117 protein-coding genes, 7 tRNA genes and 2 pseudogenes (1 of these 126 cut by a window edge) are annotated in these 108211 nt (G+C 66.9%); 59 read left to right on the top strand and 67 right to left on the bottom strand.

The genetic code is table 11. The features are described 5' to 3' along the window. A protein-coding gene (locus AM590_RS05940; protein ID WP_004044485.1) for a 50S ribosomal protein L40e crosses the window boundary here: on the top strand, positions 1 to 95 show its 3' portion. The gene continues 52 nt to the left of window position 1, outside the view; 95 of the gene's 147 nt are visible here — the last part of the coding sequence; its start codon lies beyond the left edge, outside the window; it ends in the stop codon at positions 93 to 95. Positions 96 to 112: 17 nt separating this feature from the next. Here AM590_RS05940 and AM590_RS05935 read toward each other — a convergent pair whose 3' ends face one another. Both AM590_RS05935 and AM590_RS05930 read right to left on the bottom strand, forming a co-directional pair. Further along, positions 113 to 493 carry a hypothetical protein gene (locus tag AM590_RS05935; protein ID WP_058826673.1) on the bottom strand — a complete coding sequence of 127 codons (381 nt, stop codon included), beginning with the start codon at positions 491 to 493 and terminating at the stop codon, positions 113 to 115. Position 494: 1 nt separating this feature from the next. Beyond that, a complete protein-coding gene (locus tag AM590_RS05930) occupies positions 495 to 1121 on the bottom strand; it encodes an MBL fold metallo-hydrolase (RefSeq protein WP_058826672.1) in 627 nt (208 codons plus the stop codon). A 131-nt stretch (positions 1122 to 1252) separates the two neighbouring features. Between AM590_RS05930 and AM590_RS05925 the strand changes: the two genes are divergently transcribed. From AM590_RS05925 to AM590_RS05915, 3 genes are read left to right on the top strand one after another with little or no spacing between them, the layout of a single operon-like run. Then, positions 1253 to 1423: a DUF5786 family protein gene (locus tag AM590_RS05925; RefSeq protein WP_004044482.1), complete on the top strand. Its 171-nt coding sequence runs from the start codon at positions 1253 to 1255 to the stop codon at positions 1421 to 1423. After that, a complete protein-coding gene (locus AM590_RS05920; protein ID WP_058826671.1) occupies positions 1420 to 2031 on the top strand; it encodes a DUF99 family protein in 612 nt (203 codons plus the stop codon). Before AM590_RS05925 ends, AM590_RS05920 begins: the two co-directional genes overlap by 4 nt. 24 nt (positions 2032 to 2055) lie before the next feature. Next, positions 2056 to 2652: a uracil-DNA glycosylase family protein gene (locus AM590_RS05915; protein WP_058826670.1), complete on the top strand. Its 597-nt coding sequence runs from the start codon at positions 2056 to 2058 to the stop codon at positions 2650 to 2652. 25 nt (positions 2653 to 2677) lie between these two features. On the opposite strand, the gene AM590_RS05910 is transcribed toward AM590_RS05915, so the two are convergent. From AM590_RS05910 to phnD, 4 genes are all read right to left on the bottom strand, one after another. Beyond that, positions 2678 to 3463 (bottom strand): DUF6498-containing protein, encoded by a 786-nt coding sequence (locus tag AM590_RS05910; protein WP_058826669.1) that lies wholly within the window; start codon positions 3461 to 3463, stop codon positions 2678 to 2680. 74 nt (positions 3464 to 3537) lie between these two features. Then, the gene (phnE, locus tag AM590_RS05905) at positions 3538 to 4542 is read right to left on the bottom strand and encodes a phosphonate ABC transporter, permease protein PhnE (protein ID WP_253245275.1); all 1005 of its coding nucleotides are present in this window, start codon (positions 4540 to 4542) and stop codon (positions 3538 to 3540) included. Then, positions 4539 to 5294 carry a phosphonate ABC transporter ATP-binding protein gene (locus tag AM590_RS05900; RefSeq protein ID WP_058826668.1) on the bottom strand — a complete coding sequence of 252 codons (756 nt, stop codon included), beginning with the start codon at positions 5292 to 5294 and terminating at the stop codon, positions 4539 to 4541. The genes phnE and AM590_RS05900 overlap by 4 nt, the downstream gene beginning before the upstream one ends. Positions 5295 to 5379: 85 nt before the next feature. Beyond that, on the bottom strand, positions 5380 to 6345 hold the full coding sequence (phnD, locus tag AM590_RS05895) for a phosphate/phosphite/phosphonate ABC transporter substrate-binding protein (RefSeq protein WP_058826667.1): 966 nt from the start codon (positions 6343 to 6345) through the stop codon (positions 5380 to 5382). 208 nt (positions 6346 to 6553) lie between these two features. Between phnD and hisH the strand changes: the two genes are divergently transcribed. From hisH to AM590_RS05865, 6 genes are all read left to right on the top strand, one after another. After that, complete coding sequence (gene hisH / locus AM590_RS05890) at positions 6554 to 7213, top strand: imidazole glycerol phosphate synthase subunit HisH (protein ID WP_058826666.1); 660 nt, start codon at positions 6554 to 6556, stop codon at positions 7211 to 7213. A gap of 54 nt (positions 7214 to 7267) precedes the next feature. Then, positions 7268 to 8074 (top strand): prephenate dehydratase, encoded by an 807-nt coding sequence (gene pheA / locus AM590_RS05885; RefSeq protein WP_004973442.1) that lies wholly within the window; start codon positions 7268 to 7270, stop codon positions 8072 to 8074. Positions 8075 to 8187: 113 nt separating this feature from the next. Continuing rightward, positions 8188 to 8598, top strand: coding sequence for an archaeal heat shock protein Hsp14 (gene hsp14 / locus AM590_RS05880; RefSeq protein WP_058826665.1), 411 nt, complete (start codon positions 8188 to 8190; stop codon positions 8596 to 8598). Positions 8599 to 8714: 116 nt separating this feature from the next. Continuing rightward, entirely contained in the window at positions 8715 to 9158 is a 444-nt protein-coding gene (hsp14, locus tag AM590_RS05875) for an archaeal heat shock protein Hsp14 (RefSeq protein ID WP_058826892.1), read from the top strand. Between the two features lie 227 nt (positions 9159 to 9385). Then, positions 9386 to 12262 (top strand): leucine--tRNA ligase, encoded by a 2877-nt coding sequence (leuS, locus tag AM590_RS05870; protein WP_058826664.1) that lies wholly within the window; start codon positions 9386 to 9388, stop codon positions 12260 to 12262. A 112-nt stretch (positions 12263 to 12374) separates the two neighbouring features. Continuing rightward, a complete protein-coding gene (locus AM590_RS05865) occupies positions 12375 to 12593 on the top strand; it encodes a hypothetical protein (protein ID WP_058826663.1) in 219 nt (72 codons plus the stop codon). 60 nt (positions 12594 to 12653) lie between these two features. Here AM590_RS05865 and AM590_RS05860 read toward each other — a convergent pair whose 3' ends face one another. The 10 genes from AM590_RS05860 to AM590_RS05815 form a co-directional block, all read right to left on the bottom strand. After that, positions 12654 to 13649 carry an ornithine cyclodeaminase family protein gene (locus tag AM590_RS05860; RefSeq protein ID WP_058826662.1) on the bottom strand — a complete coding sequence of 332 codons (996 nt, stop codon included), beginning with the start codon at positions 13647 to 13649 and terminating at the stop codon, positions 12654 to 12656. A 306-nt stretch (positions 13650 to 13955) separates the two neighbouring features. Continuing rightward, positions 13956 to 15599 (bottom strand): thermosome subunit beta, encoded by a 1644-nt coding sequence (gene thsB / locus AM590_RS05855; RefSeq protein ID WP_058826661.1) that lies wholly within the window; start codon positions 15597 to 15599, stop codon positions 13956 to 13958. Positions 15600 to 15814: 215 nt separating this feature from the next. After that, positions 15815 to 16207, bottom strand: coding sequence for a hypothetical protein (locus AM590_RS05850; RefSeq protein WP_058826660.1), 393 nt, complete (start codon positions 16205 to 16207; stop codon positions 15815 to 15817). Positions 16208 to 16261: 54 nt separating this feature from the next. Next, complete coding sequence (locus AM590_RS05845; protein ID WP_058826659.1) at positions 16262 to 16444, bottom strand: hypothetical protein; 183 nt, start codon at positions 16442 to 16444, stop codon at positions 16262 to 16264. Positions 16445 to 16888: 444 nt separating this feature from the next. Further along, positions 16889 to 16969: transfer RNA gene (locus tag AM590_RS05840), tRNA-Ser, on the bottom strand. Positions 16970 to 16998: 29 nt separating this feature from the next. Continuing rightward, a complete protein-coding gene (locus AM590_RS05835) occupies positions 16999 to 17205 on the bottom strand; it encodes a hypothetical protein (RefSeq protein ID WP_058826658.1) in 207 nt (68 codons plus the stop codon). 1 nt (position 17206) lies between these two features. After that, entirely contained in the window at positions 17207 to 17593 is a 387-nt protein-coding gene (locus tag AM590_RS05830) for a Rid family detoxifying hydrolase (protein WP_058826657.1), read from the bottom strand. 84 nt (positions 17594 to 17677) lie between these two features. Continuing rightward, positions 17678 to 17884, bottom strand: a complete 207-nt coding sequence (locus tag AM590_RS05825) for a hypothetical protein (RefSeq protein ID WP_058826656.1) — start codon at positions 17882 to 17884, stop codon at positions 17678 to 17680. Between the two features lie 39 nt (positions 17885 to 17923). Then, entirely contained in the window at positions 17924 to 18922 is a 999-nt protein-coding gene (locus AM590_RS05820; RefSeq protein WP_058826655.1) for a cytochrome d ubiquinol oxidase subunit II, read from the bottom strand. Beyond that, positions 18915 to 20336, bottom strand: coding sequence for a cytochrome ubiquinol oxidase subunit I (locus AM590_RS05815; RefSeq protein ID WP_058826654.1), 1422 nt, complete (start codon positions 20334 to 20336; stop codon positions 18915 to 18917). Before AM590_RS05815 ends, AM590_RS05820 begins: the two co-directional genes overlap by 8 nt. Positions 20337 to 20634: 298 nt before the next feature. On the opposite strand from AM590_RS05815, the gene AM590_RS05810 reads away from it, so the two are divergent. Continuing rightward, the gene (locus AM590_RS05810; protein WP_058826653.1) at positions 20635 to 20841 is read left to right on the top strand and encodes a hypothetical protein; all 207 of its coding nucleotides are present in this window, start codon (positions 20635 to 20637) and stop codon (positions 20839 to 20841) included. A gap of 48 nt (positions 20842 to 20889) precedes the next feature. Here AM590_RS05810 and ilvA read toward each other — a convergent pair whose 3' ends face one another. Then, positions 20890 to 22101, bottom strand: coding sequence for a threonine ammonia-lyase (gene ilvA / locus AM590_RS05805; RefSeq protein ID WP_058826652.1), 1212 nt, complete (start codon positions 22099 to 22101; stop codon positions 20890 to 20892). Positions 22102 to 22457: 356 nt separating this feature from the next. Between ilvA and AM590_RS05800 the strand changes: the two genes are divergently transcribed. After that, complete coding sequence (locus AM590_RS05800; RefSeq protein WP_058826651.1) at positions 22458 to 23849, top strand: MATE family efflux transporter; 1392 nt, start codon at positions 22458 to 22460, stop codon at positions 23847 to 23849. 134 nt (positions 23850 to 23983) lie between these two features. On the opposite strand, the gene citZ is transcribed toward AM590_RS05800, so the two are convergent. After that, complete coding sequence (gene citZ / locus AM590_RS05795) at positions 23984 to 25123, bottom strand: citrate synthase (protein ID WP_058826650.1); 1140 nt, start codon at positions 25121 to 25123, stop codon at positions 23984 to 23986. A gap of 297 nt (positions 25124 to 25420) precedes the next feature. Here citZ and AM590_RS05790 point away from each other — a divergent pair, with 297 nt between their 5' ends. Beyond that, entirely contained in the window at positions 25421 to 26629 is a 1209-nt protein-coding gene (locus tag AM590_RS05790; protein ID WP_058826649.1) for a potassium channel family protein, read from the top strand. 29 nt (positions 26630 to 26658) lie between these two features. Here the strand turns inward: AM590_RS05790 and AM590_RS05785 are convergent, their stop codons facing one another. Next, positions 26659 to 26976 (bottom strand): hypothetical protein, encoded by a 318-nt coding sequence (locus AM590_RS05785; RefSeq protein ID WP_004973404.1) that lies wholly within the window; start codon positions 26974 to 26976, stop codon positions 26659 to 26661. Between the two features lie 70 nt (positions 26977 to 27046). Between AM590_RS05785 and AM590_RS05780 the strand changes: the two genes are divergently transcribed. Together AM590_RS05780 and AM590_RS05775 are read left to right on the top strand one after the other, a co-directional pair. Beyond that, the gene (locus AM590_RS05780; protein WP_058826648.1) at positions 27047 to 28003 is read left to right on the top strand and encodes a succinylglutamate desuccinylase/aspartoacylase family protein; all 957 of its coding nucleotides are present in this window, start codon (positions 27047 to 27049) and stop codon (positions 28001 to 28003) included. A 59-nt stretch (positions 28004 to 28062) separates the two neighbouring features. Continuing rightward, positions 28063 to 29166, top strand: a complete 1104-nt coding sequence (locus AM590_RS05775) for a pyridoxal-phosphate dependent enzyme (protein ID WP_058826647.1) — start codon at positions 28063 to 28065, stop codon at positions 29164 to 29166. A 32-nt stretch (positions 29167 to 29198) separates the two neighbouring features. Here AM590_RS05775 and AM590_RS05770 read toward each other — a convergent pair whose 3' ends face one another. The 5 genes from AM590_RS05770 to AM590_RS05750 all read right to left on the bottom strand — a co-directional run bounded on the left by AM590_RS05770 (position 29199) and on the right by AM590_RS05750 (position 33478). Next, on the bottom strand, positions 29199 to 30491 hold the full coding sequence (locus AM590_RS05770) for a hypothetical protein (protein ID WP_058826646.1): 1293 nt from the start codon (positions 30489 to 30491) through the stop codon (positions 29199 to 29201). 143 nt (positions 30492 to 30634) lie between these two features. Next, entirely contained in the window at positions 30635 to 30910 is a 276-nt protein-coding gene (locus tag AM590_RS05765) for a DUF2892 domain-containing protein (RefSeq protein WP_058826645.1), read from the bottom strand. Between the two features lie 119 nt (positions 30911 to 31029). Continuing rightward, positions 31030 to 31764: a protein-L-isoaspartate O-methyltransferase gene (locus tag AM590_RS05760; RefSeq protein WP_058826644.1), complete on the bottom strand. Its 735-nt coding sequence runs from the start codon at positions 31762 to 31764 to the stop codon at positions 31030 to 31032. Between the two features lie 21 nt (positions 31765 to 31785). After that, positions 31786 to 32724 carry a bifunctional 2-polyprenyl-6-hydroxyphenol methylase/3-demethylubiquinol 3-O-methyltransferase UbiG gene (locus tag AM590_RS05755; RefSeq protein ID WP_058826643.1) on the bottom strand — a complete coding sequence of 313 codons (939 nt, stop codon included), beginning with the start codon at positions 32722 to 32724 and terminating at the stop codon, positions 31786 to 31788. Between the two features lie 97 nt (positions 32725 to 32821). Beyond that, entirely contained in the window at positions 32822 to 33478 is a 657-nt protein-coding gene (locus AM590_RS05750) for an HVO_0476 family zinc finger protein (protein WP_058826642.1), read from the bottom strand. Between the two features lie 142 nt (positions 33479 to 33620). Here AM590_RS05750 and AM590_RS05745 point away from each other — a divergent pair, with 142 nt between their 5' ends. Next, positions 33621 to 34883, top strand: a complete 1263-nt coding sequence (locus AM590_RS05745) for a PQQ-binding-like beta-propeller repeat protein (RefSeq protein ID WP_082677682.1) — start codon at positions 33621 to 33623, stop codon at positions 34881 to 34883. Between the two features lie 28 nt (positions 34884 to 34911). Here AM590_RS05745 and AM590_RS05740 read toward each other — a convergent pair whose 3' ends face one another. Beyond that, positions 34912 to 35871 carry an aminopeptidase gene (locus tag AM590_RS05740; protein ID WP_058826641.1) on the bottom strand — a complete coding sequence of 320 codons (960 nt, stop codon included), beginning with the start codon at positions 35869 to 35871 and terminating at the stop codon, positions 34912 to 34914. A gap of 189 nt (positions 35872 to 36060) precedes the next feature. Between AM590_RS05740 and AM590_RS05735 the strand changes: the two genes are divergently transcribed. Next, complete coding sequence (locus AM590_RS05735) at positions 36061 to 37128, top strand: type II glyceraldehyde-3-phosphate dehydrogenase (protein WP_058826640.1); 1068 nt, start codon at positions 36061 to 36063, stop codon at positions 37126 to 37128. A gap of 146 nt (positions 37129 to 37274) precedes the next feature. Here the strand turns inward: AM590_RS05735 and AM590_RS05730 are convergent, their stop codons facing one another. Continuing rightward, entirely contained in the window at positions 37275 to 37886 is a 612-nt protein-coding gene (locus tag AM590_RS05730; protein ID WP_058826639.1) for an HD family hydrolase, read from the bottom strand. Positions 37887 to 38043: 157 nt separating this feature from the next. Continuing rightward, a complete protein-coding gene (locus tag AM590_RS05725) occupies positions 38044 to 38532 on the bottom strand; it encodes a metallophosphoesterase (RefSeq protein ID WP_058826638.1) in 489 nt (162 codons plus the stop codon). Between the two features lie 106 nt (positions 38533 to 38638). Between AM590_RS05725 and AM590_RS05720 the strand changes: the two genes are divergently transcribed. Next, positions 38639 to 38938, top strand: a complete 300-nt coding sequence (locus AM590_RS05720) for a hypothetical protein (protein ID WP_058826637.1) — start codon at positions 38639 to 38641, stop codon at positions 38936 to 38938. Between the two features lie 8 nt (positions 38939 to 38946). On the opposite strand, the gene AM590_RS05715 is transcribed toward AM590_RS05720, so the two are convergent. Both AM590_RS05715 and gap read right to left on the bottom strand, forming a co-directional pair. Then, positions 38947 to 40152, bottom strand: coding sequence for a phosphoglycerate kinase (locus tag AM590_RS05715; RefSeq protein WP_058826636.1), 1206 nt, complete (start codon positions 40150 to 40152; stop codon positions 38947 to 38949). A gap of 75 nt (positions 40153 to 40227) precedes the next feature. Further along, positions 40228 to 41280, bottom strand: coding sequence for a type I glyceraldehyde-3-phosphate dehydrogenase (gene gap, locus AM590_RS05710; RefSeq protein ID WP_058826635.1), 1053 nt, complete (start codon positions 41278 to 41280; stop codon positions 40228 to 40230). 267 nt (positions 41281 to 41547) lie between these two features. On the opposite strand from gap, the gene AM590_RS05705 reads away from it, so the two are divergent. Beyond that, positions 41548 to 41910 (top strand): Hsp20/alpha crystallin family protein, encoded by a 363-nt coding sequence (locus tag AM590_RS05705; RefSeq protein WP_004970480.1) that lies wholly within the window; start codon positions 41548 to 41550, stop codon positions 41908 to 41910. A 24-nt stretch (positions 41911 to 41934) separates the two neighbouring features. On the opposite strand, the gene AM590_RS05700 is transcribed toward AM590_RS05705, so the two are convergent. Then, complete coding sequence (locus AM590_RS05700) at positions 41935 to 42807, bottom strand: RimK family alpha-L-glutamate ligase (protein WP_058826634.1); 873 nt, start codon at positions 42805 to 42807, stop codon at positions 41935 to 41937. Between the two features lie 85 nt (positions 42808 to 42892). Then, positions 42893 to 43423 (bottom strand): 50S ribosomal protein L16, encoded by a 531-nt coding sequence (locus tag AM590_RS05695; RefSeq protein WP_008091717.1) that lies wholly within the window; start codon positions 43421 to 43423, stop codon positions 42893 to 42895. A gap of 237 nt (positions 43424 to 43660) precedes the next feature. Between AM590_RS05695 and AM590_RS05690 the strand changes: the two genes are divergently transcribed. Beyond that, positions 43661 to 44311, top strand: a complete 651-nt coding sequence (locus AM590_RS05690) for a type 1 glutamine amidotransferase (protein ID WP_058826633.1) — start codon at positions 43661 to 43663, stop codon at positions 44309 to 44311. On the opposite strand, the gene nucS is transcribed toward AM590_RS05690, so the two are convergent. After that, the gene (nucS, locus tag AM590_RS05685; RefSeq protein ID WP_058826632.1) at positions 44312 to 45118 is read right to left on the bottom strand and encodes an endonuclease NucS; all 807 of its coding nucleotides are present in this window, start codon (positions 45116 to 45118) and stop codon (positions 44312 to 44314) included. It abuts the gene before it with no gap. 156 nt (positions 45119 to 45274) lie between these two features. Between nucS and AM590_RS05680 the strand changes: the two genes are divergently transcribed. The 9 genes from AM590_RS05680 to AM590_RS05645 all read left to right on the top strand — a co-directional run bounded on the left by AM590_RS05680 (position 45275) and on the right by AM590_RS05645 (position 50334). After that, on the top strand, positions 45275 to 45730 hold the full coding sequence (locus AM590_RS05680) for a pyridoxamine 5'-phosphate oxidase family protein (RefSeq protein ID WP_058826631.1): 456 nt from the start codon (positions 45275 to 45277) through the stop codon (positions 45728 to 45730). Between the two features lie 82 nt (positions 45731 to 45812). Beyond that, positions 45813 to 46670: a DUF5995 family protein gene (locus AM590_RS05675; RefSeq protein ID WP_058826630.1), complete on the top strand. Its 858-nt coding sequence runs from the start codon at positions 45813 to 45815 to the stop codon at positions 46668 to 46670. Between the two features lie 56 nt (positions 46671 to 46726). Next, positions 46727 to 47125, top strand: a complete 399-nt coding sequence (locus tag AM590_RS05670) for a helix-turn-helix domain-containing protein (RefSeq protein WP_058826629.1) — start codon at positions 46727 to 46729, stop codon at positions 47123 to 47125. Between the two features lie 70 nt (positions 47126 to 47195). Further along, the gene (locus AM590_RS05665) at positions 47196 to 47354 is read left to right on the top strand and encodes a zinc ribbon domain-containing protein (RefSeq protein ID WP_058826890.1); all 159 of its coding nucleotides are present in this window, start codon (positions 47196 to 47198) and stop codon (positions 47352 to 47354) included. Positions 47355 to 47468: 114 nt separating this feature from the next. Further along, positions 47469 to 47615: a hypothetical protein gene (locus AM590_RS20760; RefSeq protein WP_172795765.1), complete on the top strand. Its 147-nt coding sequence runs from the start codon at positions 47469 to 47471 to the stop codon at positions 47613 to 47615. A gap of 120 nt (positions 47616 to 47735) precedes the next feature. After that, on the top strand, positions 47736 to 48197 hold the full coding sequence (locus tag AM590_RS05660) for a pyridoxamine 5'-phosphate oxidase family protein (protein WP_058826628.1): 462 nt from the start codon (positions 47736 to 47738) through the stop codon (positions 48195 to 48197). Positions 48198 to 48283: 86 nt separating this feature from the next. Then, a complete protein-coding gene (locus AM590_RS05655; RefSeq protein ID WP_058826627.1) occupies positions 48284 to 48931 on the top strand; it encodes a helix-turn-helix domain-containing protein in 648 nt (215 codons plus the stop codon). A gap of 97 nt (positions 48932 to 49028) precedes the next feature. Then, a complete protein-coding gene (locus AM590_RS05650) occupies positions 49029 to 49421 on the top strand; it encodes a helix-turn-helix domain-containing protein (protein WP_058826626.1) in 393 nt (130 codons plus the stop codon). 103 nt (positions 49422 to 49524) lie between these two features. Further along, complete coding sequence (locus AM590_RS05645) at positions 49525 to 50334, top strand: hypothetical protein (RefSeq protein WP_058826625.1); 810 nt, start codon at positions 49525 to 49527, stop codon at positions 50332 to 50334. Between the two features lie 178 nt (positions 50335 to 50512). Here the strand turns inward: AM590_RS05645 and AM590_RS05640 are convergent. The 7 genes and pseudogenes from AM590_RS05640 to AM590_RS05610 all read right to left on the bottom strand — a co-directional run bounded on the left by AM590_RS05640 (position 50513) and on the right by AM590_RS05610 (position 53621). Further along, positions 50513 to 50586 (bottom strand) — tRNA-Phe (locus tag AM590_RS05640). A 49-nt stretch (positions 50587 to 50635) separates the two neighbouring features. Then, complete coding sequence (locus AM590_RS05635) at positions 50636 to 51361, bottom strand: DUF2270 domain-containing protein (protein WP_058826624.1); 726 nt, start codon at positions 51359 to 51361, stop codon at positions 50636 to 50638. A gap of 184 nt (positions 51362 to 51545) precedes the next feature. After that, the gene (locus AM590_RS05630; RefSeq protein WP_004057909.1) at positions 51546 to 51740 is read right to left on the bottom strand and encodes a cold-shock protein; all 195 of its coding nucleotides are present in this window, start codon (positions 51738 to 51740) and stop codon (positions 51546 to 51548) included. Between the two features lie 147 nt (positions 51741 to 51887). Then, positions 51888 to 52082, bottom strand: a complete 195-nt coding sequence (locus tag AM590_RS05625; RefSeq protein ID WP_004057907.1) for a cold-shock protein — start codon at positions 52080 to 52082, stop codon at positions 51888 to 51890. Positions 52083 to 52367: 285 nt separating this feature from the next. Then, a tRNA-Phe gene (locus AM590_RS05620) sits at positions 52368 to 52441 on the bottom strand. Between the two features lie 61 nt (positions 52442 to 52502). Further along, positions 52503 to 53178, bottom strand: a pseudogene (locus tag AM590_RS05615) (hypothetical protein). Positions 53179 to 53222: 44 nt separating this feature from the next. Then, positions 53223 to 53621: a VanZ family protein gene (locus AM590_RS05610; RefSeq protein ID WP_058826623.1), complete on the bottom strand. Its 399-nt coding sequence runs from the start codon at positions 53619 to 53621 to the stop codon at positions 53223 to 53225. 103 nt (positions 53622 to 53724) lie between these two features. Here AM590_RS05610 and AM590_RS05605 point away from each other — a divergent pair, with 103 nt between their 5' ends. Then, positions 53725 to 53928: a hypothetical protein gene (locus tag AM590_RS05605; RefSeq protein WP_058826622.1), complete on the top strand. Its 204-nt coding sequence runs from the start codon at positions 53725 to 53727 to the stop codon at positions 53926 to 53928. Positions 53929 to 54221: 293 nt separating this feature from the next. Here the strand turns inward: AM590_RS05605 and AM590_RS05600 are convergent. Then, positions 54222 to 54295: transfer RNA gene (locus AM590_RS05600), tRNA-Val, on the bottom strand. Between the two features lie 93 nt (positions 54296 to 54388). Here AM590_RS05600 and AM590_RS05595 point away from each other — a divergent pair. From AM590_RS05595 to AM590_RS05575, 5 genes are all read left to right on the top strand, one after another. Further along, positions 54389 to 54886 carry a DUF192 domain-containing protein gene (locus tag AM590_RS05595; RefSeq protein WP_058826621.1) on the top strand — a complete coding sequence of 166 codons (498 nt, stop codon included), beginning with the start codon at positions 54389 to 54391 and terminating at the stop codon, positions 54884 to 54886. A gap of 40 nt (positions 54887 to 54926) precedes the next feature. Next, positions 54927 to 55196 (top strand): hypothetical protein, encoded by a 270-nt coding sequence (locus tag AM590_RS05590; protein WP_058826620.1) that lies wholly within the window; start codon positions 54927 to 54929, stop codon positions 55194 to 55196. 128 nt (positions 55197 to 55324) lie between these two features. Further along, positions 55325 to 56206, top strand: a complete 882-nt coding sequence (locus AM590_RS05585) for a right-handed parallel beta-helix repeat-containing protein (protein WP_058826619.1) — start codon at positions 55325 to 55327, stop codon at positions 56204 to 56206. Positions 56207 to 56268: 62 nt separating this feature from the next. After that, complete coding sequence (locus AM590_RS05580) at positions 56269 to 58206, top strand: ABC transporter ATP-binding protein (RefSeq protein WP_058826618.1); 1938 nt, start codon at positions 56269 to 56271, stop codon at positions 58204 to 58206. Between the two features lie 43 nt (positions 58207 to 58249). After that, positions 58250 to 58972 (top strand): creatininase family protein, encoded by a 723-nt coding sequence (locus AM590_RS05575; protein ID WP_058826617.1) that lies wholly within the window; start codon positions 58250 to 58252, stop codon positions 58970 to 58972. A 35-nt stretch (positions 58973 to 59007) separates the two neighbouring features. Here AM590_RS05575 and AM590_RS05570 read toward each other — a convergent pair whose 3' ends face one another. The 3 genes from AM590_RS05570 to AM590_RS05560 all read right to left on the bottom strand — a co-directional run bounded on the left by AM590_RS05570 (position 59008) and on the right by AM590_RS05560 (position 60342). After that, the gene (locus tag AM590_RS05570) at positions 59008 to 59445 is read right to left on the bottom strand and encodes a DUF5790 family protein (protein WP_058826616.1); all 438 of its coding nucleotides are present in this window, start codon (positions 59443 to 59445) and stop codon (positions 59008 to 59010) included. 88 nt (positions 59446 to 59533) lie between these two features. After that, a complete protein-coding gene (locus AM590_RS05565) occupies positions 59534 to 60004 on the bottom strand; it encodes an NUDIX domain-containing protein (RefSeq protein ID WP_058826615.1) in 471 nt (156 codons plus the stop codon). Continuing rightward, complete coding sequence (locus AM590_RS05560; protein WP_058826614.1) at positions 60001 to 60342, bottom strand: dihydroneopterin aldolase family protein; 342 nt, start codon at positions 60340 to 60342, stop codon at positions 60001 to 60003. The genes AM590_RS05565 and AM590_RS05560 overlap by 4 nt, the downstream gene beginning before the upstream one ends. Before the next feature lie 101 nt (positions 60343 to 60443). Here AM590_RS05560 and azf point away from each other — a divergent pair, with 101 nt between their 5' ends. Together azf and AM590_RS05550 are read left to right on the top strand one after the other, a co-directional pair. Further along, the gene (gene azf / locus AM590_RS05555; RefSeq protein WP_058826613.1) at positions 60444 to 61232 is read left to right on the top strand and encodes an NAD-dependent glucose-6-phosphate dehydrogenase; all 789 of its coding nucleotides are present in this window, start codon (positions 60444 to 60446) and stop codon (positions 61230 to 61232) included. 136 nt (positions 61233 to 61368) lie between these two features. Further along, positions 61369 to 61578 carry a hypothetical protein gene (locus AM590_RS05550; RefSeq protein ID WP_058826889.1) on the top strand — a complete coding sequence of 70 codons (210 nt, stop codon included), beginning with the start codon at positions 61369 to 61371 and terminating at the stop codon, positions 61576 to 61578. A 158-nt stretch (positions 61579 to 61736) separates the two neighbouring features. Here AM590_RS05550 and AM590_RS05545 read toward each other — a convergent pair whose 3' ends face one another. Continuing rightward, positions 61737 to 62348: a DUF309 domain-containing protein gene (locus AM590_RS05545; protein ID WP_058826612.1), complete on the bottom strand. Its 612-nt coding sequence runs from the start codon at positions 62346 to 62348 to the stop codon at positions 61737 to 61739. Positions 62349 to 62492: 144 nt separating this feature from the next. On the opposite strand from AM590_RS05545, the gene AM590_RS19810 reads away from it, so the two are divergent. Further along, positions 62493 to 62714, top strand: a complete 222-nt coding sequence (locus AM590_RS19810) for a hypothetical protein (protein WP_082677681.1) — start codon at positions 62493 to 62495, stop codon at positions 62712 to 62714. 178 nt (positions 62715 to 62892) lie between these two features. Continuing rightward, the gene (locus AM590_RS05540) at positions 62893 to 63576 is read left to right on the top strand and encodes a rhamnogalacturonan acetylesterase (RefSeq protein WP_058826611.1); all 684 of its coding nucleotides are present in this window, start codon (positions 62893 to 62895) and stop codon (positions 63574 to 63576) included. Between the two features lie 230 nt (positions 63577 to 63806). Here AM590_RS05540 and AM590_RS05535 read toward each other — a convergent pair. Further along, positions 63807 to 63879 (bottom strand) — tRNA-Arg (locus AM590_RS05535). Between the two features lie 233 nt (positions 63880 to 64112). On the opposite strand from AM590_RS05535, the gene AM590_RS05530 reads away from it, so the two are divergent. The 4 genes from AM590_RS05530 to AM590_RS05515 all read left to right on the top strand — a co-directional run bounded on the left by AM590_RS05530 (position 64113) and on the right by AM590_RS05515 (position 67939). Continuing rightward, positions 64113 to 64613, top strand: a complete 501-nt coding sequence (locus tag AM590_RS05530) for a hypothetical protein (protein WP_058826610.1) — start codon at positions 64113 to 64115, stop codon at positions 64611 to 64613. A gap of 187 nt (positions 64614 to 64800) precedes the next feature. Next, positions 64801 to 66273, top strand: a complete 1473-nt coding sequence (locus AM590_RS05525; RefSeq protein WP_058826609.1) for a single-stranded DNA binding protein — start codon at positions 64801 to 64803, stop codon at positions 66271 to 66273. Between the two features lie 221 nt (positions 66274 to 66494). Next, positions 66495 to 66926: a histone gene (locus AM590_RS05520; RefSeq protein ID WP_058826608.1), complete on the top strand. Its 432-nt coding sequence runs from the start codon at positions 66495 to 66497 to the stop codon at positions 66924 to 66926. Next, positions 66926 to 67939 carry a histone deacetylase gene (locus AM590_RS05515; RefSeq protein ID WP_058826607.1) on the top strand — a complete coding sequence of 338 codons (1014 nt, stop codon included), beginning with the start codon at positions 66926 to 66928 and terminating at the stop codon, positions 67937 to 67939. The genes AM590_RS05520 and AM590_RS05515 overlap by 1 nt, the downstream gene beginning before the upstream one ends. Here AM590_RS05515 and cca read toward each other — a convergent pair. Then, positions 67918 to 69303 (bottom strand): CCA tRNA nucleotidyltransferase, encoded by a 1386-nt coding sequence (cca, locus tag AM590_RS05510; RefSeq protein ID WP_058826606.1) that lies wholly within the window; start codon positions 69301 to 69303, stop codon positions 67918 to 67920. The two genes, AM590_RS05515 and cca, sit on opposite strands and share 22 nt — an antisense overlap. Positions 69304 to 69439: 136 nt before the next feature. Here cca and AM590_RS05505 point away from each other — a divergent pair. From AM590_RS05505 to dpsA, 3 genes are all read left to right on the top strand, one after another. Further along, positions 69440 to 69512: transfer RNA gene (locus tag AM590_RS05505), tRNA-Asn, on the top strand. Between the two features lie 97 nt (positions 69513 to 69609). Further along, positions 69610 to 69684: transfer RNA gene (locus tag AM590_RS05500), tRNA-Ile, on the top strand. A 498-nt stretch (positions 69685 to 70182) separates the two neighbouring features. Then, positions 70183 to 70713: a DNA starvation/stationary phase protection protein DpsA gene (dpsA, locus tag AM590_RS05495; RefSeq protein WP_004065235.1), complete on the top strand. Its 531-nt coding sequence runs from the start codon at positions 70183 to 70185 to the stop codon at positions 70711 to 70713. 128 nt (positions 70714 to 70841) lie between these two features. Here the strand turns inward: dpsA and AM590_RS20755 are convergent, their stop codons facing one another. The 7 genes from AM590_RS20755 to AM590_RS05465 form a co-directional block, all read right to left on the bottom strand. Beyond that, the gene (locus AM590_RS20755; protein ID WP_172795764.1) at positions 70842 to 71009 is read right to left on the bottom strand and encodes a hypothetical protein; all 168 of its coding nucleotides are present in this window, start codon (positions 71007 to 71009) and stop codon (positions 70842 to 70844) included. Positions 71010 to 71117: 108 nt separating this feature from the next. Further along, complete coding sequence (locus AM590_RS05490; RefSeq protein ID WP_042665851.1) at positions 71118 to 71552, bottom strand: metal-dependent transcriptional regulator; 435 nt, start codon at positions 71550 to 71552, stop codon at positions 71118 to 71120. Next, on the bottom strand, positions 71549 to 72361 hold the full coding sequence (locus AM590_RS05485; protein ID WP_058826605.1) for a hypothetical protein: 813 nt from the start codon (positions 72359 to 72361) through the stop codon (positions 71549 to 71551). The genes AM590_RS05490 and AM590_RS05485 overlap by 4 nt, the downstream gene beginning before the upstream one ends. A 156-nt stretch (positions 72362 to 72517) precedes the next feature. Continuing rightward, positions 72518 to 72967 carry a DUF6069 family protein gene (locus AM590_RS05480; RefSeq protein WP_058826604.1) on the bottom strand — a complete coding sequence of 150 codons (450 nt, stop codon included), beginning with the start codon at positions 72965 to 72967 and terminating at the stop codon, positions 72518 to 72520. Between the two features lie 145 nt (positions 72968 to 73112). Beyond that, positions 73113 to 75932, bottom strand: coding sequence for an aconitate hydratase (locus tag AM590_RS05475; RefSeq protein ID WP_058826603.1), 2820 nt, complete (start codon positions 75930 to 75932; stop codon positions 73113 to 73115). A gap of 118 nt (positions 75933 to 76050) precedes the next feature. Continuing rightward, complete coding sequence (locus tag AM590_RS05470; RefSeq protein ID WP_058826602.1) at positions 76051 to 76233, bottom strand: hypothetical protein; 183 nt, start codon at positions 76231 to 76233, stop codon at positions 76051 to 76053. 10 nt (positions 76234 to 76243) lie between these two features. Then, complete coding sequence (locus AM590_RS05465; RefSeq protein ID WP_058826601.1) at positions 76244 to 76663, bottom strand: hypothetical protein; 420 nt, start codon at positions 76661 to 76663, stop codon at positions 76244 to 76246. 155 nt (positions 76664 to 76818) lie between these two features. Here AM590_RS05465 and AM590_RS05460 point away from each other — a divergent pair, with 155 nt between their 5' ends. Continuing rightward, on the top strand, positions 76819 to 78912 hold the full coding sequence (locus tag AM590_RS05460; RefSeq protein WP_058826600.1) for an ATP-binding protein: 2094 nt from the start codon (positions 76819 to 76821) through the stop codon (positions 78910 to 78912). 6 nt (positions 78913 to 78918) lie between these two features. Here AM590_RS05460 and AM590_RS05455 read toward each other — a convergent pair whose 3' ends face one another. Then, positions 78919 to 79179 carry a glutaredoxin family protein gene (locus AM590_RS05455; protein WP_058826599.1) on the bottom strand — a complete coding sequence of 87 codons (261 nt, stop codon included), beginning with the start codon at positions 79177 to 79179 and terminating at the stop codon, positions 78919 to 78921. A 339-nt stretch (positions 79180 to 79518) separates the two neighbouring features. On the opposite strand from AM590_RS05455, the gene AM590_RS05450 reads away from it, so the two are divergent. Continuing rightward, positions 79519 to 80016 carry a hypothetical protein gene (locus AM590_RS05450; RefSeq protein ID WP_058826598.1) on the top strand — a complete coding sequence of 166 codons (498 nt, stop codon included), beginning with the start codon at positions 79519 to 79521 and terminating at the stop codon, positions 80014 to 80016. 111 nt (positions 80017 to 80127) lie between these two features. Next, positions 80128 to 80292: a hypothetical protein gene (locus tag AM590_RS20750; RefSeq protein WP_172795763.1), complete on the top strand. Its 165-nt coding sequence runs from the start codon at positions 80128 to 80130 to the stop codon at positions 80290 to 80292. Positions 80293 to 80342: 50 nt separating this feature from the next. Here the strand turns inward: AM590_RS20750 and AM590_RS05445 are convergent, their stop codons facing one another. The 5 genes from AM590_RS05445 to mutS all read right to left on the bottom strand — a co-directional run bounded on the left by AM590_RS05445 (position 80343) and on the right by mutS (position 87450). Then, positions 80343 to 80987 (bottom strand): DUF6663 family protein, encoded by a 645-nt coding sequence (locus AM590_RS05445; protein WP_058826597.1) that lies wholly within the window; start codon positions 80985 to 80987, stop codon positions 80343 to 80345. A 51-nt stretch (positions 80988 to 81038) separates the two neighbouring features. Further along, complete coding sequence (kdgK1, locus tag AM590_RS05440; protein WP_058826596.1) at positions 81039 to 81995, bottom strand: bifunctional 2-dehydro-3-deoxygluconokinase/2-dehydro-3-deoxygalactonokinase; 957 nt, start codon at positions 81993 to 81995, stop codon at positions 81039 to 81041. Between the two features lie 84 nt (positions 81996 to 82079). After that, on the bottom strand, positions 82080 to 82382 hold the full coding sequence (locus AM590_RS05435) for a hypothetical protein (protein ID WP_058826595.1): 303 nt from the start codon (positions 82380 to 82382) through the stop codon (positions 82080 to 82082). Between the two features lie 110 nt (positions 82383 to 82492). Then, the gene (gene mutL / locus AM590_RS05430; RefSeq protein ID WP_058826594.1) at positions 82493 to 84730 is read right to left on the bottom strand and encodes a DNA mismatch repair endonuclease MutL; all 2238 of its coding nucleotides are present in this window, start codon (positions 84728 to 84730) and stop codon (positions 82493 to 82495) included. Then, positions 84727 to 87450, bottom strand: a complete 2724-nt coding sequence (gene mutS / locus AM590_RS05425) for a DNA mismatch repair protein MutS (protein WP_058826593.1) — start codon at positions 87448 to 87450, stop codon at positions 84727 to 84729. Before mutS ends, mutL begins: the two co-directional genes overlap by 4 nt. 283 nt (positions 87451 to 87733) lie before the next feature. On the opposite strand from mutS, the gene AM590_RS05420 reads away from it, so the two are divergent. From AM590_RS05420 to AM590_RS05405, 4 genes are all read left to right on the top strand, one after another. Further along, on the top strand, positions 87734 to 88912 hold the full coding sequence (locus AM590_RS05420) for an ABC transporter substrate-binding protein (RefSeq protein ID WP_394329094.1): 1179 nt from the start codon (positions 87734 to 87736) through the stop codon (positions 88910 to 88912). Beyond that, positions 88909 to 91377 carry a methyl-accepting chemotaxis protein gene (locus tag AM590_RS05415; RefSeq protein WP_058826591.1) on the top strand — a complete coding sequence of 823 codons (2469 nt, stop codon included), beginning with the start codon at positions 88909 to 88911 and terminating at the stop codon, positions 91375 to 91377. Before AM590_RS05420 ends, AM590_RS05415 begins: the two co-directional genes overlap by 4 nt. A gap of 256 nt (positions 91378 to 91633) precedes the next feature. Next, on the top strand, positions 91634 to 93304 hold the full coding sequence (locus AM590_RS05410) for a methyl-accepting chemotaxis protein (protein ID WP_058826590.1): 1671 nt from the start codon (positions 91634 to 91636) through the stop codon (positions 93302 to 93304). A 148-nt stretch (positions 93305 to 93452) separates the two neighbouring features. Then, positions 93453 to 93833, top strand: a complete 381-nt coding sequence (locus AM590_RS05405) for a cupin domain-containing protein (RefSeq protein WP_058826589.1) — start codon at positions 93453 to 93455, stop codon at positions 93831 to 93833. Between the two features lie 30 nt (positions 93834 to 93863). On the opposite strand, the gene moeB is transcribed toward AM590_RS05405, so the two are convergent. Next, positions 93864 to 94676: a molybdopterin-synthase adenylyltransferase MoeB gene (gene moeB, locus AM590_RS05400; RefSeq protein WP_058826588.1), complete on the bottom strand. Its 813-nt coding sequence runs from the start codon at positions 94674 to 94676 to the stop codon at positions 93864 to 93866. A 141-nt stretch (positions 94677 to 94817) separates the two neighbouring features. On the opposite strand from moeB, the gene AM590_RS05395 reads away from it, so the two are divergent. Next, on the top strand, positions 94818 to 95171 hold the full coding sequence (locus tag AM590_RS05395) for a rhodanese-like domain-containing protein (protein ID WP_058826587.1): 354 nt from the start codon (positions 94818 to 94820) through the stop codon (positions 95169 to 95171). Between the two features lie 54 nt (positions 95172 to 95225). Here AM590_RS05395 and AM590_RS05390 read toward each other — a convergent pair whose 3' ends face one another. From AM590_RS05390 to AM590_RS05370, 5 genes are all read right to left on the bottom strand, one after another. Next, positions 95226 to 95459, bottom strand: coding sequence for a hypothetical protein (locus AM590_RS05390; RefSeq protein WP_058826586.1), 234 nt, complete (start codon positions 95457 to 95459; stop codon positions 95226 to 95228). A 119-nt stretch (positions 95460 to 95578) separates the two neighbouring features. Next, on the bottom strand, positions 95579 to 96169 hold the full coding sequence (locus AM590_RS05385) for a 50S ribosomal protein L15e (protein ID WP_058826585.1): 591 nt from the start codon (positions 96167 to 96169) through the stop codon (positions 95579 to 95581). Positions 96170 to 96397: 228 nt separating this feature from the next. Next, positions 96398 to 97474, bottom strand: coding sequence for a sugar ABC transporter permease (locus AM590_RS05380; RefSeq protein ID WP_058826584.1), 1077 nt, complete (start codon positions 97472 to 97474; stop codon positions 96398 to 96400). Beyond that, a complete protein-coding gene (locus AM590_RS05375; protein WP_058826583.1) occupies positions 97471 to 98406 on the bottom strand; it encodes a carbohydrate ABC transporter permease in 936 nt (311 codons plus the stop codon). The genes AM590_RS05380 and AM590_RS05375 overlap by 4 nt, the downstream gene beginning before the upstream one ends. A 5-nt stretch (positions 98407 to 98411) precedes the next feature. Further along, positions 98412 to 99704: a substrate-binding domain-containing protein gene (locus tag AM590_RS05370; protein WP_082677680.1), complete on the bottom strand. Its 1293-nt coding sequence runs from the start codon at positions 99702 to 99704 to the stop codon at positions 98412 to 98414. Positions 99705 to 99933: 229 nt separating this feature from the next. Between AM590_RS05370 and AM590_RS05365 the strand changes: the two genes are divergently transcribed. Continuing rightward, a complete protein-coding gene (locus AM590_RS05365; RefSeq protein WP_058826581.1) occupies positions 99934 to 101073 on the top strand; it encodes an ABC transporter ATP-binding protein in 1140 nt (379 codons plus the stop codon). A 63-nt stretch (positions 101074 to 101136) separates the two neighbouring features. Here AM590_RS05365 and AM590_RS05360 read toward each other — a convergent pair whose 3' ends face one another. Beyond that, entirely contained in the window at positions 101137 to 103143 is a 2007-nt protein-coding gene (locus AM590_RS05360; protein WP_058826580.1) for a hypothetical protein, read from the bottom strand. Positions 103144 to 103247: 104 nt separating this feature from the next. On the opposite strand from AM590_RS05360, the gene AM590_RS05355 reads away from it, so the two are divergent. The 3 genes from AM590_RS05355 (at position 103248) to AM590_RS05345 (ending at position 107484) form a co-directional block, all read left to right on the top strand. Then, positions 103248 to 105452 (top strand): alpha-amylase family glycosyl hydrolase, encoded by a 2205-nt coding sequence (locus AM590_RS05355; protein WP_058826579.1) that lies wholly within the window; start codon positions 103248 to 103250, stop codon positions 105450 to 105452. A gap of 5 nt (positions 105453 to 105457) precedes the next feature. Beyond that, positions 105458 to 106528: a TrmB family transcriptional regulator sugar-binding domain-containing protein gene (locus AM590_RS05350; RefSeq protein WP_172795761.1), complete on the top strand. Its 1071-nt coding sequence runs from the start codon at positions 105458 to 105460 to the stop codon at positions 106526 to 106528. Positions 106529 to 106635: 107 nt separating this feature from the next. Further along, positions 106636 to 107484 (top strand): YihY/virulence factor BrkB family protein, encoded by an 849-nt coding sequence (locus tag AM590_RS05345; RefSeq protein ID WP_050458649.1) that lies wholly within the window; start codon positions 106636 to 106638, stop codon positions 107482 to 107484. A gap of 115 nt (positions 107485 to 107599) precedes the next feature. Here the strand turns inward: AM590_RS05345 and AM590_RS21240 are convergent, their stop codons facing one another. Then, positions 107600 to 107731 carry a hypothetical protein gene (locus AM590_RS21240; RefSeq protein WP_256364934.1) on the bottom strand — a complete coding sequence of 44 codons (132 nt, stop codon included), beginning with the start codon at positions 107729 to 107731 and terminating at the stop codon, positions 107600 to 107602. A 61-nt stretch (positions 107732 to 107792) separates the two neighbouring features. Between AM590_RS21240 and AM590_RS05340 the strand changes: the two are divergent. Next, a pseudogene (locus tag AM590_RS05340) lies at positions 107793 to 108122 on the top strand (IS200/IS605 family transposon protein TnpB); the annotation flags it as partial. Positions 108123 to 108211: the final 89 nt, after the last annotated feature.

Genomic DNA, 108211 nt, shown 5'->3' with positions numbered 1-108211 from the left:
GGTGCAACGCGCGTAACCCCCAGAAGGCCAAGCAGTGCCGCAAGTGCGGCTACAAGCACCTTCGACCCAAGTCGAAGGAACGCCGCGCCGCGTAAGCCCGCACGCTTCTCTCTCAGGCGTCTCGCCGATACAGCGCGAACAGTACCGCGAGCAGCGCTAGCTGGACGAGTTTGTCCACGATACCGCCGATACCGAAGATGTCCGGCCAGTTGAGCGCGACGTAGAGGACCACCTGTCCGGCGGTGAAGGGGATGCCGAGCAACACCACTCGCGGGCGGAGTCGCTCGTCGCCGCGCAGGATGCCGACGATGCCGGCCGCGAAGCCCGCCGCGGCCCCGATGAACGCGATGCCGAGCGGGTCGGCGAGGTTCGCGGCCAGCGCGCCCGCGCCGAGCACGAGGTGAATCACGCCGGTCACGGCCGCGAGACCGACGCCGACGTAGTGCAGTCGCGTCAGGCCGTCGCCCGCGCCCCGGGATGTGTCGGTCGCCATCTCAGGCCTCCGGGTACTTCGGCTCGCGGCGTTCCGCGCGTTCGATGGCGCGTTCGAGCGCGTCGCGGACGGTGTCGCCGCCGGCCTCGTTCTCGAAGGGGTCACCGTGCCCGGCGTACAGCGCCTTGACGGTCGAGGGCAAGCGGTCGAGGAGCGTGTGCAGGCTGCTGATGAGGCGCTCGCGGGACTGTCCCGGCATGTCGGTGCGGCCGAAACTGCCGTCGTCGAACGCGCCGTCGTTGTAGACGAACACGTCGCCGGAGAACAGCGACCGCCCGCTCACGAGCGAGACGTGGTCGTCGGCGTGGCCGGGCGTGTAGACGACTTCGAACGACTCGTCGCCCATCTCGACGTGGTCGCCGTCTTCGAGTTCGTGGGTCCGAAGCGGGTGGTCGGCGTAGGCGTACACGTCCGGGTCGAACCGCTCGACCACCGCGTCGAGTTCGCCCACGTGGTCGGAGTGCTGGTGAGTGACGACCACCGCGTCGAGGTCGTCGGTATGCTCGGCGACGACCGCCTCGACGCCCGGCATCGTCCCGGCGTCGACGAGGACGGTTCGCTCGCCGAGGACGAGGTAGGCGTTGCAGGTGAAGGTCTCGGCGTCGGCGGTGACTGGGATGACTTCCATACCTCCGCGTACGCGCCCGAACGGAAAAAGTCGGACGGGCGAGACGTTCCCCGCGACACCGCGACTCGCCCCCAAACGTCGAACTCGTGCGACAAATCCTTTTTGGGGCTCGGTCGTGTACGTATGAGTGTATGGGATTTGGGAGCTACGACGAGTCCGAACAAGGAGACCAGAACGTCGACTTCGACGAGGAAGACGGCGTCACGACGAGTGAGGAGAAACACGAGGGCGAAGTCGATTTCGAAATCGGCGCGTCCAACGACGAACTCCTCGACCGGCTCCAGGAGATTAAAGACGAGTGAAGTCGGGGTCTCGCGCCCTCGGGGTCGCGGAATCTTCCCCCGGGGCGGCGCGCGCACCCACAGACGACGCTGACGGCGCTCATTTTTCGACAGACACGTCTCCGGAGAGTGTCCTCTGCGGCGCGGTCGTCCGCGCCGACCGGGTCGTCGACGGCCTCGCCTTCGAGACGTGCACCGTCGGCGGCGACGACGCGACCGACGCCATCGCCTCGCTGTACGCCTCGCTCGACCGGGAAGACGTGCGCTACCTGCTCATCTCCGGCATCGCCCCGGCGTGGTTCAACCTCGTCGACATCGAACGCCTCGCCACGGACCTCGACCGCCCGGTGCTCTCGGTCTCCTTCGAGGAGAGCGAGGGACTCGAACCCGCGCTCTCGGCTCACTTCTCGGGCGCGGCGCTCGACCGGCGACTCGCCACGTATCGCGCGGCCCCGCCTCGCCGCCCCGTCGAGGTGAACGGCGAGTCGGTGTTCGTCCGGACCGCGGGCTGCGACGATGACGAGGCCGCGCGGGTCGTCCGCGGCTTTACCCCGACCGGCGGCCGGCCCGAGCCGATTCGCGTGGCCCGGATGGCGGCCCGCGCCGCGCGACGCTTCGCCGGGGATTAAGCCGTCCCCGTCCTCGAACCCCGTATGGAACACATGGAGGGCCTCTGCGTGACGGGCTGTGAGCGATGCCCCGAACTCGTCGACTCGCGGAGTCGCATCGTCAACGGGGTCGGCCCCGACGACGCCGACCTGCTCTTCCTCGGGGAAGCGCCGGGCGCGAAGGAAGACGAGGGCGGCGAGCCGTTCGTGGGTCGCTCCGGCTCCGTGCTGGACGACGCGCTCCGCGAGGCCGGCCTCGCCCGCGCCGACGTTCGCATCACCAACTGCGTGCGGTGCCGCCCGCCGGACAACCGCGACCCGACGAGCGACGAACTGTCGAACTGCCGGGGCTACCTCGCCCGCGAACTCGAACTCGTCGACCCCGAGCTAATCGTCACGCTCGGGAAGGTCCCCTCGCAACATCTACTCGACCGCGGCGTCGCCATCACGAGCGAGTCCGGGTCGGTCGTGGACGCCCGCGTCGGCGACGCCTCCTACCGCGTCCTCCTCTCGGTTCACCCCGCGGCGACGCTCTACGACCGGAGCCAGCGCGAGGGCTTCTTCGAGACCATCGCACGCGCCGCCGACCTCTCGGGACTCGCCGACTCCTCGGACGGACAGGCCAGCCTCGGCGACTTCTGAGCGCGGCGGGGGCGTCTCTCCGACCTCAGGCCGACGCGTCGCGGACCTCGATGCGCTCGCCAGTCGGCTCGTCCGCCCGCCTCGCCCGCTTTTTGGCTCGGGCGTGCTCTCTGAGATGCGCGCCCGCGTCGAGCGCGGTCTTGACGACGACCATGACGACGAGCGCCGCGGCGGGCGCGCCCGAGGAGGCGACGAGGAACGCGCCGAGGATGATGGTCAGGTGGAGGACGATGACCCGGCGGTAGGGCTCGGACATCTGTTTGCCGGGCGAGATGCTTCGGTACTCCCCGCGGCCGACGAAGTTGACGGCGAACGACCCGCCGTGGCTGAGAACCGTCGCGCCCGCGGCGAGGAGCACCGCGCCGAGCGGGACGCCGCCGACCGCGCCGGCCCCGACCGCGAAGGCGTCGAACGACCAGACGAACACGCCGTGGACGACCCAGAAAATCCCGTAGTGCATGGCGAAAAAGCCCGCGATGGGGACGTTCGACGGGTAGAGGTGAAAGCCGTCGCGGGGGTCGTCGGGCGGTGAGAGTTCCACCGGCCTCCCGTTAATGGTCGCCTTGATGTTCGACCCGCCGTCGCCGCGGCCGCTGGCGGCGAGAATCTTGGGGACGTTCAGGAGGCCGACGACGCCGCTTTCGAGCCAGTAGGCGACGAGCAGCGCCTTCAGACTCCAGTCGAACCAGACGACGCCGACGAGCGGGACGAGGTTCGCGGCCACGAGCGCGGCGAGGGCGACCCGCGAGGTGGCGCGACGCGACCCCGAGGCGGCGGACGGCGGCGACGAGACGGAACGCGACGACGACATAGGCTACGCTGTGAGACGCGACGGACCGATAAAAACCGTACCGCGGGAGCGACCGTCTCGGTCGGGCCGCTGGGTTACTCCCAGATGGAGCGGGCCATCCGCTGGGGGAACTCGATGATGAGTTTGAGGACGCTCATGCCCTCTTCTTCCTCGCCGCGGATGTACGAGCGCACGCGCTGGCTCACGAACTCGACGGAGACGACGAGCACGAAGATGACGAGGATGGTCGCCATCATGTTCGTGTACTTGAACAGGCTCCGCTGGGTCTGCAGGACGTAGCCGATACCGCCGCCGCCGATGAGTCCCATGGTGACGGCGATGCGCGTGTTGATTTCGAGGATGTACATCGTCCACGCGATGAAAGGCGTAAACACCTGCGAGAGCATCCCGAAGACGACCGTCTGCCGGCGGTTCGCGCCGGTCGATTCGATGGCCTCTATCGGGCCGTCTTCGACCTCTTCGAGCGCGTCGGTAAACAGGCGGCCGAGGTTGCCCATCGTGTCGGTCCCGATGGCGAGCGTCGCCGTGAACGGCGAGACACCGCCGAGCGGGATGTAGATGAGCGCCCAGACGAGCGCCGGGATGGCGCGGATGACGCTCATCGTGCCGCGGAAGATGAAGTTAAACGGGTACGGTGTCACGCGCTCGGAGCCGAGGACGCCGAGGAGGAGCGCGCCGGGGATGCCGAGGACGGTCCCGGCGAAGCCCATCGCCAGCGTGACGATGGCCGCGCCGAACAGGTCGCGCTCCTGAATGAACTGCCAGTAGGAGCCGAAGTCGACGAACGGGAGGCCGAACAGGGTCGTCCGCGGGAAGAAGTCCCCGAGCGCCTCCTGGAACTCCGGCCAGTAGTAGAGGATTTCGGCGACCGAGAAGCCGACCTCCGAGAGCGCCTCGAAGAAGAAGAAGCCGAAGACGACCGAGATGGCGAACGCCATCCCCCACTTGATTCGCTTCGTGAGGGTAATGTCTCGGAGCGCGCGGTCGAGCGACCCGGACTGGGTTTCGGCACCACCGTCGGTTCGGGCGTCTCCAGTTCCAGTTCGCGGGCTGTCGTCCGGGGCCGCGTCGCCGCTCATGCGCTCACCTCGGTCCCTTCGCGGATGTCCGCGGTCTGGACGTCGCCGTAGATGCGGTCGATGACATCGACGGTCAGGTCCTCGCGGTAGCCGTCGAAGACGAGTTCGCCGTCGCGGAGCGCGAGGAACCGCTCGCCGAACTCGCGGGCGAGGTTCACCTGGTGGAGGCTCGCGAGCGTCGAGAGGTCGCGCTCCGCGGCCGCGCTCCGGATGTAGCCCATCACCGTCTCGGCGCTGGCGGGGTCGAGGCTGGCGACGGGTTCGTCGGCCAAAAGCAGGCTCGGCCCCTGCACGAGCGCACGGGCGATGCCGACGCGCTGTTGCTGCCCGCCGCTCATGCTTCGGGTCCGCTGGCTCGCCTGGTCGAGCAGACCGACGGTCTCCAGCGCGCGGAGCGCCTCGAACTTGTCCTCCTCGGAGTGCCAGCCGACGAGACTCCGGAGGAACGAGGTGCGGTTGAGCGCGCCGGTCAGCGCGTTGCCGTAGGCGCTGAGTTGGCCCAGCACGTAGTGTTGCTGGAAAATCATGGCCACGTCGTCTCGCGGGCCTTTGACCGGCTCGCCGTCGATTCGAATCTCGCCGGACGTTGGTTTCGTCAGGCCGTTCAGACAGCGAAGGAGCGTGGACTTCCCCGCCCCCGACTGCCCGAGGAGGACGGCGAACTCGCCGTCCTCGATGGTGAAAGAGACGTCGTCCAACGCCCGGACGTCGCCGAACGCTTTCGTGAGGTTACGTACTTCGATGGTACTCATGGTGTGTGGGCGGACTTCCCGCGTCTACGGTTCGTGGGCGCGGCACCGCCAAAATGATACTGCAATGGAATTATTTGTGAGCCGATTACTGTCCGAGGGAGATTCCGAGCGTGTCGATGACGTTCTGAATCGGCTGGTAGTCCTCGACGGTACCCGGTTCGACGCCGGTGAACCAGAGCTGTTGGTCGTCGCCGAGGTCCTCGTTGATGAGGTCGTCCTGCGTGACGCTCGTGAGCGCGTCCGTCATCGACGACTTCAGGTCCGATTCCAGTTCGGAGCGCACGATTATCGGTGCGCGGGGGATGGGGTCAGAGACCGCGAGCAGTTGGAGTTCGGGCTCCGCGGTCCCGAGGTCGCCGTCGTTCTCGGCGGAGGTGTCGAGGAACTCCTGGGGGAACTGGTCTTCCGGGACGTGTGGCGCGGTCGAGAACGCGCCCGTGCCGGCGGCGACGACCTCGTCGCGGTTGACGAGCGTCTCGCGGGCGGTCGCGTGGTCGGACCACTGACCCGTGAAGTCGACGGGCTCGCCGTCGGGGGCGTTGCCCGTGTCAAGACCGGCCTGGTTCAGCATGAAAAGCGGGAACAGCGACCCGCTCGTCGAGAGGCGGTCGGCGAACGCGATGGTCTCGCCTTCGAGGTCGGTGAGTTCCTCGATACCGCTGTCCGGCGTCGTTGTCATAATCGAGAAGTACTTCGCGGCGCCGTAGGCAACGCGGATGCCCATGACCTCGGTGACGCCCTCGTTGCCGCCCTGGATGGCGATGGTCGGCGACGAGTCGGCGAGGTCGGCCTGCCCGGACTTGAACGCCTGGTACACCGCGGCGTAGTCCGCGGCGACCGACGACTCGACGGTCACGTCCGTCTCGGACTCGAGGTATTCGAACAGCGGCTGATACTGCTGTTGAATGTCGACGTCCGATTCGGACGGCGTGAGGAGGAAGTTGACCGAATCCGACCCACCCGTGACGCTACCGATACACCCGCTCAACCCCGAAACGCCGAGCGCGCCGAGCGCACCGGTCTTCTTGAGGAAACTCCGTCGGGAAGACATGTGATTCGTCAGAACACTCAGACACACTGAGGTTAAATCTTCCTATTCTTTCTCCGTATAGGTACATAGATATAAAGTCATATTGCGTACTCTGTGAGTAAACATAGAACAGTCGGGCGATTTTGTGATACCGCAGCTGTCCCGTGGTCATCGGGCGACCGTCGCCGCGACGGAAACTCACTTGCCTCCCGGTCTCGCACGTGTACGCATGAGCACGACACAGTCGCCCGAAGAGACCCTCGCCGACGTGGTGATGGTTGACTACGGGCTCGGAAATCTTCGGAGTGCCATGCGCGGGCTTGAACGCGCGGGGGCGAACGTCGTCGTCTCCGACGACCCGGCCGACTTCGACGACGCCGACGGCATCGTCCTCCCCGGCGTCGGCGCGTTCTCCGAGGGCATGGAGAACGCCGGCCCGTTCCGCGAACCGCTCGCCGAGGCCGCCGCCGACGGGACGCCCATCTTCGGTATCTGTCTCGGGATGCAGATGCTGCTTACCTCCTCCGAGGAGGCCGACCACGCGGGCGAGGGCGAGGTCGAAGGTCTCGACTTCATCCCCGGCCGCAACGTCCGCTTCGACGAGGGACAGAAGGTCCCGCACATGGGCTGGAACGAACTCAACGTCCAACGCGACCACCCGCTCGTCGAGGGCGTCGACGGCGAGTACGCCTACTTCGTCCACTCGTACTACGCCGACCCCGACGACGAGGACGCGGTCGTCGCCTCGACCGACTACGGCGTGGAGTTCCCCGCGGTCGTCGCCAACGAAGAAGGAACTGTCTTCGGCACGCAGTTCCACCCCGAGAAGTCCGGCGAGACCGGGCTGACCATCCTCCGCAACTTCGTCGAGTTCTGCGCGGAGCGATAGGCCGAATCTGCCTGCCCCGACGGTCTTTTGTCGCCGCTTCGTGAAGAGGAGTCCATGCAGGCAGTCACGCTCGGCCCGGCGGGCACGTACTCCCATCGCGCCGCCCGCGCGGTCGCCGACGACGTCGCCTTCCGAGAATCGGTCACCTCTATCGTCCAAGCGGTCGCCGACGGGTCGTTCGAGCGCGGCGTCGTACCCATCGAAAACAGCATCGAAGGGAGCGTCACCGAGAGCCTCGACGCCGTGGCGAACTCGGACGTGAGCGTCGTCCAGGAAATCGTCACGCCCATCCGCCACGCGCTGTTGGCCCAGAGCGCGAACTTCGACGTCGTCGCCAGCCACTCGCAGGCGCTCGCGCAGTGCCGGTCGTACCTCGAAGAGAACTACCCCGACGCGAAGCTCGAAGCCGTCGCCAGCACGGCCCGCGGCGTCGAACGCGCCCGCGCGGACCCGTCGGTCGCGGGCATCGGCCACCCCGACAACGTGGGTGACGACCTCGAAATCATCGCCGAGGACATCCAAGACCAGTCGTCGAACGCGACGCGGTTCCTCGTCATCGCGCCCGAGTCCGCCCGCTCGGACGCCGGCGGCAAGAGTTCGCTCGTCGTCTATCCCAACGCCAACTACCCCGGACTCCTCTTGGAACTGCTCGAAGCGTTCGCCGAACGCGACATCAACCTCTCGCGCATCGAATCGCGCCCGAGCGGGAACCGCCTCGGCGACTACCTGTTCCACATCGACGCCGACGCCGGCCTCTACGAAGAGCGGATGCAGGAGGCGCTCGAAGAGGTCGAGGGCATCGCCCGCAACGGATGGGTTCGCGTCCTCGGGTCGTACGACACGCGGCACGTGCTGTACTGACGCGATTCCGACGCCGAGACGCCCACCCGCGTCCCATCACACCACCTCGGGCGCTCTCAAAATGTGAGTACGGGCACATCTTTCTTTGTCGTCGGCGACGTATCCAAGCCCGTATGCAACGAAACCCGTTCGACGAGATAGAAGACCTGTTCGACCGGATGGGCCGGTCGTTCGAGGAGTCCGGTATCGGTCGGTTCCAAGACATCTCCCTCGATGTCGTCGATGCCGACGAGGCAATCGAGGTCGTCGCCGACCTCCCCGGCTTCCAGAAGGACGACCTCGACGTGAGCGTCAGCGGGCGGCGACTCACCATCGCGGCCGACCACGAGGAGTCGTCCGAGGTCGACGACGACCAGTACGTCCGCCGCGAGCGGAGCCAGCGGTCCGTCTCCCGGACGATTACGCTCCCCACCGAGGTCGTCCGTGACGAGGTGACGGCCTCGTACCGAAACGGCGTCCTGACCGTGACGCTCCCGAAGGCCGAACCCGCGGGCGACGACTCGACGCAAATCGACATCGAGTGAGGCGGCTTATCTTTTGAATGTGGATGTTTCGAAGGCTGTAGCGTGCGAACTGTTATCTGCGTTCCAGCAACGATTATCTCCTCAGACGGCGTCCATATGCCTCGGTGAAAACACACATGATGCGACGTACCAACCCCTTCGACGACTTCGAGGAACTGTTCGAGCGAATGTCCCGCCAGTTCGACGAGATGGGACGACAGTTCGACCGGTCGGGCATGATGGCGCAGGTCCGCCACGAGATGGCAATCGACGTCACCGACCACGACGGCGAAATCGTCGTCACGGTCGACCTTCCGGGCTACGAGAAGGAGGACATCTCCCTATCGGTCGCTAACCGCACGCTGACGGTTGAGGCGACGCGCGAACTCGACGAGGAACGCGCCGACGGCGAGTACCTCCGCCGCGAGCGCCGCCACGAGTCCGCCCGCCGCACGATTCGCCTCCCCGAGGCGGTCGACGAGGACGGCGCGTCCGCCAGCTACCACAACGGCGTCCTGACGGTCACCCTCCCCAAGCGCGACGTCGAACCCGACGACTCCCGCCGCATCGACATCGACTGAGCGGTCGTCGTCGCTCGCACGCGTCTCTGCTCGCCGCCCGCGATGGTCCCCTCGTGGTGGATGTTCCCCGTTTCTGGGTATTCTCGGATTCCGTTTCTTTCTCCCCGTTTCGCGTCTCGAATTTCCGGTCTGTCCCGTGCCACGGAGTGGCAATATCTGCCGCAATCAGACAGCCGCGCAAGTCGAGTATAGGAGTTATTTTAGGCCGGGGTACCACTACCACGGATATGGACTACGACCCGCAGGAACTCGAAGCGCGTTGGCGGGAGCGCTGGTCCGAGTCCGGCCGATACGAGGCCGACCCGGACGCAGACGCCGACGACGCGACGTTCGTGACGGTGCCCTATCCGTACCCCAGCGGCGGGATGCACATCGGGCACGCGCGGACGTACACCGTTCCCGACGTGTACGCTCGCTACCGACGACAGCAGGGCGACAACGTCCTGTTTCCCATCGCGTGGCACGTCACCGGAACCCCCATCATCGGCGCGGTGGAGCGCCTGAAAAACCGCGAGGAGAAACAGCTCTCGGTTCTGACCGACACCTACAACGTCCCCGAGGACACGCTTTCGGACCTCGAATCGCCCATGGGATGGGCGCGGTACTTCATCGAGGAACACTACAAAAAGGGGATGCAGTCGCTGGGTCTGTCGGTGGACTGGCGGCGCGAGTTCACCACGAACAACGAGCGCTACTCGAAGTTCGTCGAGTGGCAGTACCGGACGCTCCGCGAGCGCGGGCGACTGGAGAAGGGCCTCCACCCCGTCAAGTTCTGTACGAACGAGGAACAGCCGGTCACGACTCACGACCTGCTCGAAGGCGAGAACGCGGAGTTCCAGGAGTACACGCTGGTTCGCTTCGGCTGGGAGCGAGACGGCGGCGACGTGGTCGTCCCGATGGCGACCCTGCGCCCCGAGACGGTCCACGGCGTGACCAACGCCTACATCGACCCCGAGGCGACCTACGTGGTCGCCGAAGTCGACGGCGAGACGTGGTTCGTCTCCGAGTACGCGGCCGACAAACTCGAATATCAAGCCCGCGACGTGGAGATTCTCGAAACCGTCGAGGGTGCCGAACTCGTCGGCCAGACGGTCGAAAACCCCGTCACCGGCGACGACGTGCTCGTCCTGCCGGCCGACTTCGTCGACGCCGACAACGCGACGGGCGTCGTCATGTCCGTCCCGGCCCACAGCCCCGACGACTACGTGGCGCTGCAGGAGGCCAAGGCCGACACCGACTACCTCGAATCGTTCGGCATCGACCCCGCCGACGTGGCCGCCATCGAGCCGATTCCGATTCTCGACATCGACTCCGATGACGACACGTACGGCGAGATTCCCGCGAAGTCGGCCGTCGAGAACCGAGGCATCGAGTCCTCCGACGACCCCGCGCTCGAAAAGGCGACGAAAGACCTCTACAACAAGGAGTTCCACGCGGGTCGCCTCAAGGAGTTCTACGGTGACTACGCCGGCGGCCTCGTCGAAGAGGTCCGCGACGAGTTCAAGGCCGACGGCATCGAGGCCGGTCAGTTCGACGTGATGCAGGAGTTCTCCGAGGAGGTCGTCTGCCGCTGCGGTGGCGACGTCGTCGTCGCCGAACAGGACACGTGGTTCCTCTCGTACGACGACGAGGACTGGAAGCAACTCGCCCACGACGTGGCCGACGGGCTGGACGCCATCCCCGAGAACACCCGCGACGAGTACCACCACACTATCGACTGGCTCAACGGGTGGCCGTGTATCCGCAACTACGGCCTCGGCACCCGCCTGCCGTGGGACGACCAGTTCGTCATCGAGCCCCTCTCGGACTCGACCATCTACATGGCGTACTACACCATCGCCCACCGCCTGCAGGAGATTCCGACCGAGGAACTCACGCAGGACTTCTTCGACGCGCTGTTCTACGGCCCCGAGGCCGTAGAGGACGCCCCGGAGAAGGCCCTCGACCTCCGCGAGGAGTGGGACTACTGGTACCCCGTCGACTACCGGTTCTCTGGAAACGACCTCATCACGAACCACCTGACGTTCTACCAGTTCCACCACGGCGAACTGTTCGACGAGCCGCAGTGGCCGCAGGGCATCGTCATCATGGGCATGGGCCTGCTCGAAGGTCAGAAGATGTCGTCGTCGAAGGGTCACGTCGTCCTCCCCGGCGAGGCCATCGGCGAGTACGGCGCGGACACCGTCCGCTTCTTCCTGCTCAACTCCGCCGAACCGTGGCAGGACTACGACTGGCGCGACGACCTCGTCGGCTCGGTCCACGACCAACTGGAACGCTTCTGGAACCGCGCACAGGAGATTATCGCCGATCCCGGTCCGGACGAACGGCCCGAACTGGAGACGGTCGACCGCTGGCTCCTGTCGAAGCTGCAGGACACCGTCCGCGACGTGACGACCGCGATGGACGAGTCCGAGACGCGCTCGGCCAGTCAGGCGGCGTTCTACAACTTCGAGGAGTCGCTGCGGTGGTACCGCCGCCGGACCGACCTCGACCGCCCCGCGGCGAAGTGGACGCTCCGGACGGTCCTCGAAACGCGCCTGCGCCTGCTCGCGCCGTTCATCCCGTTCATGACGAACGAGCTGCACGAGCAGTTGACCGGCACGCCCGCCGAGGACGCGCCGTGGCCAGAACCGGACGCCGAGTTCGAAGACGAGTCGGTCGAACTCGAAGAGCGACAGGTCGAGCGCCTGACCGAGGACGTGCGCGACATCATCGACGTGACTGACTCCAACCCCGACACCATCCGGGTCTACGTCGCCGCCGACTGGAAGCGCGACGTGTTCGAGACGGTCGTCGAAAACGGCGACAACGTCGGCGCAATCATGGGACAGGTCATGCAGGATCCCGACCTGCGCGAGAAGGGCAACGACGTGAACGACCTCGTGCAGGACCTCGTCGAGCAGACTCGCGGGCGCGACGAGTCGACGCTCCGCGCGCAACTCGAACTGGACGAGGCCGGCACCTACGAGCGCGCCGCCGACTTCCTCGCCCGCGAGTTCGACGCCGAGGTCGAGGTGTTCGCCGAGGACGACCCCGACATCGTCGACCCCGCCGACCGCGCCTCGAAGGCGATTCCGTTCCGCCCCGCGGTCCACCTCGAATAGTCGGGCGCGCCGCGCGTTCCGCGACCGAACCCACTTTCGGCCGAACGCGACGCTCGGAGCGGCGCGTCCGGTCGGCGTTCGACTTATCGTCTCGTCGAACTAACACTACCGCATGAGCGAAGACGACTCGCTGAGCCTCGCACAGAAGGCCTACCACACCGTCACGCCGGGGTCCCGAATGCGCCCCGACAGCGAGATGGACTCCATCGGGTGGACGATGCTTCTCATACTCATCGTCCTGTTGGTACCGTTCTTGCCCTTCATCGCCATCGTCTACGTGCTCTCGAAGGTGTTCGGCTACCTCAACGCGCAGCGTGGCCCGAACCCGTAGCTCGGGGCGTCGGACCGCAAAAGAGAAAGATGAATGCCAGCGGCGTCGCGTCGGGCGACCTTACTCGGCGAGACCGAGGAGGTCGAACGCGTAGCCGTTGTCGTTTTCGAACGCGTGTTCGTAGGCGACGTGGGCCGCTGCGACGTCCTGAATCGCCAGTCCCGTGGAGTCGAAGACGCTGATGCCGTCGGCGTCGGTGCGGCCGTCGAGGTTCCCGAGGACGATGTCGCCGATTGCGCCGTGGATGTCGTCGTCGGTGAGGACGCCCTGATTGTACGGGACGTTGATTTCGCCGGAGTGGGTGGTCTGGGCGTGGTCGTCGATGACGAGTTTGGCGTCCAAGAGCACCTCGTCGGCGAGTTCGTGCTTGCCCTCGGCGTCGGCACCCATCGCGTTGATGTGGGTGTGGTCGCCGACCGCGTCGCGCGGGACGATGGGCGACTCGACGGGGGTTACGGTCGACAGCACGTCACAGCTGGCGGCCTCCTCGATGGAGCCTGCGCGGATGTCGAACTGGTCTTCGAAGGCGTCGATGAAGTCGGCGACGCGCTCCTCGTCGAGGTCGGAGATGACGACTTCCTCGATGTCGCGGACCTCGCTGATGGCGCGAAGCTGCGTGTACGACTGGACGCCCGCGCCGATGATACCCATCGAAGAGGCGTCCTCCACGGCGAGGTAGTCGGTGGCGACAGCCGCGGCCGCGCCGGTGCGGAGCATCGTGAGTTCCGTCCCGTCGAGGAGCGCCAGCGGGAAGGCGTTCTCGGGGTCGGAGTAGATCATCGTGCCCATGACGGTGGGCAGGTCGTATTTGTCGCCGTTGTCGGGGTGGACGTTGACCCACTTGATGCCCGCGGCGTCCCAGTCGCCCGCGTCGAGGTAGGCGGGCATCGACCGGAAGTCGCCGTTGTACTGCGGCAGGTCGATGTAGGACTTCGGCGGCATCTGGGCGTCGCCGGACTCGTAGGCGGCGAAGGCGTCCTCGATGGCCGAGATGAGCTCCGGCATCTGGACGTTCTCGTGAACGTCGTCCTTGTTCAACAGCAGCGTCTTGCGCATGGAGACACGTTGCCGTACCTGCTACTTAGTTCGTTCCATTTCTGAACACAACTGCAAGTGTGTCTTAGAAAGTGAGAGAATTATCCAACTATTATGGAGTCGGTGACTCAACGTGGCCGGCTCTCGGTCGATTGTCGGGCCAGTCGCAATCGACGGTCTCCGACTGCCGCTGTATCGTGTGCCGTCGTTTTGAGGGTGTAGCTGCGGCTACTCGGCCATTCGACTGCCGTCTTCTGCCTAAAATGAAATGGTCTGTCGCGCGGTGCAGGCGTCGGGGGATGGGTGAGTGAAGTCGTTAGCCGATCTTCACATCGCGCCGCCCATACCGCCCATGCCGCCCATGCCACCCATGCCGCCGGGTGCGCCGCCCTCTTCGTCGTCATCGCCGCCGGTGGAGAGGTCACCGGCCGCGATGATGTCGTCTATCTTGAGGACGAGGTTGGCGGCTTCGGAGGCGGAGGCGACGGCCTGCTCTTTCGCGTGGGCCGTCTCGACGACGCCAGCCTCGAACGCGTCTTCGACCTCGCCGGTGAAGACGTTCAGACCGGCGCGGACCTGACCTTCTTCGTGGGCCGCGCGGAGGTCGACGAGCGTGTCGATGGAGTCGAGACCGGCGTTCTCGGCGAGCACGCGCGGGACGAGTTCGAGCGCGTCGGCGAACGCCTCGACGGCGAGCTGCTCGCGCCCGGAGACGGAGTCGGCGTAGTTGCGGAGGCGCGAGGCGAGTTCAACCTCGATAGCGCCGCCGCCGGCGAGCACGCGACCGTCGGCAACCGTGGACGCAACAACGTCGAGAGCGTCCTGGACGCCGCGTTCGAGTTCGTCGACGACGTGGTCGGTGGAGCCGCGGAGCAGGAGCGTGACGCCGTGGACGTCGTCGCCGATGCCCTCGACGTAGAACAGCTCGTCGGCCTCGTCGCGGCGGATGGAGGCGCGACCGAGGTCTGCGGCCTCGATGGAGTCGAGGTCGGAGACGACCGCCGCACCGGTGATGTTCTTGAGGAAGCGGATGTCGGACTTCTTCGTCCGGCGGACCGCGAGGATGCCCTGCTTTGCGAGGTAGTGCTGGGCGAGGTCGTCGATGCCCTTCTGGCAGAAGACCACGTCAGCGCCGGAGTCGACGATCTGGTCGACCTTCGCCTTCAGCTGGGCCTCCTCCTGGTCGAGGAACTTCTGGAGCTGGTCGGGGCTCTCGATGGAGACGTTCGTATCGATGTCGGTCTCCTCGACCTCGACGGGCTCGTTGAGCAGCAGCACGTCGGCCTCGTCGAACTGGACCGGCATGTCGTCGTGGACGGGGTCCTTGTCGATGACGGCACCGGTGAGGAGCTCGGACTCGGACGCGGAGCGACCGGTCTGCGTCTCGATGGAGATGTTCTCGAGGTCGACGACGTGGGAGCCATCGTTGGCTTCGACGGTGACCTGCCGGACGGCACGGACGATGAGGTCCGCGAGCAGCTCCTTGTTGAGCTCGGAGCTCTTGCCCGTCATGGAGGTCTCGGCGACCTTCTTCAGGAGTTCCTCGTCGTCGGGGTCGACGCGCTCTGCGATGTTGTCGATCTCCTCGCGCGCCTTCTCGGAGGCGAGGTTGAAGCCGCGGATGATGGCCGTCGGGTGGATGTCCTGTTCGAGGAGGTCCTCGGCGTTCTTGAGGAGTTCACCCGCGATGGCGACCGCCGTCGTCGTTCCGTCGCCGGCTTCGTCCTCCTGCGTCTCGGCGACTTCGACGATCATCTCGGCCGTCGGGTTGTCGATGTCCATCTCCTTGAGGATGGTGACGCCGTCGTTCGTGATGGTGACGTCGCCCATCGAGTCGACGAGCATCTTGTCCATCCCCTTCGGGCCGAGTGTGGAACGTACCGCCTCGGCGACTGCTCGTGCGGCGCGGATGTTGTACGCCTGCGCGTCGCGGTCCTTGACGCGCTGTGCATCCTCGCCCATGATGATCATCGGCTGACCCTGCTGCATTCGCTGGCTCATAGACAGGCCTTGATTGTTTGTGATTCTATAAAAAAGCTTCGCCGACGAATCGAGCACTGAACTCCGTGCGTTTGCCGCGTTATCCCGGTAAACGCGCGACAGATGCGTCCTATCGGGTGTTCGAGGATTTGCTGTGGTACGTCATTTCACACCACAATTCTGTCCCGGCCGAGCCTCTTTATACGCTACTCTTCGACCGGCTCTTTCCAGTGGACCGTCACCGTTCCGACGGCGAACGCGTCGTCGCCGTCGTCGTCGCGAACGACTCGGATGGTGTTCGAGCCCTCGACGAGGCTCGCGCCGGTCACGGTGTCGACCCAGTACTGCCAGCCGTCGCCCGGCGGGATGTCGAACCCCGAAAGCGAGTCGCCGTTGATTCGAATCTCGTGGCCGTACTCGCCCACGTCGAACGCCTGGATACCGAGGTACGGCTCTCGCGGGTCGTCGGTCGGGACGTCGAACTCGAACGTCGCCGTCTCGTCTCCGGCGTCGTCCGCCCAGTCGAGGTCGAGCGCCTCTCCTTCGGGGTGGAGGTGCGACCCGATAAACACGGTCGCGTAGTTCGCACGGTGTTGCACGCTCACACGTTCTGTTGCGCCCGATAAAAATTCGCGTGGTTGGCGGTCGCGCCGTCAGTCGTCGTCGGGGAGTTCGTCCGCGATGAACTCGCCGTCGGTCTCGTCTCTCGCGGCGTCGAGCGGGGGCTCGTCGTCGTCTTCGTCTAACACCGATAACTCTCGTTCGTACAGCCGCTCGGTGAGCTGGGTCCGCTTGTTGAGGCCCTTCTTCTCGCGGCCGGTCTTGGTGTCAGGCATTGTCAATCGTGGTATCGTATCCCATGGGGATGAATGTTTTGTCCGAACAGTTGATACGGTCGCTTCTGTGGCGCTGCCGTAGGTTGGGTCTGTGGTGGTGCCTCGGGTCGCGTCGAACTGGGGGTGCCCTGCCAGTTTCGACGTAAGTGGTCCTTGGCGAGCGGGGCGATAGACTCCGGCGACGGTTCCCGCCGTCCGGCGATTGAGGGAGAAGCTATGTGTACCTGGCACGAAGGCAAGTGATTCGAGTCGGTGTGCTCGGTTCGGGTCGGGGTCGCAGATGTGGCTTTTCAGAGAAGCGCCAGGAGAGGGATTTGAACCTCAGTCGCTCCGCTCACTCTGTTCGCTTCGCTCTCTGGTTCAAATCCAACTGAGGCGTTCTTCCGAACTCGCAGTCCGCAGCGCGACGAGACGCGCTGCTACGTGGGTTGAGTTCGGAAGAAGCGCCAGGAGAGGGATTTGAACCCCCGATCCCAGAGGGAACACGCTTTCCAGGCGTGCGCCTTACCGCTCGGCCATCCTGGCTTACAACGCAACGTTCCCGCCTGGATAATTTAAGCCCTTCCTTTCCGTTCGAGTCGCGGTTCGATGACGTATGTCACGGACCCGACGGCGACGCCGGACGCGACCGCCACCGCGGCGACCGCCCCGAACGACGCGTCGATGCCGAGTCCGAGGAGGACCGCGCCCTGCGCGAGGACGCCCACGAGGAGGAGGCTCGCTGCGCCCCACGCGAGCGCGGACCGGACGCGGCGGACCACGTTACTCCTCGTCGACGACGGCGACGGCCTCGATTTCGACGCCGACGCCCTTCGGCAGGTTGCCGACCTCGACCGCCGAGCGTGCCGGCGGCTCCTCGTCGAAGTAGGTCGCGTACGTCTCGTTCATCTCCTCGAAGTCGTCGATGTCGGCGAGGAACACCGTCGTCTTCAGCACGTCGGTCGCGTCCGCGCCGGCCTCCGCGAGGATGGCCATCACGTTGTCGAGCGACTGCGTCGTCTGCGTCGCGATGTCCTCGTCGTCGAGGAGTTCGCCGTCCGGCGTCAGCGGAATCTGCCCCGCCGTGTAGAGCAGCGAGCCGTTGGTCGTCGCCTGACTGTACGCACCGACCGCGGCCGGCGCTTCGTCGGTTTCGATGACGCGCTTCATACGCGGTGGATTTCGCCACGACGTGATAAAATAGGGTGGAACGACCGGGTCCGCGGCGGAACCTCCCCGCCGTGGTCCGTCGGGTTACACCGACTTCCCGGAGAGGCTGATGCCGGTCGTGAGGACGCCCGAGGCGAACAACAGCCCCATCCCGAGCGCGGTGACCACGTCGCCGTCTCGGAGCGCGAACCCCGCGACGGCGACGCTGACGACGACCAGTCCGAGGCCGAGGAGGGTCAGCGGTTTGGTGAGCGATTCGGCGGTGGGTTTGGTGTTGGGGAGCGTAGCCATGGTTGGATTGGTTGTGGGGGAAGGGTCGATTGCAGTCGGTCAGGAGTACGATTCTCCGGTTTCGATGGGGCCGCTGAACGTCGTGTAGAGGATGCCGAAGTAGGTAAACACGAGCGGCAGGAGGAGCGCCGACGCGACGCTCATGATGTTCAGCGGGAGCACGGAGATGATGGCGTCCGCGACGGTCAGCCCGGTCGCGGGGTCGGCCAGGGGGAACATGAGCGTCGCCACGAGCGCGACGAACGCGAACACGAGGACCGGCACGGTCCCAAACGCGAGCGTGTAGCGCCCGTCGCGGAGCGCGAGCAGGTAGCCCGCGGCGGCGGCGAGGCTGACGACGACGAGCGCCAGCGGAATCGGCGCGAGGACGCCGAGGTCGGGGCGGACGGCGACGAGGTAGCCGAGCGTGACGACGACGAGCGCGAGGTAGGCCGCTATCGCCCGCGGACCGTAGTCGGCAACGTCGCGCTGGAGGCTCCCGCGGGTCTTCATGGCGAGGAAACCGACGCCGGCGACGACGGTGAGCGCGACGACGGCGAGGCCGACGACGACGCCGGGAAGCGACAGGAGCGACTCGACGCCGAGGAGCCAGTGGGCGGCGAACACGCCGAGGAAGAAGGGCGCGCTCACGCTGCCGACGACGAACGCTCGCCCCCACCACGTCTGCCACGCCTCGTCGTGGCGCTGTTCGTACATCTCGGGGGCGAGCCCGCGGAGGATGAGCGCCCCGAGGATGGCGAACATGAGCAGGTAGTGGCGGCTGAAGAGGTTCGCGTACACCGCCGGGAACGCGGCGAACAGCGCGCCGCCGAAGACGACGAGCCACACCTCGTTGCCGTCCCAGAAGGGGCCGATGGCGGCCAAAAGCGTCTCGCGTTCCTCGTCGTCGTCGCGGGTCGCGAAGACGGCCCCGACGCCGAAGTCGAAGCCGTCGAGGAACAGGAACATCCCGAGGATGAAGAAGACGAGCCCGAACCACAACTCCTGCAGCGGCAGGCCGAAAAGCGGGTCCGTGGCGAACGCGCCGTAGTCAGTCATCGCCGGTCACCTCCGCGGGGGAGGCGGCCTCGCCCGCCGCCGTCTCGTCGACGCTCGGCGGACCCTCGCGGATGATGCGGCGAATCACGTAGGTGTAAAGCGCGAGCAGGCCGGTGTACACGACGGCGAAGCCGGCGAGCGTGAGCGTCGCTTCGAAGCCGGTGAGCCCCGGCGAGACGCCCTCGCTCGTCCTGAGGACGCCTTGGATGACCCACGGCTGTCGGCCCACCTCGGTGACTATCCAGCCGACTTCGACGGCGAAGATGCCGAGGAGCGACGACCCGACGAACGCCTTGTGCAACAGGTCGTCGTCGTACAGGTCGTCGGTCCACCAGCGATAGGCCGCCCAGAAGGCCAACAGGATGAACCAGAAGCCGGCGGCGACCATGAGCCGGAACGACCAGAAGACGATGGCGACCGGCGGGGCCTCCGTGTCGAACTCGTTCAGGCCGGTGATTTCGGCTTGGGGGTCACCCCCGCTCGCCAGCCACGACGCCCCGCCGGGAATCCCGATGCCGAGCAGTTCCTTGGCGCGCGGGTCGGTGATGTGTTCGAGGCTCGTCGGGATGGCGAAGATGTACTCCGGGACGTAGCTGTCGGTCTCCCAGACGGCCTCCATGGCGGCGAACTTCTGCGGCTGGGTCTCGTAGACGTGCCGGCCGTAGGCGTCGCCGTGGATCGCCTGAAACGGCGCGGTCACGAGCAGGACGACGAGCGCGATTTTGAGCGTCTTCCGCCAGAAGCGCGCGTCCTCGCGCTCGTCGTCGGCGTCGATGCCGCGCTGCCAGACGTGGTACGCCGCGACACCGGCCATGAACAGCGCGACCGACAACACCGCGGCGTTCTGCATGTGGACGAACATCCACGGGAACCGCGGGTTGGCGTACGCCGCGATTGGGTCGACGAGCGAGACGACGAGTTGGCCGCCCTCGCGCGCGAGTTCGTACCCCCGGGGCGTCTGCATCCACGAGTTAGCGACGAGAATCCACACCGCCGAGAGCCACGTCCCGAGGCCGACGGCGACGGCCGAAACCATGTAGAGCGCGTCGGAGACCTTCTCGCGGCCGAAGACGAACACCCCGAGGAACGTCGCTTCGAGCATGAACGCCATCATCCCCTCGGTCGCCAGCGGGCCGCCGAACAGCTCGCCGGCCGCCGTCGAGAACGCCGCGAAGTTCGTCCCGAACTCGAATTCGAGGACGATGCCGGTCACGGTGCCGACGACGAACGAGACGGCGAAAATCTTCGTCCAGAACCGCCTGAGCTGTTCGTACACGGGGTCGTCGGTGCGGATGTCTTTCCACGTGAAGTAGATGAGGAAGGGCGCGAGGCCCATGCTCATCACGGGGAAGATGATGTGGACGATGGTCGTGAGCGCGAACTGCAGCCGACTGGCGATGACTGGGTCGAGCATGGTTTGGTGGGGAGCGCCGACGACGGGGCGAACCAGGGAGCGAGGGGCGGGGACTTCCCTGTTAAAGGCCTTCGTATTGGGGGAGGGTCAATCCCCGCATGCTTCCCACGAACTGAAAACCATCGTAGGTGGTGTCTCTCGCCCGAATTCGACATAATCGTCCGGGTAAAAAGGCGAGCGTTCGTCGGGGACAGAAACGCGCTCACACTCCCGAAACGCGCCCGTCTCGGACGAACTCCGGCCGCCGACGCGCCGACCCGACCGACGGGCATATGCCGGAACAGTTCGGACTTAGCACATGAACCTCCTGTGGCAGGTCGGCTCCGTCGGGGTCGTGGCGCTCGGCGTCGCGTACCTCGTCTTCCCGGCGCGAATCCACGCGTTCGGGTTCGAGTTCCTCCGCCACACGTCTTCCGACGGGTCCGAGGGGTCCGCCCCGCCCGTCTGGCTCTACCGAGGCATCGGCACGCTCCTCGTGTTTATGGGCCTCACGCGACTCGCCTGACCCCCCGGCTTCCAACGCGGGACTCGAAGCCCGCCTCCGGCCACGCGGTCAGTCGAGGACTTCCACGTCGTAGCCCGCGTCGCGGAGCTCCCCGAGGAGCGAATCGACGTGGTCGGGCCCGCGCATTTCGAGGTCGATTTCGACTTCCGTCGCGTTCAGCGCGATTTTCCGAGAGGTGCGGTCGTGCCTGATGGCGTAGATGTTCGCCTTCTCCGCGGCGATGATCTCGATGAGCTGTTCGAGCGAGCCGGGGCGGTCTTTCAGTTCGGTCCGAATCTTGAGGTACCGGCCCGTCTCGACGAGTCCGCGCATCACGACAGTCGTCAGCGTGTTCATGTCGATGTTGCCGCCGCACAGCGCGGGGACGACGACCTCGCCCTCCTCGTAGTCGAACTTCTGGAAGACCAGCGCCGCGAGCGCGACGGCCCCCGCGCCCTCGACCAGCGTCTTCGAGCGTTCGAGCAGGTAGGTAAGCGCCACCGCGATTTCCTCGTCGGAGACGGTGACGACCTCGTCGACGCGCTCGCGGATGACTTCGAAGGGCTTGTCGCCGATTCTGCGGACGGCGATGCCGTCGGCGATGGTGTCCACCTCGTCGATGGTCTGAATCGACCCTTTGTTCAGCGAGTCCGCGGCGCTGGAGGCCTGTTCCGCCTGCACGCCGATGACGCGGGCGTCGGGGAACTGTTCCTTGATGGCCGTCGAGATACCGGAGATGAGTCCGCCGCCGCCGATGGGGACGACCACGGTGTCGAGGTCCGGGCAGTCATCCGCGATTTCGAGGCCGATGGTCCCCTGCCCGGCCATGACGTACTCGTCGTCGAAAGCGTGGACGTAGGTCCGCCCCTCCTCCGCTTCGATTTCGTGGGCTTTGGTCTGCGCCTCGTCGTAGTCGTTGCCGTAGAGCACCACGTCGCCGCCGTAGCGCTCGGTCGCTTTCACCTTCGAAATCGGCGCGTACTCCGGCATGACGATTTTCGCGTTCACACCCGCCCGCGACGCCGCGAGCGCGACGCCCTGCGCGTGGTTGCCGGCGCTCGCGGTCACGACGCCCGCGTCTCGCTCCTCGTCGGAGAGCGTGGTGATGCGGTTCGTCGCTCCGCGAATCTTGAACGACCCCGTGCGCTGGGAGTTCTCCAGTTTCAGGTACACCTCTGCACCCGTCATCTCCGAGAAGGTGTGCGAGTACTCCAGCGGTGTCCATCGGGCGACCGCTTCGACGCGCTCGCGGGCGGCGCGTACGTCGTCAAGCGTGAGCATGGTCAGAAATCACCCGTGTCTGTGTTTAATCGTTCGGGAACTCGTCCGTATCAGGGCCGTGATGTCAACCCTCATGGTCGTCGGTTGAAAACTCGGATTCGCCTCCGTCAACGCGCGCCGTCGCCGTCGCTCGCCGGTCGGGAAGGGGGAAAGGGGGAATGCACGCGTGTGACGTGCAACTGTCTTTCTGGTCCCCGTGCATATAAACGTCCCCCACCCGGAGTGAAAGTGAAAGCGCACGACAGCGGCGACCCATCGCTCGCGTATGACACTCGTCATTCGCGCGTCGCATCGAGAGTGCCCGACGGGACCGCCGCTTCCGATACCGTCAACTGCGCGAGGTCCGTGGCCTCGGCATGAACCTCGGCCGTCTCCGGCGAGTCTGGAAGCGGATCTTCTCGCTCGCGTGGCCGGTGATGGCCGAGCAGACCGCACAGACGGCGATGCGGACCGTGGACGTTGCCGTCACCGCGGCGCTCTCCCCGGCCGCCGTCGTCGCTATCGGCCTCGCCGACCTCTACGCACGGTTCCCGCTCCGCATCGGCCTCGGCCTCGGCGGCGGTGCGATTGCGCTCTCCAGTCAGGACACGGGGAGCGGCGCGGACGCCAACCGGAGCGAGGCTATCTCGACGGCGCTCCTCCTCGCGTTCCTCGCGGGCATCCCGTTCCTGATTTTCGGGTTCACGCTGGGCGAGGCGGCCATCGGCGCGTTCCCGGCGAGCGACAGGGCGGTCGCCTTGGGAACGACGTATCTCGCGGTTATCTTCGCCACCTCGCCCGCGCGATTGGTCTCGCTGGTCGGTTCGCGGTCGCTTCAGGGCGTCGGCGACACCCGGACGCCGATGCTGGTCAACGTCTTCGCCAACGTCGTCAACATCGGGCTGTCGGTCGGTCTCGGCTTCGGTCTCGTCGGCCTGCCGGCGCTCGGCGTGCTGGGTGTCGGACTCGCGACTTCCACCGCCAACGTCCTCTCGGCGGGACTGCTTCTCGTCGCGCTCGCCCGGCCCGCGTCGCCGACCTCGCTGGTCCGCCCCCGCGACCGGACGGTCGCCAGCCAACTCGTTCGCATCGCGACCCCGCGGGTCGGCGAGGGAATCGCCGCCGAACTCGCGGAGTTCCCGTTCAACGCCCTGCTCCTCGGCTTCGGCGACGCCGTCAACGCCGGCTTCCAAATCGGCCGCCGGGTCTACCAGCAGGTCGCGAGCCCGCTGGCGCGCGGCTACAACGTCGCCGCCAGCGTCCTCGTCGGGCAGGCGCTCGGGGCGGGCGACAGCGAGGCCGCGCGGTATCAGGGCGGCGCGGTGGCGCTCCTGTCAGTCGTTACGGTCGGCGGCATCGGGCTCTTCCTCGCGGCGTTCACCGAACCCGTCGTCGGCCTCGTCGGCTCCGGCGGCGGCGCGGACCTCGAGTGGGCCGTGAAGTTCGCCGTCGCCTACGGCCTCGCCGCGCCGGGACTGGCGCTCTTCGTCGGCCTGTCCGGGTCGCTGCAGGGCGCGGGCGCGACGCGAATCCCCTTCGTCGCCCGGCTGACCGGGGTGTTCGGCTTCTTCGTCGGCGCGTCCTACCTGCTCGTCGAGGTGTTCGGCTACGGCCCGCTCGGCGCGCGAATCGGCATCGTCCTGTCGTTCACGTGGATGGGGCTGTTCGCGCTGGTCGCGTTCTACTACGCCGACTGGGCGGGCCACGCCGACTCGCTCATGGTCCAACGCGGAAGCGTCGGCGTCGACGACGTGGGCGAAGACGACTGAGCGCGAGACGGCACGGGCGACGTAGGACTCGCGGAAATTGTGGAAGCGAGGAACGGGGCGACCGCGAGGGACGACGCGTCGCTCCGGGAGACGGCGAACGGGAAAAAGTCGCGTGCGACTCGTTGACTCGCTGTCTATCGCTCGTCGACCGACGGGAACTCGAGGTCTTTCTCGCCGGTGTAGCGGGCGCGGGGGCGGATGAGACGGTTGTCCTCGTACTGTTCGAGGACGTGCGCAATCCAGCCGCCGGCGCGCGAGACGGCGAAGATGGGGGTGTAGAGGTCGATGGGGATGCCCATCTGGTAGTACGTCGACGCGGAGTAGAAGTCCACGTTCGGCGCGAGACCCTTCTCCTCGCCGATGTACTCCTCGATGGCGACCGACATCTCGTACCACTTCATGTCGCCGGCGGCCTCGCCGAGCGCCTCGGACTTCGCGCCGAGAATTTTCGCGCGGGGGTCCTTGACGTTGTAGACGCGGTGGCCGAACCCGGCGACGCGCTCGCCGCGGTCGAGGGCGTCTTTGACCCACTCGGTCGGGTCCATGTCGCTGTCGTCGACGTCCTTCAGCATCCGCATGACGTTCGCGTTCGCGCCGCCGTGGAGCGACCCCGAGAGCGTGCCGATGGCGGACGTGACCGCGCTATAGAGGTCAGACAGCGTCGAGGACGTGACCATCGCGGAGAACGTGGAAGCGTTCAGACCGTGGTCGGCGTGGAGCACGAGCGCCATGTCGAACGTCTCGGCGAGCACCTCGTTCGGCTCCTCGCCGTTGAGCATGTAGAGGAAGTTCGCCGCGTGATTCAGGCTCTCGTCGGGTTCGACGTAGTCGTCGCCGCGACGGAAGCGGGCGTAGGCCGCGAGTACCGACGGCATCTTCGCCGTGATGCGCTTTGCCTTCTCGAGGTTAACCTCGCGGTCGGTCACGTCCTCGAAGTCGGCGTTTTCGTCGTACGCCGACATCGCCGAGACGAGCGTTCGGAGCGCCGCCATCGGCGACTCGTCCTGCTCTGCGAGTTCGCGCGTCACGTCGAGGACGCCGTCATCGAGGCCGCGATGGGCCGCGAGTTCGTCGGAGAACGCATCCAGTTCCTCGCGCGTCGGAAGCTCTCCGTGCCACAGAAGGTAGAGTACCTCCTCGTAGCTTGCGTCCCGTGCGAGGTCTTCGATGTCGTAACCGCAGTAAACGAGTTGTCCCGCATCGCCGTCGATGAAGCTGAGTTTCGATTCGGTGACCAGCACACCTTCCAGCCCCCGCTTCAGTTCGCCTGACATACCCAGAACGTTGCCTACCATCTCAAAAAAGCGTTATCGTTTTCACTCATATGTTATCGACCGCCATACACATACAACGGCAGCCCCGTCTGTCGATTTCGTGGGTAGCCGGTGTCTAAAATAGTGTTCGACAATTGTCGTTGTTTTCGGTGCCCTTATACGGGGTTCACCGAGGGCGGTCGCGCGCGGTTCGGGCCACCCGCGAAGTCATATCCGCCCGCGACGTAGCTCTCTCGAACCACGGTGGCACCACTATTCCTGGCAAGCCTTTTGCCGTCCCGTCGTGAAGGCGGGCGCATGAATCCGGAGGACATCGAGTACGAGCCTGTCAGCGTCAAGGCCGTCCTCGCCGAGATGAAAGACACCGCGGAGTTACTCATCGACCTCTCGTACTCCGCCGTCCTCCACGCCAACGACGACCTCGCGGCCGAGGTCCTCGACCTCGAAGAGCGGATGGACATCCTTCAGCTACAGGCGCGCATGAGCCTGATGATGGCGGCCCGGAGCCCCGAGGACGCGGAGGAACTCGCGCCCGTCCTCGGCGTCGTCGGCGCGGCCGAGAAGATTTCGGACGCCGCGGGCGACATCGCCAAGGTCGTCATCGAGGACATCGGCCTCCCGGACGCCATCCGCGCGGCGCTCCCCGAGGCGGTCGAGACGACGATCCGGTGCGAACTCACCGACGAGTCGCCGTACGCGGGTCGCACGCTCGGCGACATCAACATGGAGACCGAGACGGGCGTCCGCGTCATCGCCATCCACCGCGCCGGCGAGTGGGTGACGAACCCCGACCACGAGACGACGCTCCGCGCCGGCGACGTGCTCCTCCTCCGCGGCCGCGACGACGGCCTCCAGACCGTCCACGAGGCCGCCACGGGCCTCCGGTACGACCCGCCGGATGTGCCGGAGCCGACCATCGAGGACCTCGAGCGGGCGGTCGACTCCATCGTCCTGATGAAGGATATGAGCGAACTCGCCGTCGACCTCGCCTACGGCGCGGTGCTGTTCGACAGCGAGGGCGTCGCCGAAGAGGTCGAGGAACTCGAAGCCGAGGTGGACGCGCTCAAGTCCCGGTTCGAGGCGTGGACGCTCCGCGCGGCGAGCCGGGTCGAAGACCCCGTGTCGCTCCGTGGGCTCGTCCAACTCGCGAGCGCGACCGAGATGATTTCGGACGCCGCGCTCGAAATCGCCGAGGGCGTCCTCCGCGGCATCGACGCCCACCCGGTCGTCGCCGCCGCGGTCAAGGAGTCCGACGAGGTCATCATCCGCCTGCGGGTCGCCCCCGCAAGCGACCTCGCGGAGGCGACCCTCGGCGACCGGCGCGTCAAGACCGAGACGGGAATGCGCGTCATCGCGGTCCGCCGGGCTGGCGGCCGCGAGTGGGTCGTCTCGCCGGGGTCGGAAACGCGGCTCCACGGCGGCGACCTCATCATCGCGAAAGGAACCAGAGCCGGCGCGGAACGACTGGGCGAACTCGTCGGCGACGAGCGCGAGTTCGACGAGTAGGGCGAGGCCGAACCGACGGAACCGACGGCTCAGAGCGTTTTACTCAGTCGATACGCCGAGACGAGCGTGAGCACTGTCGCGACGAGCAGCGCCGTCGCAGAGGCGAGGACGAACGCGAGGATGAGGAACCAGCCCTCGGGTCCGAGTATCGGATACTCGCGGGTACCGGCGAACGGGCCGAACAGTTCGAGGACCCGAAAGAGGTAGGCGACGACGGCCAACGCGAGGCCGACGGCCGCCCCGATAGCGGCGTTTCGTGGCACGTCCAGCGCCTGTACCAGTCCCCCCGTCGGCGGCCGTTCGGGAACGTCGTCTGTCACGGTCGCCGGTAGCGGCCGCGAGACCATAGCGGCAACGCTTTCCTCGGGGGGTCAGCGGACCGAACCCCTAAAGGGAGGCGGGTCCGAGGTTGGCGATATGATTACCTTGGGAACGGCGAGCGCGGCCCCCGGGGAGATGGACGTGGGCCGTCTCGAAGTCGGCGAGTCCCGCGACGGCGGGAGCGTCGGCCTGCCCGTCGCCGTCATCAACGGCGCGTCGTCGGGCAAGACGCTCTACATGCAGGCGGCCTCGGACGGAGACGAACTCAACGGCGTCGGCGTCATCCAGCGGGTCGTCCCGCAGCTCGACCCCGCGGAGATCTCCGGCACGATTCTCGTCGTCGGCATCGTCAACTACCACGCCTTTCAGGTCGCACAGCACCGCAACCCCATAGACGACACGAAGATGAACCGGGCGTACCCCGGCGACGAGCGCGGCACCTCCTCGGAGCGCATCGCGGCCGCGACGTTCGCCGCCGCCCGCGACGCCGACCTCATCGTCGACCTCCATCAGGGCTCGACGAGTCAGATGATAGACGAGGTCCGCGTCCGCTGCGGTCGCCACCACCGGATGCACGCTAAGTGCCTCCGACTCGCCAAGACGTTCGGCTGCGGCTACGTCCTCGACCAGAAGGGCCCCGACGGCCAACTCGCCCGCGCCGGCCCGGACGCCGGCATCCCGACCATCGACCCCGAACTCGGCGGCTGCGTCGGCTGGGACGACGAGAGCATCGAGAAGGGTGTCCGCGGCGTCTACAACGTCCTCCGCGGGTACGACTTCCTCGACGGTGACGTGGAACTCGAAGCCCAGACCCGCGCCCGCGGCTTCGACCAGTACGGCTCGCCGGTCGGCGGCCTCGTCCGGTTCAAGCGCGACCTCGGCGAGCGCGTCTCCGCCGGCGACGTGGTGTTCGAGGTGACGGACGTGTTCGGCAAGCTCAAAGCCCGCGTCACCGCCGACCACGACGGCATCTTCTGGCGGGCACGCCGCCTCCCGCAGGTCGCTTCCGGCGAGTACGTCTGTTCCGTCGGCATCGACCTCGACACGTACTGACCCCTGACTTACTTCACCCGCACCACCTCACCCCACACCCACCCACCACCTCACTTCCCATGACGACATCACACGACCTCCCCGCTCGGCTCCGACTCGCGTGCGACGCCTGTGGCGAGACGTACGATGCGTGGCGCTGGCGCTGCACCTGCGGCGAGCCGCTGGACTTCGCGTCCGACCCGACGCCGTCTGCGGCCACCCCCGATGACGCCGCCCTCGACTACCGCGACGGCCTCTGGGCGTTCGACGAGTTCCTGCCGACCGAGCCGCACGCGACTCTTGGCGAGGGGATGACGCCCCTCGTCGACGCGGTGGAGTGGGAGGCCTCGTTCAAACTGGAGTACGTCTTCCCCTCCGGTTCGTTCAAGGACCGCGGCGCGACGACGATGCTCTCTCTCGCGTCAGAGCTCGGCGTCGAACGCGTCGTCGAGGACTCCTCGGGCAACGCGGGGGCCGCCGTCGCGACCTACGCCGCCCGCGCCGGCATCGACGCCGAAATCTACGTGCCCGCGTCGGTCAAGCCCTCGAAGGTCCGCGCCATCGAGCGCGCCGGGGCCAAGCCGGTCCGAATCGAGGGCTCCAGACAGGACGTGACCGACGCCTGCGTCGAGGCCGTCGAGGCCGACAACGCGTGGTACGCGAGTCATGCGTGGAACCCCGCGTTCTTCGCGGGCACGGCCACCGTCGCCTACGAAATCGCCGCCCAGCGCGACTGGTCGGTCCCCGACGCGGTCGTCACGCCGCTCGGCCACGGGACGCTCTTCCTCGGCGCGTACCGCGGCTTCCGCGCGCTCTACGAGGCGGGCTGGACCGACCGGATGCCCGAACTGTACGGCGCGCAGGCCGCCGGCTACTCACCCATCGCCGACGCTCGGCACCACACGCCCGACGAGACGAACGACGTGGCCGACGGCATCCAGATTCTCGACCCCGTCCGCGAGGCCGAGATTCACGAGGCGCTGGACGACACCGGCGGCGACGCCATCGCGCTCTCGTCCGACGCGGTCGAAGACGAACTCGACAGGCTCCACCGCCACGGCTTCTATACGGAGCCGACCTGCGCCGTCGCACCCGCGGCGCTCCGCGAACTGCGGCTCTCGGGCGTCCTCGACCGCGACGCCGACGTGGTCGTACCGCTCACCGGAAGCGGACTCAAATCGTGAATCAGCTCAGAACACAGCTAACATAGCGTCGCTCACGACCGAAGCCAGTCGAACAGCGACCACCCGCGCCCCGCTTTCTCGTCTCTCTCACCGGCCCCGCCACCGCGTCCCCGTGCTTCGAGGTCGCGCCGGCGCTCGCGCTCCGCGTCGAGTTCGTCGCGGAGTCGCTGGTTCTCGTCGACAGCGTCGTCGAGCCGCGCCCGGAGTTCGCTGAAGCGGTCGAACGCTTCGCGCTCGCCAACCGGCGACGCGGTGGTCGGCGGCGGTCCCCGTGGTTCACACCCGGGGTCGTCGGGCTGCCCGTCGAGCGCGCCGTCGGACCGGCTGTCTCCCCGTCGGTCCTCGTCCGTGGGCGTCGTCGCGGGTCGAACCGCGCTCGACCAGCCAGACGGGTCGTAGAACTCGCTCGTCTCTCGAATCGCGCGGTGGACCGTCTTCGCGCCGTAGGTCGACCCGTCCGCGTGCGCCACCTCGTCCCACTTCGGCCGAAAGAGCTCGCAGTCTCGAAACAGGCGGCACATCTGGCGCGCGTCGCCGGCCGTCCAGAACGCGAGAATCGAACACAGCGCCGCGTCCGCGTCGTCGTGGCTGTCGTAGCCGCTGGTGTCTCCCCGCCACAGATGGGTGAACTTCACGCCGTTCACCGCGGTCGAAGCGCGGTCGATAACCTCGCCGTCCGCGAGGTCGTTGCCCGGGCCGCTCACCTCGTCGAGGCGCGCGTCAACGGGCACACCGGACGAATCCGGAGCCACCGAGTCGACCGCCGGGGCCGGCGACGGCTCCGGGCCGGCTTCGAAGTAGGCGCCGTGAATTGCCGCGAGCACGTCGCTCCGCTCGGCAATCGCCGCGGGCGTGCCTTCGAGTCGGTCGCCGGTCGCGGGGAAAAAGCCCGCGCCGTCCGAGAGTTCGAGGTTCTCAGTTCGGTCGCTTCCCGACGGAAGCGTCCCGCGGACGAGGACGCGACAGCCCGTCCCCGAGGGATTCACCTGCGTGTGAGAGTCGAGGCGGTCGACGAGTTCCCACGCCCAGCGCTCGGTCGCGCCGGTCTCGCTGTCGCGGCACTCGCCGATGTCGACGACGACGAACGGGTCGTCGTCGGTGAAAACGTACCCCACCCCGTCGGCGGGGCCGTCCCGCGCGTACGCGAGCGCTTCGTCGAACGTCGTCCACGTCGAAACGTCGGTCACCGACGCGAGCCCGCCGGTCGTGCCCTTCAGAACCGTCGTTTCGGCACCGTCACGGGTCCGTGTTTGCCACCCGACCCAGTTGGCCCGTTCGAGGAGGTCGTCCGGGAGCTGTTCCCGCGTCGGGAGTGGTGGCGTCATCGCTACTCCTGGTCTCGGGAGGGGCGAGAAAGGTGTTTCCCGCGAGATATCTGTTTTGATAACCAAAGCGAAATACGAATCGTCCGCTCGCACGGTTCAACCCACGGAACACGAGCTGCCGTCAGCAGCTCACTCGAAAATGATTATTGCGCGCGGGGCTTGCCCGCGGATTCGGTCTCGGTCGTCTTCGCGCCCTCGTAGGTGTTGAAGCCCAGCAGGTCGTTCAGCGGGCATTTTTGGGTGATTGCCGTGGTCGCGAGGACCGCTCCGACGAGGAGCGCCGCGACCGCGACGACGAGTCCGAGGGTTCCGGCTGCGATGGTCAGGAAGCCCGCGAGGCTCGCCGCCCCGACGACGATGAGCACTGGTCCGAGGACGGCGCGCGCGATGCGATCGTAGCCGCCGACGTTCTTCTCCATGGTTGATTCACCGGCTCTAGTTACGCGCTCCGCGGCTAAATCGTAAATTGGTGGTTCCCGCGCTCGGAGAAGCGTGACTGTCACGTCGGCCGACACGTCGAGGGCTCAGTCCTACTCGTCTACCCGCGACCGCCCCAGTCTATCCAGTCTTGTTCCCAGCCGTGGCCGGCGTGCCAGCCCCGGCCCTCGTACTCGGGGTCCTCGCGTCGCGTCCGGTTTCTGACGATGCTCCCCGTCTGTTCGCCGTCCACGAGCAGCGGTTTGAACGACAGCGGGCCGAACGACTCGGCCACCTCGCCGTCCTCGACGGCGACGAGCGTCTGTTCGCCGACGCCTTTCGGCATGACGAGCCGGCCGCCGTCGGCGAGTTGCGCGAGGAGTCGTGCGGGCGGGCGGACCGCCGAGGCTTCGACGAGGATGCGGTCGAACGGCGCGTAGTCGGCCAGCCCCTCCGCGCCGTCGCGGCAGTCCACGAGGACGCCGCCGTAGCCGGCGCGCTGGAGGTTCTCGCGGGCCTCGTAGACGAGCGAACGCGTGATGTCGACCGCGTGGACGCGGGCGTCGCCGACGATTTCGGCGAGGACCGCGGCGGTGTAGCCGACGCCCGCGCCGACGACGAGTACCTCGTCGTCCGGTTGCGGGTCGAGCGCGGAGAGCAGGCGCGCGACCGTCGTCGGCGCGAGGATGGTCGTGTTCGTGTCGCGGTGCTCCGTCGGGCGGTTCTGGTACGGCGAGTCGGTGATGAACTCGTGTCGCGGGACGCTGCGCATGGCGATGGAGACGGCCTCCGGGAGCGACTCCAGCGAGTGCTCCAGGCCGTCGACCATGTCGTCGCGCAGCACCGAGTTGTCCATAGCCGAACTCGGAGGTCGGTCCTAATCAACCGCACGCTCGCCGACGACCGCCTGCAGGTCGGTCCCTGGCACGTCTCGGACCGTACAGCCGCCGAATCCGGCCGATTCGACCCACGAGCGAACCGTCGGCTCGTCGTAGAGGTCGCCGCGGCCGGTGGCGAGCGCGTCCACCGCCCGCCCCGCAGTCGCCTCGGTCGGACAGCGCCCGTGGAGACTATCGACGAACACCGCCGACCCACCGGGTTCGAGGGTGTCGTGCGCGCCGGAGACGAGCGCTCGCGCGCCGTCCGGGTCGCGCCCAGCGAAGGCGTCGCCGACGAAGACCAATCCGAAGCCCGATACCGGCGGGTCGGTCGAGTCGCCCGCGACGAGATCCACGCCGGCGCGGGAGAGAAGCGGTCGGACGACTTCCACAGTCTCGGCGTCGTCGACGAGCGTCACGTCGCGGCCGCGGGCGACGAACTCGCGGGCGAAGACGCCCGACGCACCGCCGAGGTCGAGGACGCGCGTCGCGTCGGGCGCCTCGCGGACCGCGGCAGTCACGCAGGCCCGGACGACCGACTCCTCGGCGGCGTCGTGCGCGCCGAGTCGGTTCCGAAGCCAGTCGTCCGGGAGCGCGGGCGACTCGCCGGACACCATCGTCTCCGGGAGGTCGGCGTAGAGCGAAAAGCGGTCGAGCGCGTGCGGGAGGCGACCGATGGAGCGAACGTCGCGCTTGGCGAGGAAGCCGAGCGCGCGGTTGGTTATCTCGTACTCGTCGCCGACGCGCTTGATGAAGCCCATCGCGGCCAGCGCCTCGACCGTGATGCGGGCGGCTCGGGAGTCGATACCGGCGGTCTCGGCCACAGCCTCGGCGGTGCCGGCGCTCGTCGTGAGCGCGTCGATGACGCCGCTCTCGCGGGCGGCCCACAGGAGCGCGAGCGATTCGACCGACGACTGCGACCGGTCGCGGGTAGGCATGGTCGCACCGACGGGTCGGGAGACAAAAGGTCGTGCGTTGGGCGGGCGGTGCCGCCCGGTGTTGGCGTGGCGGAGCGTTTCGGCGTCGCTTTCGCCCTTACCAGACCGACCACGCGGTCGAGGTCTGGTCGCGGGCATAGACGCGCTTCGCGTCCTTCGCGTACACCATGTCGCCGGGGTGGTCGAGCTTGCCGTGGCGGTACTCCGGAGCGTCCGAGCGGACGACAAGGCCTTCGATTTCGACCTCCTCGTCGCCGAACGCCTCCGTCTCGCCGACGACGAACTCGTAGTCGCCGGGGACGTTGACGGTGACGCTGCGGGTGTCCTCGCGCTTGCCGTCCTTCGGGTGGATGGTGACGTTGACCGCGACGTTGTCGACGACGCGGGTCCAGACGGTCTTCACGTCGGCCACCTCGGCCTCGTCGGCGCGCTGTTCGGGGCCGACTTCGATGCCCGTGATGCGCACGAGCTGAATCGCTTCGGGCGTGTCGACGATGAACTCGTCGCCGACCTCGATGGTCGTGCCGACCGGCACGGGCACTTCGGTCGAGACGGAGTCACCGTCCTGCGAGACGACGACGTTCATCTCGGTTTCGTCGGGAATCTCGACTTTCTCCTTGTGGACGTGGCCGCATTCGGTACACCGGACGGTCGAGTGACCGCCGGGCTTCAGCACCTCGTGAACGGTGGGTTCGTCGGGCGAACACGTCGGACAGGAGAGGGGGACGCGCTCGCCGGCGTCGGGTAGGCTCATACGGGTCGCTAGCCCATCAGGCCGTAAAAAGCCGCCTTTCTCCACTCGACCGTGGGTGTTGGTAGCGGGGGTGGGCGTCCGCGCCGGTGCGGAAGCGTCGCAGCCGGTCGGTTTTTGTTTTTACTAAGCCAACATTTGCACGATGTCCGGTCCGACACGTCGCCGGTTTCTCACCTCGCTCGGAGCCGCCGGACTGGCCGCGACTGCCGGCTGTGTCACCGCCGACTCGCCGACTTACGAGGGGACGTGGTCGCGCCGCGGGTACGATGACGCCCGAACCGGGTTTTCGCCCGCTGACGGACCGACCGGCGACCTCTACGTGGCGTGGCGCACCGACGTGTTCGGGGGGTATCCGACGAGTTCTCCGGTCGTCGCCGACGGGACCGTGTATCACCTGCATACCCGCGAGTACGGTGTCGCCCACGAGACGGTCGTCTCCGCGTTCGACGCGACGAGCGGGGAAGAACTGTGGCGAACCGTCGTCACCGAAGCCGAGACGCACGGCCCCGCCTCCCACCACGACTCGGTGGTCGTCGCCGACGGCCGCGTTTACGTCCGGTCGTTCGACGGGCTTCACGCGCTCTCGACCGACGGACGCCTCCGCTGGACTCACCCGGTGCCGACCACTGGAAGACCGTATCCGCGCACCGCCCCGCCGGTCGTCTCCGGCGGTCTGGTTGTGACCGCGACCTACGGGGAGCGAATTCCGCCCGTTGGCGTCGTTGCGGTCGACGCAGAGACGGGCGACCCAGTGTGGCGGGCCGGATTCGCCTCCCGCCGCCGTCCGCTGATGCTCTCAGCGGCCGGCGGAACCGTCTACGTCCCCTTCCGTGGGGGCGAGGCGGGCCTCGTCGCGCTCGACCTCGAAACCGGTGCGCGAAAGTGGGAACGGTCGCTCCCCGTCGGCGGACCCGTCACAGTCGCAGGCGACACGCTTCTCGTCCCGCTCGACGGCGACCCCGGCTTCGTCGCGGCGCTCGACCGGCGGAGTCGCGAGATTCGTTGGCGAAAGCCCGCCAGTAGGCGAACCCCTGCGGGCATCGCGGTCGCTGAAGGACTCGTCTACTACGTTGCCGACGGTGCGTTCTCGGTTCGCCGACTCGACACCGGCAAGGCGGTCTGGTCGTTCGACCCGGCGGCTTCGGTGGCGATAAGCTGGACACCAGTCGTCGCCGGGTCGGTCGTCTACGTCCCCGCACTCACCGACGCGGAAGACCCCAAGCAGTATCTCTACGCTTTCGACGCGCGGACGGGGTCGACCCTCGGTCGCGGTCCGATTCCGTTTGGACAGATGCGCGAGTCGATTGCAGTCGTCGATGGCGCGGTCTACCTCGCCCACCGCAACGAACTGCGCTGTCTCGAATCGTGCGCGCTGACCGTCGGCGGACGCTGTCTCGTCGGCTAAAATCAGCGTGTCGGCGCTCGGTCCGAACTCAGGGCCGCGGCAGGTCGACTTCCTCGCCGTCGGCGTACACCGTCGGCTCGCGGATGATGCCGTCGAGGTGGAGCGGCGCGTCGGTGTCGCCGCCGATGCCGGCGTCGTCGCCGATGGCGATGTGGACCGTGCCCGCGGCCTTCTCGTCGAGCAGGACGGAGCCGACGAGGTTGGTGACGCCGACGTTGGTTCCGATGCCGATTTCGGCGAGGTTGTAGGCGTCGTCGCCGACTTCCTCGGCTGCGGCCTCGACCTGCTCGCGGATGTCGTCGTCGGAAATATCGGTGACGTAGCCGTCTTCGACCTCGAAGCGGAGTTCCTGTCCCTCATCGAGGAGGCCGTGAGGCATCATCGTCCCGTCGACGACGTAGGTGCCCGTCGCGGACGCGGGGCTGAGGAAGATTTCGCCCGCCGGGAGGTTCGAAAACGAGCCAGCCTCCGCGATTGCGCCGGTGTCGGCGAGCCACTCGCGGTCGCCGCGGACGAACGTGATGTCCGTGCCCGTCTCGGTCGTGACGCGGAGTTCGTCGGCGTCGCCGACGGCGTCGAGCATCGCCGCGCTGTGGTCGTAGATGTCGTCGTAGTCGGCGTCGAGGCCGGTGACGAACACTTCCTCGGTGATGCCCGGCAGCGTCGCGCCGCGAGCGCCGGCGTCGCAGGCGTTGCCGCGGGCGCGGGTGTGGCTCAGGCTCTTCGTCGTCGGCGCGAGAAAGGCGTCGCAGGCCTGCATGGCGGCGGCGACCGGCGCGGGCGGCTCCTCGCCGTGTTGGTTCCCCGGCGGGTAGCGGACGATAGTCGCGTCGTCGGTCACTTCGCTGGCGACCTCGTAGAGCGCCTCGCCGATACGCTCGCGCTTGTCGTCGGTGACGACGACGAGCGACTCGTCGGGTTGGAGGTCGAGACACTGGCGGACCGCCGTCTCGCTGGCGGCGCGGAGGTCTGCGTCGGATTCGGGCATGGGGGAACCTGCGCCGGCGGCGCTGTTAGGCGTTCCCATCTGCCCCCTCGCGTTCGGCTCCCGCCCCGTCGCCCCGAATCGGCGGTTTCACTCGCCTCGGAGGTAATCAAGGGACTCACTCGCCCGAGAGTTAATTTCTAAGTATTAACCATCGAAATAACTATAGTCGGGCCCGGTCGTTTGTCACCCATGATACGAGTGGGTGTCAACGGCTACGGCACAATCGGAAAGCGCGTCGCCGACGCGGTCAACGCGCAGCCCGACATGGAACTCATCGGCGTGGCCAAGACCCAGCCCAACTTCGAAGCGCACACCGCGGGCGAACGCGGCTACCCGATGTACGCCGCGATTCCCGAACGTTCACCGCTGTTTTCCGAGGCCGGCGTCGACCTCGCCGGCGAGGTGGACGAACTGGTCGCGGAGGCGGACATCATCGTCGACTGCACGCCGTCGGGCATCGGCGCGGAGAACCGCGAACTGTACGAGACACACCACACGCCCGCCATCTTCCAGGGCGGCGAGGACGCCGACGTGGCCGACGTGAGCTTCAACGCGCGGGCCAACTTCGACGCCGCCCGCGACGCCGACTACGTCCGCGTCGTCTCCTGTAACACGACCGGTCTCTCGCGCATCATCGCCCCGCTCGAAGCGGAGTACGGCGTCGAGAAGGTCCGGGCGACGCTCGTCCGCCGCGGCGGCGACCCCGGACAGAACTCCCGTGGGCCGATAAACGACATCCTGCCGAACCCGATCAAGATTCCTTCTCACCACGGCCCCGACGTGAAGACCATCTTCCCCGACCTCGAAATCGATACGCTCGGGCTGAAGGTCCCGGCGACGCTGATGCACGTCCACGCGCTCAACGTCACGCTCGAAGACGACGTGACCGGCGCGCACGTCCGGCAACTGCTCGAAGGCGAGAACCGCGTCTACGTCATCCCGGAGGGCATGGGCATCGACGGCGCGGGTAAGCTCATGGACTTCGCACTCGACGCGGGCCGCCCGCGCGGCGACATGTGGGAGAACTGTGTGTGGGGCGAGTCTATCGGCGTCAACGGCCGGGACCTCTACCTGTTCCAAGCCATCCACCAGCAGTCCGACGTGATTCCCGAGAACGTCGACGCCATCCGCGCGATGTTCGACATCGAAGACCAGCAGACGAGCATGGAACTCACGGACCAGACGCTCGGTATCGGTATCTCCGGTAGCCCGTCTGGATTCGCTGAGCAGGCGCGCGCAGAGTTCGCGGACGACTAATCGACGAATCGTCTGCTCAGTTCGGTGCGGTCGCGGCTTTTCCACCCATTCGACTCTTTGAACTCCTTAGCAGATGGTGTAGTCAGACTCTCTGCGGTCAGTACAGGTGCGACACCGACCAGGGAAGTTGCGACTGAAAGACGTATTCAGAGTTGGCAGGGTCGCCCGAGTTCTCGTTCGTACTGCGATTTGATTTGCTCGAACAAGTTCTGTCCGAACGCTGTCCGGAGGCGAGGCGCGGCGGTAGCAAAGAACTCGTCCAAATTCTCGAACTCGGCAAAGTGATCGTTCGCCTCGGCCTCGTCGTACCGAGTTTGGCGCTCGTACTTGAGCGCTTGGAGACAATTATCGATCAGATCCATGTCCTTGACGAACTGTGCCGTCGGGGTGTCACGGGCTTCGTACTCTTCCCAGAGCGCCAGCAGTTCGCTGTCGTTGAAAGGTCCGACGAGATCGGTTACTGCGCTCCGTTCAGCTGCCTCCTTCTCGGACGTGGGAGTGGTCTGGCGTCCCTCCTCTGCGCGGGTTGCGATATCGCCCGTTCGAGCTTCGCCGAGGTCGTGAATGAGTGCCATCGTCACTGCTTTCTGACGGTCAATCTCTTCCTGCTCGGCGTAGAGCAGACAAAGCGACGCTGTCCCCCACGTGTGGGCTGCGACCGATTCAGGCGAGTCGATATTCCGAAGCACCCATCCCGTCCGAAGTTCGTCCTTCAAGTCGAACCATTCGAGCAAGGTGTCGAGTTCGTCGGTCATCATATCGTGGAGAAGGGAAGTGGCCAGTTCAACTCATCGAGACTATTCCGCCGGGTCGTCGACAGTCAGTCAATAACTCCGCATGTACTACTGAGCGGCTGTTTCACACGATAGCCCGATGAATACTAGGCGTAAGCGGGCTACCAACTCGACTCGCCGCTCACAGCGACCGCGATGCCACGTTCCCCGTGTCGAGGTCCACGACCGCGACATGGAACTCGTCGTCAGCCCCGGGAATCGGCAGGCCGCCGGGGTTGATGTGCGTCGTCTTCCCGCGGTGTTCGACCACCCGCTCGTGGGTGTGGCCGCGCAGGACGAAGTCGTACGTCCCCGAGTCGACGAGAGCATCGACCAGTCCGGCCTCGGTGCCGTGGTAGACCGCTATCTCTTGGCCGTCGAGCGTCAGGTGCGCGAAGTCGTCGTGGTAGGTGCCGAACGAGTCCACCGCCTCGCGGAGCGCCCACTCGCCGTCATTGTTGCCGCGGACGGCGTGGAAGTCGAAGTCCGCGTCGAACGGCGCGGCCGAGAAGGGCGCGACAATGTCGCCGCAGTGGACGACCACGTCTACACCCTCTGATTCGAAGTGCGAGACCGCGGCTTCGACGTAGTCGAGGTTGTCATGCGTGTCGGAGACGACGCCGAGTTTCATGCGCGTCGGTTCGGCGGCGTCGGCTATCAACGTTGGGTGACACTTTTATTCAAGCGCTCGGTGTCGCCGGTATGTCTCACTTCGCCATCGACTCGGAGGCCGAGGTATGAGCGGCGACCCAAACCGCGACGGTGACGACACCCGCGACGACGAGCCGACAGATTCGGCTGAATCGGATGTTCTCGTCCTCGAAACTAGTGACCGACAAACTGTCTTCGGCGGCGCGGTGCTCGTCGGGGGTGCGTCGTACAGCGCATCCCACACACTCGCGGTCCGCGCCGCTGGTTCGTTCCCGGCAGGCGGGGCTCTCACCGCGGTCTTGACGCTCGTCATCTTCGCAGCCGGCGTGGTGTTACTCGTCGAGGGTGCCGCCGGTATCGTCGCAGAAAAGAACGCGGATTCCTGAGCGCGGCTTCAGTCCTGCTTCAGCGCCTCGACGCCGGCGAGCGGCGCGCCGGTCAGCGCGCGGATGTACGCGCCGCCGGCGATGGAGACGTGGCCGAAGTCGTCTTCGTCCATGCCGTACATCTCGATGGCGCGGGAAGTGTCGCCGCCGCCGACGACCGAGAAGCAGTCGGTCTCGGCGATGGCGCGGAGGACGCCGGTCGTGCCGACCGCGAAGCGCTCGTCTTCGAACAGACCGAGCGCGCCCTTCACGAAGACGGCCTCGGAGTCGCGGATGATGGGGTCGTACTCGTCGACCGTCATCGAGCCGACGTCGAGGTACGCGCGGTCCTTCTCCGTGATGTTGGCGACCGCGATTTCGCCGCGGTCGTCGGTCTCGTCCTCGTAGGCGAGGTCGACGGCGAGCTTAATCTGGTCGCCGCGCTCGTCGAGCAGCGACTCGATGGTCTCGCGGTTCGCTTCCCACTGGTCGTCGAAGAAGTCCATCCCTTCGAGGTCGAAGCCCACGTCGTTGCCGGCGGCGCGGAGGAACAGTTCGCCGGCGATGCCGCCGAGCAGGAACTGGTCGACCTTGTCGCCGAGGTTGTTCATCACGTCGATGACGTCCGTGGCTTTCGTCCCGCCAACGACCATCGTCACCTGCCCGTCGAACTCGCGGGTGGCGATGGAGGAGTTGGCCTCGTACTCGGTCTGCATCACGCGGCCCGCGTAGGCGGGTAACACGAGCGGAAAGCCGACCAGCGAGGCGTGCGAGCGGTGGGCCGCCGAGTAGGCGTCGTTGACGTAGGCGTCGACGTGCTCGGCGAGCGTCCGGACGAACTCGGTGTCGGCCTTGACTTCGGGGTCCTCCTCGGGGAGTTCCTCGTCGCACATCCGCGTGTTTTCGAGCAGGAGCACCCCGCCCGCTTCGAGCGCGTCGATGGCGGCGATGGCCTCGTCGCCGTAGGTGTCAGCGACGAACCCCACGTCGCGGTCGATGTGACCCGCGAGGATGTCCGCGTGCTGTTCGAGCGAGACGAAGTCGTCGTCGCCGGGGCGGCCCTGATGGGCCATGAGGACGACGCGGTGGCCGGCCTCGGCGAGTTCGCGGACGGTCTCCGCGTGGCGGTCGAACCGTCGGTTGTCTTGGACCTCGCCGTCTTCGACCGGCGAGTTGAGGTCGAGTCGGACGAGTACGCATTGCTCCGGGTCGAGGTCATCGAGGGTCTTGAACATCGGGTGGAAGAACGTAGAGGGATTACTTAGTGGTGGGTAAGTCGCGCTGAAAGGGCGGGCGATTCGTGGAGGGGTCTACTGGTGCGTGACGAAGTGGGCGACGTCGAGCATCCGGTTGGAGAAGCCGAACTCGTTGTCGTACCACGTCAGAATCTTGTAGAGGCCGCCGTCGTTGACCTGGTTCGTTGTGTTGAGGTCGACGGTGCTGGAGAACGGCAGACCGAGGATGTCACGCGAGGTGACCTCGTCGTCGGTGTAGCCGAGGACGCCCGCGAGCGGGCCGGAGTCGGCCGCGGCGCGGAAGGCGTCGTTGATCTCCTCGACGGAGGGCTTGTCCTCGAGGCGGACGACGAGCTCGGTGAGCGAGCCGTTCGGCACGGGGACGCGAATCGCCATGCCGTCGAGCTTGCCGTCGAGCTGGGGCAGAATCTCCGTGGCCGCCTGCGCCGCCCCGGTCGTCGTCGGGACGATGTTTTCGGCGGCGGCGCGCCCGCGGCGCTGCTTCGCGTGGGGGCTGTCGATGAGGTTCTGGCTGCCCGTGTAGGCGTGGACGGTCGTCAGGAGGCCGTTCTCGATGCCGAACTCCTCGTCGAGCACCTTCGCGACCGGCGTGACGGAGTTGGTCGTACAGGAGGCGTTCGAGACGATGTCCTCGCCGTCGTACTCGTCGTGGTTGACGCCGTAGACGATCTGCTTGACCGGCTCGTCGCCCTTCGGCGGCGCGGAGATGACGACCTTGTCCGCGCCCGCTTCGAGGTGTGCGGAGGCGTCTTCCTTCGTGCGGAAGATGCCCGTACATTCGAGCGCCACGTCCACGTCGAGTTCGCCCCACGGGAGCTCCGCGGGGGACTGGACGTTGTAGAGGCCAACCGAGGTGCCGCCGATGGACAGCGAGTCGCCGTCGCGCTCGACGCCGTCGAGTCGGCCCATGACGGAGTCGTACTTCGCGAGGTACGCCATGTCGTCGAAGTCCATGACGTCGTTGATGGCGACTAATTCGACCTTCGGGTTGTCGAGGACGGCACGGAAGATGTTCCGGCCGATGCGGCCGAAGCCGTTGAGTGCCACCCGCACCACGTCCGATTCATCCACGTTCTCGCCCGCGCTGAGGTAGGATTTTTCACTCATGTTCGAGTAGTATCCATATCAATATCCCAGTTGCAGCAGTATATCTGTTTCGGTAAATCCGACTGAATCGAACGTTACCTTTCATTCGCAATCAACATTACTACAGAAACAATCACTATCGGTCACACACGAACGGGAATTGACACGCCCACACGGGGACGCGCCGTCCGTCCGTAGACGGTCGCTCGCGGCCGAATACTGGCGATTCGCTGCCAGGTGACTGTCACAGGCAGAAACGTTTTATCCTCCGATTTCATAGCGGCCTCCATGGTCAGAGACGACCGCGACGACCCGTTCGACAACATCTTCGACGAAATCGAACGGATGATGAACGACATGACCGGAGGCGACGCCGGATTCGCCTCCGAGACCCACATCGACGTGTACGATGAGGGTTCTACACTCCGACTCGTCGCGGACCTCCCGGGCGTCGACAAAGACGCCATCGACCTCAAGTGCGACGGTGAGACGCTGACTATCAGCGCCGCCGGTGACCGCCGCGAGTACGACGAACGCATCCGCCTCCCGGCCCGCGTCGACGAGCACTCCGCATCGGCCACCTTCAACAACGGCGTCCTGCAGGTCACGTTCGACCGCGCTGAGGACTCCGCCGCTATCGACGTCGAGTAGCGACTCGACTTCGCCGCGGCCCGCTCAGGACTTCTTTGCGACCCGCTCGACGAGCGCCGCCAGTCGGTCGAAAAAGCCGTCGTCGTACTTCGCGTCGTCGTCGATGGTCGGGCGGGCGTTCGTCTCCGAGACGACGACCCGCCCGTCGGATTCGAGCAGGTCCACCCCGAGATAGCGAATGTCCAACTCGTCGGCGACTGCCTCGGCGAGGTCGCGGTGTCGATTCGGGAGGTCCACGCCGACCGCCTCCGCGCCCCGGTGGACGTTGTGCTTCCAGCGCCCGCCGTCGCGCGCGCCGTCCAGCAGTCGGCGCTCCACCGCGCCGACGACTTCGCCGTCGAGCACCATCGCCCGATAGTCGCGGGCGTCCGGCAGCCACTCCTGAATCAGGAACGACTTGTCGCCGGTCGCCCGGAAGTCGTGGACGAGGCTCAGCACGTCCGCGTGCCCCGAAAGCGAGTCCGGGCCGTGGGCCTTGGCGATGCCGACGCCGCGCGTCGTGGAGTTCGGCTTGACGACGACCGGATAGTCGAGGCCCGCCGACTCGACGGCGTCGAGGAGGTCGGACTCGTCGGCCGGGTTCGAGACGCAGACGCTCCGCGGGACCGGCAGGCCGGCGCGTTCGAGCGCCGCGATGACGCCCGCTTTGTTCCGCGAGGTGAGCACGTCCTCGCGCGTGTTCACCCACGGGAGGTCGTGTCTGGCGGTGACGACCCCGCCTTCCATCGGGCGGGAGGGGTAGACGAAGCCGACGTCGAACGACTCGGTCGGCGGCGTCGAGAGGTCGAGCGCGAACTCCTTGGCGCGGAGGTGCCCCACGTCGATGCCGCGGTCGCCGAGCGGGCCGCGCATTCGCTCGAACGTCTCGCTGGAGGTGGTGACCGCCAACCGAAGCATACGCTACGAGGCGAGGTCCCGGGGGAAAAATGGTGGGTTCGAGGCGAGGCGCGTTCCGAGCACGCGCCGGCGCGAGGTCGCGAACTTACGCGACGAGCAGCTCTTCGCCGCGCTCGACGACGATGCGGCACGGCGGCGACATCTTGTTGTACGCGCGGCGGAAGGCGTCCTTCGCGGTCGCGGCGTCCTCGACGTCGCAGTAGATGGTGAACACCGTCTCGCCCTTGGGGATGCGAGCGGCGGTCCCGACGACCTTCCCGAACGACTGGCGCATCCCGTCGGAGACACGGTCCGCACCCGCGCCGGTCGCCTGCTTGTTCTCGCGGATGACGTGGTGCGGGAACTTACGCAGAATCATCTTGTACTGCTTTTCGCCCGCGTGCTTGAGCATGAGACGGTTGGCAGACAGACGCGCGGATTCGAGCGAACCGTGGCGAATCTGCACTTCCTCTTCGACCTTCAGGCTGATCTGGACGGGGTAGTCCTCGGGGTCGGCCTGCAGGTCGCCCATGTTGTGCTGTGCGATCTTCGAACCGGGGATACCCGTGATGTACTCGCGTCGGGTGTACGCCGGGTTCGTAATCTCCCGGTACATAGAGGCGGGTTTGTCTGACATGGTTACTTGTGAAACCGAAGGGTCAGGCGGGCTAAAAACGCTTCGAAGCTTCATTCGCCCGCCGCGGTCGTGTCAGGGGCTCGCACGCCGGTTCGCTCTGTTCGGGTCTGCGAACCCCATCGACCCGCACTCCCCCCGGCGCTGTCGATTCATCACCCTCGGGCCGGTGACAGCAAAGGGGCAGACTGTTCCGGCCGGGAGACAGTCTTATGCGCCGCCGTCGCCACGGTTCGGACAATGCTACTCGTCTGCGACTGCATGCCTGCGGACGGCCCCGCGTACTTCACCGACGCCCTCGCCGACCTCGCCCTCGACGGCCGCGAGGGGACCGTTCACTCGCTCCCCGACGACGGTCTCCCGACGCTCTCGAACGTCGACGCCGTCGTCCTCACCGGGAGCACTGCGGGCGTCTACGAGGCCGACGAGCGGCCGTGGCTCGACGACGCGCGCCTGCTCGCCCGCGACCTCGTCGCCCGCGAACTCCCCACGCTCGGCGTCTGCTTCGGCCACCAACTCGTCAACGACGCCCTCGGCGGTACCGTCGAAGCCGGCGACCAACGCCGCGGTATCGCCGACGTCGACCTCGGCGACGACCCCCTGTTCGATGGCGTTTCCGGGCGCATTCCGATGGTCCACGGCGACTACGTCGTCGCCCCCGGCGACCGCATGGAGACCGTCGCCTCCGCGGACTACTACGACCACCTCGCGACGCGCCACGAGGACGCGCCCGTGTGGACGGTCCAGTACCACCCCGAGTTCACGGCCGCCCTCCTCGACCGCATCGCCGACGACTTCGGCTGGCCCGACGCCGACGCAGACCGTGACTTCGACGACGTGACGGCCGCTCGAACCGTCGAGAACTTCGTCGCCGCCGCCGGCCTGGACTGATTAGGCGTCGTCGCCGTCGCCGTCTTCTTCCGATTCGCCCCCATCTGAACCGTTGGTTTCGCCGTCGTCCTCCTCGACCGGCGGCTCGCCCGTCTCGGGGTCGAGCGCGACGAACTCCAGCCCCTCGCGGTCGAGCATGTCCGCCGCTCGCTCAGTCACCGAAGGAGCGACGAGGACGCCCCGAATCGGCTCGTCGTCGCCGAACTCCCGATGGAGCGCATCGACGTACCGTCGAAGCTGACTCGCCGCCGAGGGGCCGACGCGTCGCCGTTTCAACTCCACGACGACCGGGACGCCGTCCGCGTCCTTCCCGAAGATGTCGATAGCGCCCGCGTCGCTCTGTCGCTCGGTCTCCAGCGGCTCGAACCCCGGTTCGAGGCTGTCGGGGTCCGAGAGGATGTGCTGGCGCAGGTCTTCCTCGCTGCCGACGAGTTCGAGGTCGCTGCGGTCGTTGACGGCGTAGGACGAACACTGCTCGACGCGCTCGAAATGTACGTCGAGTCGCTCGTCGGGGCTCGTGCGCGTGCTCCGGACCCGAAGCCGGCCGTCCCGGACGCTCGCGGAGTGGGTACACCCCGGCGGCTGCCAGTTGACGGGCGTCCGCTTCTCGTCGGTGTGGACCAGAATTGAGCCGTCCGGCTTCAGGACGACGAGCCGGTCGCCGGGGCCGAGTTCGCTCGTCGCGCGGCCGTCGTAGTCGACCGTGCACCGCCCGAATATCGTCACCATGTCGCCGCGCTCGAAGGCGGCTTCGAGGTGGACGAGGGCGTCGCGATGCGTCGGCCGGTGGAGTGTGTTCACCGTCATCCGGGTGTCGTCCCGCGGTTCGTCGCCGCCGGGGATAAGCCCCGCGTCGCGCGTCGGGGTCGAGCTAGCGAGCGCCGCGGCGGTCGCCAGTCGGTCGCTGGTCGCCGGTTTCCGGGTCGCTGGCAGGCTTATGCCATCTCCGAGCGTATATCTACCATGGCCCCTGACTTCGCCCAACACAACCGAATCGAGATGCCGCCGGAGGAGATAGACCGCCTGCTCCGCGAGGAGGGCGTCGGCGTCCTCTCGCTCGCCGACGACGGCGTCGCCTACGGGATTCCCCTCTCGTTCGGGTACGACGCCGAGCGGGAGCGACTCTACTTCGTCTTCCTCCGCCCCGGCGAGTCCTCGAAGAAGACCGAGTTCGCCGAGCGGACCGCCCGCGCGAGCTTCGCCGTCTGGAACGCCCCCTCGCGGGACGAGTGGGAGAGCGTCGTCGTCGACGGCGAACTCCACCGGGTTGACGACGGTGACTGGGACCGCGTCCGCGACGTACTCGAAGACAACGCGTGGTATCCGACCCTGTTTTCCGAGACGGAGCCGATGCAGGACATCCTCGGCTGGGAGCTTCGTATCGACTCCCGGTCCGGGCTTCAGCGCCGGCGCGCGTGAGCGCTCCACGGACGGTTCTCGGTCGCGAGCGCGTTCGCGCCGGTATCGTTATCGAAGCCGAGACCGTCTGAGAATTCAGCTCATGCGACGGACGACGTTCGAGGAGGGGAGGAAGCTCGCGGCCGCGGTGCGGACGCCGAACCCGTCGCTCGCCGGCGTCGCCCGTGACGCGAGCGATGAGATTCTCGACCTCGTCGACGCGCCGTTCCGGGACGTGGCCGACGCCCACGACCGCCTGTCGGCGCTCGAATCGCTCCTGTACGAGCGCGGTGACCGCCGAGCCGCCTTCCTGACCATCTACGTCCGCGTGACCGCCGAAGTCGACCGCGGCCTCGGCGGCGACGAGTTCACCGACCCCGAGTGGGTCGCCGACTACCTCGTCACCTTCGCCGACCACTACCGCCGGGCGTTCCACGCCTTCGAGCGCGGCGACCACGACGACGTGCCCGACCCGTGGCAGCTCTCCTTCGAGACGGCGCTCGCCGGGGAGTCGCTCGTGGTACAGGACGTGCTGCTCGGCGTCAACGCGCACGTGAACTACGACCTCGCGCTGGCGCTCCACGAGGTCGGCATCGACCCCGACCGCCCCGCGAAGTACGACGACCACCGCCGCATCAACCGGGTCCTCCGCAGCCTCGTCGACGAGGAACAGGACCTCATCGCCGAGCGGTACGCCGACGGCATCGCCGACATCGACGAGTCGCTGGGTCGGCTGGACGAGGCGCTGTCGTTTTTCACGCTCCGCGAGGGCCGGCGGAACGCGTGGCGCGGTGCAGTCGCGCTAACCGACGGGCGGTTCCGCCCGATCGAACGCGTCGTCTACTGGTACCTGCGGAGCCTCACGATGGGCGCGGGTCACTTCATTCTCGCGCCGAGTTCGAACCCCGCGGTGCGTCGCCGACTGGCGCAACTCGAAGCTGGTGACGGGTCGAGTACTTAAACCACCCCGGATAGCGCGGGCGGAGATACCTCCCGTTGTCTGCTGTCTATAGATGTATGAACACGTCATCTGTCTCCGCCGTCGAACAGTCGTTGACCCGAAACTCGCGCCGCAGCCACGTCCTCTCTGACCCATCGAGCGCTCTCTCGGCGCTCAGCGACGGCGACAGCCGGCGAATCCTCGCCGCCTGCGACGAGGCCCCGAGAACTGCACAGGAGTGCGCCGAACTCTGTGACGTGCCGCTGTCGACGGTCTACCGGAAACTCGACCTGCTCACCGAGGCGGCGCTCCTCGACGAGCGACTCCGTATCCAGACGGCGACGCACCACCCGCGGGAGTTCGCGACCAACTTCGACACGCTCTCGTTTTCGTTCGACGACGCCGGCGTGTCGCTCGCGTTCCGGCAGGTCGCCACCGACGGTGGCGAAGACGGCGCGGAGGGCCGGTCGCGATGACCGCGACGCGCACCGCCGCGCGGCGGACGGAGCGAACCGAGACGGCGCTCGCCTCGCCGGAGGTGGACTGATGAACGCGACGACGACGGACGACTACGACTTCACGTGTTCGCAGTGCGGCGAGGGCTTCGCCGTCAACGGCGGGATGCGCGCCGCGGTCCTCGAACGCGGCTGTCCCATCTGCGGGAGTCCCGTCTCGACCGACGCCTTCGACCCATGTTCCGCGTGAGCTTCACCTTTTGATCGCGCCCGCGCGCCCGGTCGAGGCGCTTGCTCCACCGCGACACCGGCGTTCGAAAAACAGTAGGCTACATATACGTGTGCCACACGTACTACGAACCACATGAGCGACAGCGCGGACTACACATTCGTCTGCCCGGAGTGTGCGGAGTCCATGCTGGTCAACGACTCCATGCGCGACGCCCTCCTCGAAAACGGCTGTGTCATCTGCAGCGCCGCGCTCACGACCGACGACTTCTCGACTACCTGAGCGCGCGCCCCCGCGACCGAGTCGCGACCGAGTCCGCCGATATCACCCGACTCGACTCTCTCGGGCGTCGCCGAGAAGTAACAGTAATTACGTCGGCCGCGAGTCTGGTGGTACGAACCGATGTCTCTGGACCAACAGACCGAACTCTCGCCCGACGAGATACGCGAGGTCCTGTCCCGTCACGAGACGGGCGTCCTCTCGCTCGCGAAGGCGGACGAACCATACGCGATTCCCATCTCCTACGGCTACGACGGCGAGACCGGTCGGTTCTATCTCCGACTCGTCTCCACACCCGAAAGCGAAAAACGGCAGTTCCTCACGTCGTCGCCGCGGGCCCGACTCGTCGTCCACGAGTCGAACGACGGGAGCTATCGGAGCATCATCGCCGAGGGGACGCTCGAACGCGTCGACCCCGACGAGTTGACCGTCGAACGCATCGTTCAGTACGGCAAGGCCAAGCGGCCGCTGTTCGAAATCTGGGGCGAGACGAAGCGCGACCTCGACATCCAGCTGTTCGAACTCGACCCCGAGACGCTCGGCGGCCGGGCCGTCGAACTGGACGCCGCGGAGTCCGACCAGTAATGCCCGCAGTCGTCGCCTTCGGGGCGGCCCCCGTCGCGGCGGTCGCCGCGTCCACCGGCGAACCCCGAGTCGCCCGCACGTAACACATGCCCGCCGGTATTCGCGCCACGGTCGAATTCGATTCGCCGTCGGTCTGCCCCGTCGCCTCGGTCGCCCATTCGACGGACTCCGTCGTCGATTCCGTCTCGACCAGCGTCGTCTCGACCCCCGGCGATGTCAGCGTCTCCGAGTTCGTCGTCGAGGCCGACGACCCGCCGGAGGCGTCCGCGCTCGAACCTATCTTCTCCTACGGCTCGAAGCACCTCTACCGCTACACCCACGACGGGAGCGCGGGCTGCCCGTGCGAGTGCCTCGGCGAGTTCGGCTGTCCGGTCGACCGCTACTTCGCCCAGCGCGGCAGTCTGACGCTCGTCTTCCACGCCGCCGACTACGAGCAGTTGCAGGCCGTCATCGGCGAGCTTCGCGACCGCTTCCCCGGACTCGACATCAAGCGGCTCGTGCGCTCGCCCACCGGCGACGCCCCCGGCGACAGCGTCTTCGTCGACCGCGGGAAGCTCACTACCCGTCAGCTCGAAGTCCTCCAAACGGCTTACGACATGGGCTACTTCGAGCGCCCGCGGGGTGCCAACGCGACCGAGGTCGCGGCCGAACTCGACATCAACCAATCGACGTTCTCGGAACACCTCGCCGCCGCCCTGACGAAACTGCTCGGTGACGTGCTCGAAGAGGGATAGCGACTCCGGCCCCGCCGTCCTCCCGGCGTCGGAGTATATAAACATCCCACGCTATCGTGGTTGTCCGTTGGTCCCCGTCCGGCGGCTCTACAGAAGTATGAGTCAGGCTTCGTTCCCCTTCGCTACCCGCTCTCCGTCCGCCTCGTCCGAACCCCGCGTCGTCGACGACCACGCCGCGGTCGACGCGCTCTTCTCGCTTCTCGAAGACGACGACTGCCGACGCATCCTCGACGCGACCGACGGCGTCGCTCGCTCGGCGAGCGAACTCTCGGAGGCGTGCGACCTCCCGCTTTCGACGACGTACCGAAAGCTCGACCCGCTCGTGGACGCCGGCCTCCTCTCGAAGCGCCTCCGAATCTCCCGGTCGGGCACCCACACCGCAGAGTACGAACGCACCGTCGACGACGTGACCGTCTCCGTCACCCCGTCGGGCGTCGAGGTCCGCGTCTCGCACCGCGACGTGCCGCAGTCGGCGTCGGTGACGGCCTGAACGCTCCGCTCACGGTTTTCATCCATCAGTTTCGCCGCCGGTCGCGCCGATACGACCGGGATTTGCTGTGCCTACTTAAGATTCTACTCGTCGTACGGTTGTCGTGTATTCCAACCGCATTCCAGTCCTGATTATCGCGGTCCTCGTGCTCCTCGCCGGCTGTGCCGGCGGCGCGGACGTCGCGCCGGCCGGCGACACCGACGACACCGACTCCCCCACCGACGGCGGCGACAGCGCGGATACCGGCGAGTCAACCGACGCCGACGACTTCGAGTTGAGCGACCCCGAGCGTCTCCTCCGCGACGCCGGGAGCTTCACCGTCAGTTGGTCGTACACCGGCGTCGACGCGAACGGCGTCGAGACCCAAGTCACCCGCGAGTTCTACGCCGACCTCGAAGCTGAGCAGTCGTACAGTCGCACGACATCGACGACCGACGGCCAGTCCGACGCGGGCGACGTCGAACAGTACGTCGCCGACGGCGTGACGTACGTCCGGATTGGCGACGGCGACGAGGCCACGTACACCTCTTACGAGGGATCGATGGAGGTTCTCGCCACCGCCATCGCGCTCTCGCAGGCTCGCGCGTACGGCGCTGACGACGACCTGACGTTCGCCGGCACCGAGACGTTCGACGGGGTGTCGGTCGAGCGCTACGAGCTATCGACCGCGAGCGAGGCGCTGATTCTCGCCGGCTCGGCCGCGGCGCAGGGCGAGCCCGGGAACCTGGAGGTTACGAACTTCGAGTACGCCGTCCTCGTCGACGAAGACGGCCTCTCGCGCTCCGAATCGTGGTCGTTCTCGGGACGAATGGACGACGGGACCGAGGTGAGTGGGTCGTGGGAGTACTCGCTTACGGGCGTCGGTTCGACGACCGTCGACGAACCCGCGTGGCTCGACGAGGCGCGGGCGTAAGCGGGAGTTGGTTTCGAGCTTTGGCTTTCGCTGACGCTCTCGGTTTAGAACGATCTTCTCCCGGATTTGAACCGCACTCGCAAATCGGAGATTTGCTCGCTGGTTCAGAATCCGGTCGGGTTGCAGTTTCACTGCTCACGACTCGGTCGCGACGCTCCCTCGGTAGTTCGCAGGAAAATGCCGCCTCCCGGATTTGAACCGGGGACAGCTCGATCTTCAGTCGAGTGCTCTCCCAGTCTGAGCTAAGGCGGCGCGATTCGACAGACGCGCAGGAGCGAAAAAACCATTTCGAATTGCGACGCTACGAGTCGCCGTACCCCGACTCTTCCCATCCCGTCACATCGCTCGGAATGAGTTCGCCGTTGACGTGCCACTCGCGCGGGCGGAACGAGATACCGAGCAGGGTCGCGTAGAACCCGGCGACGAACGCGACGACGATGTTTCCGGGAACGCCGCCGACGCCGGCGCTCCCGACGAGCGTCGTCCCGTCCGTGTACGCCGTGAGCTGGATGACCCACGCGACGAGCATCACGAGGAACAGCGGCAGGTACACCCGGCGGAGCCGGTGGGCCAGCGCCTCCTCGAAGGGTATCTTCATGTTCGGCGTGCGGTAGTCCTCGCCGAGTTTCTTCCGCCAGTCCTCGTCGAGGACGCCGCCGTCCGGGTCAAGCGCGTACGCCCAGACGTTCTGCTGAATCATCCGGACCCGGGAGCGCCAGATGTCGTACGCGCGGAAACGCCGCGCCTCGATACTGAGGAAGATACTCAGCGTCACCACGCCGAGGAGGATGATGTAGTGGGGGTGCGTTTGTGCAGAGAACGACCACGTTAGAATCCCGGCCATCAGCGTAATCGCCCAGTTGCTGGTTCGGTCGAGTCGCTCGCGCCACGACTTCATCCGGTGTATCTCGCCCCGGTAAAGGTGTGCAAACGACGAACCAGGGCCCATCGTCTCGTCGAAGACGCCCGCACCGATATGGGTGTCGTCCATTCCCGCGGGAGGTTCCAGCTCCCCGTCGTCGGACATTGTTGTTCGTTTGATGCACAACTACGAGAGGATAAGAGCCTTCTGGGTTCGACAGGTTCGTGATGTCCGGTCGGGACTGCGTCTACTCGCGGCGGGGAGTCCTACAGCGCAGCCTCACGGCTCAAGGGTGCGTAAAAAAACTCTCAGAAATCGATTCGTCTGTCTGCTGAATTCGGAAACCGAATTACAGGCGCGTGACGTTCGTCGCGCGCGGGCCCTTGGGGGCCTGTTCGATGTCGAACTCCACTTCCTGACCCTCTTCGAGGTCCGGACCGCCAACATCTTCCATGTGGAAGAACACGTCGTCGTCCGCGTCGTCAGTAGAGATGAAACCGTAGCCGCCAGTGTCGTTGAAGAAGTCGACCTTACCTTTCGCCATTGCAACTGTACAACGACCCTGCGGACGGATAACCCTTCCGCATGTCTGTGACTCACTCACCCGGTCGCGAACGCCGCCGCTCACGGTCGTGAAAAACGGAGGAAAGTTCGTCAGTTTGTGAATGTACTGCGGTGAACGGAAGCCTGCTTAGAGGCGGGTGACGTTCGTCGCGCGCGGGCCCTTGGGGGCCTGCTCGATGTCGAATTCGATTTCCTGACCCTCTTCGAGGTCCGGACCGCCAACATCTTCCATGTGGAAGAACACGTCGTCGTCCGCGTCGTCAGTAGAGATGAAACCGTAGCCGCCAGTGTCGTTGAAGAAGTCGACCTTACCTTTCGCCATTGCCTTTGAATCCAGCGACCTCACGCGGATAAGTCTTCTGAAGCACGCCTCTGGTTCCTGCGGTGCGGTGTAGTCGGGTCTCCGGGATCGAGTCGCTTGGATTCCACGTCGTTCGTAGTGTGTCGTTGAGAATTCGGTTGCCGCCTCCCGGATTTCTCTGGGTCCAGTCTCCCGGATTTGAACCTCGCTCGCAAATCAAAGATTTGCTCGCTGGTTCAGAATCCGGCGGGTCGCGGTTACAGTACCTGCCACGCTCGCTTCGCTCGGCGGTCAGGAACAGAAAAATGCCGCCTCCCGGATTTGAACCGGGGACAGCTCGATCTTCAGTCGAGTGCTCTCCCAGTCTGAGCTAAGGCGGCTCGCACTCTTCCGAAGCCGGACCGCATCAAAAAGACTTTCGAATCGCCCGTCGGCGCTGGGTCAGCGGTGCCGGCCGCCCGTCGCGCTCGCCCGCGCCCGCTCCGCCCGCGACCGAATCCCCTTGAGCATCTTCCGTTCCATGGCGAACTGGACCGGCTCGACGACCATCCGATTCACCGCGCGCCTACGGAGCGTCTCCGACCGGCCGCGGTATCTGATGATTAACCGCGTCGCGCCGGGTGCAACCTCGTGCAACGCGGATCAAATCCTACCACACCGCCGGGCTCTCGCCGGTCTCCCAGCCCGGCGCACTCAACACGAGAGTCCGCTCGGGTTCGACCAAGGCGACGCGGAACGACGGCGCGCCCGAGCCCGGCGGGCCGAGTCGTATCTCGTCGCCAACGTCGAGCCGCTGGTGCTGTGGTAGGATTTGATCCGCGTTGTGAATCTGTAACCCGAACAGATTCTCTAGTCGCTCGTAGCTGTAGAAGCCGCCGCGGTCCTGTCCCAACTGGACGACCCACGGCCAGACCGCCCGCGCGGGGGCCGCAATCGTAATCGCCCGCGTCGAGGTAACGTCCGCGTCGCCGACGAAGTCGTCGCCGGGGAGCCAGCCCGTCGCCTCGTCGTCGGTGGTCCCCCAGCGCCTGTGCCACGGTCGAACCGCGAGGAGGTACGTCCCGACGACGCCGATTCCCGCGAGACCGAGTGCCCGGATGAGTCGTCTCGTGCCCATTGCCTTCACCGTTCGTTCGCCCTTCGTGAGGGGGTGAGATAACCCTACCTCCGGGGCTCCGCGACCCACGCGACTGCGACCCAGAGCGCCCCGCCCACGACCGCACCGAGAAGGTTCGCCCCCGCATCGGCGACGCCGAACGACCGGTACGGCAGCACCGCCTGCACGAGTTCGATTCCCGTCCCGAACGCGGCGACGACGACGACGGCTCTAACGACTTCTTTGCGTCCCCTGGCGCGCACCGCGGCCCCGACGGTGAATCCGAGGCCGGCGTACCCGACCGCGTGGACCCACTTGTCGAGGCCGACGAGGCCGAGCGGACCCATCGGTGTGAGGCTCCCCGGCGGCGTCGGCACGACCGACGCCACGAGGACAACGAACGCGTACCCGACCGCGATAGCCGCCCGCCGAGGGTTCTCGCGGAGTCGCGTGACGGGGTTCACTACTCGGTGGTGGGTGCGTCTCGGGCTAAAAGGGTCGCGTCCTCGTGGCTCGGCGGCGACCACACGGAACTAAATAGCAGGTGGAAGACATGTTTTGACGACCGTGTCACTACTCCCCCGCTGGTTCACCTCCAAACCGTTCGCAGTACAGCTCGTCATCCTCGCGTTAGCTTTCGACCCGCTCGGGTTCGTCGGTGGCTACCTCCTCGGCCCGTCGCTGGGTGTCGAACCGATCGTCGGCGGCGCGTTCGGTCTCGTCGCCGCCAGCGTCCCGATGTCGCTGTTCGTGATGCAACGGAGCGTGTGAGTCGGGCGGATTCAAACCGCACCGAGACTCGCTACGCTCGTCGTGTTGTGCCGTCAGAAGTGGGTTCGGGCGGATTCGAACCACGCCGACTTCGCTCGGCTTCGCCTCGCTCGTCGTCAGGTTAGAATCGCCCTCGCGGAACAGATTTGTGACTCACCGTTCGGTTCGTCACAAAATCTGATGGGCTCGGGCGGATTCGAACCACTCCGTCAACCTCGCTACACTCGGTTGCCGCAAGGTTCGACCGCCCTCGGTTCACGAATTCGTGCTCGCTATCGCTCGCACAGAATTAGTGGGCTCGGGCGGATTCGAACCACCGACCTCAGCCTTGTAAAGGCCGCGTCATAACCAACTAGACCACGAGCCCTGCATCTCAATCGAACCGGTTCGCGCTCATAACGGTTTTCGTTTCGACCGGTCCCCGGAACCCTTAGACCCGCGGCGACCGTCACGTCCGGCAATGACCTCCCGCGCGCGAACCGCGCTGCTCGTCGTCGCCGTCGTCGTCGCGGTCGCGAGCGTCGCGTACCTCTCCAACCCCGCGGTCGTCCCCGGCTCGACCGACGACTACGAACGGACCACGCTCACCGTCGTCGACGACGAGACCGGCGAGACGCTGGCGACGGTCAACGCCCGCGTCGCCGACACCCGTGCCAAGCGCTTCACCGGCCTGAGCGACACCGAATCGCTCGCCGAAAACGAGGGGATGTGGTTCGTCCACGACTCGTCTGGCACCTACGCCTACGTGATGCGCGACATGGACTTCCCGCTGGACATCGTCTTCGTCGCCGAAAACGGCACTATCACGCGCATCCACCACGCCGAACTCGACCCCGAGGGAACGAGCGAGTCCGACCTCACCCGCTACCGCGGAACCGGGAAGTACGTCCTCGAACTCCCGTACGGGTACACGAACGAGACCGGTATCGACGCGGGAGACCGGGTCGAAATCGAGTAGAAGCGAAACGCCCGAGGGGCCGGCGACCGTTGACCCCACTATGACAGCACACGTCGCGGCGCTCTCCGAACTCGAAGGCTGGCGCGCCGAGGAGTTCGCGGCGCGCGTCCACTATCGCGGGGCGGACGACGCCTACAGTATCGAGTACTACGAGCCGTCGGACTGCGTCCTCTACTGGAAGGTGAAAGGCGATGGCGAAGTCGCGGTTCCCGTCGACCGCGACACGGTCCCGGACCCGCTTCGCGAGCGGGTCCGACAGGACCTCGTCGAGGCCGGCATCGACCCCGACGTCGAAGACCGAGTCGTCTGAGCGTCGGGGACGCGCCCGACTCAGCCCCGCCAGTCGGAGTTACAGTACGTCACAGATGCTGATATGTAGATGGTACGTAACTCACAACATCTGTATTTGTGCCGACGTGTTGTAGTTGAGGAGGTGTCATGTCGACTCGACTCACGAGGAGAAGAGCGCTTCGGGGGCTGGGCCTCGCCGCGCTTCCGGCGTTCACGCCGGGCGTGTTGCAACTGAGAACCGACGGGACGGGCCTTTCGGGATGCGCGCGCATCACCGAATCGGGTCGCTACTACCTCGACGGCAATATCGACTGTCTGGAGGTCCTCGCCGACGACGTCCGCATCGACGGTCGGGGGTACGCGGTCGTCGGCGAGACGACGATTTCGGGCAGTCGCGTCTCGATAGCCGACATCGTGCTGACGAAGGGCGGCCGAATCACTGATTCGAGCCGGGTGTCGATAGCGGACTCGCGCGTCGTCGGCTACTCGGGCGACGAGAGATTACAGTTCGTGTTCACCGACTCAGACCGGTGTGAAGTCGTCAATACGAGTTTCTTCACCTGGGAGCGGTGTGTGGTTCTCAGACGCACCACGCGGACCCGGTTCGAATCGTGCACGCTCACGAGCCCCGTCGTGCTCACGCTCGCGGACTCGCACCGAAACGAGTTCGTCGACTGCGAGTTCCTGACCGAAGACTTTCAGGTGCGACTCGTCAGAAGCAATCGAAACCTGTTCCGACGGAACCTCGCCGACGGCGGTGGCCCTGCCTTCCAACTCCGCGACAGCCACCGGAACCTCTTCGTCGAGAACGAGGCGAACATCCTCATCGCCGGGTTCGAACTCGTCGGGAGCGACCGAAACGCGCTTCAGAGGAACGTCGTAACGACGGGTCTCTTGGCCCACGGCGTCACCTTGGAGGACTCTCACCGCAATCGACTCATCCAGAACGACCTCTGCGGCGTCAGCCAACAGCCGGTCGTCGAATCCGGCGGTTCGACCGGGAACACGGTCCGGAACGCCCGGTGTTAATCTACCGGCTGCCCCCTCCCCCACCCGAGTACTTTACTGCGAGCGCCCCCTGAACCGTTGTCGTGCCCCCCGATACCGAAGACGACCCGTTCGAGGACCAACGAGCGCGGGTCGATAACCCGATGCGGCGGCTGTTCGCCGAGTACGGCCGCGAGAACACCTTCGAGTTCGCGGTCGGCGTCCTCGCGAGCGTCGCCGCCCGCGTGCTCGACCTCATGCCGCCGGTCATCCTCGGCCTCGCCATCGACGCCATCATCCGGCAGGACAAGTCGTTCGCGGCCGGCTTCCCCGTCCTCCCCGAGGCGTGGATAGCGCCGTACGTCCCCGCGACCAGAGACGGGCAGTTCTTCTTCGCCGTCGGCATCATCGTGTTCAGTTTCACCGCCGGCGCGCTGTTCCACTGGCTCCGTAACTGGGGCTGGAACGCCTACGCCCAGCAGATTCAACACGACGTCCGGACCGACACCTACGACCGGATGCAACTGCTCAACATGGACTTCTTCGCCGACAAGCAGACCGGCGAGATGATGTCCATCCTCTCGAACGACGTGAACCGCCTCGAACGGTTCCTCAACGACGGCATGAACTCGTTTTTCCGCCTCTCCGTGATGGTCGTCGCCATCGCGGTGGTCCTCATGTCGTACAACTGGCAGCTCGCGCTCGTCGCCCTGTTGCCGGTCCCGCTCATCGCGCTGTTCACGTGGAAGTTCGTCGATATCATCCAGCCGAAGTACGCCGACGTGCGGTCGTCGGTCGGCAAACTCAACTCCCGACTGGAGAACAACCTCGGCGGCATCCAGGTCATCAAGACGTTCAACGCCGAACCTCACGAATCGGACCGCGTCGACGGCGTCTCGATGGACTACTTCGACGCCAACTGGGACGCCATCAACACCCGTATCAAGTTCTTCCCCGCGCTCCGCATCCTCGCGGGCATCGGCTTCACGCTCACCTTCGTCGTCGGCGGCCTGTGGGTCATCAACGGGCAGGGGCCCGGCCCCTTCACCGGTGACCTCGCGGTCGGCGAGTTCGTCACGTTCATCCTGCTCACCCAGCAGTTCGTCTGGCCGCTCGCCCAGTTCGGGCAGATCATCAACATGTACCAGCGCGCCCACGCCTCCAGCGCCCGCATCTTCGGCCTGATGGACGAGCCCGCACGGTTGGCCGAACAGCCCGACGCGCCCGACCTTGCCGTCTCCGAGGGCCGCGTCGAGTACGACGACGTGACCTTCGGCTACGGCGACGGCGAGACCATCGTCGAGGACATCTCCTTCGAGGTCGATGGCGGCGAGACGCTCGCGCTCGTCGGTCCCACGGGCGCGGGGAAATCGACGATTCTCAAGCTCCTGATGCGCATGTACGACCCCGACGAAGGGAGCGTCAGCATTGACGGCCAAGACGTGCGCGACGTGACCATCTCCAGCCTCCGCGAGTCCATCGCCTACGTCAGCCAGGAGACGTTCCTGTTCTACGGGACCGTCCGAGACAACATCACCTACGGGACGTTCGACGCCGACAACGAGGCGGTCGTCGCAGCCGCCAAGGCCGCCGAGGCCCACGAGTTCATCTCGAACCTCCCCGAGGGCTACGACACTAAAGTCGGCGAGCGCGGCGTGAAGCTCTCTGGCGGCCAGCGCCAGCGCGTCTCCATCGCCCGCGCCATCCTGAAGGACCCGGACATCCTCGTCCTCGACGAGGCGACTTCGGACGTGGACACCGAGACGGAGATGCTCATCCAGCGCTCGCTGGACGAACTCACGGCCGACCGGACGACGTTCAGCATCGCCCACCGCCTGTCGACCATCAAGGACGCAGAACAGATTCTCGTCCTCGAAGACGGCCGCATCGTCGAGCGCGGCACCCACGACAACCTCCTCGCGGAAGACGGCCTCTACGCCCACCTCTGGGGGGTTCAGGCCGGCGAAATCGACCAACTCCCCGACGAGTTCGTCGAGCGCGCCGCCCGCCGGCAGGCCGAGGTCGACGCCGGCGACGACTGAGGCTTCGCGTACCACTAAGGAGGGGGGCGACACTTCTTTCGGCATGCGACTCTCCGAAGCCACTTGGACCGAGGTCGCTGACCTCGACGCCGACCTTGCGCTCCTTCCAGTCGGAAGCACGGAACAGCACGGCCCGCACGCGCCGCTCGGAACCGACGCGCTCAACGCCGAATCGGTCGCCGAGGCCGGGGCCGAGGCGTTCGACGGCGAGGTCGTCGTCGGCCCGACCATCCCGGTCGGCGTCGCCGAGGAGCACCGCGCCTTCGACGGCACGCTCTGGGTCTCGCCGGACACCTTCCGCGCGTACGTCCGCGAGACCGTCGAATCGCTCGCCCACCACGGCTTCGACCGCGTCGTCGTCGTCAACGGCCACGGCGGTAACATCGACGCGCTCGCGGAGCTCTGCCGGCGCGTCTCGCGGACGGGCGACGTCTACGCGGTCGCGTTCACGTGGTTCGACGCCGTCGGCGACCACTCCTCGGACATGGGCCACGGCGGCCCGCTAGAAACCGCACTCCTCCGCCACACGCATCCCGAACTGGTCCGCGAGGACCGAATCGACGAGGCCCGCGATGGGGGTTCCGACCGCTGGGGCGAGTGGGTCTCGGGCGTCAACCTCGCGCACGACTCCGACGAGTTCACCGACAACGGCGTCGTCGGCGACCCCGCCGAGGGTGACGCCGAACGCGGCGCGGAACTGGAATCGCTCGCGGCCGACTCGCTCGCGTCGCTCCTCGACGCGGTCGAGCGCCGGCAACTCGACTGAACGGTCCGCGGATCGGCGGTCAGGCGGTCTGCAGGTTACTCCTCTTCGTCTTCGTCGTCGTCCGCGTCGGCCGCTTCTGCCGCCTCCGCGGCGTCGGTGAGCGCGCCGCGGAGTTGCGGCATCGTGTTGGTGAGTTCCCCGACGAGTTCGTGGGCCTCCTCGACCATCTCGATAAGCTCTTGGAGCTCCTCGATTGCCGCTTCGAGGTCCTCGGGGTCGTCGAACGCCTCGGCGCGCTGGCCGATGACGTACCACTTCTTGGCCTGTCGGACGTGCTCGGCCGCGCCCTCGACGTCGAGCGAGGAGCGGAGTCCGTTGAGGACGCCGAGGACGTTGTCGGCCTCCGCGTCCCACACGTCGTCCGGGTCGGGCAGCGCCGACCGAGCCTCGTCGAGGTGTTCCTCGACGTCGGCGCGCATCTCCGCCGCCGCCTCTCCGAACAGATCGTCGTCGCCGAGCGTGCTTTGACTCATGCTCACACGTTCGGCGCGCGGGGGTTTAAAAACGATCCCGAAAGTGAAAGTGAAATCGAACGACTCCGCGGTCGTCGCGGGCGGATTCTCAGTCCACGTCGCCGAGGTAGACCGCGTCGCGTGCGCCGCCCATCTCGTCGGGGTCGTCGCCCCGAAGCCGGTCGCCGAGTGGGCTGGGGAAGAACCGCACGTCGTCGAGTTCGTCGAGCGGGAGCCAGCGCACGCCCGCCTGAACGGAATCCCGCGCTGTCGGTTCGTCCGGCTCGTCGCTCACCCGCTCGCACCAGAAGAAGTGGTCCACTTGATGGTCGTCGTCGCCGCTGCTTTCGTAGTGTGTCGATGGCACGAACTCCCTGACGTACGCGAGCGACCCGACGGTGACCTCGTATCCGGTCTCCTCGTACACCTCCCGGCAGACCGTCTCCGTGAGCAACTCACCGCGCTGCTGGCCGCCGCCGGGCGCGACGTACCAGTCCTCGCCATCGGTGCGGTACCGAATCGTCAGGAGTTCGCCGTCGCGAACGACGAGGCCGCGGGCGGCGCTTCGCGGCTGAGTCATTCGACCGACACGAGCTTCATCAGCGGGTAGCCGTCTTCCATCTCCATGCGCGTCCTGACGCGCACGCCCTCGTAGTCGATTTCCATCTCGACTTCCATGAACCGCCCCGTGAGTTCCGTGTAGTCGGCGGTCGACTCGGCGAGTTCGGCGTCCAGCACGTCGTCGAGGATGCGCACGGAGACCGACTCGCAGTACGGTTGGTTCTCGATGGCCTCGGCCATGGCCCGTTCGAGGCTCCGGGCGCTGTCGGGCGAGACCGGCGTGCCGGCGAACTGGTGGTAGAGCGTCCCGAACTTGATGCCCGCCTCGAAGCAGGCCGTCTGCGGGTCTGTGACCATACCCGGAACTCCGTCGCCCTCGGGTAAAGTTCGGCGGTTTGAGGGGTCGCGCGAGCGCGAACCGGTCCTTACTTAGCCTCTCTTGTTAGAACTTACACCGAATGGACCAGCCGGTTTTGCTGACGGGGGCTGGCGGGCGCGTCGGCCAGGCGATACTAGGGCACATCGGCGACGCCTACGACTGGCGGCTGCTGGACCGCGAGCCACTCTCCGACGAGAAGATACCCGACTCGGTCGACCCCACGGACGTGTACGTCGCCGACGTCACCGACGAGACCGCCGTGCGAAACGCCATGGACGGCGTCGAGGCCGTCATCCACCTCGCGGGCGACCCGCGTCCAGAAGCGCCGTGGGACAGCGTCCTGCGGAACAACATCGACGGCACCCAACAGATGTTCGACGCCGCCGTCGATGCGGGCGTCGAGAAGTTCGCGTTCGCCTCCTCGAACCACGCTGTCGGCGCGTACGAGACGATGGATCGGACCCCGGACATGTACCGTCCGCACCACGAGTTCCGACTCGACGGGACGGAACTGCCGCGCCCGAGTAACCTCTACGGCGTGAGCAAGGCCGCCGGCGAGACGCTCGGCCGGTACTACCACGACCACCACGACATCTCGGTCGTGAACGTCCGCATCGGTAACCTCACCCAGCACCACCCGCCGAAGGAGTACGAGCGCGGGCAGGCTATGTGGCTGTCGTACCGCGACTGCGCGCACCTCTTCGAGTGCTGTATCGAAGCCGACTACGACTACGAAATCGTCTACGGTATCTCCGACAACGACCGCAAGTACTACTCTATCGACCGGGCTCGCGCGGTACTCGGCTACGACCCGCAGGACAACTCCGCCGAGTTCACCTTCGAGGGCGAACCGCTGGACGAGGCCTGATTGCGGCGTCGGCACCTCGATTTTCGGCCCCGTTGAACGCCGATTTTCAGATGGGCGTCGTGTGAAACAGCCGGTCAGGAGGCGTACGAACGTGACGGGAGAATACTTATACAAATTCGACAAGAACGAGTACGATATGTCCGCGCCTGGTTCTAGTGCGGAGGGTTCGGGCTTTTCGCTCCGCAACGTGGTGTTACTCGTCCTTACCCTGTTCATGTTTCACCTCGGGAGAGGATGGGCGCGGGGACTCGTCGAAGGGAACTATCTGATTGGTATCGTCGGCTTGCTCCTTGCCCTCGCCCCGATAGTCTGGCTACTCTCCGTCATCAAAGAGGCATATTTCTGAACCTCCCATTGGGTGAGTCCGCTGTTAGCGTCCCGTTGTTTATCCCCGCACGCTCGCGCCGAGAAATCCCATGGCAACCGATTCGCCTCCGTCCTGTATCGACCGCACAGAGTCAAATTGTCGCCTGTTGAGGAGTTCAAAGCGCCCACCATCGTTTCTCACTCGAACAGGTCGCTCACGTCGTCTTCGCGCCGTCGCCGCCGGCGGACGTGCTCGCTCAATCGCTGAAACACCAGCCCGCGCTGTGCCTCGTTTCGCACGAAGTCGAACACCATCGCCGTGAACTGCGTCTGCGCCCCGTCGGCGACCTCCTCGCGGGCGTACTCGACCGCGTCGGCGACGACATCCACCTCGTAGCCGTCCAGTTCCTCCGCGAGCGTCTCGGCCGCGACGGCGACCGCGTCGAAATCGAGGTCGTCGTAGGTGACGACTTGCCCGTCGAGTCGGAGCGCGAGCGGGTCGTCGGCGATGGCGGGGTCGGCTTCGAGTCGTGAGAGGAACGCCCGCACCTCGGCGAGGTCGACGCCGCGGTAGTCGTCGGCAAGGCCGTCGAGGTACTCTCGGGCGCTCCGGGCGAGACCGACCGCGCCCGAGTCGTTGCCGTCGCGGGCGTGGTGGACCGCCGCGGTGAACTGGATGAGGCCGTGAAGGAACCGCTCGTCGTCGCCCCCGCGTTCGAGCGCGAGCCACTTCGCCTCCCACGCGCCGTGGGCCGCCCGATACGCGCCCGCGTTGTAGATGGCGACGCCTGCGCGAAGCGAATCGTCCATGCGAACCGTTCGCCGTCCACGAGTAAAGATTCCGCGAAGACCGGGCTCTCCCGCCGTAGGCCTTGCATACTTATGCCGCTCGGGGACTTATGTGGTATGATAGCATATGAATGCCCTCGAAACCCTCGTCCGAGGTGTCGTACGATGACCCAGTCCCCGGTTTGTATCCGCTGCGGTGAGCAGTACCTGTTCACGCGGGCGTACAAAGGCAACTACTGTCGGGACTGCCACGGGTCGTGGGCCGCGAAGCCCCGGTCCGAGGAGGCACCTCGTTCCCGCCCACAGCGGTCGCGCACGACCGCGTCGGTCCGCCGCCGTGAGGACGACGGGTCACGCGACCTCGAACCACCCTACGACGAGGCGTAAGCTCGTTTTTCCCGGTCTGTGACTGCCGAGAGCGCTCGGGAGTCCGCGTTCGCTTTCGTCAACCGCCACGTTCGTACCCGACGGGTAGGCTCCCGTTAGCGACGGTTAGGATGCTCGTTCGCCCCGTGGATTGACCCGACCGGTGGCTCTATACGCCGCCCGGACGAGCGCTACCGAAATGTCGTCCGAGTCGATTACCGTCCACCTCGTCGGGGACTCCACCATGGCCGATAAGGAGGCGAACGAGCGCCCCGAAACCGGGTGGGGAATGCCCTTCGCCGACTGTTTCGACGACGCCGTCACGGTGGCGAACCACGCCCAAAACGGGCGTAGCACCCGAACGTTTCTGGAGGAGGGACGCTGGCGTCCCGTCGTCCGCCAGTTGACCGAGACCGACTACGTGTTCGTCCAGTTCGGCCACAACGACGAGGTGCCGTCGAAAGAACAGCACACGACCAAGGAGGGGTTCGTCGACAATCTCGGGAAATTCGTCGGTGAGACGCGCGAGCAGGGGGCGACGCCCGTGTTGCTCACGTCCATCGCGCGGCGTCACTTCGACGACGACGGCGTCCCGAAAGACACCCACCGCGAGTACGCCGACCTGACCAGAGCCGTCGCGCGCGACCGCGACGTTCCGTTCATCGACATGGACGAGCGAACGCGGTCACTCTTAGCGGAACTCGGCCCCGAAGCGTCGACGGCGCTCTACAACCATCTGGAGCCGGGCGAACACCCGAACTATCTCGATGGAATCGCCGACGACACGCATTTCAGCGAGCACGGAGCGCGCCGCATGGCCGACTTAGTGCTCGACGGGGTCGAAGAACTGGACCTCGGACTGGCCGCTCACGTCGAGTCCTGACGAGCGCTGAACCCGTTTGCGGCGAAATCGCTCGCCGTTCAGGTCCGCAGAGAATGTGAACCGCCCCGAGAGAACAGAAGGCTCTCGAAGGCCGGTTCCGGAGAGAAACGTCCTGACGGAGATTTGAACTCACTCGCTCCCTCCTGTCGCTCCCTGTTCAAGTCTCCGAGACGGAGTTTCAGCGAGGAACAGACTCCTCGCTTCGCTCGTCGTGTAGTTCCAGAGAGAAACGTCCTGACGGAGATTTGAACTCCGGTCCCTGGCTCCGCAAGCCAGGAGGATAGTCCACTACCCTATCAGGACTGTCTTGCTGCATTCTTCGGTACTCGACGGTTACTTAAGACGGTTACGATGTGAACTCCCAGTGAACCGCGGGACCACGGCACGAGGCGGGCGTCGAACTCCGGGCACGCGCATCGACCACCTAGTGCGAACGACGGTTGTCTCTCACGCCGTCTCCGGCGCGTTTCCGTCCGCCGCGGCGACCGTGCGTACCGCACGCAAGGACTTTTTCGCCGGCGACCCTATCCCCGTGCGTGAATCGACGCGCGTTTCTCCTCGGAACCGCCGGGCTGTGCGCCTCGCTCGCGGGGTGCGCGAGCGGCGACAACGCGGCGGAGCAGCCGACCGCGAGCACCGAGACCGAGACCGCGTCGTCGACGCCGATAGAGACACCTCGCCGTCCGCGACTCGTCGGGCGGTCACTCACGCCCGTCCGCGCCGACGCCTGTCCGGCCGATGGGGCGCTCGCGACCGAGACCGAGACCGGGTTCTCGGTCGTCGGCTGTGTCTCGGGAGCGACCGAGTGTACCATCGCCCGACTCGCGCGGGCCGACTACGACGCGGAGTCGGATACGGCCACGCTCGTCGTTGAGGCCGTCGAGCGGACCGACGTGAAGAACTGCACCGAATCGCCGGTCGTTCGCGGCTACGAGGCGACGCTCCGGTTCGAAAGCGGCCTCCCCGGCCGGGCGGTCGTCGTCCACAACGATGCTGACGGTCGTCGCGAGGTCGCCCGCATCGATACGGACGCCTGACGGTCCGAAGGTTCAAATCTGAGGCCGCGGCCACCCCCGCTATGTCGCTCGATTCGCGCGGTCGGTTCGGCGGTCCAATCCGGAGGAAAACAACGCTTAAGCGCCGCCCTTCCCTGTTCGTCCATAGTATGAGTACGACGTTTGGTCTGCCGCGACGCGCGCGCTTCGTTCCGGGAGGTGACGCCTGATGGGCGTCATTCGGGAGGTCTACGACGACCTCGACACCGATGTCGAGTTCGAGAAGTTCGAGGCGGCGGTCAACGACAAGGTCGAACAGATGGGCGGCCTCGCCGACGAGGAGACGGCGGCGATGCTCATCGCCCACGAGCTGCGCGACGAGGAGGTACACGGCATCGCCGACATCGAACCCGGCATGGAGGACGTGAAGTTCCTCGCCAAGGTCGTCAGCATCGGCGAAGTTCGGACGTTCGAACGCGACGGCGAGGACGAAGACGGGCGGGTCGTCAACATCGAGGTCGCCGACGAGACCGGCCGCATCCGCGTCTCGCTGTGGGACGAGATGGCCGCCGGCGCGAAGGAGAACCTCGAAGTCGGAACCGTCCTCCGCATCGGCGGTCGCCCGAAAGACGGCTACAACGGCGTCGAAGTCAGCGCGAGCAAGGTCGAAGAGGACCTCGACGCCGAGGTCGACGTGCAGGTGCTCGACACCTACCGCGTCGAAGACCTCGCGCTCGGCCTCTCGGACGTGAACCTCGAAGGCAAGATTCTCGACACCGGAACCGTCCGGACGTTCGACCGCGACGACGGCACCGAGGGCCGCGTCTCGAACCTCTCGGTCGGCGACCCGACCGGTCGCATCCGCGTCACGCTCTGGGACGAGCGGGCGGACCTCGCCGAGGAGCTCGAAACCGGCCAGTCGGTCGAGGTCGTCGACGGCTACGTCCGCGAGCGCGACGGCTCGCTCGAACTCCACGTCGGCTCTCGCGGCGCGGTCGAAGTCATCGACGAGGACATCGAGTACGTCCCCGAGACGACCGATATCGGGTCGCTCGAACTCGGCCAGACGGTGGACATCGCCGGCGGCGTCATCGAGGCCGACGGCAAGCGCACCTTCGACCGCGACGACGGCTCCGAGGGGCAGGTCCGCAACATCCGCGTCAAGGACGGCACCGGCGACATCCGGGTCGCCCTCTGGGGCGAGAAAGCCGACGCCGACGTCGACCTCGCGGACTACGTCGTCATCACCGACGTGGAGATAAAAGACGGCTGGCAGGAGGACCTCGAAGCCTCCGCGGGCTGGCGGTCGTCCGTTACGGTAATGGACGAGGCTCCCGAGGGTGCTGCCGGAACCGACGCCGGCGATTCGGCACCCAGTCCGCCGAGCGACCAAGGCCTCGGCGCGTTCTCCGGTGACGGTTCGTCCGGCGGTTCGTCCGAGTCGTCCGACGGCACGTCCGCCTCGAACGGCGGGTCCTCGTCGGACGCGACCGCGACGGAATCCGCCGGCGAGTCGGTCGAGTTCACCGGGACGGTCGTGCAGGCCGGGACGCCGGTCATCCTCGATGACGGCACGCAGACCAAGACCGTCGATACCGACGCCGACCTCGGCCTCGGCGACGAGGTGACGGTCTCCGGCACGGAGACCGACGGCCGCATCAGCGCCGAGACGGTCGAGGTCCACACCGGCGCACAGCGGTAACGACGACGAAACGACAGCGCGGCAAAGCGCCGAAGCGCCGAAGCGACGGTCAGTCGCCCATGGCCCCGTCGTCGTCGGGCTATCGAACCCGACTCATCGTTCGTCCGGTTTTTCCGGGCTCTCAGAGCGAAATCCAACCGATCGGGAGCGCTGCGTGCGATAAAATACAGAAGGGGCCGCGACGGAAAGGATTATACGCCGCACGGACCCGATATGTGGGTATGAGTGTCGAGCTACCGTTCGCCCCGGTAGACGCGATTATCCGGCAGAACGCAGGTGAGTTGCGAGTGAGCGCCGGCGCCGCCGAGGCGCTCGCCCGCCGGATTCAGGACCACGGCGCCGAACTCGCGATAGACGCCGCCGATCGGGCGACGGCGGACGGTCGCAAGACGTTGATGGCCGAGGACTTCGGCGTCCAGCAGGTCGTCGACCGCGACGAACTCCTCCTCCCGATCGCCCCCATCGACCGCATCGCCCGCCTCCGAATCGACGACCGCTACCGCGTCGCGATGGACGCTCGAATCGCCCTGGCCGATATCCTCGAGGACTACGCCGTCAACGTGGCGGGCGCCGCCGTCAAACTCGCCCACCACGCCGACCGGCGGACGGTCCAATCCGAGGACATCGAGACCTACTTCTCCCTCTTCGAATAATGCAATTCGGCTACAGCGAAACGTGTCTCGACCACGACACCGGGCCGCGACACCCCGAGACGGCCGACCGACTCCGCGCGATACGACGCGGGCTGGCGAAGCGTCACGGCGTCGAGTACGTCGACGCGCCCCCAGCCGAGAAATCGACCGTCGCGGCCGTCCACGACGACGGCTACGTCGACGAGTTCCACGACTTCTGTCGCGACGGCGGCGGCAACTGGGATCCCGACACGGTCGCCGTCGAGGCGTCGTGGGACGCCGCGCTCACCTCCGCCGGCCTCGCGGAGTGGGCCGCCCGGGCCGCACTCGACGGCGACGACGGCCGCGACACGCCGTTCTCGCTCGGCCGGCCGCCGGGTCACCACGCCGTCGAGGACGACGCCATGGGTTTTTGCTTCTTCAACAACGCCGCCGTGGCCGCGCAGGCGGTCATCGACGACGGCCTCGCCGAGCGCGTCGCAATCTTCGACTGGGACGTCCACCACGGCAACGGCACGCAGGACATCTTCTACGACCGCGGTGACGTGTTCTACACGTCCATCCACGAGGACGGCCTCTACCCCGGCACGGGCGAGGTCGAAGAGACCGGCGAGGGCGACGGCGAGGGGACGACCCTCAACGTCCCGCTCCACGCCGGCGCGGGCGACGCCGACTACGTCTACTCGTTCGACGAGACCATCGCGCCCGCAGTCGAGCGGTTCGACCCCGACCTGTTCATCGTGAGCGCCGGTTTCGACGCTCACCGCCACGACCCCATCTCGCGGATGCGCGTCTCGACCGAGGGCTACGCGATGCTCACCGAGTGCGTTCAGGACCTCTGTGAGGCGACCGACGCTGCCATCGCGTTCGTCCTCGAAGGCGGCTACGGGCTCGACACGCTCTCGGAGGGTGTCGCCACCGTCCACGAGACGTTCGACGGCCGCATCGCGATGGAGCCCGACGAAGACCCCGACGAGAAGAACGTCGAGCTAGTCGACGACGTGCGCGCCGCTCACGGTCTCGGCGCGAAGTAACGGCCCAATTCGTCGCCGAACGCCTCCGCGAGCGCGGCCACGTCGTCGCCGACGAGCACGTCGTAGCCCTCCTCTCTGAGCGTCGATTCCACGTGTTTTCCGAGCGCCACGTCGAACAGCGCGTCGCTTTCGAGGAAGCCGGTCGCCGAGGTGAACTCCCGCTCGCGCTCGACCACGTAGCGGTCGCCGTCGAGGAACGGTCCGTAGTGGTCGTCGCCGTCCTCGTACGCGCCGTAAAACCCCTCGGCGTGGCGGCGGACGTGGACCGGCGGCCCCTCGTGGCGCTCGACCACCGGGCGCTCGGCGACAGAGAGTTCGGCGAAGAGGACCGCCTCGCCCTGCCCCTCGCCGTCGGTATCGGTGTCGGCGAACGTCGCGCGCCGGAACACGTCGAAGCCACGTCTATCGAGGCCGTCGGCGACGCCAGTCAGTGACTTTCTCAGTTGCGGGTAGAGCTGGTCGTCCACGAGGTCCGGGCAGTCGAAGACGACGGCGACGGCCGTGGTCCCGCGGCGGTCGAGGTGATTCCGAACGCCGTCGGCGTCGAGCGCCGGCGGATCCGGCCGGAAAAAGAGCGATTCGCGCGGGTCCGCGAGCAGGTCGCGGGCGTAGTGCTGGAGGCGGGCGACGTTCTCAGCCGAGCAGACCGCGGCGACGTTCCGTTTGGGGTCGGTTGGGTCGATGACGACGAGCGGGTCGGAAAAGCTCGGTGTCCCGTGGTTCTCCGGGTCGAACTCGACCTGCGGACTCCAGTCGGCGGCCGCCCGGAGCAACGATTCGAAGCCGCCGTGTTCGACCACGAGGAGTTCGGCGAGATAGCCCGAGAAGCCCTCAGTTCGGAGGTCGCTCCCGTACGCGCCGATACCCTTCAGAAATCGCTTGAACACGCGCACGTCGGCCGCGAGGTCGTCGTCGAGGCGCTCGGTCAGGTAGGCGTTGTGAAAGGGCGTCCGGTCGACCGCAGAGCGGATGTCCGAGGCGGTGGGAACGTCGTAACAGGGGACGAGGTCCACGTCGAAGCCGTCGTAGTCGCCTTTCACGTAGGGGTGTTCGGCGTACTCTTCGTGGCCGTCGGGAAGGACCGCGTGGCCGACTTCGAGGCCGTACGTTTCGAGCTCCTCGCGGTCGAGGTCGGCAGGAAAGCGCACAAACAGGTCGATGTCGCGGTCGCCCGAGAGCCACGTGCCGCGGGCGGTGCTGCCGACTTGGAGCGCGTCGGCCTCCACCGGCAGGTCCGCGAGAGCGTCGCGGACGCGGGATTCGAGGGCTGACGCGGCCGCCGCGAGCGCCCGACGCTCCGCCTCGTCGGGGTCGATGCGCTCGCGGACCGCGGCGACGACCGCGTCGAGGTCCGAGTTCGTCATGCCCGCTGGTTTCCCGCGGGCGGGCGAAAGCGTGACGGTGCTCCCCCGACCGCGTCAGGCGGTGGCATCCGCCAGCCGTCGGGTAAAAACGAAAGCCCTATCAAGAAACATCGAATACGAGAGAGTGCAGACGAAAGCCGCCGTAGCTCAGTTGGTAGAGCACCTCGCTGTTAACGAGGTTGTCCCAGGTTCGAGTCCTGGCGGTGGCGCTTCTCCGTTTCTCACGCCGGTGAGCGGTTCGTCTCCGATTCGCCGGCGGCGGCTTCTGATAAGACATAAGAGGGACGACGGGAAAGAATCGACCGAGGGCCCTTAGCTCAGTCTGGTCAGAGCGCTCGGCTCATAACCGGGTGGTCATGGGTTCGAACCCCATAGGGCCCATACGTTCTCCACACGGAATCGAGCCCACAGCGCATCGTCCGATTCTGTACGATACCGCCCCTGTCCCGACTGTTCGAAACACGAGTGTTCCACTCGGTAGACGTGAGTCGAACAACTCTCTTGACGGGCCCCGCCGCCGCCGCCCAGTCTGTAGAGCCGACGGCAGCGGACGGGCGACTACCTGCGAACCCCGTTCTGGCCGCGCTCCAGCGCCGCCCGTCTTCGACCGGAGTAACGAACCAGTAGTGAGCCGCGTAAATCGACACTCACGAAACGTCGCGCCAACCACTCAAAAAATACATAACTGATATGGTATATCATGACTATCTCCCGCCGACGAGTAGATTCGTCGCCCCGCGCCGTGTGTCCTTCTCACACACTCCATTCGTCGTTTTAGAAGTAATCAGCCAAGTTCAGCAAACGATGTTTTAGGCCACACGAAAAATTGTTTGTTCTCGGATAAGTATTAAGTGGCCTCAGCCCCAACTACTGATTGTAATGAGCACGCAGAAGTCCGTCCTCAAGGAAGCAGGTAGCGTCGGCGACAACCCCGTTCGGCTCGACACCGAGAAGGCCGAACAGATAATCGAAGCGCTGAACACCGACCTCGCAGACGCGTACGTCCTCTACCACCAGCTCCACAAGCACCACTGGAACGTCGAGGGCGCCGAGCACCTCCGCATCCACGAGTTCCTCCAAGAGGCCTACGAGGAAGTCGAGGAGGCAGCGGACGAAATCGCAGAACGCCTCCAGTCCATCGGCGGCGTTCCCCACGCCAGCATGCCGGCGCTGAGCGAGGCGGCAACCGTCGAGCCCGAGGACGAGGACGTCTACGACATCCGCACGTCGCTCTCGAACGACCTCGAGATGTACGGCGACATCATCGAGAGCTACCGCGAACACATCGAACTCGCCGCGGGTCTCGGCGACCACGCGACGGCGCACATGCTCCGCGAGCAACTCATCGAAATCGAAGAACACGCCCACGTCATCGACCACTACCTCGAAGACGACACGCTCGTCCAGTAAGCACCGCCGCCGACGCGTCGGAGGACGACGCCCCCGTTCCGACGTTCGACGCCTTTTGCCGAGCTGCCAGCGCCGTTCAGCGACTGCGCTCGTCAGGTCCACACTCCGCGCAACCGGGTCGAACGGAGTTACTGCGTCACGTCGACGGTCACGTCGCTCGAAATCCAGCCGTCGCTGTTGCCCGACTCCATGAACACCGATTTCCCCGGACCGCCCTTGCAGACGGATATCTCGGGGGAGTCGGGTCGGTCCGGTTCCGACGCGGATTCAGCGTTCGACTGCGTACCAGCGGCCATTACGAGGGTTTAGGGAAACCTAAAACAAAAAGGGTGCGGTTCCGCGGCGGTATTTGCGTGGCATTTGTTGACAATCACCAACATCGGGCCGAGTTTACCGCGACGCGTTCAACTCGCGGGGCTGTCGGGAGAGGGTTGCGACGCCGATTCGGCCGCCTCGGTCGCTTCGCCGCGGTTGTCGCCCCCGCGGAGCAGCGTCGCCGCGAGCCGTTCGGCAACCGTCGGGCTGACGTTTCCGACCAGTTGCATCGCCTCGTCCTCGTGGTCGTCGACGCCGAGTACGTCCCGACAGAACCGCGAGAGAATGCGGTAGGTGTCGTAGAGTTCTTCGGCGGCGTCGCGGCCCTCGTCAGTGAGTGTCGCGCCCTCGTAGGGCTCGTAGCGAACGAGCCCCTTCGCGTCGAGGTTCTGGAGGCGCTCCGTCGCAGCGGGCGGTGAGCGGTCGAGCGCGTCGGCGACGTAGCCCGGCGAAATCGGCGTCTCCTCGCCGTCCTCCCGCTCGGCGATGTACAGCGTGAGGAGGTACTGCGGCGCGCCGATCATACGCGGCGGACGAGGTGGTCGCGAACGGTCCGCTGACAATCCACGCAGACGCCCACCAGGCGGGCCGCGGCCGTCAAGACCGGATAGTCGGTCGCGCGGTCCTCGTAGAGATACTCAGCGAGAAACCGGTGGTCGATTTCGACCGACGCGGTGTGGCGGGTCGCCCCGTCGAGATGCCGCTGTCGCTCGTGAACGAGTCGGTCACACGCTTCCCGGTGGTCAGCGAGCGTCTCGTGACGCCGCCGGAGAGCGTCGAATCCCAGTTCCGAAAGCGGCGTCGCGTCCGCCCGCCCCAGCCAGTTCTCGCACTCGTCCAGCACGGCGAGCGCCGCTCGGAGTGACCGTTCCTCGGCGTCGAGCGCCCGGCACATCCCGTCGAGGCCCCGTTGCCGGTCCGTCGCCGCCGACACGACCGCCTCCTTGACCGCCGGTGTAAAGCGGCTCCCGGCGTCCGGGGAGAGCACCGTCGCGACCTCCGGGCCGAACTCCTCGCGAACCGTCACCGCGAGCGGCTCGGACCCGTTAACGTCGGAGACGCTGTGAGGCCGTATCGTCTCCGCGAACAGCTCACGGACCCGCTGTCGCCCCGGCCCAGCGCCGGCGTCTCGTCGCGTCGCCGTCGGCACTGGCGCGGTCCCGCACGCGGTCGCTCGGGCCGTCCCTGCCGGCGGGCGGTCCGACTGCGCGGCGAGCTTTCGAACGCGCCGTTCGAACCGCTCGACTGCCCGCCGCTTCGCCAGCACCTGTTCGCGCTCGCGTTCGACGCGGTCCAGCGCGTCCCTGACGCCCGCGGTGCGCTCAGTGTTCATCTCAGTCTCCCTGCGAGGGTGCCGTCGCCGCGGTTGCCTCGGAATCCGCTCTGGTCATACTATTTAGGCCAACCTAAAACAACATAGTGTCTTCGGTTTTTAGGCCATCCTAAATGCGAGTGACACGGGAGTGTCCATGCGTCGAACGTCAGTCGGTCACTCGTCGGTCGCGTCCGGGCGTTTCCCCTCCGGGACGCCCCAGCCGAGTTCGGTGAGCGACGCCACACAGACCGCCGCGACCACGACGTGCATCAGCATCAGTACGAGGATGCCCGGAACCGTCGCCCCGGGGTCGACGTACAGGAGTCCGAGGTCGGGTGCGAAAGACGCCACGAGCACCGCGACGGCGACCCTGAAGAACGTCCGGTCCGCGTCCGCGACGCGGCCCGCAAGCAGCCCGTAGACGAGCGTCGCCGCGACCGCACCGGTGGCCGAGAGGAACACGACCGGCGGGTACGAAAGCGGTGCGAACGGTTCGACGAGCCCCGTTTCGAGGACGAGCGTCAAGAGGAGCGCGTTCGCGACGGTTGCGACCGCCGCGGTCGCCGCTCCGCGACGCATGAGGTCCGTCCACGTCGGGCGGACCGCGGGTGCCACGGTTGCCATGCCATCACATAGCACTCCGTGGCTGATGAATCTACGCGTCTTCGGCGGTTCGTGATTCTCGGTGAGTCCGACGCGTGGGTCGGAGGCGGCCGGCCGCCGGTCCGACTCAGTCCCCTAACTCAGTTCTCCGACGCAGCGTCCTGACTCAGTTCTCGGTCAGGAGCCGACGGAGCACGTAGTGGAGGATACCGCCGTTTTCGACGTACGTCACCGCGGCGGGCGTGCCGACCTGCGCGGTCACGTCGAACTCGATTTCGGTCCCGTCGTCCGTCGTGGCGACCACGGTCAGTTCGTCGTTGACTTCGAGGCCGTCGTCGAGGCCGCGGATGTCGAACTGCTCGGAGCCGTCGAGGCCGAGCGACTCCCACGAGTCGCCGTCTTCGAACTGGAGCGGGAGGACGCCCATGCCGACGAGGTTGTCGCGGTAGATGCGCTCGTAGCTCTCGGCGATGGTCGCGCGGACGCCGAGGAGGTCCGTGCCCTTGGCCGCCCAGTCGCGGCTCGAACCGGTCCCGAACTCGACGCCCGAGAGGACGACGAGCGGGGTCTCCTCCTCGCGGTAGCGCTGGCTGGCCTCGAAGACGGTCGTCTCCTCGCCCGTCGGGTGGTGAATCGTGTAGCCGCCCTCCACGTCGTCGAGCATCTGGTTCTCGATGCGGACGTTGGCGAACGTCCCGCGCATCATCACCTCGTGGTTGCCGCGGCGGGAGCCGTAGGTGTTGAAGTCAACGGGATCGACGCCGTGGTCCATGAGCCACTGGCCGGCCGGCAGCTTCGACCCGAACGGACCGGCGGGGCTGATGTGGTCGGTCGTCACCGTGTCGCCGAGCGTCAGGAGACAGCGGGCGTCCTCGATGTCGGAGACGCCGGGTTTCTCCAGCGGGAAGTCCGTGAAGAACGGCGGCTCGCGGATGTAGGTCGACTCGTCGTCCCAGTCGTACACGTCGCCGGTCGGCGCTTCGAGCGCCTCCCAGCGCTCGTCGCCCTCGAACACCTCGGCGTACTTCTCGCGGAACATCGACGGATCGACGCTGTCGTGAATCGTTTCTCGAATCTCGTCGGCGTCCGGCCAGATGTCGGCGAGGTAGACGGCGTTGCCCTCGTCGTCGGTGCCGAGCGGGTCGGTTTCGAGGTCGATGTCCATCCGTCCGGCGAGGCCGTAGGCGACGACGAGCGGCGGGCTTGCGAGGTAGTTCGCGCGAATCTTCGGGTGGATGCGCGCCTCGAAGTTGCGGTTGCCGCTGAGGACGCTCGTCGTCCACAGGCCGTGTTCGTCGATGGCGTTCTCGATGGGTTCGGGCAGCGGCCCGGCATTGCCGATGCAGGTCGTACAGCCGTAGCCGACCACGTCGTAGCCGAGCGCTTCGAGGTGCGGGAGCAGATCTGCCTTCTTCAGGTACTCCGTGACGACGCGGCTGCCCGGCGCGAGGCTCGTTTTGACGTAGTCGGGCACGTCGAGCCCCTTCTCCAGCGCGTTGCGCGCGAGGAGCCCCGCGGCGACCATGACCGAGGGGTTCGAGGTGTTCGTACAGGACGTGATGGCGCTGACGACGACGCTCCCGTGGCCGATTTCGACCGTCTCGCCGCCGAGGTCGACTTCGACGCGCTTGGTCAACTCGCCGAGGTCGGGTTCCTCGGGGGCCGCCTCGGGCGTCTCCGTCAGCGCCCCGCCGTCGCCGGCGAGTTCGCCGTCGTCGCCCACTCCGCCCCCGCCCTCGCCGAGCCAGCGGACGATGGCCTCCTCGTCCACGTCGTCGACGGCGTCTTCGAACTCGCCGTAGAGGAGGTTCCGGAAGTGCGTCTTCATGTCGCCCATGGCGACGCGGTCCTGCGGGCGCTTCGGCCCGGCGAGACTCGGCTCGACGGCGGAGAGGTCGACGTCGACTGTCTCCGTGTACTCAGGGTGTTGCTCGCCGAAGAGGCCCTGCGATTCGAGGTACTCGCGGACGAGTTCGATGTGTTCGGGCTCGCGGCCCGTGAGTTCGAGGTAGTCTAGCGTCGCCTCGTCGACCGGGAAGACGCTGATGGTCGACCCCTGTTCGGGGGCCATGTTGGAGATGGTCGCCCGGTCGGGGACCGAGAGGTTCCCCACGCCGGGGCCGAAGAACTCGACGAACCGATCGACGACGCCGACCTCGCGGAGCTGTTCGGTGACGTGCAACACGAGGTCGGTCGCGGTCGCGCCCTCCGGCAGTTCGCCGTCGAGTCTGACGCCGACGACCTCGGGGAGTTTCATCGTGATGGGTTGGCCGAGCATCGCGGCCTCGGCCTCGATGCCGCCGACGCCCCAGCCGACGACGCCGATGCCGCCGATCATCGGCGTGTGGCTGTCGGTGCCGACGAGCGTGTCGGGGAGGAGCCAGCGGTCGCCGCGCCACTCGCGGTCGTGGACGACGCGCCCGAGGTGTTCGAGGTTCACCTGGTGGACGATGCCCGTCCCCGGCGGGACGACGCTGAAGTTGTCGAAGGCGTTCTGCGCCCACTTGAGCGCCTTGTAGCGCTCGGCGTTGCGCTCGTACTCCAACTCGACGTTCTTCTCGTAGGCGTCGGGCGAGCCGAAGAAATCGACCTGCACGCTGTGGTCGATGACGAGGTCACACGGCACCTCCGGCTCGACGATTCTCGGGTCCTCCCCGGCGCGGTCGGCCGCGGAGCGAAGCGCCGCGAGGTCGACGACCGCGGGCACGCCCGTCAGGTCCTGTAGCACCACGCGAGACGGCGTGAACGGGACTTCGACGTTCGGCACGTCCGGCTCCCACGAAGCGGCGTTTCGCACGTCGTCTTCGGTGACGATGTCGCCGTCGACGTTTCGCAGCACCGACTCCAGGAGGATTCGGATGCTCACCGGCAGTCGGTCGAGTTCGCAGAGGCCCTGTTCTTCTAAGACGGTCAGGTCCGCCATCTTGTACGTGGTTCCGTCGTGTTCGAACTCACGGACGGCGTCCAGCGTGTCTCCATCGCTCATGGTCGACCGATAGGGTCTCCGCGGGCTTGAATGCGGGACTCGTTCTCACACGGTCGGAATCGGGGCGAACGGTGCTCCAGAGCGGCGATGGCCGGGATCTCAGGGTTTATCCCCCGGCTCACGGGGGTCTGGGGCGGGACTTCCCCAGTTCGCCCGCGACGATGACGCCGCCGTGTTCGAGAAGCGAGTACGAACAGTCCCAGCAGCAGTACCGCAGGTCGTGGCCGCGGGCGACGACCACGTCGGCGCGCTCGCCGCAGCGATAACAGGTTCGGTGGTCCGCCGGATGGATGACGCGCATCGGCTTCGAATTACTCCTCGGGGACGCCCGCGACCCCGACGAACTCGTTGACCTCGTCTTGGACGTACCGGCGGACGCGCTCGCAGTAGTCCCACAGGAGGTCGTTGAACTGCTCGCGCTCCGGTTCGGTCAGGCTCTCACCGCCCCGCGACCACGACGATGGGATCTCCGGGTGGCGAGTGCAGACGACCGAAATCGGGTGATTCTTCGGGTGCCCCATGACGACGGCGTACTCGTCTGTCCCCCAGAGCCCGTCACCGCCGTCGCCCGCGAGCTCCGCGTCCACCTCGTCGAGAAGCTGTCGCTCCTCGGTGGTGACGGCGGCGGCGTCGCCGGCGAACAGCTCGCGGTAGGCTCGGTCGCGGGCCGTGTAGGTCCACCCGTCGAGTCGCTCGCGCGCCTGTCGGAGGAGTCGTCTGTCAGCTTCCATGAGTATCCAAAGGGGCGCCGAGGTCATAGGCGTACGCCCGCCTCGTCCGAGCGACCGGAGCGCGAACTGTACGGTTCGCCCCCGCGGCTCGACCCGCCGCCGTCGGCCGCTGTTGCTGACGAAACATCTATTGAACTCACGGCTCTCGAACGAGTATGTCCACCCCCGACGACAGCACCGGGAACGGCGGTGACGACCCCATCTCCGTCCTCTACGTCGGCCGGGACCCGGAGTTCGTCGCCCTCGTCGCGACGGCGCTCGAACGCGAGTCCGACCGGCTCGACGTCCGGGGCGAGACCGCCGTCATCGACGGTATCTCTGTCGTCGAGGACGACGGCGTCGACTGCGTCGTCTCGGAGTACCACCTCCGGGACGGCGACGGCCTCGACCTCCTCACCGCCGTTCGCGCCCGCTCGTCCGACCTGCCGTTCATCCTCTACACCGCCCACGGCGACGAGGCGGTGGCGAGCCGCGCGATTTCGCTCGGCGTCAGCGACTACGTCCGGCGGACCGCCGGCGACGAGGACTTCCATCTCCTCGCGAGCCGCGTGTTCAACGCGGTGTCGCAGCACCGCGTCCAAGAGCGACTCACCGAGTCCGACGCGCACCTCGAGACCGTCTACGGCCGCGTCACCGACGGCATCTTCGCGTTAGACGATGACTGGGCCGTCAGCTACTGGAACGACGCCATGGCCGAGCGCACCGGCGTTCCGGCCGCGGAGACCCTCAACCGGGACTTCCGCGAGCTCTTTCCCGAGGTCGGCTCCGAGATTCACGGGGCGTTCGAAGCCGCGATGGCGTCGGGAGCCACGACCCGACTCGACACCCGAATCGACGCCTTCGACGTTCGCGTCTCGGCGCGAATCTATCCCGACGACAGCGGGGTGAGCGTCTTCATCCGCGAGGTCGCCTCCGATTCCGCAGCCGCGGCGGACAGACCCGATACCGACGCTGCGAGTCCCGACGCCGGGGGAGTCGCGGACCAGAGTGACTGCGGAGCCGGACCGAACGCGGGGACGCGTCTCCCGGGCAGAGACGCCGCCGAGCGCGAGCGGCTCGAACGGGCGCTTCGCGACCTCCAGTCGGTCGCCCGCGAACTCCTCCGCGTCGAGACGAGCGAGGCGGTCGCGGCCGTCGCCGTCGACGCCGTCCGCGACGTGGTCGGCTGGCCCATCTCGGGCGTGTGGTTTTACGACCCCGACGACGACGCGCTCGTCCCGGTCGCGCAGTCCGACGCCGCCCGGCAGGTGTTCGGCGAGTCGCCCACCCTTCACCGAGACGGCGAGGAGACGCTCATCTGGGAGGCGTTCGACGCCAACGAGGTGCGGGTGTACGAGCGAACTGTCGACGGGTCGGAGGTGCAGCACCCCGACTCGCCCATCGAGTCGGAGGTCCACGTCCCGCTCGGCGAGTACGGCATCCTCCTCACCGGCGACACCCGTCGAGGGTCGTTCACCGATGTCGACGTCGAACTCCTCCAACTGCTCGCGTCAACCGTCTCGTCGGCCATCGAGCGGGCGAAGCGCGAACAGACGCTCCGCGACCGCGAGGCCGAACTCGCGGCGGCGAACGAGCGCCTCGACGAGTTCGTCTCCGTGGTGGCACACGACCTCAGAAACCCGCTTTCGGTCGCCAAGGGCTACCTCGAAATCGCGGCCGACACCGGCGACCCGGAGCACTTCGAAAAGATAGAGACGGCGCTCGAACGGATGAACGCGCTCATCAGCGACCTGCTCACGCTCGCCCGACAGGGCTCGCCGGTCACGGAGTTCGAGGCGGTCGACCTCCGGTCGAAGGTCACCCACGCGTGGAGCTTCGTCGCCACCGAGGACGCCCGCCTCGAATCGCTCGACCTCGGTGTGATCCGCGCCGACACGGGCAGGCTGCTCCAACTGTTCGAGAACCTGTTTCGGAACGCTGTGGAACATGGTTCCACAGGCAACCAGACTACGTCCGGTGACGCCGTCGAGAACGGCGGCGCGGCCACGACCGTGACCGTCGGCCGACTCGCCGACGACGCGGGCTTCTACGTCGAAGACGACGGCGACGGCATCCCCGAGTCGCTCCGCGAGCGGGTGTTCGAACACGGGTACACGACCGACCGAAGCGGGACGGGGTTCGGGTTGGCTATCGTCGAAAACATCGCCGAGGCCCACGGCTGGTCGGTCACGCTCACCGACGGCACCGACGGCGGCGCGCGCTTCGAGTTCCGCGGCGTCGAGTGGGTCGACCCCCACGGCGCCGAGTGACGGCAGTCACTCCCGCGCCGCGGTCAGTTTCTCTCTGAGCCGGTCGGCGTCGACGCGGAACTTGAACGCCGGCCGGCCGTCGACGTAGACGTAGGGGACCCGCTCTCCGTACTTCTCGCGGAGTTCCTCGTCGGTGTCGACGTTCACGAGGTCGATATCGACCGGGACGTCCGCCTCGTCTGCGACCTCGCGGACGGTCGCCTCGGCCTCGTCGCAGAGGTGACACTCCATGCGCGTGTAGACGACGATGGGGACGGGGTCGCTCATCGTCCCACGTCGTCGCCGCGACCTGTTGAGTCTTCTCGTCGGGCCCGTTCCGTGTGGCCTCTGTTCCGAGCAGTCACCTCTCGACGACTGCGTACTCCACGGAGATGCGTGCTAGAAACTCGTGTCTCCATTCCACGACCCTTCGATTCGCATCGGGCGCAGAACATGTCATTGATGTATCTTCTGGCCGATGAACTGTCGAAATCGAACGGCCATTCGGTCGGTAGAAGGAGATAACGGGCTGGTTTTCCGCCGATACTCGTTATTCCGGATGGCGATACCGGAGGCGAACTGTTGATATAGGAGAAGCGACCAGTCACAAATCGATCGAATCCTCGTATGGCGACAACATCCGAACCCGGACTCTCCGAGACGCGAATCCACGAGGTACTGAGTAATGACCGCCGTCGGATGGCCATCGAGTTCCTCCAAGACGGCGACCTGACCCTCCGCGAACTCTCGGAGCGCATCGCGGAAGCGGAGACCGGGGAGTCGCCGCCGCCGCGGAACATCCGCCAGAGCGCCTACGTTTCGCTGCAACAGACTCACATCCCCAAACTCGACGAACTGGACATCGTGAACTACGACGATGAGTCGAAGGTCGTCTCGCTGGCCGAGGCGGGCGACGTGACGGTCTACATGGAGGTCGTCCCCGAGGGCGAACTCTCGTGGAGCGAGTACTACGCCGCGCTCGCCGCGCTCGGTATCGTCCTCATGATAGCCGTCGTCGTCGGCGTCCCCGTCATCTCCGGCGTCGGCGCGCCCGGCCTCGCCTCGCTCGTCTTCGCCGCCCTCGGCGGCTCCGCGGTCTACCAGCGCTGGACCCAAGAGAACTGACGCGCTCCGTCGCCCCGATTTTCTGCCGAGTCGCTCGTACTTGACCGGACGCTCTCCCGTCGCGACGACTGGCGACGGTGGCATTTAGTCCATTCCACCACTACTCGGCGTATGCGCGACCCGACCGACCCGAACGGACCGCCGGCGGTTTGCGACGAGTGCGGCGCGAGACACTCGTTTCGGCGGCGGTACGTCACCGGCGGCGGCTGGCGGGCCGTCTATCGGTGTTCTGAATGCGGTTCTCGCGCGCCGAGCGACGGCGACAGCGACGACTGAGTCGTGGCGGGGCCGTCGCACCACCGGCGCGAACGGCCCGCGGAGACGCGTCAGCAGTAGGTGTCGCGCATCGTCCGCGCGAACAGTCCGTCTCGGTCGAGCGCGATGGCGACGAGGACGAACTCCTCGTCGAGGGGGCGCAGGACGAACACCTCGCGGGGCGCGTCGGGGACGTCGGCCTCGTCGTCGAGGCGGTCTAAAAGCGGGTCCACGGGGACGACGCCGTCGCCGAACTCGTCGAACAGGTCGCGCGCGCCGGGCTGTTTCGCGAAGACGTAGAGCACGGCGTTCGGGTCGCCGTCGGTGCCGTAGGTGACGCGCGAGCCGATAGCTTCGCCGTCGCCGGTCGCCCGCCACGTCTCGCGGGCGGCCTCGAACAGCCCCGTCGCGGCACCGACGAACCGAAAGCGGGTCCGGTCGCGGACCGACACGTCAGCAAAGCGCGGGTCGCCGTCGTCCCACGTCAGCGTGGCCTCGATTTCGTTGCCGGGTTCGAGCGCCGAGACGCGCTCTGCGAGGTCGCCGTTGTAGCCGGTCTGTGGCACGTAGGTCGGCGAGTAGACGTCGTCGACGTCGGTCTCGACGGCCGGGTCGGTCCAGTCGACGCGCTCCTCGGGGAGTTCGAGCAAGAGGAGTTCGTCTCCGTCGCGCGGACTGTGATAGACCCGGAACCGGCCGGTCGTCGTGACCTCCATATCGGCGGCTACTGGACGGACGGAAATACGCCTGCCGGTCGCCCGGCGGTCCTACCGCGAGATGCCGTCGCCCTCGTCGGCGACGACGCGCTCGACGTCTTCGGGATTGACGATGGCGATGTCCCCTTCGATAGTCCGCTTGAGCGACGCCGTCGCCGACGCCCACTGCAGCGACTCGGCTACGCTCCCGCCGGCGAGGTGCTTGGCGAGGTAGCCGCCGACGAAGGCGTCGCCGGTCCCGATGGCGTCGAACGTCTCCGCCTCGTAGACGCCCTGTTCGGACACCGTTCCGCCGGAGACGGCGAGCGATCCCTCCTCGCCGCGAGTGACCACGACGGTTTCGATGTCGTAGTCCTCGGCGAGGCCGCGAGCGACCGACTCGGCGTCGCCGTCGCGCCCGAGGACGGTCGCCGCGTCGCGCTCGGCGGCGAACAGCAGGTCGATGGAACCGAGCAGGTCGCGGTAGACTTCGGCCGCCTCGTCGGGCGACCAGAGCTTCGTCCGGTAGTTCAGGTCGAAGGCGGTCGTCGTCCCGGCGTTCTGCGCCGCTTCGAGCACGTCGGCCGTGGTCTCGCGGAGCGTCTCGGAGAGCGCGGGCGTGATGCCGCTCGTGTAGCACACCTCGGCGTTTCGGACGGCGTCGAGGTCGGTTTCGCTCGTCTCCAGCGTCGTCACGGCCGCGTCGGCGCGGTCGTAGACGACGTTCGTCGGGCGCGGCGACGCCCCGTGTTCGAGGTAGTAGAGCCCCTGTCGGGAGTCTTCGGCCCAGACGACGCCGTCGGTGTTGACGCCGTGGCTCCGGAGTTCGCCGACGATTCGCCGACCGAGCGGCGAGTCCGGGAGCTTCGAGAACCACGCTGCGTCCCCTCCGAGTCGGGTGGCGGCGACGGCGACGTTCGACTCCGCGCCGCCCGCCTGCACTTCGAGTTCACGGGCGGTTTCGAGTCGCTCGCCACGCGGCGGCGACAGCCGAAGCATCGTCTCGCCGAAGGTCACGAGTGCTGTCATGGACGGCCGTTCGCGGGCGCGATATAAACGTCCGGCGTTGCCGTCGAATGCAGCGCCTGCGGCCGATCTGGTCCCCACGCCTGCTCACGCGGCCGTCAATCGCCGGACGAGGTAGATGAACGCGATTGGGATGCTCAGAAACGGAATCGCAACGAGGTAGTAGGCGGGCGAGGGAACCCAGTCGCTCTCGCGGGCGAGGTCCAGTCGGTCGGCGTGGAGTGCCAGCGGGCCGACGACCACGGCGGCCGCCGTCCCGTAGAGGCGAATCGCCTGCCCGGCCGCGTCGGCCCACGGCGGTACGCTCGGTCCCGTCGCCGCCGTGAAGAGATACGAGACGACGAGCGCCAGCGGCCCGAAGCAAATGCCCAGAAAGACCAGCGGGTTCATCGCCTCCACCGTCTCGGTGCCCCGACTTGAATCCTCGCCGATGCTATCGGTTCCGAGAATCGGCGGTCGGGTCGCGGATAGCGGCGGGCAACGCGACCGACCCGCGCCGGCTACTCCTCGCGTCGCCGCCCGCCGTGGCCGGGGTAGTCACGCTCGAAGCGCGAGGCGATTTCGTCGCGGTCGAACTCGACGATGACCGGGCGGCCGTGTGGGCAGGCGTAGGGGTTCTCGCAGTCGTCGAGCGCCGCGAGCAGGTCGAGCACGGTGCCTTCCCGGAGCGACGTGTTGCCCGTAATCGAGGGGTAACACGCGAGGTCCGACAGCAGTTCGTCGGCGACGGCGTCGACGGTCTTCCGGCCGCCGTCGGCCTCCTCGCGGACGAACGCCGTCAGCGCGTCGCGGAGTAGACCGGGGTCAAGCGCGGCGTCGAACACCGCCGGCACGGTCCGCACCGAGACGGTCCGCTCGCCGGTCCGCCCGGCGTGGAAGCCCACCTGCGCCAGCGCCTCGCGGTACTCCTCGAACAGCGCCGCCTCGCGCGCCGTGAGTTCGAGTTCGACCGGGTCGGCCAGCGCCTGCGTCGGGGTGTCGCCTTCGACCTCGCCCTTCAGGCGCTCGTAGTTCACGCGCTCGTCGGCGGCGTGCTGGTCGACGAGGACCAACCCCTCGTCGGTCTCGGCGACGATGTAGGTGTCCGCGAGTTGACCAATGATTCGCATCGACGGAAGCGAGTCGAACTCGGGCGAGAGGTCCGCCTCCTCACCGGAGAGGTCGCGCTGGGTCGTCGGTGCGGCGATGCGCGAGGGACGACGCGGAGGGGTTCCGCTGCCCGGCTCGGTCTCCGATTCGTGGTCGCCGGACGACCCCGCCTCCCGTGTCGCCCCCGCTTCGGACCCGTCGTCGGTCGCCAGCGACGACTGCTCGGTCGTCTCCGGACCCGGCGCGAGGTCGTACTCGCGGGGCGGCGTCGGCGGCGTGGACGCTGGCGTCGAAGTGGAACCGGCCGAGTCGGTCGGCGTTTCGGCGGCTGAGTCGGATGCATCGCCGTCAGCCGGATTCTCGGCGTCGACCCCCGCCCCCCGTTCAGTTGCAGGCGTGGTGTCCGGGGTGGCGTCGTCGGTCGCGGCCGCATCCGGGTCCGAGTTCGACCGAGCGCCCGACTCGCGGGCCTCCCGCGCCGACTGCACGTCTCGTACGGACGGGGAATTCGCGTCGTCGTCTGTTTCGCCGTCCGGCTCCGCTTCCCGGACCTCGTGGGGGTCCATCGAGGTCGCGTCGTTGCCGTCGGGTGAGCCGGGTTCGATAGCCGCCTCGTCGGCTTTCGACCGACCACGCGGAGCCGACGACCGGACGAGGCCGTTGCTCAAGAGTGCGTCTTCGACCGCGTCGGTCACGTCGCGCTTGACGCCAGACTCGTCGTCCCAGCGGACCTCCATCTTCCGCGGGTGGACGTTCACGTCCACGGCGTCGGGGGCGACTTCGACGAACAGCACCGCGAAGGGATAGCGGTCGGCGTCGAGTTGGCCGCCGTAGGCGTCGAGGACGGCCTCGCGGAGCACGCGGTCCGTGACGTAACGGCCGTTGACGAACGTCGAGAGGTAGTCGCGGGTGCTCCGGGTCGTCTCGGGGTGGCTCACGAGACCCGAGACGGAGACGCCGGAGGCGTTGTGGTCGACAGGGACCATCGACTCCGCGACCTCGCGGCCGTACACCGAGAGCACGGTCGACTGGAGGTCGCCGCGGCCCTCGGTAGCGAACACCTCGCGGTCGTCGTGTTCGAGCGAGACGGCCACGTCGGGGTTGGCGAGGGCGTAGTGCGTGACGACCGCGTTGACGTGGTCGAACTCGGTCGCCGTCGTCTTGAGGAACTTCCGGCGGGCGGGCGTGTTGTAAAACAGGTCGTCGACCTCGACGACGGTCCCCTCGGGACAGCCGGCGGGTCGAATCGACTCGACCTCGCCGCCCTCGTATTTCAACTCGGTGCCCACGTCGCCGCCGCGGGGCTTCGACCGGATGGTCAGCCGCGACACCGCGCCGATGGTGTGGAGCGCCTCGCCGCGGAAGCCGAGGGTGCCGACGCCGGCTTCGAGGTCCTCGATGTCGCCGATTTTGCTCGTCGTGTGCTCGCGGACGGCGAGTTCGAGGTCTTCTTCGCTCATGCCGACGCCGTCGTCACGGATGCGGACGACCTCCACGCCGCCGGCGTCGACGGCCACGGAGATGCGCGTCGCGTCCGCGTCGAGGCTGTTTTCGAACAGCTCCTTGACGACCGAGGCCGGTCGCTCGACCACCTCGCCGGCGGCGATGCGCTGGATGGTCTTCTCGTCGAGCTGTTTGATGTCGCTCATTCGCCGTCACCGCCGTCCAGTTTCGACTGCCACGCCTGCACCTTCGACATCAGGTCCAACGGCGACGTATCGTTCACGTCGGTCGCCCGGAGTTCGTCGAGGACGGCTTCGGTCTCCGAGTCCAGCGCGGGCTCGGCGTCCGCCTCCGTCTCGGTACTCGCGTCGGCGACCGCACCGACCGACCCGTTGCCCGCCGCGCCGTTCGCGGCCGCGTCGGAGCCCGCTGAGCCGCCCGTGGCGTCACGGCCCTCGGCGACTTTCATCTGCCCACTTCCCACGTCGAAGACGGCCTGTACGGGCTCCGAGGTTCCGGACCCCTTCGCCTCGATGGCCTTCTCCTCGCGGAGCCGGTCGAGCACGTCGGCGGCGCGGTCGACCACCGGGCGCGGGACGCCCGCGAGGTCGGCGACGTGAATCCCGTAGCTCCGGTCGGTCGGGCCGTCGACGACGGTTCTGAGGAACGTCACGTCCCCGTCGCGCTCGTCGGCCGCGACGTGGACGTTGGCGACGCGGTCGAGGTGGTCCGCGAGGCTCGTCAGTTCGTGGTAGTGCGTGGCGAACAGCGTCTTCGCGCGCACTTCGTTGTGGAGGTACTCGGTGGCCGCCCACGCGATGGAGATACCGTCGTAGGTCGCGGTCCCGCGGCCCACCTCGTCTAAGATGACGAGCGAGTCCTCGGTGGCCGAGTGGAGGATGTTCGAGAGCTCCTGCATCTCGACCATGAACGTCGAGCGACCCTGCGCGAGTTCGTCCAGCGCGCCGACGCGGGTGTAGATGCCGTCGACGACGCCGACGGTCGCCGAGCGCGCGGGGACGAAACTGCCGACCTGCGCGAGGAGCGTGATGAGCGCCGCCTGCCGCATGTACGTCGATTTGCCGGACATGTTCGGCCCGGTGACAATGAGGAAGCCGCGCTCGTCGTCCATGCGGAGGTCGTTCGGGACGAAGTCGGTCGTCGTCTCCACGACCGGGTGGCGCCCGGCCTCGATGTCGAGCGCTCCGGCCTCGGTGAGTTCGGGGCGCGTCCACCCGTTGCCGGCGGCGTGGGTCGCGAGCGACGCCAGCGCGTCCACCTCGGCGATGGTCCGACCCACGTCCTGTAGGAGTTCGGCGTGCTGGGCCACGCGCTCGCGGAGGTCCTCGAACAGTTCGTATTCGAGGTCGCCGCGGGCCTCTTCGAGCCGGAGAATCTCGCGTTCTTTCTCCTCTAACTCCTCGGTGACGAAGCGCTTGGAGTTCTTGAGCGTCTTTATCTGCCGGTAGTGGTCGGGCACCTGGTCGGCGACCGACTTGCCGACTTGGATGTAGTAGCCGTCGGTCTTGTTGCGGTCGACGGTGACGTGCGAGAGGCCGTGGTCCCGCTTCTCGCGGTCGGCGAGCGTGTCGAGCCACGACTTCGCCGACTCGTGGCGCTCGATGAGGTCGTCGAGTTCGTCGTCGTAGCCCGTCTGGAACAGGCCGCCCTGCGTGACCGTCTTCGGCGGGTCCTCCGCGAGCGCGTCGGCGAGGTCGGTTCGGAGGTCGGCCGCGGCGTCCCGGTCGGGCCGCGAGACGACTTCCGCGAGCGGGGAGTCCGCGAGTTCGGTCCCCTCGATGGCGTCGGCGAGGGCGGGAAGCACCGAGAGCGTGTCCCGAACCGACAGCAGGTCGGACGCGCCGGCGCTTCCGGACGCCGACCGGGAGGCGAGTCGTTCGAGGTCGTACGCCCCGTCGAGCACCTCTCGGACGCGCTCGCGGGCGAGGGCAGCCGAGGCGAGCGACTGCACCGCGTCGAGGCGGCGAGCGAGTTCGTCGCGGTCGCGCCGCGGCCGGGTCAACCACTCGCGGAGGAGGCGGCCGCCGGGCGAGGTGACGGTGTGGTCTATCGTGTCGAACAGCGACCCCGAGCGGTCGCCGTGCATCGTCTCCGTGAGTTCGAGGTTACGCTGGGTGGTCGCGTCGAGTTCGAGCAGGTCCGAGGGGTGGTAGACCTGCAGGCGCGTCATCGACCGGAGGACGCCCGCGCCCGTCTCCTCGACGTAGGCGAGGACACCGCCGGCGGCGCGGGTCGCGAGGTCGGAGTCGAGGCCGACGCTATCGACCGTTGACGCGCCGAACTGCTCGCGGACGGCGTGGCGGGCGCGACCCGGCGCGAACGCCTCGGCGGAGAAAAGCGAGAAAGAGGCGTCGGTGGCCTCGCGCAGCCGCGAGAGCGTCTCGTCGTCGCTCCGCAGGTCCGGGCCGGGGAGGACTTCGACGGGAGCGAAACGGTAGAGTTCGGCCGCGGCGTCGTCGACGGTCTCGGCCTCGGTCACGAGGAACTGGCCGGTCGTGATGTCGGCGAACGCGAGGCCGACGCCGTCGCCGTCGGTCACGACGGCCGCGAGGAACTGCGCGTCGGCACGGGACGTTTCGAGGAGCGTCCCCGGGGTGACGACGCGCTTGATTTCGCGGCGGAGGTCGCCGGACTCGGTCTCGTACTGGTCGGCGACGGCGACCCGGTAGCCGCGCTCGACGAGCGCCTTGAGGTAGGGCGTCAGGTCGTTCAGCGGCACGCCCGCCATCGGATACGACGACCCGTGCGAGGACTTCTGGGAGACCTTGAGGTCGAGTTCGCGGCCGACCGTCTCGGCGTCGTCGGCGAAGAACTCGTAGAAGTCGCCGCACTGCATGGCGAGCAGGTCGGCGTCGGTCTCCTCTTTCAACGAGAGGAACTGTCCGACGATTCCCTGAGTAGTCATGTCCGCACGTGGGCGGGCCGGCGGATAAAACGCTACGATGCCCCGGCCGACGGGGTGCGCGCGACCCGAGTCAAACCCGCCCGCTGCGACGACCCGGTTGTATGTCGAATGGTAGCATGTCCATATTTCGTGTTCGATGTTGGACAATCCTCCCAAAAATACAGCGTATGATAATTGGCGGCCCAAAATTATATGGGGGAGTTGTCTCGGGCAATCTGTGACAGCAAGGTACGACAGACGAACGTTTCTTCGCACCGCCGCCGGCGCGGTGGGGCTCGGCTCGCTGTCCGGGTGCGTGGGGACGTTCGGAACGGAGTCCGGGGAGCCCGTTCGATTCGGGGCGATGTTGCCCGTCAGCGGGTCGCTGGAGCAGGTTGGAACGCACGGCAAGCGTGCCGCCGAGCAGGCGGTCGAAGACATCAACCGCGCGGGCGGCGTGCTCGGGCGGCCGGTCGAACTGACCACCGTGGACACGGAGGGGTCCGCGTCGGTCGCGACTGACGGCTACGCCTCGCTGGTCGACGCGGGCGTCGTCGGCTTCGTCGGCGGCCTCGTCAGCGACGTGTCGCTCGCGCTCGCTCCGAAGGCGGCCGACGACGCCGTCATGGAGATGTCTCCGGCGAGCACGAACCCGCGGCTCTCGGACGCCGGGCGCTCCGACGGGCGGAAGTTCTTCGGCCGGACCGTCCCGAGCGACAGCCTGCAAGCGACCGCGATGGCGAAGATTCTCGACGCGCCGCAGTACGCCGACGCCGACCGGGTCGCCCTCCTCACCGTCGACGGGGCGTTCGGCTCGGACCTCGGCACCGCGCTCGGCGACCAACTCGACGCGGAGGTCGTCACCGAGGTCAGCTACGACCCGGCCGCGGACGACTTCGGCGGCGTCGTCGACGAGGTGTTCGCCGACTCGCCCGACGCGGTCGGCTTCGTCAGCGTCCCCGGACAGGAAGGAGGCGTCCTCGACGCCTACGGCGCATCCGACTACGAGGCCCCGTGGGTCTTCTCGGCGGGCCTCTTCGACGGCGAGATACCGTCCTATTACGAGGGCTTCTACAGCGCCTCGCTGTCGTCGGTTCGGACTGACGGCTACTTCCACCTCTCCCAGCGGCTCTCCGACATCGCGCCCCTGCAACCCTATGCGGCGAACGCCTACGACGCCTTGTTCCTCATGGCGACCGCGGCGGAGTACGCGGGCGAGGCGTCCGGACCGGCCATCGCCGACGCCCTGCAGGCGGTCTCGGGTGGAACCGGACACACCGTCTCAGTCGGCGAGTTCGACCGGGTTCGGACCCTCGTCGACGCCGGCCGCGAACTGAACTATCAGGGCGCGTCGAGCGGGGTCGACCTCACGGCCGCGCTCGAACCGCTGAGTTCGTACCTCGTCGAGCGTGTCCACAACGGCTCGGTCGAACAGGTCGAACTCCTCCAGCGCCAGTTCTTCGAGTCCGGGGGTGACCAATGAACCCGTTCTCGCGGCTGACGAGCCTCCTCGAACGAGCGCTTCCGAACGTGATTCGCCGCCGCTACGCGGCGAAGTTCGGCGTCGTGCTCCTCCTCATCGTGGTCGTCATGGGCGGCGCGGGCGCGTACATCCACTTCGACACCAAATCCGTCGTGGAGTCGCAGACCGAGTCCCAGATTCGCGGCGCGGCGGCGACGGAGGCCAAGTCGGTCTCCGACTGGGTGTCCTCGAAGGAGTCGACCGTCTCGTTCCTCGCCGAGTCGCTTGCCGACCAGCCGGCGGGCACCCCGGCGGCCGACCACCAACGATGGCTCGAAGGGAAACTCATCCAGCTCTCCGGTGACGTTCACTCGCTCCACTACGTGGACGCCGACACCGGCGCGGTCGTCGCCAGCACGACCGACAGCGCGACCGGGCAGTCGCTCGACTCGCTGTCCGCGCCGTGGGCCGACGACGCCGCGGCGCTGGCGTCCGGCCAGTCCGTGACCGTCACCGAGCCGTACGAGTCCGGCGGCGAACCGGTCGTCGCGTTCGCCGCCCCCGTCTCCGGCGCCAACGGGGCAATCGTCCTGACGGCGTCGCTGGAAGCCGGCTCCCACCAGTTCGAATCGCCCTATGCGACCGGCGACACCAAGGTCGTCTCCGAGTCGGGAACCATCCTCTTCGACAACCGCAAGGCGTCCATCCTCGACCAGTACGCGGCCGCCGACGGCTCGTCCATCGAGGCCATCGATGCCGCGCTGTCCGGGCAGACCGGCTACGATGTCGTCTCCGCCCGCACGGGCATGGAGTCCGGCGAGTACGCAATGGCGTACGCGCCTATCACCGGCACCGACTGGGTGCTCACCTACCACGTCCCGGCCGACCGGGCGTTCGCGCTCCAGTCACAGGTGACGACGAACGTGATGCTCCTCGTCGCCTTCGCCGTCGGCGCGCTGTTCCTCGTCGGTGCGACCATCGGCCGCGGCACCGCGCGGTCGCTCTCGGTCGTCGCCCGCAACGCCGACGATATCGCCAACGGCGAGGTCGACGGCGACCTCCCGAACACCGCCCGCATCGACGAGATGGGCCGGCTGTACGACTCCTTCGAGTCGATGCAGGCGTATCTGACAACCGTCGCCGGGCAGGCCGAGGCGCTCGCGGACAAGCGCTTCGATGACCCCGTCCTCGACGAAGACATTCCGGGGTCGTTCGGCGAGTCGATGGGCCAGACGCACACGGAACTCGAAGCCCTCATCACCGAACTCGAAGCGAAGGCGGCCGAGTTCAGCGAGACGATGGCGGACGCCGCCGACGGCGACCTCACGCGCCGGATGTCCGAGGACGCCGACAACGACGCGATGAACGAGATGGCGCGGTCGTTCAACGACATGGCCGACGAACTCGAAGCGACCGTCGCGGAGGTCGTCGAGTTCGCCGAGACCGTCGCCGCGGCCAGTCAGGAGGTCACCGCGAGTTCCCAAGAGATAGAGCGCGCGAGCCGGCAGGTCAGCGAATCCACGCAGGTCATGGCCGAGGGCGCGCACGAACAGCGCGAGAATCTCCGGCAGACGACGAGCGAGACGAGCAACCTCTCTGCGACCATCGAGGAGGTCGCCTCCTCGGCGAGCGAACTCGAACGCACAGCCCAGCACACCCTCGAAGCGAGCGAGGACGGCCACGAGGCGGCCGCTAACGCCATCGACACCATCGAGACCGTCGAGACGCAGACCCGCCGAACGGTCGACCGCATCGAGGACCTCGAAGGCGACATGGCCGAAATCGGCGACATCGTCGAACTCATCACCGACATCGCGGAGCAGACGAACATCCTCGCGCTCAACGCGAACATCGAGGCCGCCCGCGCCGGCGAGGCCGGCGAGGGCTTCTCGGTCGTCGCCAACGAAGTCAAGGAACTCGCCGGCGAGACCAAGGCCTCCGCCGAGGAAATCGAGGCGACCATCGAGGAGGTCCAAGCGAAGTCCGCGGCGTCCGTCTCCGAGATGCGCGAGACGCGCGACGCCGTCGACTCCGGCGTCGACGCGGTCCAGACCGCCCGCGACTCGCTGGACACCATCGTCGAGAACGTCCGCGAGACGACCGACGGCGTCGACGAAATCAGCCGGACCACGGACGAACAGGCCGCCTCGACCGAGGAGGTCGCGTCGATGATGGACCGCGTGTCCGATATCAGTGACGAGACCGCCGAGCGCGCCGAGTCGGTCGCGGCCGCGGCCGAAGAACAGACCGCCTCGCTCAGCGAGGTCTCCGACGGCGCGGACCGTCTCGCCACCCAGTCCGAGCGGCTGATGTCGCTCGTCTCCGAGTTCACCGTCGACCACGACGCCGCGGGCCGCGACGGCGCGCTCGTCGACTCCGACGCTGCGTCGACCGTCGAACTCGACGCCCCGGCGACCGACGGTGGTCTCGACGCAGACGGCCGTTCCGACCGCATCGACGACGATCGTTCCGACAGACTCGACTGACGCCGCGCTCGCCCGTCGCAGGGCGGCCCCGCACCCCTCCGAATGGCTCGTCACCCATTCGGTCTTCTCGGGTCCCCTATTCGGCCCTCTCCGGCCCTCCCCGGTCCCCTACTCGGCTCTCCCACCCGACGACCGCGTTTCTCGACCGTTCGTGTTCCGCATCCGCTCGCCGAAGATACCGATTCAGTACCACCCAATATCAGATATGATAGCTTAGAGCGTAGCGTTATACCGGCAATCCTCGTGGGGAGAATGTATGGACCTGCTTTCGCGACTCGCGGCGCTGGTCCCGGGGGTCGGGGCTCGGACGCGGACCGACGGTGGCGCACAGGCGGACGAACGAGGGACGGTCGCGCTGGCGGCGGAGCGACTGGACACGGGTGCTCTGCTCGACGGCGTGGGGATGCCGGTGTTCGTCCTCGACGCCGACAACCGAATCATCGCGTGGAACGACCCGATTTCGAAGCTCACGGGCGTCCCCGCGTCGGAGGCGCTCGGGTCGGAACACGTGAGCGAACTGTTCTACCCGGACGGTCGGCGGGCGAAGACGCTCGCCGACAAGGTGCTCGACGACCCGCGGACCGCCGACGAAGTCCACGGGCTCGACGTGGTCGACGAGGGCCGCCGGCTCTACCGCGACACCAGCACGATGACGGACCGAAACGGCGCGAAGCGCCACATCGCCTTTACCGCCCAACCGCTGTTCGAGGGCGACGAACTGGTCGGCGTCGTCGAGGCGGTCCACGACCGGACCGACGCCGTGGAGAAACAGCGGGCGTCCGAGGCGCTCGTCGACGAGGTCTCGACCACCATCGGGAGCCTCACGGCAGGTGACCTCTCGGCCCGCGCGTCGTTCACGGACGACCGGGACGTCCTCAACGACGAGACGCTGGCGGTCGTCTCGGACCTCAACGAGATGGCGACCCGGTTCGACCGCCTCGCCAGCGAGGTCGACGCCACGACAGCCGACCTCGGCGGCGCGATTCAGCGGGCCGCGACGGCCGCGACCGACATCGAGTCGCAGGTCACGGAGCAGGCGGACCTCCTCTCGACGGGCGCAGAGGAGATGCAAGACCTCTCGGCCAGTATGGAGGAGATAGCTGCCACCTCCGACGAGGTCGCCTCGGCGGCGAATCAGGCCCGCGCAGCCGCCGAAAACGGGCAGGAAGCCGGCCAGAGCATCCGGAGCGCGACCGACCAGGTCATCGACATCTCCGACGAACTGCTCGACAGCGTGACCGAACTCCAACAGCGCATGGGCGTCATCGAGGAGGTCGTCGAGGTCATCGCGGAGGTCGCAGACCGGACGAACCTGCTCGCGCTCAACGCGAACATCGAAGCCGCCCGCGCCGGCGAGGCCGGTGAGGGATTCTCGGTCGTCGCCGACGAGGTCAAACAGCTCGCGAACCAGACCCACGAGCACACCGAGGAAATCGCCGACAGCATCGCCGAGATTCAGGAACAGGCCGACGAGACGGTGTTGGCCTCCGAGCAGTCACACGAGCAGATTCAGGTCGCTTCCGGCGAAATCGAGGACGTGCTCGCCTCGCTCTCCGAAATCGCGGACGCCGCGGACTCCGCGGCCAACGGCGTCACCGAGGTCGCCCGCGCGACCGACTCGCAGGCGACGAACATCGAGGAGGTCACGACCACGATTCAGGTGGCCCAAGAGCACGCGACGGCCGCCGAGGCGTCGACGACCGACATCACCGACGCGACGGCCGACCAGACGGTCGCCCTCGACGCGCTCGCCGACCGGGTGGACGCCCTCGTCGGCGGCGACGCGACGGCGGTCGAAGAACTGGACGCGATGGACTTCGACGACGCGGATGCCGACGTGGTCGACGACGCGGACGCCGACTCGATTCGCGCAGCGACCGACGGCGGGTCGGACGACGAGTTCGGCGGGTTCCAGTTCGACCGGTAGCGCGTCTCCCCCGAGACGACGGCGCTGTTAGAATCCTCAACTACTACTCGTTTGCTGAGACCTGCTGAATACAGCGCTCGAACCTACTGGTGGCGCTCTCGAGAGAGCGATTATCTCGTTGCCAGTCGTAGGTAGACGGGGTACCGGCATGGAAGCAGTTACAGTCGTTACACGAGCCAGTTTGGGAGAACCAGACGACTCCACCGACGTTTCACGACAAGCGATATTCGAGACCGAGGATACCATGGTGGTTCAGTCACGGGTCGCCGGTGGAGTCACAACTGGGTGGCATCACAACGGTGACCGCCACGTCTACGGGTATGTCGTGGCAGGTCACGCCGTTCTGGAGTACGGGCCGGCTGGTCAGGAATCGGTCGAACTCGACGCAGGTGACTTCGTCTACGTCCCGCCGCACACGATCAGGCGAGTGGTGAACCCGACTACTGAGGACTGGATTATCGCCATCAGCTTCGTCGGCGCTGGGCCGCCTGCCGTATCCGTTGCTGGCCCCCAGTCAGGCGTCGAATAGCAGCAACGCTTTACTGACTACGCCCGCTCCTCAGTCGAGGCCGATTGCACAGCTCTCGACGTAGTCGATGTCCTCGATGGAGTCGACGCCGTCCTCGCCGCAGACGGGGCAGTCCGGGTTCTTCCGGTACGGGACCGTCTCGAACGTCATGTCCATGGCGTCGTAAAACAGGAGCCGCCCGTCGAGCACCTCGCCCTCCTCGAGAAGGAGCTTCATCGCTTCCGTCGCCTGAATACAGCCGACCGTGCCGGGGAGGACGCCGAGGACGCCGGTCGTCGCGCAGTCGGGGACCGTCCCCGGTTCGGGCGCTTCGGGGAACAGACACCGATAGCACGGGCCGTCGGGGACGAGCGTCGTCGCCTGTCCCTCGAACTTGTATATCGCCCCGTGGACCAGCGGGATTCCCTCGAAGCGACAGACGTCGTTGAGGAGGTAGCGCGTCGGGAAGTTGTCCGAGGCGTCGACCACCACGTCCGCGCCCGCGACGACCCCGTGGACGTTCGACTTGTCCACGCGGGCCTCGACTGGTTCGACCGACACGTCGGGGTTGAGCCCGCGGACGAACGCGGCGGCGCTCTCGGCCTTGGCCACGCCTACGTCGTCGTCGCGGTGGACGACCTGCCGCTGGAGGTTGCTCCGCTCGACCACGTCGTCGTCGACGACGACGAGTTCGCCGACGCCGACCGCCGCGAGGTACTGGATGGCCGGCGCGCCCAATCCGCCCGCGCCGACGACGACGACCCGCGCCGAGAGCAGTCGCTCTTGGCCTTCCGGGCCGACCTCGTCCATGATGATGTGCCGCGAGTAGCGGTCCAACTGGGTGGCGTCGAGTGAGAGCGTCATATCCCGAGGTTGGCGTCGGCCCCGAATAAACCCGCGGCACGGGCGGAACCGTCTCCCGTGGCTCGGAACCCGGGCCGTCGCCTCCGACGACTGCATCGCCGGAAGCGACGCGCCTTTGCCGCTCCGTCCGTCACGTCGGGTATGGTCGCCGAGACGACGCCCGACGAACTACGCGAGAAACTGGCCGACGACGATGACCTCGCCGTCATCGATATCCGAGACCCCTCGTCGTACACGTCCGGACACATCCCCGGGTCGGAGAACCTCCCGGCGGCGACGCTCGGCCCCGAGGTGTTCGACCGCGAGTGGCCCGCCGAGGTGGTCGTCTCGTGTTACGTCGGCAAGAGTTCGAAACAGGTCGCCTCGGTGCTGGACAGCAACGTCGACGCGGACGTGTCCAGCCTCCGCGGCGGCTTCGACGCGTGGGACGGCGCGGTCGAAGACGGCATGGAGGGCGAGGACGAAGCGGACCTCGGTCCCACGTCGCCGTTCTGAATCGTCGACGCTTCTTTTCGGACTGCGCTTTGACTCGCAGAGCGACGTCCGTGCCTACTCACCGGGCACCGTGACGGGCGACCCGCGCCGCCGGTTTCGGTTCTGCAGATAGAAGACGAAGACTGCGAGGCCGCCGAGCACCGGCAGGAGGACGAACGCGACGAAGAATCCCACCGCCCACATGTCCGCCGTGTCCATCGCCCGACGCTTCGCGTCCCGATATAGCCACGCCGCTCCGAGGACCGCGGCGGCGAGGAGCAGCGGCCCGCCGAGTTCGATACTGACCATGCAGTCGTGTCAGTAGTTCTGACCGGCCGGAATAAGCGTACGGGCCGTCGATTCCGACGGAGACGAAGCAACGGCTCGGCGGTCGATAAAGAGAGAAGATTGGCGCGGTGTGCGGGACGTTACTTGCCGCGGCCGTTGCCGGCGCGGATGGAGGGACGGATGTGCTCCGTACCCTTGCCGCGGTTCTGGAGACCGCGGTTCTTCTTGCCCGCGTTGGTGAGACCGCGGAAGGCGCGGCCGTCGTGGGTGTCGTCGCAGATCCAGTTGAGGTCGTCGTCGTTCTGGATGGCCGGGTGCTCGGGGTCGATGAGGATGACTTCCTGCCACTTCTGGGAGCCGTCCTGTCCGACGCCGTAGGAGTTCAGCACGCGCAGATTGGGGTGCTTGCGCGAGGCGCGCTCCTCCGCGATGCGCGGGATGGACTTCCGGCGGCCGATGCGGTTGACGCCCTGGCGCTTCGTGCGGCGGCCGGCCTTGTGGCGCTGTTTGCGCGCGCCGCCCTTGCGGACGGAGACGCGGACCACGACGATGCCCTGCTTGGCCTTGTAGCCGAGCTCACGGGCCTTGTCGAGGCGGGTGGGGCGCTCGATGCGCTCGATAGCGCCCTGCTCGCGCCACTCCTGTTTTCGCTGCCACTGGAGTTCGGCCAGCTTGCCTTCCTTCGGGGTCTTCCACGCTTCCTTGATGTGGGAATAGAAGCTTCGTGCCATTGTATATCACCGCGGGCGCTTGCGATTCAGTCCGTCGGGGAATCCCCCTGAGACCACATTTCGTCCCGTTCGTGACGGGTGCCCTCTGGCGTGCCCGCATTGCCAGCGAGTTGGCGGAACTACCGGCAGGGGAGGGTTAAGGACTTCGGATTCGAGCGACGCGCGTGCCACCGACTCACGCGATGAGGCGATCGAAAAAGACGGTATCGAGGATGCGCCCGACGCGGCTCAGCCTTCCATCCCGCCGAACGACAGACCACCTTCGATGTAGCGCTGTGCGAACAGGTAGATGAGCATAATCGGCGCGGCGAACGTCAGCGCGAACGCCGAGAACCGGGCCCACGGGATGGAGTACCGGCCGACGAGCGAGTAAAGCCCGACGGGCAGCGTGTAGTTGTCCGTCGAAAGCAGCGTCTGGGCGACGACGAACTCGGTCCACCCGGTGAGGAAGGTGAAGATGAACACCGTCGCCAGCCCCGCCTTCGACAGCGGCAGGATGATTTCGGTGACGATTTTCCACGACGGCGCGCCGTCCATCATCGCGGCCTCCTCGTAGGAGACGGGAATCCCGTCCATGTACGTCTTCAGGAGCCACGTGTTGAACGGAACCGCGGTGGCGGCGTAGTACGCCGACAGCGCGAGTTTGCTGTCGTTGAAGCCGAACTGGACGAACAGGGCGTACAGCGCGATGAGGAGCGCGACGCCCAGCCCGCCGCCGATTTGGGTGAACAGCACGTAGCCGTACAGCACCTTCGAGCGGCCGATGAACTGCCGGCGCGACAGCGCGTACGCACTGGGGACGATGAGACACATCGCGAGCAGCACCGTCGGAATCGCCACGGTGAGGCTGTTCGCGAAGAACCGCTTGAACTCGGAGGTCTCCGTGACCCCGTACTGCGACACGTCGAGGAACGTCAGTTCGGGTGTCTGCAGGAACACCTCGTAGCCGCCGAGGCCGAGGCTGATGCGGTAGCTCGGGACGATGAGGTCGCCGATGACCCACAGGAACGGCTCGATTGTCGGGTCGGCCGGCCACAGGCGAATCCCGCTCGACGAGTACAGCGACGCGCCGGTGCCCGAGAAGGCCCCGACGGCGACCCAGTACAGCGGGAACAACAGGAGCGCGACGACGACCGCGGCACCGAGAGTGATGCCGGCGGTCTTCAGCACCGTCGCGGGGCTGACGCGCCCCTCGCGGATGCCTTCGAGGGTGTACTTGGCGTCCTTGACCGACTCGACGGGAGCCATTGCGGCGGCCCGCGCGTCGTCGGCGAGTTCGGCCACGATGTCGGAGATGACGCTCATGCGTCGTCCACCCCGTCGGCGAGCTGTCCCTTCTTAACGTTCAGCATCATGAACACGCCGATGACGGCCACGGCGACGAGCATGATAGCCGCGCCCTCACCGTACTTCTGGAAGCGGAACGCCTCGCGGTAGCCGTAGACGATGAGCAGTTCGTTCGTCCGCGACGGCCCGCCCTGATTGAACACGTACGGGATGAGGAACTGCTGGAACGACGCCGCGGCCGTGAGAATCGAGGCGAACAGCACGGGGCGCTTGATAGAGGGAAGCGTCACGTGCAGGAAGCGGGCGAAGAAGCCCGCGCCGTCTATCATCGCCGCCTCGTGGAGCTCCTCGGACACGTCCTGCAGGGCACTCACGGTGATGATGACCATGAACGGGTACGCCAGCCACGCCTCGGTGACGTTGTAGGCGAGGAAGGCCATCCAGCGCTCGGAGAGCCAGGCGACCGAGTCGAGGCCGGCCATCCGAAGGAACTGGTTGGCGAGGCCGAACTCGGCCGAACTGAAGATACCGCGCCAGATGGTGATGGTGAAGATACCCGGCAGGCCGAGCGGGATGATGATGAGCGCTCGCATGAACCGCTTGCCGCGGACGCGCTCGCCCGTCACCACGAGCCCGATGCCGAGGCCGACGAGCACCTTGAGCGCGACCGACGTGGCGACGAACAGCCACGTCACGCCCATCGAGTTCCAGAACTGGCCGTCCGAGAGGACCGTCACGTAGTTGGCGAGGCCGACCCACTGCTCTTTGCCCTGGAACAGCGTGGCCGGCTCCGCGTTGGTGAACGAGAGATACACCAGGTACAGGACGGGAAACAGCATGAACGCGAGGAAGACGAACAGCCCCGGCAGTACCAACAGCAAGGGTAGGTCGTCCTTGCTCACCACCGGGCTGTCCGCGACGCGCTCGACGGCGCTGTCGACGACGCTCATCGTCCTTACTCCCAGTTAGACCGGATGCTCTCTTCGGCCTTCGTGAACGCGGGTTCGAGCTCCGCGTCGCCGTTTTTCACGCTGTTGAAGGCGTCTTCGAGCGGCCCCCACACGTCGCCCATGTTCGGGTGGGTCGGGATGGGAGTGCCGAGCGAGACGGACTCCGAGAAGCCTTGGACGGCCTCGGGGAGGTCGCTGCTCGAAGCGAGTTCCTTGTGGACCGGGATGTAGCCGAACTCCTCGGCGTTCGCCGAGAGCACGTCGGTGTTCGTGGTGTACCACTCGGCGAACGCGCGGGACGCGGCCGCCGTCGCCTCGTCGCCCTCCAGCGTCGAGGTGAAGTAGAGCTGCTTGACCGTCGTGTACGGCTTGGGCTCGGCGTCGCCCTCGGGCGAGGGGAGCCGGGCGATGCCGGCGTCGATGTCGTTGGAGCGAACGTCGCCGAGGAACCACGGTCCGTTGATGGCGAACGGGGCGTTGCCTTCGAGGAAGACGGCCGCCTGCGGGTCGTAGCCCGTGTCCTTCGGCTGGTACGGGACGAAGTTGTCGAGGATGAACTGGAACCCGTCGAGGGTCGCCTCGTTCGACAGGCCGAGTTCGACGTTCGACTCGTCGAAGTAGTAGCCGCCGAAGGCGTGAGCCCACGCGCTCATGAAGTAGGCGTCCAGCGGGTAGCTGAGGCCGTACATCCCGTTTTCGGGGTCGTGGTACTCCTCCATGATGGCCGTCATGTCGGCGATGGTCTCGGGCGCTTCGTCCACCATCTCCTTGTTGTAGATGAGGCCGACGGTCTCGGCCGCGTAGGGGAGCGCGACGGTCGCGCCGTCGAACTGGACCGCCTCCTGCGCGGGGCGGGTGTAGACCGAGAGGTCCACGTCCAGCTGGTCGCTCTGGTCCGAGAGGAAGCCGTTCTGGTAGTACTCGCCGGTCCAGTCGTGGGCCCAGTCGAACATGCCCGCGCCCTGTCCGGCCGGGATGGCGGAGGTGGTCTTCTTCCGGAGGTCGGCGATTTCGGCGGGCTTGGCCGTGTGGTCCGTCTCCGAGGTGAACGTCTCGGCGTTGGCTTCGAGCGCCTTCTTCTCGGCTTCCGCGCGCTGATGCCAGAGCGTGAACGTCCCGCTCGGGCCCGCGGACTCGGTCTCCGCTCCCGCGGTGGTCTCTTCGCCACCGTCGTCGCCCTCCGCACCGCTCTGTTCGGGCGTCTGCGTCGAATCGGTCTCCGACACGCCCACGCACCCTGCGAGTGCGCCGACGGCCGTCGTGCCTGCCAGTTGCTTCAGGATTGTGCGGCGGTTCATTGGCATAACGAATCTATGATGAACTATGTGTTCATATATTTAATAGTTCGGAATGACGGCCGCATTCGCGGAGAAAATTGCCACTCTGGTGGTCGGGTTCGATTCACGATATGTGGTGTAGAGGCTTTCAGTAAGCCGAAAACAAGCGATAAAATATAATACGAACTATTGCATCACAAATTCAGAAAATAGGAAAACGATTATGGACGATGGGGACAGACAGAGAGTAATGGCACGTCTCACGCTCGAAGCGCTTCGCAAGGAGTACGACCGGGGTCGCGTCGTCGCCGTCGAGGACCTCTCGCTCGACGTCGAGGACGGCGAGTTCATCACCGTCGTCGGTCCCTCGGGGTGCGGGAAATCGACCACACTCCGCATGGTCGCGGGGTTGGAATCGCCCTCCGGCGGCACGATTCGAATCGGCGACGAGGACGTCACGGACCAGCACGCCCGCAAGCGCGACGTGGCGATGGTGTTCCAGAACTACGCGCTGTACCCGCACAAGACCGTCATGCAGAACATGGCGTTCGGCCTGCGGATGAGCACCGACCTCTCGAAGGACGAGCGCCGCGAGCGCGTCCGCGAGACGGCGGCGATGATGGGCATCGAGGACCTCCTCGACGACAAGCCCGACGAGCTTTCCGGCGGGCAGAAACAGCGCGTCGCGCTCGGGCGGGCAATCGTCCGCGAGCCTCGCGTCTTCCTGTTCGACGAGCCGCTTTCGAACCTCGACGCGAAGCTCCGCACCACGATGCGCACCGAGATTCAGCGCCTCCAGAACGAACTCGGTATCACCTCGCTGTACGTCACCCACGACCAGGAGGAGGCGATGACGATGGGCGACAAAATCGTCATCCTCAACGACGGGAAACTCCAGCAGGTCGGCCGCCCGAAGGACGTGTACGAGAACCCCGCCAACGAGTTCGTCGGCGGCTTCGTCGGCTCGCCCTCGATGAACTTCCTCGACGTGTCGGTCGAACGCGAGGGCGACCGTCTCGTCCTCGTCGGCGACGGGGCGTTCTCCTACCGCCTGTCCGAATCGTTCTCGGCGACGCTCCGCGAGGCCACCGACGCGACCGACCTCCGAGTCGGCGTCCGCCCGGAGGACGTGGTGACGGCCTCGTCCGGCGAGAACGTCGTCGACTCGACCGTCGGCGTCGTCGAACCCATCGGCTCGGACAACTACCTCCACCTCGACATCGGCCCCGACTTCATCGCCCGCGTCGACTCGGACATCGAACCCGAGACGGGCGAGACGGTCGGCGTCACCTTCGACGAGTCGGACCTCCACGTCTTCCACCCGCGGACCGGCGAGTCGCTCCTCTACCGCGAGTCCAAGCGGCGCGCGGCCCCGACGCAGCAGGCGTGAAGAAGTAGTTCGCTGTTTTCTCGCGGCGGTCCCTCGCTGTTCGACAGCCGCGTCGCCGCCGACTTACTCCCCGTCGAAGGCGTCGTCGGCGTCGAGCGTCGCCAGCGTCGCCAGCCGGAGCGCGTGCGGCCAGCCGAGCGGCGTCGCGCTGTCGGGCGTGCCGTCGTCGAAGAACTGCTCCGCGAGGTAGCCCTCGTCGGTGCACAGCGGGCCGTCGGGGAGGACGAGGTCAAGGAGCGCCCGGCCCTCGTCGGCGAACTCCCCGGCCCGGTCGTCGCCGTGTTCGGCCAGCAGGGCGGCGAGCTCGACGCCGGCGTTCGCGCCCCACGCGGTCGAGACGGTCCAAATCTTCTCGGAGGACTGCTCGCGCATCCGCCAGTCGTCGCCCTCGAAGCGGACGAGTCCCTTCACGTCGCTGTCGTCGGGGTCGTGCCAGAGGCCGTCGAAGACGGACTCGACGTGGCGGACGAGCCGGTCCAGCCGGTCGTCGTCGACGCCGTCGAGTCGGTCGTAGGTCCGGTGGGCCGACGCGAGCGCGAGCGCGGCGGAGTCGTAGCGGTCGTCGAGTTCGCCGTCGGCGACGCGGAGCGCGTAACAGCCGCGGCCCTCGCTCCAGAGGTGGTCGATACCCTCGTACACCTCGCGGGCGCGCGCCGCGGCCCGGTCAGTCAGCGCCGAATCGAGGTCAGATAGCGCGAGTTCGGCGTAGGCTTCGAGGAACGTCGCGGCGGTGTGGCTGAACCGGCCGGTCATGTTCTCCCACGCGTTCTGGCAGTCCACGGGAAGGCCGTCGTCGCCGAGGGTGTCGTCGAGGCTGTCGAGGGCGCGCGAGAGCGTCTCCTCGATGTCGGCGCGGAGGTCGTCGTCGGCACAGCGGTCATGGTAGGCCGCGAGGAAGGCGATGACGCTCCCCGTCTGGTCGGCCTGATAGTCCGCGTCGTCGCCGGATTCGAGACGCGCGTTCGCCCAGCCGGGGGCGAGCGAGCCGTCGAAGGGCCAGACGCGGTGGGGCCACGAGCCGTCCTCGCGCTGGGTGCGGCAGTAGGCGCGGGCGCTCCGCTCGTGCCACGCGTCGAGGCCGAGGTCGAGTCGCTCGTCGGACTCGAAGAGGAACGTCGAGATTTCGGCGTCGTCGCGGAACCACGTGTAGCCGTAGCCGCCGGAGTAGGCGTAGTAGGGGTCGAAGTCGGGGCCGGCGATGCGGAGGCCGAGCGCACCCGAAAGCAGCGAGAGCACGCGGATGTCGGCGCGCATCGCGGCCGATTCGCGGTGGTCGGGCACCGCGCCTTCGACTTCCGTCGCGGCGCGCTCGCGGAGGTCGTCGAGGTCGCGGGCGACGAGGCCACGGACGCGGTCCAGCGCGTCCTCGCGGCCCGTCTCGGTGTCGTCGGTGAGCAGGTGGCCGACCGCGGCCGCGCCCGACTCGAACGGGACCGTCCCGACGACCGCGCCGCTCAGTTGGCCCTCCTCGTAGCAGTCGTCGGTGCGGGGGCGCGGCAGTTCGACCTCGCCCTCCGAGAGCAGTTCGTCGAAGCCCTCGGGCACGCGTCCCTCGACGTGTTCGAACGCCGGCGACGACGCGAGGAAGTCGTGTTCCTCGGCGTGGTACGCTTCCACCGCATCCCCGTGGGTCAGTTGCCCGACGAGCGTGTCGCGGCCGTCCGGCTGGAAGTGGACGAAGGCGACGAGTTCCACGTCGGCGTCGGTCTCGAACCGGCTGACGTGGCCGTCGCCGACCGCGAGGTCGTACTGGGTCACGCCGCCGTGGGGCGTCTCGTGCTCGGTGACGACGAGCGCGCCGTCGCCCGCGTACGACTGGCTCGCGCCCTCGTCGAACCAGTAGACGCCCGCGTCGTCGCCGACGGGGCGGACGCCGAATCGGGACCGCTCGACGCCCCAGAGCCCGGACAGGGGGTAGCCGAAGTCGCGGAGCGAGCCGTCGGTCTCGACGTGGACCAGTCGGTCACCGAGCCCCGAAAACAGGCCGCTCGTCGTCCGTCGCTCGCCCGGAAACCGAGTCGGGTGGTCTGCGTGCCGCTTGTAGTCGGCCAGCGCGTCGCGTAGTTGCATTGCTGAGTCGTGGGACCCCCGCAGATAATAATCTTGGTGTAATGTTCCTTCAAACTTTCATGCGGTTTCGAAACGGTAAGGACCCCGCTCACCCGAGGTGGGGTATGCATCACCCCGGTCCGCCGCGAGTCACGACGGTCGGCCGCCCCGTCGAACTTGCCCCGAGAGCCCCCGAACGGGACGCAACGTACCGCTGGCACGTTCTCGACGCGCCCGCGGAGAGCGCCGCGACGGTCGGCTCCGGGCCGGTCGTCCACCTCTCCCCCGACGTTCCCGGTACCTACCGTCTCGAACTCGACGCGCCCGACGACCACCACGAACAGACCGTTCGCGCCTTCCCCGACGACCGCCGCCCGGCGACGATGGCGGTTCCCGCGGCCGACCTCGAACCCGCATCGCCGGACGAGGTGTCCGTCATCGGCCCGTTCAACGACCGTCTCGTCGGCCACGACCGACCGCGCCGCGTCGGCGACGACTACGTCCTCGACGTGGCCCTCCCGCCGGGCACGCACCCGTTCGGGTTTGCCCCGCACGACGACCTCGCGGAACAGGTCCGCGGCGACGTCGAAGTCCCCGGACCGGGCCGCCCACGGGTCCGACTCGACGGGCGAACCGAGGTAACTGACGGCGACGCCGACGGAGGCGAGAACTCCGACCGAACCGAACTCGTCGTCGTCGCGGACGCGGAGCCCGCGCCCGACGGAGAGGAGGCGACGATCGCCGTCGAGTTCCTGTTCGACGGCCGTGACGCGCTCGAACCCGGCGACTGCGAGGTCGGCGACGACCATCTGCGCGTCCCGGTCGAAACGCTCCGCGGATTCGATTCGTCGGAGTCGGTTCGGTTCCACGCCGTCGCGGTCCAGACGACGACCGGGTCGGGTGAACCGCACGTCCGGCACTCGGTTCTCGACACGCTGGTCGTGGACCCCGGTATCGTCGGCGACGAGTCCGGTTCTGGTCTTGCCATCTCGCGCCCCGGCGACGCGCCCGAGTGGGCGCACCACGCGACCGTCTACGAGGTGTTCGTCCGGTCGTTCGTCGGCGAGACGCCCGACCCGACGTTCGACGAACTCGCCCGGCGCGTCCCCTACCTCGAATCGCTCGGCGTCGACTGCCTGTGGCTCACGCCGATACTGGAGAGCCACACGACCCACGGCTACCATGTCACCGACTACTTCGAGACCGCCTCGGACCTCGGTTCGCGCGAGGACTTCGAGGCGCTCGTCGACCGATGTCACGACGCCGGCATCCGCGTCGTCTTCGACCTCGTCATCAACCACACGTCGCGGGACCACCCGGCCTTCCAGTTCCACTCGACCGGCGTCCCCGGCTACGAGGACCACTACGCCCGCGTTCCCGAGCGCGAGCACCCCTCCGACGTGGACTGGGGTGGCCCCGGCGCGGCGGAATACTACTTCAACTGGACGCGTATCCCGAACCTCAACTACGACTCGCCGGCGGTCCGGTCGTGGATGCTCGACGTGGTCACCGAGTGGGCGGCGGTCGTCGACGGCTTCCGCTGCGACGTGGCGTGGGGCGTCCCCCACGGCTTCTGGAAAGAGGTCCGCGAGCGAGTGAAGGCCGACGACCCCGACTTCCTGCTCCTCGACGAGACCATCCCGCGGGACCCCGCGTACCACGAGACCGAGTTCGACGCCCACTACGACACGACGCTGTACGGGGCGCTCCGCGACGTCGGCACTGGCGAGAAACCGGCGACGGCCGTCCTCGACGCGGTCGCCGACGCCCGCTGGCACGGCTTTCCCGACGACGCCGTGCAACTTCGCTACATCGAGAACCACGACGAGGAGCGCTACCGGAGCGCAGTCGGCGACGACGCGCTTCGGGCGGCCGCGGCCGCGACGTTCACGCTCCCCGGCGCGCCGATGATATACTACGGCCAGGAGACCGGCGTCGCGGACCAGCGCGGGACGATGCGCTGGCACGACGCCGACACCGACCTCGTGGATTTCCACCGGCGACTCTCCCGCCTCCGTGACGCGCACAAGGTACTCCGAGTCGGCAATGTCGAACCCGTCTCTGCCAGCGTTGCCCCCACCGGAGACGATGGTGTCGAGTCCGACCGCGTGGTCGCGTTCGCCCGCGACGACGGCACCGACCGGCTCGTCGTCGTCCTGAACTTCGACGGGGAGCCGACGACCGTCGAACTCGGCGCGGAAGTCGAGGGAACCGACCTCCTGACGGGCGAGCGAGTCGGCGCGAGCGGCGCGGCCACGGGCGATGGGGGCGTCCGCGTCACCGTCGCCGACGCGGTCGTGCTCCGCGCCGTCGGCGATTCGAGCCATTAAGTATCATGGTCGATGACAGTCCGACCATGGACGACCGGGAACTCGCCGACCTCCTGGAGCAGTTCGGGCTCTCAGAGAAGGTCGTCGACACGTATCTGACGCTTCTCGAACTCGGGGAGGCGAAGGCGAGCCAGATCGCCGACGCGGCGGGCGTCTCCAAGCGCTACGTCTACAGCGTGAGCAAGGAACTAGAATCGCGCGGCTTCGTGGAGGTCAACGACCACGTCGTGCCGACCACGATTCGGCCGCTGCCGCCGATGGAGGTCATCGAATCGCTCTCCGAGAGCGTCGAGTCCATGCGCCCCGCGCTGGAGGAGCGCTACACGGCCACCGCACGGGACCAAGAGCGCTTCGAGGTCATCAAGTCCCGCGTGACGGTGCTCAAGCGCATCGCCGAACTCGTCGGTCGCGCCGAGTCCGAAATCACGCTGTCGCTCCCCTACGACGTGCTCGACGAGGTCGAAGACGAACTCCGGGCGGCCCGCGAGCGCGGCGTGCTCGTCTCGCTCGTCGTCAGCGGCGTCGAACCGCACGACGACCTCGCGCTCGACGGCGTGGCCTCGCTGGTGCGCGTCTGGCACGAACTCATGCCCATGATGCTCACCGTCGACTCGCGAACGGGGCTCATCTCCCCCGGCGAGATGGTCGCCCGGTCGAACTCCGAATCGCAGGCCATCGTCTTCGCCCAACCGCACCTCGGCCCGGTCATCGTCGGCTCCTTCTTCGGGAACTACTGGCCGATGGCTGCAGAGGCGTACACGACCGACCCCGACCCGCTCCCGGCGATGTACCACAACTTCCGCCACGCCGTCCTGCAGGCGGCGCTCTGCGAGCGCGCGGGCATCGACCTCGACGTGACCGTCACCGGACGGATGGTCCACACCGACGGCCCGACCGAACTTCACGGCTGCGTGGTCGACATCCGCCAGGGCCTCCTCGAACCCGCGAACAACTCCTTCCCGGTCGAGAACGCCTTCGTCGTCGAAACTGACGAGGGAACCTACAGTATCGGCGGCCAGGGCGCATTCGTCGAGGACTTCGAGGCCGACGCGGTGGAGTTCACGGCGGCCGAGTAGCCTCTCCGAGTCCGTTCCTGTTCCTCCCGGGCCGTCGCATCGCCGGCCGCGTGGTGCGCTCGCAGGCCCGCCACCGAACTATTACGTGGGCCTCGCGTTGGACGCTCATGGACCGCGACGGAGCCCGCCGCCTCGCCGCGCGGACGCTCGCCGTCATCCGCGAGAAGAACGTCACGGTGACGGCCGCGAGTCTCGCGTACTACGCGTTCAACTCGCTCGTCCCGCTGACGCTCCTGCTTTTCGTCCTCGTCACGACGTACGGCCGCGTCGAAGCTTTGCTCCCCACGTTCGAACTGCTCGTCGGCGTCGACCTCTCGCAGTTCGAACCGACGCTCAGAGCGGTAAGCGGGAACTCGGCCGGGCGAGTACGCGCCGCGGCGCTCGCCCTCGGTATCTTTCTCTGGAGTTCGCTCCGACTGTTTCGCGGGATGGACAGCGTCTTCAGCGAGGTGTACGGCACGCGGAAAGAGGTCTCGGCGCTCAGGCGATTCCTCAACAGCGTCCTCGTCATGGCGACGGTCGCGGTCGGCGTCGGCGTCATCGCCGCCGCCGGTCTCGTCGTCTCCTTCCGCGTGACACAACTGTTGTGGTCGGTCGTCGCGCCGGTTCTCCTGTGGGCGCTGCTCACCGTGCTTTTCGTTCCGATGTACGCGCTGTTTCCGGGCGTCGACGTCTCCCCGCTCGAACCGGTTCCGGGGGCCGCGCTCGCGGCGCTCGGGTGGACGGCGTCGCTGCAGGCGCTCCGCCTCTACTTCGGCGTCTCGCAGAGCATCGAACTCTACGGTGCCGCGGGCGGGGTCTTGCTCATCCTGACGTGGCTGTACGTCGGCTCGCTGGCCCTGCTCGTCGGCGTCGTCGTCAACGCGGTGCTGGCGAACCGGGTCGATGCCGACGCCGACTGGTACCCCGGCGACGAGGCGGCGGGTGACGAGACGACGGGTGACGAGCGAGGCTGACGGTGGCGCGTCGCCGCGAAAAAGCGTTCAGCGTCCCCTACCTGAATCGAGGAGAGAGTCCCGCCGTTCACGGCGGGCGTGAATCCGACAACAGGGACACAACCGCCGACAATGCTCAGTCCGGGGTATCCAAATCCTTCGCCGCGTGGAGCAACATCCCTTCCCACGTCAGGCCGTGGTCGTCCTTGATTCGCTTCAACCGTTCATGCACGTCGTCGTCCACTACTACGTGGATGTTCTTCGCCATACATACATACATACATACAAAAACTAAACATACATCTGCCTTCGGATGCAAGGTGTTGGTGATGAAGCGGACCAACACCTTCGAGGTGGTTCCTCAGTCCGACGCGGACGAGGAGTTGCTTCGACGCCTGTTGGACGCTTCTGCCGCTCTCTGGAACGAAATCAACTACGAGCGCCGCGAACACTACGCCGACCCCGACGCGGACGTGTGGGAAATCAGCGAGTATCGCGGGCGCTACGGCGGCACGCTCGGCGCGTCTACGGTTCAGCAAATCGAACGGAAGAACCGCGAAGCATGGCGGTCGTTCTTCGCGCTCCAGAAGAAGGGCGAAGCCAACGGCAAGCCCGGATTCTGGTGCAACTCCGAGGACGGCCGAGAACTCCGAACGTACCATCCGTCTTTAGCTAAGCGAAGAACCGCATGACTGCGGCGGCTTATCGGTGTTACTTTTCGGAAGGAATGAGGAGGCAACGAGTGTGT

It is taken from the genome of Haloferax sp. Q22 (assembly GCF_001482285.1).
Classification (GTDB): Archaea; Halobacteriota; Halobacteria; order Halobacteriales; family Haloferacaceae; genus Haloferax.
Note: the sequence above shows the minus strand (reverse complement) of the source record. Positions and strands in the feature narration are given on the sequence as shown.

Bases quoted from the DNA above. Each gene is read 5' to 3' on its own strand.
- AM590_RS05935 (WP_058826673.1), bottom strand. From the start codon at position 493: ATGGCGACCGACACATCCCGGGGCGCGGGCGACGGCCTGACGCGACTG.
- AM590_RS05930 (WP_058826672.1), bottom strand. From the start codon at position 1,121: ATGGAAGTCATCCCAGTCACCGCCGACGCCGAGACCTTCACCTGCAAC.
- AM590_RS05925 (WP_004044482.1), top strand. From the start codon at position 1,253: ATGGGATTTGGGAGCTACGACGAGTCCGAACAAGGAGACCAGAACGTC.
- AM590_RS05915 (WP_058826670.1), top strand. From the start codon at position 2,056: ATGGAACACATGGAGGGCCTCTGCGTGACGGGCTGTGAGCGATGCCCC.
- AM590_RS05910 (WP_058826669.1), bottom strand. From the start codon at position 3,463: ATGTCGTCGTCGCGTTCCGTCTCGTCGCCGCCGTCCGCCGCCTCGGGG.
- phnE (WP_253245275.1), bottom strand. From the start codon at position 4,542: ATGAGCGGCGACGCGGCCCCGGACGACAGCCCGCGAACTGGAACTGGA.
- AM590_RS05900 (WP_058826668.1), bottom strand. From the start codon at position 5,294: ATGAGTACCATCGAAGTACGTAACCTCACGAAAGCGTTCGGCGACGTC.
- phnD (WP_058826667.1), bottom strand. From the start codon at position 6,345: ATGTCTTCCCGACGGAGTTTCCTCAAGAAGACCGGTGCGCTCGGCGCG.
- hisH (WP_058826666.1), top strand. From the start codon at position 6,554: ATGAGCACGACACAGTCGCCCGAAGAGACCCTCGCCGACGTGGTGATG.
- pheA (WP_004973442.1), top strand. From the start codon at position 7,268: ATGCAGGCAGTCACGCTCGGCCCGGCGGGCACGTACTCCCATCGCGCC.
- hsp14 (WP_058826665.1), top strand. From the start codon at position 8,188: ATGCAACGAAACCCGTTCGACGAGATAGAAGACCTGTTCGACCGGATG.
- hsp14 (WP_058826892.1), top strand. From the start codon at position 8,715: ATGATGCGACGTACCAACCCCTTCGACGACTTCGAGGAACTGTTCGAG.
- leuS (WP_058826664.1), top strand. From the start codon at position 9,386: ATGGACTACGACCCGCAGGAACTCGAAGCGCGTTGGCGGGAGCGCTGG.
- AM590_RS05865 (WP_058826663.1), top strand. From the start codon at position 12,375: ATGAGCGAAGACGACTCGCTGAGCCTCGCACAGAAGGCCTACCACACC.
- AM590_RS05860 (WP_058826662.1), bottom strand. From the start codon at position 13,649: ATGCGCAAGACGCTGCTGTTGAACAAGGACGACGTTCACGAGAACGTC.
- thsB (WP_058826661.1), bottom strand. From the start codon at position 15,599: ATGATCATCATGGGCGAGGATGCACAGCGCGTCAAGGACCGCGACGCG.
- AM590_RS05845 (WP_058826659.1), bottom strand. From the start codon at position 16,444: ATGCCTGACACCAAGACCGGCCGCGAGAAGAAGGGCCTCAACAAGCGG.
- AM590_RS05830 (WP_058826657.1), bottom strand. From the start codon at position 17,593: ATGAAGCGCGTCATCGAAACCGACGAAGCGCCGGCCGCGGTCGGTGCG.
- AM590_RS05825 (WP_058826656.1), bottom strand. From the start codon at position 17,884: ATGGCTACGCTCCCCAACACCAAACCCACCGCCGAATCGCTCACCAAA.
- AM590_RS05820 (WP_058826655.1), bottom strand. From the start codon at position 18,922: ATGACTGACTACGGCGCGTTCGCCACGGACCCGCTTTTCGGCCTGCCG.
- AM590_RS05815 (WP_058826654.1), bottom strand. From the start codon at position 20,336: ATGCTCGACCCAGTCATCGCCAGTCGGCTGCAGTTCGCGCTCACGACC.
- AM590_RS05810 (WP_058826653.1), top strand. From the start codon at position 20,635: ATGAACCTCCTGTGGCAGGTCGGCTCCGTCGGGGTCGTGGCGCTCGGC.
- ilvA (WP_058826652.1), bottom strand. From the start codon at position 22,101: ATGCTCACGCTTGACGACGTACGCGCCGCCCGCGAGCGCGTCGAAGCG.
- AM590_RS05800 (WP_058826651.1), top strand. From the start codon at position 22,458: ATGAACCTCGGCCGTCTCCGGCGAGTCTGGAAGCGGATCTTCTCGCTC.
- citZ (WP_058826650.1), bottom strand. From the start codon at position 25,123: ATGTCAGGCGAACTGAAGCGGGGGCTGGAAGGTGTGCTGGTCACCGAA.
- AM590_RS05790 (WP_058826649.1), top strand. From the start codon at position 25,421: ATGAATCCGGAGGACATCGAGTACGAGCCTGTCAGCGTCAAGGCCGTC.
- AM590_RS05785 (WP_004973404.1), bottom strand. From the start codon at position 26,976: ATGGTCTCGCGGCCGCTACCGGCGACCGTGACAGACGACGTTCCCGAA.
- AM590_RS05780 (WP_058826648.1), top strand. From the start codon at position 27,047: ATGATTACCTTGGGAACGGCGAGCGCGGCCCCCGGGGAGATGGACGTG.
- AM590_RS05775 (WP_058826647.1), top strand. From the start codon at position 28,063: ATGACGACATCACACGACCTCCCCGCTCGGCTCCGACTCGCGTGCGAC.
- AM590_RS05770 (WP_058826646.1), bottom strand. From the start codon at position 30,491: ATGACGCCACCACTCCCGACGCGGGAACAGCTCCCGGACGACCTCCTC.
- AM590_RS05765 (WP_058826645.1), bottom strand. From the start codon at position 30,910: ATGGAGAAGAACGTCGGCGGCTACGATCGCATCGCGCGCGCCGTCCTC.
- AM590_RS05760 (WP_058826644.1), bottom strand. From the start codon at position 31,764: ATGGACAACTCGGTGCTGCGCGACGACATGGTCGACGGCCTGGAGCAC.
- AM590_RS05755 (WP_058826643.1), bottom strand. From the start codon at position 32,724: ATGCCTACCCGCGACCGGTCGCAGTCGTCGGTCGAATCGCTCGCGCTC.
- AM590_RS05750 (WP_058826642.1), bottom strand. From the start codon at position 33,478: ATGAGCCTACCCGACGCCGGCGAGCGCGTCCCCCTCTCCTGTCCGACG.
- AM590_RS05745 (WP_082677682.1), top strand. From the start codon at position 33,621: ATGTCCGGTCCGACACGTCGCCGGTTTCTCACCTCGCTCGGAGCCGCC.
- AM590_RS05740 (WP_058826641.1), bottom strand. From the start codon at position 35,871: ATGCCCGAATCCGACGCAGACCTCCGCGCCGCCAGCGAGACGGCGGTC.
- AM590_RS05735 (WP_058826640.1), top strand. From the start codon at position 36,061: ATGATACGAGTGGGTGTCAACGGCTACGGCACAATCGGAAAGCGCGTC.
- AM590_RS05730 (WP_058826639.1), bottom strand. From the start codon at position 37,886: ATGATGACCGACGAACTCGACACCTTGCTCGAATGGTTCGACTTGAAG.
- AM590_RS05725 (WP_058826638.1), bottom strand. From the start codon at position 38,532: ATGAAACTCGGCGTCGTCTCCGACACGCATGACAACCTCGACTACGTC.
- AM590_RS05720 (WP_058826637.1), top strand. From the start codon at position 38,639: ATGAGCGGCGACCCAAACCGCGACGGTGACGACACCCGCGACGACGAG.
- AM590_RS05715 (WP_058826636.1), bottom strand. From the start codon at position 40,152: ATGTTCAAGACCCTCGATGACCTCGACCCGGAGCAATGCGTACTCGTC.
- gap (WP_058826635.1), bottom strand. From the start codon at position 41,280: ATGAGTGAAAAATCCTACCTCAGCGCGGGCGAGAACGTGGATGAATCG.
- AM590_RS05705 (WP_004970480.1), top strand. From the start codon at position 41,548: ATGGTCAGAGACGACCGCGACGACCCGTTCGACAACATCTTCGACGAA.
- AM590_RS05700 (WP_058826634.1), bottom strand. From the start codon at position 42,807: ATGCTTCGGTTGGCGGTCACCACCTCCAGCGAGACGTTCGAGCGAATG.
- AM590_RS05695 (WP_008091717.1), bottom strand. From the start codon at position 43,423: ATGTCAGACAAACCCGCCTCTATGTACCGGGAGATTACGAACCCGGCG.
- AM590_RS05690 (WP_058826633.1), top strand. From the start codon at position 43,661: ATGCTACTCGTCTGCGACTGCATGCCTGCGGACGGCCCCGCGTACTTC.
- nucS (WP_058826632.1), bottom strand. From the start codon at position 45,118: ATGACGGTGAACACACTCCACCGGCCGACGCATCGCGACGCCCTCGTC.
- AM590_RS05680 (WP_058826631.1), top strand. From the start codon at position 45,275: ATGGCCCCTGACTTCGCCCAACACAACCGAATCGAGATGCCGCCGGAG.
- AM590_RS05675 (WP_058826630.1), top strand. From the start codon at position 45,813: ATGCGACGGACGACGTTCGAGGAGGGGAGGAAGCTCGCGGCCGCGGTG.
- AM590_RS05670 (WP_058826629.1), top strand. From the start codon at position 46,727: ATGAACACGTCATCTGTCTCCGCCGTCGAACAGTCGTTGACCCGAAAC.
- AM590_RS05665 (WP_058826890.1), top strand. From the start codon at position 47,196: ATGAACGCGACGACGACGGACGACTACGACTTCACGTGTTCGCAGTGC.
- AM590_RS20760 (WP_172795765.1), top strand. From the start codon at position 47,469: ATGAGCGACAGCGCGGACTACACATTCGTCTGCCCGGAGTGTGCGGAG.
- AM590_RS05660 (WP_058826628.1), top strand. From the start codon at position 47,736: ATGTCTCTGGACCAACAGACCGAACTCTCGCCCGACGAGATACGCGAG.
- AM590_RS05655 (WP_058826627.1), top strand. From the start codon at position 48,284: ATGCCCGCCGGTATTCGCGCCACGGTCGAATTCGATTCGCCGTCGGTC.
- AM590_RS05650 (WP_058826626.1), top strand. From the start codon at position 49,029: ATGAGTCAGGCTTCGTTCCCCTTCGCTACCCGCTCTCCGTCCGCCTCG.
- AM590_RS05635 (WP_058826624.1), bottom strand. From the start codon at position 51,361: ATGTCCGACGACGGGGAGCTGGAACCTCCCGCGGGAATGGACGACACC.
- AM590_RS05630 (WP_004057909.1), bottom strand. From the start codon at position 51,740: ATGGCGAAAGGTAAGGTCGACTTCTTCAACGACACTGGCGGCTACGGT.
- AM590_RS05625 (WP_004057907.1), bottom strand. From the start codon at position 52,082: ATGGCGAAAGGTAAGGTCGACTTCTTCAACGACACTGGCGGCTACGGT.
- AM590_RS05595 (WP_058826621.1), top strand. From the start codon at position 54,389: ATGACCTCCCGCGCGCGAACCGCGCTGCTCGTCGTCGCCGTCGTCGTC.
- AM590_RS05590 (WP_058826620.1), top strand. From the start codon at position 54,927: ATGACAGCACACGTCGCGGCGCTCTCCGAACTCGAAGGCTGGCGCGCC.
- AM590_RS05585 (WP_058826619.1), top strand. From the start codon at position 55,325: ATGTCGACTCGACTCACGAGGAGAAGAGCGCTTCGGGGGCTGGGCCTC.
- AM590_RS05575 (WP_058826617.1), top strand. From the start codon at position 58,250: ATGCGACTCTCCGAAGCCACTTGGACCGAGGTCGCTGACCTCGACGCC.
- AM590_RS05570 (WP_058826616.1), bottom strand. From the start codon at position 59,445: ATGAGTCAAAGCACGCTCGGCGACGACGATCTGTTCGGAGAGGCGGCG.
- AM590_RS05565 (WP_058826615.1), bottom strand. From the start codon at position 60,004: ATGACTCAGCCGCGAAGCGCCGCCCGCGGCCTCGTCGTTCGCGACGGC.
- AM590_RS05560 (WP_058826614.1), bottom strand. From the start codon at position 60,342: ATGGTCACAGACCCGCAGACGGCCTGCTTCGAGGCGGGCATCAAGTTC.
- azf (WP_058826613.1), top strand. From the start codon at position 60,444: ATGGACCAGCCGGTTTTGCTGACGGGGGCTGGCGGGCGCGTCGGCCAG.
- AM590_RS05550 (WP_058826889.1), top strand. From the start codon at position 61,369: ATGTCCGCGCCTGGTTCTAGTGCGGAGGGTTCGGGCTTTTCGCTCCGC.
- AM590_RS05545 (WP_058826612.1), bottom strand. From the start codon at position 62,348: ATGGACGATTCGCTTCGCGCAGGCGTCGCCATCTACAACGCGGGCGCG.
- AM590_RS19810 (WP_082677681.1), top strand. From the start codon at position 62,493: ATGACCCAGTCCCCGGTTTGTATCCGCTGCGGTGAGCAGTACCTGTTC.
- AM590_RS05540 (WP_058826611.1), top strand. From the start codon at position 62,893: ATGTCGTCCGAGTCGATTACCGTCCACCTCGTCGGGGACTCCACCATG.
- AM590_RS05525 (WP_058826609.1), top strand. From the start codon at position 64,801: ATGGGCGTCATTCGGGAGGTCTACGACGACCTCGACACCGATGTCGAG.
- AM590_RS05520 (WP_058826608.1), top strand. From the start codon at position 66,495: ATGAGTGTCGAGCTACCGTTCGCCCCGGTAGACGCGATTATCCGGCAG.
- AM590_RS05515 (WP_058826607.1), top strand. From the start codon at position 66,926: ATGCAATTCGGCTACAGCGAAACGTGTCTCGACCACGACACCGGGCCG.
- cca (WP_058826606.1), bottom strand. From the start codon at position 69,303: ATGACGAACTCGGACCTCGACGCGGTCGTCGCCGCGGTCCGCGAGCGC.
- dpsA (WP_004065235.1), top strand. From the start codon at position 70,183: ATGAGCACGCAGAAGTCCGTCCTCAAGGAAGCAGGTAGCGTCGGCGAC.
- AM590_RS20755 (WP_172795764.1), bottom strand. From the start codon at position 71,009: ATGGCCGCTGGTACGCAGTCGAACGCTGAATCCGCGTCGGAACCGGAC.
- AM590_RS05490 (WP_042665851.1), bottom strand. From the start codon at position 71,552: ATGATCGGCGCGCCGCAGTACCTCCTCACGCTGTACATCGCCGAGCGG.
- AM590_RS05485 (WP_058826605.1), bottom strand. From the start codon at position 72,361: ATGAACACTGAGCGCACCGCGGGCGTCAGGGACGCGCTGGACCGCGTC.
- AM590_RS05480 (WP_058826604.1), bottom strand. From the start codon at position 72,967: ATGGCAACCGTGGCACCCGCGGTCCGCCCGACGTGGACGGACCTCATG.
- AM590_RS05475 (WP_058826603.1), bottom strand. From the start codon at position 75,932: ATGAGCGATGGAGACACGCTGGACGCCGTCCGTGAGTTCGAACACGAC.
- AM590_RS05470 (WP_058826602.1), bottom strand. From the start codon at position 76,233: ATGCGCGTCATCCATCCGGCGGACCACCGAACCTGTTATCGCTGCGGC.
- AM590_RS05465 (WP_058826601.1), bottom strand. From the start codon at position 76,663: ATGGAAGCTGACAGACGACTCCTCCGACAGGCGCGCGAGCGACTCGAC.
- AM590_RS05460 (WP_058826600.1), top strand. From the start codon at position 76,819: ATGTCCACCCCCGACGACAGCACCGGGAACGGCGGTGACGACCCCATC.
- AM590_RS05455 (WP_058826599.1), bottom strand. From the start codon at position 79,179: ATGAGCGACCCCGTCCCCATCGTCGTCTACACGCGCATGGAGTGTCAC.
- AM590_RS05450 (WP_058826598.1), top strand. From the start codon at position 79,519: ATGGCGACAACATCCGAACCCGGACTCTCCGAGACGCGAATCCACGAG.
- AM590_RS20750 (WP_172795763.1), top strand. From the start codon at position 80,128: ATGCGCGACCCGACCGACCCGAACGGACCGCCGGCGGTTTGCGACGAG.
- AM590_RS05445 (WP_058826597.1), bottom strand. From the start codon at position 80,987: ATGGAGGTCACGACGACCGGCCGGTTCCGGGTCTATCACAGTCCGCGC.
- kdgK1 (WP_058826596.1), bottom strand. From the start codon at position 81,995: ATGACAGCACTCGTGACCTTCGGCGAGACGATGCTTCGGCTGTCGCCG.
- AM590_RS05435 (WP_058826595.1), bottom strand. From the start codon at position 82,382: ATGAACCCGCTGGTCTTTCTGGGCATTTGCTTCGGGCCGCTGGCGCTC.
- mutL (WP_058826594.1), bottom strand. From the start codon at position 84,730: ATGAGCGACATCAAACAGCTCGACGAGAAGACCATCCAGCGCATCGCC.
- mutS (WP_058826593.1), bottom strand. From the start codon at position 87,450: ATGACTACTCAGGGAATCGTCGGACAGTTCCTCTCGTTGAAAGAGGAG.
- AM590_RS05415 (WP_058826591.1), top strand. From the start codon at position 88,909: ATGAACCCGTTCTCGCGGCTGACGAGCCTCCTCGAACGAGCGCTTCCG.
- AM590_RS05410 (WP_058826590.1), top strand. From the start codon at position 91,634: ATGGACCTGCTTTCGCGACTCGCGGCGCTGGTCCCGGGGGTCGGGGCT.
- AM590_RS05405 (WP_058826589.1), top strand. From the start codon at position 93,453: ATGGAAGCAGTTACAGTCGTTACACGAGCCAGTTTGGGAGAACCAGAC.
- moeB (WP_058826588.1), bottom strand. From the start codon at position 94,676: ATGACGCTCTCACTCGACGCCACCCAGTTGGACCGCTACTCGCGGCAC.
- AM590_RS05395 (WP_058826587.1), top strand. From the start codon at position 94,818: ATGGTCGCCGAGACGACGCCCGACGAACTACGCGAGAAACTGGCCGAC.
- AM590_RS05390 (WP_058826586.1), bottom strand. From the start codon at position 95,459: ATGGTCAGTATCGAACTCGGCGGGCCGCTGCTCCTCGCCGCCGCGGTC.
- AM590_RS05385 (WP_058826585.1), bottom strand. From the start codon at position 96,169: ATGGCACGAAGCTTCTATTCCCACATCAAGGAAGCGTGGAAGACCCCG.
- AM590_RS05380 (WP_058826584.1), bottom strand. From the start codon at position 97,474: ATGAGCGTCATCTCCGACATCGTGGCCGAACTCGCCGACGACGCGCGG.
- AM590_RS05375 (WP_058826583.1), bottom strand. From the start codon at position 98,406: ATGAGCGTCGTCGACAGCGCCGTCGAGCGCGTCGCGGACAGCCCGGTG.
- AM590_RS05370 (WP_082677680.1), bottom strand. From the start codon at position 99,704: ATGAACCGCCGCACAATCCTGAAGCAACTGGCAGGCACGACGGCCGTC.
- AM590_RS05365 (WP_058826581.1), top strand. From the start codon at position 99,934: ATGGCACGTCTCACGCTCGAAGCGCTTCGCAAGGAGTACGACCGGGGT.
- AM590_RS05360 (WP_058826580.1), bottom strand. From the start codon at position 103,143: ATGCAACTACGCGACGCGCTGGCCGACTACAAGCGGCACGCAGACCAC.
- AM590_RS05355 (WP_058826579.1), top strand. From the start codon at position 103,248: ATGCATCACCCCGGTCCGCCGCGAGTCACGACGGTCGGCCGCCCCGTC.
- AM590_RS05350 (WP_172795761.1), top strand. From the start codon at position 105,458: ATGGTCGATGACAGTCCGACCATGGACGACCGGGAACTCGCCGACCTC.
- AM590_RS05345 (WP_050458649.1), top strand. From the start codon at position 106,636: ATGGACCGCGACGGAGCCCGCCGCCTCGCCGCGCGGACGCTCGCCGTC.
- AM590_RS21240 (WP_256364934.1), bottom strand. From the start codon at position 107,731: ATGGCGAAGAACATCCACGTAGTAGTGGACGACGACGTGCATGAACGG.